The 111826-nt window shown below is 71.5% G+C and carries 108 protein-coding genes (2 of these 108 running past the window's edge); 56 read left to right on the forward strand and 52 right to left on the reverse strand.

Annotation, left to right across the window (positions count from 1 at the left end):
• The 7 genes from H4W81_RS43465 to H4W81_RS43495 form a co-directional block, all read right to left on the reverse strand.
• Window positions 1-84: the start of an RNA polymerase sigma factor gene (locus tag H4W81_RS43465; RefSeq protein ID WP_192780125.1), read on the reverse strand. 1161 nt of this gene lie to the left of the window's left edge; 84 of the gene's 1245 nt are visible here — the first part of the coding sequence; its start codon is at window positions 82-84; its stop codon lies beyond the left edge, outside the window.
• The gene (locus tag H4W81_RS43470; RefSeq protein ID WP_318782440.1) at window positions 81-422 is read right to left on the reverse strand and encodes a YciI family protein; all 342 of its coding nucleotides are present in this window, start codon (window positions 420-422) and stop codon (window positions 81-83) included. Before H4W81_RS43470 ends, H4W81_RS43465 begins: the two co-directional genes overlap by 4 nt.
• A gap of 61 nt (window positions 423-483) precedes the next feature.
• On the reverse strand, window positions 484-882 hold the full coding sequence (locus H4W81_RS43475) for a VOC family protein (protein ID WP_192780126.1): 399 nt from the start codon (window positions 880-882) through the stop codon (window positions 484-486).
• A gap of 156 nt (window positions 883-1038) precedes the next feature.
• Window positions 1039-1389 carry an ArsR/SmtB family transcription factor gene (locus H4W81_RS43480; RefSeq protein WP_192780127.1) on the reverse strand — a complete coding sequence of 117 codons (351 nt, stop codon included), beginning with the start codon at window positions 1387-1389 and terminating at the stop codon, window positions 1039-1041.
• A 31-nt stretch (window positions 1390-1420) separates the two neighbouring features.
• A complete protein-coding gene (locus H4W81_RS43485) occupies window positions 1421-2659 on the reverse strand; it encodes an MFS transporter (protein WP_192780128.1) in 1239 nt (412 codons plus the stop codon).
• 17 nt (window positions 2660-2676) lie between these two features.
• Window positions 2677-4077 carry an FAD-dependent oxidoreductase gene (locus H4W81_RS43490; RefSeq protein WP_192780129.1) on the reverse strand — a complete coding sequence of 467 codons (1401 nt, stop codon included), beginning with the start codon at window positions 4075-4077 and terminating at the stop codon, window positions 2677-2679.
• Window positions 4078-4104: 27 nt separating this feature from the next.
• The gene (locus H4W81_RS43495; RefSeq protein WP_192780130.1) at window positions 4105-4242 is read right to left on the reverse strand and encodes a hypothetical protein; all 138 of its coding nucleotides are present in this window, start codon (window positions 4240-4242) and stop codon (window positions 4105-4107) included.
• A 167-nt stretch (window positions 4243-4409) separates the two neighbouring features.
• Here H4W81_RS43495 and H4W81_RS43500 point away from each other — a divergent pair, with 167 nt between their 5' ends.
• The 3 genes from H4W81_RS43500 to H4W81_RS43510 all read left to right on the forward strand — a co-directional run bounded on the left by H4W81_RS43500 (window position 4410) and on the right by H4W81_RS43510 (window position 10748).
• Window positions 4410-7016 carry a protein kinase domain-containing protein gene (locus H4W81_RS43500; protein WP_192780131.1) on the forward strand — a complete coding sequence of 869 codons (2607 nt, stop codon included), beginning with the start codon at window positions 4410-4412 and terminating at the stop codon, window positions 7014-7016.
• Window positions 7017-7456: 440 nt separating this feature from the next.
• Window positions 7457-9976 (forward strand): ABC transporter permease, encoded by a 2520-nt coding sequence (locus tag H4W81_RS43505; protein WP_225960832.1) that lies wholly within the window; start codon window positions 7457-7459, stop codon window positions 9974-9976.
• Between the two features lie 19 nt (window positions 9977-9995).
• Entirely contained in the window at window positions 9996-10748 is a 753-nt protein-coding gene (locus H4W81_RS43510) for an ABC transporter ATP-binding protein (protein ID WP_192780133.1), read from the forward strand.
• Here H4W81_RS43510 and H4W81_RS43515 read toward each other — a convergent pair.
• The 4 genes from H4W81_RS43515 to H4W81_RS43530 form a co-directional block, all read right to left on the reverse strand.
• Entirely contained in the window at window positions 10709-11374 is a 666-nt protein-coding gene (locus H4W81_RS43515) for a response regulator (RefSeq protein ID WP_192780134.1), read from the reverse strand. The genes H4W81_RS43510 and H4W81_RS43515 overlap by 40 nt on opposite strands.
• Complete coding sequence (locus H4W81_RS43520) at window positions 11371-12453, reverse strand: sensor histidine kinase (protein WP_192780135.1); 1083 nt, start codon at window positions 12451-12453, stop codon at window positions 11371-11373. Before H4W81_RS43520 ends, H4W81_RS43515 begins: the two co-directional genes overlap by 4 nt.
• A gap of 71 nt (window positions 12454-12524) precedes the next feature.
• Window positions 12525-12674 (reverse strand): hypothetical protein, encoded by a 150-nt coding sequence (locus tag H4W81_RS43525; RefSeq protein WP_192780136.1) that lies wholly within the window; start codon window positions 12672-12674, stop codon window positions 12525-12527.
• Window positions 12675-12700: 26 nt separating this feature from the next.
• Window positions 12701-13195, reverse strand: coding sequence for an FBP domain-containing protein (locus tag H4W81_RS43530; protein ID WP_192780137.1), 495 nt, complete (start codon window positions 13193-13195; stop codon window positions 12701-12703).
• A 77-nt stretch (window positions 13196-13272) separates the two neighbouring features.
• On the opposite strand from H4W81_RS43530, the gene H4W81_RS43535 reads away from it, so the two are divergent.
• From H4W81_RS43535 to H4W81_RS43545, 3 genes are all read left to right on the forward strand, one after another.
• Window positions 13273-13842, forward strand: a complete 570-nt coding sequence (locus H4W81_RS43535; protein ID WP_192780138.1) for a TetR/AcrR family transcriptional regulator — start codon at window positions 13273-13275, stop codon at window positions 13840-13842.
• A gap of 76 nt (window positions 13843-13918) precedes the next feature.
• The gene (locus H4W81_RS43540; protein ID WP_192780139.1) at window positions 13919-14578 is read left to right on the forward strand and encodes an HNH endonuclease family protein; all 660 of its coding nucleotides are present in this window, start codon (window positions 13919-13921) and stop codon (window positions 14576-14578) included.
• Between the two features lie 145 nt (window positions 14579-14723).
• Entirely contained in the window at window positions 14724-15218 is a 495-nt protein-coding gene (locus tag H4W81_RS43545) for a hypothetical protein (protein WP_192780140.1), read from the forward strand.
• Between the two features lie 91 nt (window positions 15219-15309).
• Here the strand turns inward: H4W81_RS43545 and H4W81_RS49070 are convergent, their stop codons facing one another.
• Together H4W81_RS49070 and H4W81_RS43555 are read right to left on the reverse strand one after the other, a co-directional pair.
• Window positions 15310-15435, reverse strand: a complete 126-nt coding sequence (locus H4W81_RS49070; protein ID WP_264083228.1) for a hypothetical protein — start codon at window positions 15433-15435, stop codon at window positions 15310-15312.
• Between the two features lie 66 nt (window positions 15436-15501).
• Window positions 15502-16647, reverse strand: a complete 1146-nt coding sequence (locus H4W81_RS43555; RefSeq protein ID WP_318782441.1) for an MFS transporter — start codon at window positions 16645-16647, stop codon at window positions 15502-15504.
• Window positions 16648-16701: 54 nt separating this feature from the next.
• Here H4W81_RS43555 and H4W81_RS43560 point away from each other — a divergent pair, with 54 nt between their 5' ends.
• Genes H4W81_RS43560 through H4W81_RS43570 form a run of 3 tightly spaced genes read left to right on the forward strand, consistent with a single transcriptional unit; the run spans window position 16702 to window position 19109 of the window.
• Window positions 16702-17544, forward strand: a complete 843-nt coding sequence (locus H4W81_RS43560) for an AraC family transcriptional regulator (protein WP_192780141.1) — start codon at window positions 16702-16704, stop codon at window positions 17542-17544.
• Window positions 17504-17851, forward strand: coding sequence for a YciI family protein (locus H4W81_RS43565; protein WP_192780142.1), 348 nt, complete (start codon window positions 17504-17506; stop codon window positions 17849-17851). Before H4W81_RS43560 ends, H4W81_RS43565 begins: the two co-directional genes overlap by 41 nt.
• The gene (locus H4W81_RS43570; RefSeq protein WP_318782442.1) at window positions 17844-19109 is read left to right on the forward strand and encodes a sigma-70 family RNA polymerase sigma factor; all 1266 of its coding nucleotides are present in this window, start codon (window positions 17844-17846) and stop codon (window positions 19107-19109) included. The genes H4W81_RS43565 and H4W81_RS43570 overlap by 8 nt, the downstream gene beginning before the upstream one ends.
• Here the strand turns inward: H4W81_RS43570 and H4W81_RS43575 are convergent.
• Both H4W81_RS43575 and H4W81_RS43580 read right to left on the reverse strand, forming a co-directional pair.
• Window positions 19101-20315, reverse strand: coding sequence for an MFS transporter (locus H4W81_RS43575; protein WP_192780144.1), 1215 nt, complete (start codon window positions 20313-20315; stop codon window positions 19101-19103). The two genes, H4W81_RS43570 and H4W81_RS43575, sit on opposite strands and share 9 nt — an antisense overlap.
• 10 nt (window positions 20316-20325) lie before the next feature.
• Entirely contained in the window at window positions 20326-20871 is a 546-nt protein-coding gene (locus H4W81_RS43580) for an ArsR/SmtB family transcription factor (protein ID WP_192780145.1), read from the reverse strand.
• Between the two features lie 105 nt (window positions 20872-20976).
• Here H4W81_RS43580 and H4W81_RS43585 point away from each other — a divergent pair, with 105 nt between their 5' ends.
• The gene (locus tag H4W81_RS43585) at window positions 20977-21978 is read left to right on the forward strand and encodes a PrsW family intramembrane metalloprotease (RefSeq protein ID WP_192780146.1); all 1002 of its coding nucleotides are present in this window, start codon (window positions 20977-20979) and stop codon (window positions 21976-21978) included.
• Between the two features lie 63 nt (window positions 21979-22041).
• Here the strand turns inward: H4W81_RS43585 and H4W81_RS43590 are convergent, their stop codons facing one another.
• On the reverse strand, window positions 22042-24096 hold the full coding sequence (locus H4W81_RS43590) for a sensor histidine kinase (protein WP_192780147.1): 2055 nt from the start codon (window positions 24094-24096) through the stop codon (window positions 22042-22044).
• A gap of 18 nt (window positions 24097-24114) precedes the next feature.
• Between H4W81_RS43590 and H4W81_RS43595 the strand changes: the two genes are divergently transcribed.
• On the forward strand, window positions 24115-24405 hold the full coding sequence (locus tag H4W81_RS43595) for a hypothetical protein (protein ID WP_192780148.1): 291 nt from the start codon (window positions 24115-24117) through the stop codon (window positions 24403-24405).
• 29 nt (window positions 24406-24434) lie between these two features.
• Here the strand turns inward: H4W81_RS43595 and H4W81_RS43600 are convergent, their stop codons facing one another.
• Window positions 24435-25637, reverse strand: coding sequence for an MFS transporter (locus H4W81_RS43600; protein WP_192780149.1), 1203 nt, complete (start codon window positions 25635-25637; stop codon window positions 24435-24437).
• A gap of 227 nt (window positions 25638-25864) precedes the next feature.
• On the opposite strand from H4W81_RS43600, the gene H4W81_RS43605 reads away from it, so the two are divergent.
• The gene (locus tag H4W81_RS43605; protein ID WP_192780150.1) at window positions 25865-27433 is read left to right on the forward strand and encodes a serine hydrolase domain-containing protein; all 1569 of its coding nucleotides are present in this window, start codon (window positions 25865-25867) and stop codon (window positions 27431-27433) included.
• A gap of 202 nt (window positions 27434-27635) precedes the next feature.
• Here H4W81_RS43605 and H4W81_RS43610 read toward each other — a convergent pair whose 3' ends face one another.
• A complete protein-coding gene (locus H4W81_RS43610; RefSeq protein WP_192780151.1) occupies window positions 27636-27890 on the reverse strand; it encodes a LysE family translocator in 255 nt (84 codons plus the stop codon).
• 74 nt (window positions 27891-27964) lie between these two features.
• On the opposite strand from H4W81_RS43610, the gene H4W81_RS43615 reads away from it, so the two are divergent.
• Together H4W81_RS43615 and H4W81_RS43620 are read left to right on the forward strand one after the other, a co-directional pair.
• A complete protein-coding gene (locus H4W81_RS43615) occupies window positions 27965-29161 on the forward strand; it encodes an epoxide hydrolase family protein (RefSeq protein WP_192780152.1) in 1197 nt (398 codons plus the stop codon).
• An 86-nt stretch (window positions 29162-29247) separates the two neighbouring features.
• Window positions 29248-30195 (forward strand): MerR family transcriptional regulator, encoded by a 948-nt coding sequence (locus H4W81_RS43620; protein WP_192780153.1) that lies wholly within the window; start codon window positions 29248-29250, stop codon window positions 30193-30195.
• On the opposite strand, the gene H4W81_RS43625 is transcribed toward H4W81_RS43620, so the two are convergent.
• The 4 genes from H4W81_RS43625 to H4W81_RS43640 form a co-directional block, all read right to left on the reverse strand.
• Window positions 30175-31011, reverse strand: coding sequence for a carbohydrate ABC transporter permease (locus H4W81_RS43625; RefSeq protein WP_318782443.1), 837 nt, complete (start codon window positions 31009-31011; stop codon window positions 30175-30177). The genes H4W81_RS43620 and H4W81_RS43625 overlap by 21 nt on opposite strands.
• Before the next feature lie 2 nt (window positions 31012-31013).
• Window positions 31014-31955, reverse strand: a complete 942-nt coding sequence (locus tag H4W81_RS43630) for a carbohydrate ABC transporter permease (protein ID WP_318782444.1) — start codon at window positions 31953-31955, stop codon at window positions 31014-31016.
• The gene (locus H4W81_RS43635) at window positions 31952-33241 is read right to left on the reverse strand and encodes an ABC transporter substrate-binding protein (protein ID WP_192780154.1); all 1290 of its coding nucleotides are present in this window, start codon (window positions 33239-33241) and stop codon (window positions 31952-31954) included. The genes H4W81_RS43630 and H4W81_RS43635 overlap by 4 nt, the downstream gene beginning before the upstream one ends.
• 81 nt (window positions 33242-33322) lie before the next feature.
• The gene (locus H4W81_RS43640; RefSeq protein ID WP_225959075.1) at window positions 33323-34492 is read right to left on the reverse strand and encodes a trans-sulfuration enzyme family protein; all 1170 of its coding nucleotides are present in this window, start codon (window positions 34490-34492) and stop codon (window positions 33323-33325) included.
• A gap of 62 nt (window positions 34493-34554) precedes the next feature.
• On the opposite strand from H4W81_RS43640, the gene H4W81_RS43645 reads away from it, so the two are divergent.
• Entirely contained in the window at window positions 34555-35568 is a 1014-nt protein-coding gene (locus H4W81_RS43645) for a LacI family DNA-binding transcriptional regulator (RefSeq protein WP_192780155.1), read from the forward strand.
• Between the two features lie 70 nt (window positions 35569-35638).
• Here H4W81_RS43645 and H4W81_RS43650 read toward each other — a convergent pair whose 3' ends face one another.
• A complete protein-coding gene (locus H4W81_RS43650; RefSeq protein WP_192780156.1) occupies window positions 35639-36526 on the reverse strand; it encodes a TIGR03620 family F420-dependent LLM class oxidoreductase in 888 nt (295 codons plus the stop codon).
• Window positions 36527-36619: 93 nt separating this feature from the next.
• Here H4W81_RS43650 and H4W81_RS43655 point away from each other — a divergent pair, with 93 nt between their 5' ends.
• Entirely contained in the window at window positions 36620-37150 is a 531-nt protein-coding gene (locus H4W81_RS43655) for a TetR/AcrR family transcriptional regulator (protein ID WP_192780157.1), read from the forward strand.
• 79 nt (window positions 37151-37229) lie between these two features.
• Here the strand turns inward: H4W81_RS43655 and H4W81_RS43660 are convergent, their stop codons facing one another.
• On the reverse strand, window positions 37230-38510 hold the full coding sequence (locus tag H4W81_RS43660) for an ATP-binding protein (protein WP_192780158.1): 1281 nt from the start codon (window positions 38508-38510) through the stop codon (window positions 37230-37232).
• Between the two features lie 552 nt (window positions 38511-39062).
• Between H4W81_RS43660 and H4W81_RS49075 the strand changes: the two genes are divergently transcribed.
• The 6 genes from H4W81_RS49075 to H4W81_RS43690 all read left to right on the forward strand — a co-directional run bounded on the left by H4W81_RS49075 (window position 39063) and on the right by H4W81_RS43690 (window position 41834).
• Entirely contained in the window at window positions 39063-39485 is a 423-nt protein-coding gene (locus tag H4W81_RS49075; protein WP_192780159.1) for an SH3-like domain-containing protein, read from the forward strand.
• The gene (locus H4W81_RS49080; protein WP_192780160.1) at window positions 39485-39787 is read left to right on the forward strand and encodes an SH3-like domain-containing protein; all 303 of its coding nucleotides are present in this window, start codon (window positions 39485-39487) and stop codon (window positions 39785-39787) included. Before H4W81_RS49075 ends, H4W81_RS49080 begins: the two co-directional genes overlap by 1 nt.
• Complete coding sequence (scnC, locus tag H4W81_RS43675) at window positions 39787-40479, forward strand: thiocyanate hydrolase subunit gamma (protein WP_192780161.1); 693 nt, start codon at window positions 39787-39789, stop codon at window positions 40477-40479. The genes H4W81_RS49080 and scnC overlap by 1 nt, the downstream gene beginning before the upstream one ends.
• The gene (locus H4W81_RS43680) at window positions 40476-40802 is read left to right on the forward strand and encodes a ScnB (protein ID WP_192780162.1); all 327 of its coding nucleotides are present in this window, start codon (window positions 40476-40478) and stop codon (window positions 40800-40802) included. The genes scnC and H4W81_RS43680 overlap by 4 nt, the downstream gene beginning before the upstream one ends.
• Before the next feature lie 100 nt (window positions 40803-40902).
• The gene (locus H4W81_RS49665) at window positions 40903-41094 is read left to right on the forward strand and encodes a CbtB domain-containing protein (protein WP_192780163.1); all 192 of its coding nucleotides are present in this window, start codon (window positions 40903-40905) and stop codon (window positions 41092-41094) included.
• 20 nt (window positions 41095-41114) lie between these two features.
• A complete protein-coding gene (locus H4W81_RS43690) occupies window positions 41115-41834 on the forward strand; it encodes a CbtA family protein (protein ID WP_225959076.1) in 720 nt (239 codons plus the stop codon).
• 55 nt (window positions 41835-41889) lie between these two features.
• On the opposite strand, the gene H4W81_RS43695 is transcribed toward H4W81_RS43690, so the two are convergent.
• Both H4W81_RS43695 and H4W81_RS43700 read right to left on the reverse strand, forming a co-directional pair.
• Complete coding sequence (locus tag H4W81_RS43695; RefSeq protein ID WP_192780165.1) at window positions 41890-42288, reverse strand: DUF1801 domain-containing protein; 399 nt, start codon at window positions 42286-42288, stop codon at window positions 41890-41892.
• A 116-nt stretch (window positions 42289-42404) separates the two neighbouring features.
• Window positions 42405-44108: a glycosyl hydrolase family 28-related protein gene (locus tag H4W81_RS43700; RefSeq protein ID WP_192780166.1), complete on the reverse strand. Its 1704-nt coding sequence runs from the start codon at window positions 44106-44108 to the stop codon at window positions 42405-42407.
• Window positions 44109-44253: 145 nt separating this feature from the next.
• On the opposite strand from H4W81_RS43700, the gene H4W81_RS43705 reads away from it, so the two are divergent.
• Window positions 44254-44607 carry a nucleotide pyrophosphohydrolase gene (locus tag H4W81_RS43705; RefSeq protein WP_192780167.1) on the forward strand — a complete coding sequence of 118 codons (354 nt, stop codon included), beginning with the start codon at window positions 44254-44256 and terminating at the stop codon, window positions 44605-44607.
• A gap of 33 nt (window positions 44608-44640) precedes the next feature.
• Here H4W81_RS43705 and H4W81_RS43710 read toward each other — a convergent pair whose 3' ends face one another.
• Window positions 44641-45663: a phosphotransferase enzyme family protein gene (locus H4W81_RS43710; RefSeq protein WP_192780168.1), complete on the reverse strand. Its 1023-nt coding sequence runs from the start codon at window positions 45661-45663 to the stop codon at window positions 44641-44643.
• A gap of 120 nt (window positions 45664-45783) precedes the next feature.
• Between H4W81_RS43710 and H4W81_RS43715 the strand changes: the two genes are divergently transcribed.
• From H4W81_RS43715 to H4W81_RS43730, 4 genes are all read left to right on the forward strand, one after another.
• Complete coding sequence (locus H4W81_RS43715) at window positions 45784-46002, forward strand: hypothetical protein (RefSeq protein ID WP_192781487.1); 219 nt, start codon at window positions 45784-45786, stop codon at window positions 46000-46002.
• A gap of 45 nt (window positions 46003-46047) precedes the next feature.
• Window positions 46048-47019, forward strand: a complete 972-nt coding sequence (locus H4W81_RS43720; protein WP_192780169.1) for a phosphotransferase — start codon at window positions 46048-46050, stop codon at window positions 47017-47019.
• 9 nt (window positions 47020-47028) lie between these two features.
• Complete coding sequence (locus tag H4W81_RS43725; protein ID WP_192780170.1) at window positions 47029-47439, forward strand: DUF4259 domain-containing protein; 411 nt, start codon at window positions 47029-47031, stop codon at window positions 47437-47439.
• Between the two features lie 84 nt (window positions 47440-47523).
• The gene (locus H4W81_RS43730) at window positions 47524-47907 is read left to right on the forward strand and encodes a PPOX class F420-dependent oxidoreductase (RefSeq protein ID WP_192780171.1); all 384 of its coding nucleotides are present in this window, start codon (window positions 47524-47526) and stop codon (window positions 47905-47907) included.
• A 7-nt stretch (window positions 47908-47914) separates the two neighbouring features.
• Here the strand turns inward: H4W81_RS43730 and H4W81_RS43735 are convergent, their stop codons facing one another.
• Both H4W81_RS43735 and H4W81_RS43740 read right to left on the reverse strand, forming a co-directional pair.
• Window positions 47915-49489, reverse strand: a complete 1575-nt coding sequence (locus tag H4W81_RS43735; RefSeq protein WP_192780172.1) for a flavin-containing monooxygenase — start codon at window positions 49487-49489, stop codon at window positions 47915-47917.
• Window positions 49482-50396 (reverse strand): alpha/beta hydrolase, encoded by a 915-nt coding sequence (locus H4W81_RS43740; RefSeq protein WP_192780173.1) that lies wholly within the window; start codon window positions 50394-50396, stop codon window positions 49482-49484. Before H4W81_RS43740 ends, H4W81_RS43735 begins: the two co-directional genes overlap by 8 nt.
• 139 nt (window positions 50397-50535) lie before the next feature.
• On the opposite strand from H4W81_RS43740, the gene H4W81_RS43745 reads away from it, so the two are divergent.
• Window positions 50536-51921, forward strand: coding sequence for a PhoX family protein (locus tag H4W81_RS43745; protein ID WP_192780174.1), 1386 nt, complete (start codon window positions 50536-50538; stop codon window positions 51919-51921).
• A 359-nt stretch (window positions 51922-52280) separates the two neighbouring features.
• Here the strand turns inward: H4W81_RS43745 and H4W81_RS43750 are convergent, their stop codons facing one another.
• Window positions 52281-52676, reverse strand: coding sequence for a YkvA family protein (locus tag H4W81_RS43750; protein ID WP_192780175.1), 396 nt, complete (start codon window positions 52674-52676; stop codon window positions 52281-52283).
• Between the two features lie 99 nt (window positions 52677-52775).
• Between H4W81_RS43750 and H4W81_RS43755 the strand changes: the two genes are divergently transcribed.
• A complete protein-coding gene (locus H4W81_RS43755) occupies window positions 52776-53444 on the forward strand; it encodes a PfkB family carbohydrate kinase (RefSeq protein ID WP_318782445.1) in 669 nt (222 codons plus the stop codon).
• Between the two features lie 129 nt (window positions 53445-53573).
• Window positions 53574-53891, forward strand: a complete 318-nt coding sequence (locus H4W81_RS43760) for a hypothetical protein (protein WP_192781488.1) — start codon at window positions 53574-53576, stop codon at window positions 53889-53891.
• Between the two features lie 477 nt (window positions 53892-54368).
• On the opposite strand, the gene H4W81_RS43765 is transcribed toward H4W81_RS43760, so the two are convergent.
• Complete coding sequence (locus H4W81_RS43765) at window positions 54369-54848, reverse strand: MarR family winged helix-turn-helix transcriptional regulator (protein WP_192780176.1); 480 nt, start codon at window positions 54846-54848, stop codon at window positions 54369-54371.
• A gap of 141 nt (window positions 54849-54989) precedes the next feature.
• On the opposite strand from H4W81_RS43765, the gene H4W81_RS43770 reads away from it, so the two are divergent.
• Together H4W81_RS43770 and H4W81_RS43775 are read left to right on the forward strand one after the other, a co-directional pair.
• Window positions 54990-55334 (forward strand): STAS domain-containing protein, encoded by a 345-nt coding sequence (locus H4W81_RS43770; protein ID WP_192780177.1) that lies wholly within the window; start codon window positions 54990-54992, stop codon window positions 55332-55334.
• 61 nt (window positions 55335-55395) lie between these two features.
• Window positions 55396-55923 (forward strand): DinB family protein, encoded by a 528-nt coding sequence (locus tag H4W81_RS43775; RefSeq protein WP_192780178.1) that lies wholly within the window; start codon window positions 55396-55398, stop codon window positions 55921-55923.
• Between the two features lie 68 nt (window positions 55924-55991).
• Here H4W81_RS43775 and araA read toward each other — a convergent pair whose 3' ends face one another.
• Genes araA through chvE form a run of 7 tightly spaced genes read right to left on the reverse strand, consistent with a single transcriptional unit; the run spans window position 55992 to window position 64819 of the window.
• On the reverse strand, window positions 55992-57449 hold the full coding sequence (gene araA, locus H4W81_RS43780; RefSeq protein ID WP_192780179.1) for an L-arabinose isomerase: 1458 nt from the start codon (window positions 57447-57449) through the stop codon (window positions 55992-55994).
• Complete coding sequence (locus H4W81_RS43785; protein ID WP_192780180.1) at window positions 57446-58093, reverse strand: L-ribulose-5-phosphate 4-epimerase; 648 nt, start codon at window positions 58091-58093, stop codon at window positions 57446-57448. The genes araA and H4W81_RS43785 overlap by 4 nt, the downstream gene beginning before the upstream one ends.
• Window positions 58090-59901 carry a ribulokinase gene (araB, locus tag H4W81_RS43790; RefSeq protein WP_318782533.1) on the reverse strand — a complete coding sequence of 604 codons (1812 nt, stop codon included), beginning with the start codon at window positions 59899-59901 and terminating at the stop codon, window positions 58090-58092. The genes H4W81_RS43785 and araB overlap by 4 nt, the downstream gene beginning before the upstream one ends.
• A gap of 60 nt (window positions 59902-59961) precedes the next feature.
• Complete coding sequence (locus H4W81_RS43795; RefSeq protein WP_192781400.1) at window positions 59962-60948, reverse strand: LacI family DNA-binding transcriptional regulator; 987 nt, start codon at window positions 60946-60948, stop codon at window positions 59962-59964.
• A gap of 57 nt (window positions 60949-61005) precedes the next feature.
• Window positions 61006-62229: a multiple monosaccharide ABC transporter permease gene (mmsB, locus tag H4W81_RS43800; protein WP_192780182.1), complete on the reverse strand. Its 1224-nt coding sequence runs from the start codon at window positions 62227-62229 to the stop codon at window positions 61006-61008.
• Window positions 62226-63719, reverse strand: coding sequence for a multiple monosaccharide ABC transporter ATP-binding protein (gene mmsA, locus H4W81_RS43805; protein ID WP_192780183.1), 1494 nt, complete (start codon window positions 63717-63719; stop codon window positions 62226-62228). Before mmsA ends, mmsB begins: the two co-directional genes overlap by 4 nt.
• A gap of 11 nt (window positions 63720-63730) precedes the next feature.
• Entirely contained in the window at window positions 63731-64819 is a 1089-nt protein-coding gene (gene chvE / locus H4W81_RS43810) for a multiple monosaccharide ABC transporter substrate-binding protein (protein WP_192780184.1), read from the reverse strand.
• A 372-nt stretch (window positions 64820-65191) separates the two neighbouring features.
• Here chvE and H4W81_RS43815 point away from each other — a divergent pair, with 372 nt between their 5' ends.
• Genes H4W81_RS43815 through H4W81_RS43835 form a run of 5 tightly spaced genes read left to right on the forward strand, consistent with a single transcriptional unit; the run spans window position 65192 to window position 75720 of the window.
• A complete protein-coding gene (locus tag H4W81_RS43815; protein ID WP_192780185.1) occupies window positions 65192-68545 on the forward strand; it encodes a serine/threonine-protein kinase in 3354 nt (1117 codons plus the stop codon).
• A complete protein-coding gene (locus H4W81_RS43820) occupies window positions 68545-69459 on the forward strand; it encodes a hypothetical protein (protein WP_192780186.1) in 915 nt (304 codons plus the stop codon). Before H4W81_RS43815 ends, H4W81_RS43820 begins: the two co-directional genes overlap by 1 nt.
• 30 nt (window positions 69460-69489) lie before the next feature.
• The gene (recD2, locus tag H4W81_RS43825) at window positions 69490-71604 is read left to right on the forward strand and encodes an SF1B family DNA helicase RecD2 (RefSeq protein WP_318782446.1); all 2115 of its coding nucleotides are present in this window, start codon (window positions 69490-69492) and stop codon (window positions 71602-71604) included.
• A 52-nt stretch (window positions 71605-71656) separates the two neighbouring features.
• On the forward strand, window positions 71657-72526 hold the full coding sequence (locus tag H4W81_RS43830) for a 3-methyladenine DNA glycosylase (protein WP_192781401.1): 870 nt from the start codon (window positions 71657-71659) through the stop codon (window positions 72524-72526).
• Window positions 72527-72561: 35 nt separating this feature from the next.
• A complete protein-coding gene (locus tag H4W81_RS43835) occupies window positions 72562-75720 on the forward strand; it encodes an AfsR/SARP family transcriptional regulator (RefSeq protein ID WP_192780188.1) in 3159 nt (1052 codons plus the stop codon).
• Here H4W81_RS43835 and H4W81_RS43840 read toward each other — a convergent pair.
• Window positions 75706-76440, reverse strand: coding sequence for an AfsR/SARP family transcriptional regulator (locus H4W81_RS43840; RefSeq protein ID WP_192780189.1), 735 nt, complete (start codon window positions 76438-76440; stop codon window positions 75706-75708). The two genes, H4W81_RS43835 and H4W81_RS43840, sit on opposite strands and share 15 nt — an antisense overlap.
• A 133-nt stretch (window positions 76441-76573) precedes the next feature.
• On the opposite strand from H4W81_RS43840, the gene H4W81_RS43845 reads away from it, so the two are divergent.
• Window positions 76574-77380 (forward strand): hypothetical protein, encoded by an 807-nt coding sequence (locus H4W81_RS43845; RefSeq protein ID WP_192780190.1) that lies wholly within the window; start codon window positions 76574-76576, stop codon window positions 77378-77380.
• A gap of 169 nt (window positions 77381-77549) precedes the next feature.
• Here H4W81_RS43845 and H4W81_RS43850 read toward each other — a convergent pair whose 3' ends face one another.
• The gene (locus tag H4W81_RS43850) at window positions 77550-78668 is read right to left on the reverse strand and encodes an L-talarate/galactarate dehydratase (protein WP_192780191.1); all 1119 of its coding nucleotides are present in this window, start codon (window positions 78666-78668) and stop codon (window positions 77550-77552) included.
• Window positions 78669-78755: 87 nt separating this feature from the next.
• The gene (locus tag H4W81_RS43855; RefSeq protein ID WP_192781402.1) at window positions 78756-79676 is read right to left on the reverse strand and encodes a LysR family transcriptional regulator; all 921 of its coding nucleotides are present in this window, start codon (window positions 79674-79676) and stop codon (window positions 78756-78758) included.
• 66 nt (window positions 79677-79742) lie between these two features.
• Between H4W81_RS43855 and H4W81_RS43860 the strand changes: the two genes are divergently transcribed.
• Window positions 79743-80942: an MFS transporter gene (locus H4W81_RS43860; protein ID WP_318782447.1), complete on the forward strand. Its 1200-nt coding sequence runs from the start codon at window positions 79743-79745 to the stop codon at window positions 80940-80942.
• Here the strand turns inward: H4W81_RS43860 and H4W81_RS43865 are convergent.
• From H4W81_RS43865 to H4W81_RS43880, 4 genes are read right to left on the reverse strand one after another with little or no spacing between them, the layout of a single operon-like run.
• Entirely contained in the window at window positions 80932-82197 is a 1266-nt protein-coding gene (locus H4W81_RS43865; protein ID WP_318782448.1) for an alpha/beta fold hydrolase, read from the reverse strand. The genes H4W81_RS43860 and H4W81_RS43865 overlap by 11 nt on opposite strands.
• Window positions 82198-82207: 10 nt before the next feature.
• A complete protein-coding gene (locus tag H4W81_RS43870) occupies window positions 82208-82888 on the reverse strand; it encodes a helix-turn-helix domain-containing protein (RefSeq protein WP_225959078.1) in 681 nt (226 codons plus the stop codon).
• Window positions 82875-83888: a Gfo/Idh/MocA family protein gene (locus H4W81_RS43875; protein WP_192780192.1), complete on the reverse strand. Its 1014-nt coding sequence runs from the start codon at window positions 83886-83888 to the stop codon at window positions 82875-82877. The genes H4W81_RS43870 and H4W81_RS43875 overlap by 14 nt, the downstream gene beginning before the upstream one ends.
• Window positions 83889-83896: 8 nt before the next feature.
• A complete protein-coding gene (locus H4W81_RS43880) occupies window positions 83897-84622 on the reverse strand; it encodes a ThuA domain-containing protein (protein WP_192780193.1) in 726 nt (241 codons plus the stop codon).
• A gap of 116 nt (window positions 84623-84738) precedes the next feature.
• Between H4W81_RS43880 and H4W81_RS43885 the strand changes: the two genes are divergently transcribed.
• From H4W81_RS43885 to H4W81_RS43925, 9 genes are all read left to right on the forward strand, one after another.
• Window positions 84739-85863: an alpha/beta hydrolase family protein gene (locus H4W81_RS43885; protein ID WP_192780194.1), complete on the forward strand. Its 1125-nt coding sequence runs from the start codon at window positions 84739-84741 to the stop codon at window positions 85861-85863.
• A gap of 473 nt (window positions 85864-86336) precedes the next feature.
• A complete protein-coding gene (locus H4W81_RS43890; protein ID WP_225959079.1) occupies window positions 86337-88145 on the forward strand; it encodes an ATP-binding protein in 1809 nt (602 codons plus the stop codon).
• Window positions 88146-88155: 10 nt separating this feature from the next.
• A complete protein-coding gene (locus H4W81_RS43895; protein WP_192780195.1) occupies window positions 88156-89295 on the forward strand; it encodes an exonuclease SbcCD subunit D in 1140 nt (379 codons plus the stop codon).
• The gene (locus H4W81_RS43900; protein ID WP_192780196.1) at window positions 89295-91715 is read left to right on the forward strand and encodes an AAA family ATPase; all 2421 of its coding nucleotides are present in this window, start codon (window positions 89295-89297) and stop codon (window positions 91713-91715) included. Before H4W81_RS43895 ends, H4W81_RS43900 begins: the two co-directional genes overlap by 1 nt.
• Window positions 91712-92668 carry a hypothetical protein gene (locus tag H4W81_RS43905; protein ID WP_192780197.1) on the forward strand — a complete coding sequence of 319 codons (957 nt, stop codon included), beginning with the start codon at window positions 91712-91714 and terminating at the stop codon, window positions 92666-92668. Before H4W81_RS43900 ends, H4W81_RS43905 begins: the two co-directional genes overlap by 4 nt.
• Before the next feature lie 130 nt (window positions 92669-92798).
• A complete protein-coding gene (locus H4W81_RS43910) occupies window positions 92799-93617 on the forward strand; it encodes a nucleotidyltransferase domain-containing protein (protein WP_192780198.1) in 819 nt (272 codons plus the stop codon).
• Window positions 93618-93819: 202 nt separating this feature from the next.
• Complete coding sequence (locus H4W81_RS43915) at window positions 93820-94542, forward strand: hypothetical protein (RefSeq protein ID WP_192780199.1); 723 nt, start codon at window positions 93820-93822, stop codon at window positions 94540-94542.
• A gap of 105 nt (window positions 94543-94647) precedes the next feature.
• Complete coding sequence (locus H4W81_RS43920) at window positions 94648-95346, forward strand: maleylpyruvate isomerase family mycothiol-dependent enzyme (RefSeq protein WP_192780200.1); 699 nt, start codon at window positions 94648-94650, stop codon at window positions 95344-95346.
• Window positions 95347-95359: 13 nt separating this feature from the next.
• Window positions 95360-95596 carry a DUF6343 family protein gene (locus H4W81_RS43925; RefSeq protein ID WP_192780201.1) on the forward strand — a complete coding sequence of 79 codons (237 nt, stop codon included), beginning with the start codon at window positions 95360-95362 and terminating at the stop codon, window positions 95594-95596.
• Between the two features lie 19 nt (window positions 95597-95615).
• Here H4W81_RS43925 and H4W81_RS43930 read toward each other — a convergent pair whose 3' ends face one another.
• Window positions 95616-97130, reverse strand: coding sequence for an FAD-dependent monooxygenase (locus H4W81_RS43930; protein ID WP_192780202.1), 1515 nt, complete (start codon window positions 97128-97130; stop codon window positions 95616-95618).
• Window positions 97109-98053, reverse strand: a complete 945-nt coding sequence (locus H4W81_RS43935; RefSeq protein WP_192780203.1) for an MBL fold metallo-hydrolase — start codon at window positions 98051-98053, stop codon at window positions 97109-97111. The genes H4W81_RS43930 and H4W81_RS43935 overlap by 22 nt, the downstream gene beginning before the upstream one ends.
• A 559-nt stretch (window positions 98054-98612) precedes the next feature.
• Here H4W81_RS43935 and H4W81_RS43940 point away from each other — a divergent pair.
• Window positions 98613-99599 (forward strand): LacI family DNA-binding transcriptional regulator, encoded by a 987-nt coding sequence (locus H4W81_RS43940; RefSeq protein WP_192780204.1) that lies wholly within the window; start codon window positions 98613-98615, stop codon window positions 99597-99599.
• Between the two features lie 2 nt (window positions 99600-99601).
• On the opposite strand, the gene H4W81_RS43945 is transcribed toward H4W81_RS43940, so the two are convergent.
• Window positions 99602-100618, reverse strand: coding sequence for an aldo/keto reductase (locus tag H4W81_RS43945; RefSeq protein WP_192780205.1), 1017 nt, complete (start codon window positions 100616-100618; stop codon window positions 99602-99604).
• A gap of 2 nt (window positions 100619-100620) precedes the next feature.
• A complete protein-coding gene (locus H4W81_RS43950) occupies window positions 100621-101229 on the reverse strand; it encodes an NADPH-dependent FMN reductase (protein WP_192780206.1) in 609 nt (202 codons plus the stop codon).
• An 83-nt stretch (window positions 101230-101312) separates the two neighbouring features.
• On the opposite strand from H4W81_RS43950, the gene H4W81_RS49670 reads away from it, so the two are divergent.
• The 7 genes from H4W81_RS49670 to H4W81_RS43985 all read left to right on the forward strand — a co-directional run bounded on the left by H4W81_RS49670 (window position 101313) and on the right by H4W81_RS43985 (window position 108476).
• Window positions 101313-101918: a TetR/AcrR family transcriptional regulator gene (locus H4W81_RS49670; protein WP_192780207.1), complete on the forward strand. Its 606-nt coding sequence runs from the start codon at window positions 101313-101315 to the stop codon at window positions 101916-101918.
• A gap of 69 nt (window positions 101919-101987) precedes the next feature.
• Window positions 101988-102935: a hypothetical protein gene (locus H4W81_RS43960; RefSeq protein WP_192780208.1), complete on the forward strand. Its 948-nt coding sequence runs from the start codon at window positions 101988-101990 to the stop codon at window positions 102933-102935.
• Between the two features lie 97 nt (window positions 102936-103032).
• The gene (locus H4W81_RS43965; protein ID WP_192780209.1) at window positions 103033-104415 is read left to right on the forward strand and encodes an ABC transporter substrate-binding protein; all 1383 of its coding nucleotides are present in this window, start codon (window positions 103033-103035) and stop codon (window positions 104413-104415) included.
• A 99-nt stretch (window positions 104416-104514) separates the two neighbouring features.
• The gene (locus H4W81_RS43970; protein WP_318782449.1) at window positions 104515-105405 is read left to right on the forward strand and encodes a carbohydrate ABC transporter permease; all 891 of its coding nucleotides are present in this window, start codon (window positions 104515-104517) and stop codon (window positions 105403-105405) included.
• Window positions 105402-106328, forward strand: coding sequence for a carbohydrate ABC transporter permease (locus tag H4W81_RS43975; RefSeq protein WP_318782450.1), 927 nt, complete (start codon window positions 105402-105404; stop codon window positions 106326-106328). The genes H4W81_RS43970 and H4W81_RS43975 overlap by 4 nt, the downstream gene beginning before the upstream one ends.
• A gap of 7 nt (window positions 106329-106335) precedes the next feature.
• The gene (locus H4W81_RS43980; protein ID WP_192780211.1) at window positions 106336-107850 is read left to right on the forward strand and encodes a glycoside hydrolase family 13 protein; all 1515 of its coding nucleotides are present in this window, start codon (window positions 106336-106338) and stop codon (window positions 107848-107850) included.
• 113 nt (window positions 107851-107963) lie between these two features.
• Window positions 107964-108476, forward strand: a complete 513-nt coding sequence (locus H4W81_RS43985) for a carboxymuconolactone decarboxylase family protein (RefSeq protein WP_192780212.1) — start codon at window positions 107964-107966, stop codon at window positions 108474-108476.
• Here H4W81_RS43985 and H4W81_RS43990 read toward each other — a convergent pair.
• The 3 genes in view from H4W81_RS43990 to H4W81_RS44000 are tightly spaced (at most 24 nt apart) and all read right to left on the reverse strand, a layout consistent with a single transcriptional unit that may run on beyond the window.
• Entirely contained in the window at window positions 108469-110028 is a 1560-nt protein-coding gene (locus H4W81_RS43990) for a sigma factor-like helix-turn-helix DNA-binding protein (protein ID WP_192780213.1), read from the reverse strand. The genes H4W81_RS43985 and H4W81_RS43990 overlap by 8 nt on opposite strands.
• A gap of 24 nt (window positions 110029-110052) precedes the next feature.
• Window positions 110053-111048, reverse strand: a complete 996-nt coding sequence (locus H4W81_RS43995) for a LacI family DNA-binding transcriptional regulator (protein ID WP_192780214.1) — start codon at window positions 111046-111048, stop codon at window positions 110053-110055.
• Window positions 111045-111826: the 3' portion of a carbohydrate ABC transporter permease gene (locus tag H4W81_RS44000; RefSeq protein ID WP_192780215.1), read on the reverse strand. Its footprint extends 121 nt past the window's final position; 782 of the gene's 903 nt are visible here — the last part of the coding sequence; its start codon lies off the right edge, out of view; it ends in the stop codon at window positions 111045-111047. Before H4W81_RS44000 ends, H4W81_RS43995 begins: the two co-directional genes overlap by 4 nt.

Here is a 111826-nt window from a genome sequence, read left to right on the forward strand (position 1 = left end):
TACCACGCGGGCCAGCACCTCGCCGCTGTCGTCCCGCCCGCGCCCGGCCACGCGGTCGGCGGGCCCGCCTGCCGGCTCGGTCATGACACCGGACGGATCTCCACGATCGGGCAGGCCGGCCAGGAGCGGGCCAGCTTCAGCGCCTCGTCCAGGTCGGCCACCTCGACCTCGGCGAATCCGCTGATCACCTCCTTGCCCTCCACGAACGGCCCGTCGGTGACGACAGGCTCCCCGCCGCCCTGCAGCCGCACCGTGGTCGCGGTGTGCACCGGGGCCAGATGGGTGTGGTGGGTGATCTTGTCGGCGTGGTCGGCGAACCAGCGGCCGACCGCCTCATAGGCGGCCCGCTGTTCCAGCTCGCCCATGGCCTCCAGTTCCTTGGCGAACTGCTCGGTCTCCACGAACATCAGCACGTACTTCACGTCTCGGCCTCCCGCTTCGTCTGTAGCTGTTGTACCCGGCGAGGTGCTGCGCCGGACCGGTTCAGCCGGTCGGCACGGCCGCGTACAGGTCGACGCCGTTGCCGTCGGGGTCGGCCACGGTGGCGTACCGCATGCCCCAGAAGGCGTCGAACGGCTCGGCCAGGCCCCGGTAACCGGCCTGGGTGAGCTCGGCGTACTTGGCGTCGACCCCGGCGGGCGTCTCGAACTCGAAACACAGCAGGGTGCGCGGCCCGCCGTCCGGCGCCCTCCAGCCGGGCAGGAACGGGGTGCGGAAGCTCTCGGTGTCGAGCATGACGTGCAACCCGCCGGGCAGATCGCAGCCGGCGTGCTCGGGCGAGTGCTCGTCGATCTTGAACTCCAGCCCGAGGCGGGCATAGAAGCCGATCGAGGCCCGCATGTCGCTGACCACGATGTCGATCGTGTTGAGTGTCGGATTCATGACCTGTTCCCATCGTCTTGGGCCTGTCCGAACTGGCCTTTGTCAGGAAGACGATTGGGACGGGCCGCGATACGACACTCCCGGTGACGGGTTTCAGGAAACCCGCCCTTGCCGTACCTCGCCGACGTCACTGATCGGCGGAGGCCCAGGCGCTGCTCACCGGGCTGGGGTGGGCTCGGCGAGGGGGGCGAACAGGGCGCCCAGCTTGTTCACCGCCTCGGGGATGATCCGGTAGTAGACCCAGGTGCCCCGGCGCTCGCCGTCGATCAGGCCCGCGGTGCGCAGGACCTTGAGGTGGTGGGAGATGGTGGGGGCGGTCAGGTCGAAGGCGTCGGTGAGGTCGCACACGCAGGCCTCGCCGCCGGTGTGGGAGCCGATCATCGACAGCAGTCGCAGGCGTACCGGGTCGGCGACCGCCTTGAGCATGACCGCCAGGTCGGCCGCGTCGGTCTCCGACAGCGGCTCGCGTGCGATCGGCGCGCAGCACTGGATCGTGACGGCGGTCATGCGGCACTCCTTACTTCGAAATTCGTCGAAATTATATCCGATGGTAAGCGACCAGGGCCGACGCGGCGATCGCGCAGGCGACGGCCACCGCTCCCATGACCCACCCATAGCCGACCGCTTGGGCCAGCGCGACCGCGCCCAGTGGGGCCAGGGCCTTGTCGGTGACGGAGAAGGCGGCGATGCGGCCCGACAGTGAGGCGTACGCCGCCGCGTCGTACCGCTGCAGGAGCAGATGCGGCAGGGTGATGGAGGCGATGCCGAAGCCGAGCCCGAATCCCAGCACGCAGCCGATCGCTCCCGGGACCGTGTGCCCGACCAGCGGCAGCAGCAGGACGGCGACGCCTTGCAGGGCGAAGATCGCTGCGGCGATGAGCGCGGCGGGCAGGCGGCGTTGCAGGCCGGTGGTGAGCAGGCGTCCGGTCACCGACAGCACGCCCAGGAGCCCGGCCAGTGTCGCGGCCAGAACGGGGGAGTGGCCGAGGTGGATGAGGTAGGTGATGAGCAGGACGGCCATTACGGCCGCCGCGCCGCCGTTGGCGGTGAAGGCGATCACCAGCAACCAGAACGGCCGCCGTCGGGTGGCTGCCTTGACGATGTCGGCGCGTTCTTCTGCTGTGGCGGGCTTCTGCTTGGGGTGGGTACGGCGGCGCACGACGAGCGCGTGGAGGGGGATTGCGGCCACGCCGTAGATCAGCGCCAGGATGACGAGGGCCTGGCGCCAGCCGTGCCACTCCACCAGCAGGCCGGTGAGCGGCAGGAAGATCGTGGAGGCGAACCCGGCGACGACGGTGAGCGCGAGCAGCGCGTTGGCCCGGCCGCGCGCGTGAGTAGGGCCGTCGAACCAGCTGACGATGACGGCGAAGGCCGACTCGTAGAGCACCATGGCGCAGGCGACGCCGATCGCGGCGAACACCGCGTACAGCTGGGCCAGGCTGTCCACCCGCGACCAGGCCAGCACAGCGACCGTGCCGAGGATCGATCCGGCGGTCATGAGGCCGCGGCCGCCACGGGCGTCCAGCCGGCGGCCGACCAGCGGCGCGCACAGGGCGGTGATCAGGATCGACAGGGTGAGCGCGGCGGCGATCTGGGCGTTGGTCGCGTGCAGGTCGTGGGCCATGGGGGTGAGGAAGACGGAGAAGGCGTAGTAGAGCACGCCGTACCCGATGGTCTGGGTGACGGCCAGCGCGGCGACGATCCGCCGGCCGTGGCCGGAACGCGGCTGACCGCCGCCCCGGCTCTGCGGGGCGGCGGTCTCGGCGGTGGAACTCACAATGTCGATCCCCGCTTTCAACCGCAGCAGCCGCCGCCGTCGGTAGTGGCGCCCACGGTGGCCAGGGGCAGCGGAGTGGCCAGCAGGCCGCCGCTGATGCCGGTGGCCAGGCCGACGCGCTGCTCCTGAGCCGCGGCCAGGCTGGAGGAGCAGACGCCGGTCTCGGGCAGGTCGAGCTGCACGTCGCGGGCAGCCTCCCAGTCTCCGGCGACGGCCGCGACGACGGAGCGGACCTGCTCGTAGCCGGTGGCCATCAGGAAGGTCGGGGCGCGGCCGTAGCTCTTGACCCCGACGGCGTAGTAGCCGGGCTCGGGGTGGGAGAGCTCGTCGACGCCATGGGCGGGCACCGTGCCGCAGGAGTGCTGGTTGGGGTCGATGAGCGGGGCCAGCTGTCGGGTGGAGTCGAGGATCGGGTCGAGATCGAGGCGTAGCTCGGAGGCGATGGAGTGGTCGGGACGGTAGCCGGTCGCGGCCACGATGCGGTCCACGGTGACGGACTGCTCGGCGCCGGACGGGTCGCGGCTGACCACGGTCACCTGGTCGCCGCTTCGGGTGACGGAGTGGGCGAAGAAGCCGGTCATTAGCCGGATGCGGCCCGACTCGACGTGGGCGCGCAGGCGGGTGCCGAGCGCGCCGCGTGCGGGCAGCGCGTCGGCCGCGCCGCCGCCGTAGGTACGGCTGGCGCCGCCCGCGCGGATCGCCCAGGTGATCTGGGCGTCCTCCAGCTGGGCGAGAGCGAGCAGGGTGGTGGCGGCGGAGTGGCCGGCGCCCACGACGAGGGTGTGCTTGCCCTCATAGGCTTCGCGGTCGGCGCCGAGCACGTCGGGCAGGGCGTGGTCGACGTCGACGGTGTTCTCGCCGTACGCGGGCAGGCCGCTGGCGCCCAGCACGTTCGGGCTGGTGTAGGTGCCGGAGGCGTCGACGATCGCGCGGGCCCGCAGCTCCTCACCGCCCTCGAGACGGATCAGGAACGGCACGTCTTCGCGGCCGTTGGTACGGACCCGGTCGTAGCCGAGGCGGCTGATCGCCGTCACCTTGGTGCTGAGCCGTACCTTGTCGCCGAACAGCTTGGCCAGCGGAGCCAGATAGTCGGAGATCAGCTCGGCGCCGGTGGGCAGCCACTCGGGGTCAGGCTCGCTCCAGCCGTCGGCCTCCAGCAGGCGCTTGGCGGCGGCGTCGATGTTGAACCTCCACGGGCTGAAGACCCGGACGTGGCCCCACTGGGCGACCGAGGCGGCCACCTGCTCGCCTGCCTCCAGGACCAGGAAGTCCTGGCCGCGCTCGGCCAGGTGGGCGGCGGCGGCCAGCCCGACCGGACCGGCACCGATCACCACGACCGGCAGCGCGCTGGTGGCGCCGGAGGTCGCGATCTGCTCAAGCTCGAGGGACGCGGTGGTGCCGCAGCAGCTGTCGCTCATGATGGCTTCTCCTGGATCTTTGAGGGCTTAGCGGAAGCGCAGGACGGAGGTGCGCGAGCGGTCCACGGCGGCGGCCGCGCGGCAGGCGGCATCGCACACCACGCCGCGCGCCTCGTCGAGCGTGACGTCCTGAACCCGGCGGTGACGACGGAACAGAGCGCGCATCGCGCACCTCCTGTTTAGAAGCTTGTCGAATTAGTAGCCAGCTTGCCTCACTGATTAGAGATCTGTCAAATTAGAGGAGCGCCTAATCTGCGAGGTGTAGGCATGGGAAGCCTCAGCCGCTGCTCGGCTCGCAGAACTTTGCGGCTGCTGAGAGCATCCAACTCGCTATGGGGGATGCGCTGATCGACGGAGACCCGCAGCGGCTCGGCGGCTACTGGCTGGCCGGACGGGTCGGCGAGGGCGGACAGGGAATCGTCTACGAGGGCTACGACGCCGAGGGCGGGCGGGTCGCGATCAAGGTGTTGCGCGGCGACCCCTCGACCCAGCCGCGCCTGGCCAAGGAGGCCACCGCGGCCCGCCGTGTGCCGGCCTTCTGCACCGCCAGGGTGCTCGACGCCGACCTGGAGGGGCCGCGGCCGTACATCGTCTCGGAGTACGTCGAGGGGCCCAGCCTGCGGCAGGCGGCCAGGGTGTTCCGCGGCGACGAACTGCACCGGCTGGCCACGGCCATGGCGACCGCGCTGACGGCCATCCACGACGCGGGCGTCGTCCATCGCGACCTCAAGCCGGACAACGTGCTGCTCGGCCCTGACGGTCCGCGCGTCATCGACTTCGGGGTGGCCCGCACGCTGGAGATGTCGCTCACCTCGGCGCAGCTGCTGGCGGGCACGCCCAGCTACATGGCGCCGGAGGTGTTCTCCGGCGAGCGGGCGGGCATGCCGGCCGACGTGTTCGCCTGGGGCGCCACCGTGCTGTTCGCCGCGACCGGGCAGGACCCGTTCCGGGCCGACTCGCTGGGCGCGGTCATGCATCGCGTGCTGTCCCACGAGCCCGACCTGTCGCCGCTGCCCGCCCAGCTGCGGGCCCTGGTGGCCGCCGCGCTCGCCAAGGACCCGCGGCAGCGGCCCACCTCCAAGGAGCTGCTGCTCGCGCTGGTCAGCGGCGACGGCCTCGACACCGCCAGGCTGCTCGCCCAGGGCGCGGGCTCGGCCGCCGCCATGGCGCCCCACGGTGACCAGCCGGCCCGCGATCCCGCCCTCGGCACGCTCGCCGAGGACGCCTACGCCGCGCTCGGCCCTGCCGAGCGGGAGCTGGTGCCCGAGCTGTTCCTGCGCCTGGTGACCGTCACCGACCAGGGCGACCTCACCGTACGGCAGGCCGCCCGCCACCAGCCCGGCGAGATTCTCGGGATGGCGGCCACCCCGTCCGGCCGCACGCTCGCGATCGCCACCGAAGAGGGCGGGGTCCGGCTGTGGGGCACGGCGACGGGCGCCGCCCGCGAACCGCGATACCGGCTCTTCGAGGGCGCGGGCGAGTCCGACTTCTCCTTGTCGTACAGCGACTCGGAGGATGTCGTGGCGGTGCGTATGGGGCAGGGCGCCACGTTCTGGAACACCCGCACGGGAGCGAAGACAGAGGTCCCCACGCTCGGCGGGGACATGGTGGTGACGGCCGACGGCAAGACGGCCGTGTACACGCTGATGGGCTCCGCTCTGCGCCGCCAGTCGTTGCTCGATGGACGGGCAACGACGTTGTGGAACTGCTCGGGGATATGTCAGAACTTCGCGCCGAGCCCGAATGGGGAGAAGCTTGCCGTCTCAGGGCCGAATCAGGACATTCTGCTTCTTTCTCTCCGTTCGGGTAAGGAGTCAGATTCCAGCCTGACCGACTGGAAGGGCGGCGCCATCGCCTGGAGCCCGGACGGCGCGGCCGTCGCCGCGCTGGACGACTCGGGGCTCCAGGTGTGGCGGGCCAGTGACGCCACGCTGGTGCTCGACGAGCCCGTCGCGCCGGGCGCCGGTCACCTCGCGTTCGACCCCGACGGTCACACCCTCCGCTACCTCGCGGGAGACACCGTGGTCAGCGCGCAGCTCGACCTCCGGCCCCGCCGTGGCCCGCGTGGCGACCTGCTCAGCCCCGACGGCGGCCATCTGCTGGCCGGCCGCAAGGTGCGCCACCTTGCCACGGGCAAGACGATCACCCTGCCGGACGAACCCCAGTACCCGCTCGTCTTCAGCGGGAACGGCTCGGCCCTCGCCGTGGGCGGCGACGCCACCGTCTTCGTCCACGACACGACGACGGGCAGGCGACTGGCCGAGCTGCCCCTGGTCGACGAGTCGCCCCAGGGCCTGGCCTTCAGCCCCGACGGCACGCGCCTGGCCGTCTCGGCGCAGACCTACATCCGCATGATCGAGCTGCCCGGCGCCAAGCAGGTCTGGCGGGCGCCGGCCGACATGGCCGACGAGCTCGCCTTCACGCCCGACGGGCGCTACCTGTCCATCGGCGAAAGCTTCCTGGACGCGGCGACCGGGCGTCCGGCCGTCCCGCGGCCTCTTGGGCCGGTGGTGCGGGGGCTGGGCTTCTCCACCGACGGCACCGTCTTCGGCTGGCCCGACGGCTCGGCCCGGATGGCCTTCTGGCGGCGGGGGGCGGCGGAGCCGTCCTCGGCGCCGCTGCGTGACATGCCGGTCGACCCGAAGCTGACCTTCTCGCCGGACGGCTCCCTCGTCACGGCCGTCAACCACGAGGAAATGCGGGTGTACGACGTCGCCTCCGGAGTCGTGATCGCCGCCATCAAAGACCCCCTGATCTCCCAGGCAGGCTTCTCCGCGGGCAGGCTGCTGGTCGTCGTCGACGGGAAGCTGGCCGAGTATCCGATGGATCCGGCCGTGGTGGCGGCGCGGGTGTGCGCGAGGGCAGGGCGGTCGTTGAGCGAGGCGGAGTGGGTGGCGTACGTGCCGGGCCTGCCGTACAGGAAGGTCTGCGCGCGGTGAGAACGTTCATGCCGGTGCGGGTGGGCTGACCTTCGCCGCCTCCGCCGCCAGGAGGGCGGCGCCGAGCTGGACGGCGACCAGGGTGCGGATCGGGGATCGGCGCGGCGGTGAACCCGGACTCGGCTTCGGCGAACCAGGCGTCGAAGAGGGCCTGCACGCGGGTGCGCTCGGCCCGGACGGCCGGGGTCGGGTTTCCCGCGGCGAGCTCGGCGTCCAGCAGGCGCGGCCCTCCACAGGCTGTGGAGCCCGGCTGCGCGCTGACGTGGTTCCCGCGCGTTTCGTGGGACTCGAGTACTCCGGAACGGCTCGCGGGGGTCTGGGGTACCTCATGAGGATCCTTCCGGGTGCGGAGGAGATGGATGGGTGTCGACGGGAGGCTGTGGAGGTGACAGCTCGCCACGAGGGCGGGCGCGATACTCGTGGAGGCTCCCTTGGTGTGGATGGCGTGGCGGACGTTGCGATGGCATCCGGGCAGCGTGATGGGCGTGCTGACCACGCTCGTCATCGCCGCGACCGTGATCAGCGCGCTCTGGTTCGTCGTTGACTCGACCGAGCGGCAGCCACCCGTCATAGAGCGGTACGCCGGAGCAGCGATGGTCATCACCACGGGTGGTATCCCTGGGGCGATACCACCCGGATTGGTGACGGCCGTCGGCGCGCTGCCCGAGGTGACGGCGGCGGTGCCCGAGCTCAGCTTCGTCGCGCCGCTCTCCGTCCGCGGGAACGTCGTGCGTGTCGCGGGGGACCAGTACCCCAGCCCGTGGGGGCACGGGTGGGGGAGCGCCCGGCTGACGCCGTTCCGGATCCAGCAGGGCAGGCCGCCGCGGGTGGCGGGCGAGGTCGTCGTGGACGCGCGGCTGGCCGAGGCGGCGCGGGTCACCGTGGGTGAACGCGTGGATGTGCGGGTTTCCGGGGTGTCCCGGTCGCACGAGGTGGTCGGGGTGGCCGCGACGTCCGCGCGATGGCGGCACCAGTCGGCGCTGTTCTTCACGGACGGCCACGCCGCGAAGCTGGCCGGACGCCGCAGCGGGGTCGACACGCTCGGCGTCCTGCCCCAACCCGGCACCGATCCGCAGGAGCTCCGGCAGGCCGTCGCCAGGGTGCTGCAGCCGTACAACCCTCCGGGAGCGCAGGTGATCCGCATCGCGACCGGCGCGGACCGTGGCGCGGCCGAGGGGAACCTCTCGTCCGGCGGCGGACCCCGCGAGGGGTTCAACACGTTGTGGTTCCTGGTGTACACCGCAGGACTCATCGCGGTCGGGATGGTCGCCGCCGCCATGGGACTGTCGATCCGGCGCAGGAGCACGGAGATCGCGGTCCTGCGGGCCGTCGGGGCACGCCGGGGGCAGATCCGTCGGATGCTGCTCGCGGAGGGGCTGCTGTTCTCCCTGGTCGCGGTCATGGTGGCGGTACCGCTGGGCAGATGGATCGCACCGCTGGTGGCCGACCGGCTCCGCGACTTCGGCGTGGTGAACGTGTCGTTCGAGGTGTTCTTCCGTCCGCTCCCGGCATTGTGGACGTTGCTGTTCACGGTGGCCGTGGCCCTGCTGGCGAGTCTGCTGGCGGTGCGGCGAGCACTGCGGATCCGTCCTGGCGACGCGCTGGGAGAGGCCCCGGCGGAGGGTGGCACGCTCGGCAGAGGGCGGCTGCTGACCGGCCTGGCGCTGCTGGCGGTGGCGTTCGTGCTGGCGCTGCTCCAGGTCGCGGACCTGGTCGACTTCGGGCAGCCGCTCGGGAGCCTGATCGTGGAGTTCGCCAGGGTGTGCCTGGTCGTGGCCGCGGTGGGGCTGGTGGCGCCGTGGTTCGTGCTGGCCGTGGGCAGGCTGCTGCGTCCGTGGGCCGCCCGGGCGCGGCGCGCGGGTGGGTTCCTGTCCGTTGCCAACGTGGTCTTCAACCACCGCAGGTTCGCCGGGGCGGTCGGGTCGCTCACGCTCGGTGTGACGCTGGTCGGCGTGATCGTCAGCACGCAGTCCTTCTACGACTGGCGCCAGGCCGACCTGGCGGCCGCAGAGGTGAGCGCCGACCATGTGCTGACCCCGGCGGTCGGCAACAACGTGCTGGCGGAGGAACTGCGGCGGCGCCTTCAGAACGGGCACGGGACGGCAGAGGTGGTCGGGGTCCAGATGCTGCCGATCACCGCGACGGCGGACGACTGGACACCCGCCGAGGGCCCCCCGCCGCGTACGTACGGGTCACTGGTCACCGGGAACCTCATGCGGATGCTGAACCTGCCCGTACGCGGCCGCCCGCTCAACGCCCTGGGCGAGCGGGAGGTCGCTCTCAGCGACTCCATGGCGGCCAGGGACAAGGCCCGGATCGGATCGCGCCTGCGGATCCGCTTCCCGGGCGCGACAAGAGACGAGGTCTACACCGTGGCCGCGCTCTACCCCGACAGCAGCGAACTGGCGGCGCTGGTACTGCCCTCTCTGGGACCCTCCGCCACCCATCTGTCGGCCGGGCCGTACGTCGCGTTGTACGTGCGCGGCCCGCTCGATCGGGAGGCCGTCAGCGAGGCGGGGGCGACGGTCGCCTCCTACGACAAGCAGGGCTACGTCCTGCGCAAGGCGGCGGAGAGCGCCGAACGCAACCGGCTCCTGCCGTACATCTCGGTGTTGATCGCGCTCTTCTGCCTGGTGGCGGCCGTCAACAGCCTGTGCCTGGCGCTGCTCGACCGCAGGCGGGAGTGGGCTGCCATGCGGCAGATCGGGATGCGCCGCGGCCAGGTGATGTGGATGGTCTGCGGGGAGAACGTGCTCACCGTGCTGCCCGTCCTCGTGCTGGCCCTGGCCGCGGTCGTCGCCGTGGCGTCCGTGTCCGCCATGACCGAGGGCGCCGGGCCGGCCGCCATGGTGTCGTTCATCCCGTTCGGCTGGCTCACTCCTCTCGGCGGCGGCGCGCTCCTGGGGGCTCTGGTGGGATCTCTGCTGGTCGTGCGTACAGCCATGAAGAACGAAAGGTAGGCCCGGTATGAACACCGGCATGGAACCCGTGGTCCGTCTCGATGGCGTCAAGAAGATCTACGGCACGGGGGCGTCGGCGGTCACCGCGCTCAAGGACGTCAGCTACGGCTTCGCCCGCGGCTCGTTCACCGCCGTGATGGGGCAGTCGGGGTCGGGCAAGACCACACTGCTGCAGTGCGCGGCCGGGCTGACGCAGCCCACGTCGGGGACGGTCAGCGTGGGTGGCGCCGACGTGACCGCGCTGACGGAGGCCGAGCTGTCCGCCATGCGCAGGGAGCGGGTGGGCTTCGTGTTCCAGGCGTTCAACCTGCTGCCCGCGCTGACCGCGAAGCAGAACATCGAGCTGCCGCTGCGGCTGGCGGGCAGGCGGGCGGACCAGGAGTGGGTGCGGGAGCTGGTGAGCCGAGCCCGGATCGCGGACCACATGCACCGCCGCCCGCACGAGTTGTCCGGCGGCCAGCAGCAGCGGGTGGCCATCTGCCGCGCACTGGTGGCCGGGCCGGAGGTGGTCTTCGCCGACGAGCCGACGGGAAACCTCGACACCCGATCGGGCCAGGAGATCCTGTCCATGCTGAGGCTCGTCGTCGACACCCTGAAGCAGACCGTCATCCTGGTCACCCACGACCCGGCCGCCGCCGCCCACGCCGATCGGGTGCTCTTCCTCAGCGACGGGCAGGTGGCGAACCTCATGGAGGCGCCGACCCCGGAGAAGGTCGCAGCGGAACTCAGTGGTCAGCCCAGCTCCCCGGGGCTCACCAGGCCGACCTCGTAGGCGACGATCACCGCCTGGGCGCGGTCTCTGACATCGAGCTTGGCGAACAGGTCGCTCACCCTGTTCTTCACCGTCGACAGCGACAGGCCGGTCTCCTCGGCGATCTGTCCGTTGGACAGCCCGCGCGCGATGAGCTCCAGCACCTGCCGCTCGCGGACGCTGAGCGCGGACAGCTCGGCGGGCACCACGACCGCACGGGGGCGGGCGGGACGGACGAAGGTCCCGATCAGCCTGAGCAGCAAGCGGGGCGCGACCGCCGCCTCGCCCCTGTGCACGATCCTGATGCCCTCGATCAGCTCCTCCGGTGAGACGTCCTTGGGCAGGAAGCCCGACGCGCCTGCCCGCAGCGCCGTCACCACGTGCTCTTCCAGATCGAAGGTGCTCAGCGCGAGCACCCTGGTCTCCGGCAACTCGGTGACGATCCGCTCCGTGGCCGCGACTCCGTCCATGACGGGCATGTGCAGGTCCATCAGCACCACGTCAGGGCGTAACTCGTGGCTGCGCCGTACCGCCTCATGGCCGTCGCCCGCCTCGCCCACGGCCGCCAGGCCGTCCCCGGTCTCCAGGAGCATGCGCAGCCCCGCGCGGACCAGCACCTGGTCGTCCACGAGCAGTACCTTGATCACGTCTTCTCCAGCAGGGGGATGCGGGCGTGCACGACGAAGCCTCCTGCGGGCGAGGGTCCCGCCTTGAGCTCGCCCCCGCACAGCGAGACCCGCTCGGCCATGCCCGCCAGGCCGAGCCCGAGGCCAGGGCCGCCGGCCCTGGCCGGCCCGTCGTCGGCCACCTCCACCTCGACGAGGTCGGGCAGGAAGGCGAGCCGAACGCGGGATCGGGCGCCGCCGGCGTGCTTGCGGGTGTTGGTGAGCGCCTCCTGGACGATGCGGTAGACCGCGTGATCGACGGTCGTCGGCAGTGTGACCGCCTCGCCCGTGACCTCCAGCGCCGCGTTGCCCGACTCCTCGACCAGCGCGGGCAGCCTGGCCACGCCGACCCGCGCCTGGTTCTCCATCTCCTCGCCGGCGGTGCGCAGGACGTCGAGCAGCTGCCGCATCTCCGCCATCGCCCGCCTGGCCGTGTCCTCCCCGGTGAGCAGGGTCTGCCGGGCGCGTTCCGCGTCGATCGGGATCATCCTCCTGGCCACGCCCATGTAGAGGTTTACCACGCTGACGTGGTGCGCGATCACGTCGTGCAGCTCGCGGGCGATGCGACGACGTTCCTCTCGTACGGCGTGCTCCGCCGCCTGCTGCTCCCTGCGGCGCGACAGCTCCGTGCGCAGGCGCACGATGTAGCCCGTCGCGAGCGGCAGCGCCGGCATCAGCACGATCGACAGGCCCGTCGGCAGATGGTCGTCCACCACCTGCCGGTGGAGCCACCACGAGGTCGCCATGCCCGCCACGGCGACCACTACCGACGCCGCAGCAGCGGAGTGGCGGCCCACCTGGCAGAGCGCGATGAGCATGGCGCTGACCGGAGCGTCGTAGCCGGGCGGCTGGGTGCTCATCACGTAAAGCGCGCCAACGAGCAAGGCCACCGGGATCGGGTGCCGCCGGCTCAGCAGCATGAGCCCGGCCGCGCCTACCCCGACCAGCACGGCCTTCGGGCTGGCCGCCGTAAGGGCGTCGGGGAGCTCGAGCGCCAACACCAGGACGGCCAGCGCGAGGCCGCTGATCCACGGACGCCCCATCCAGCCGGCTAAGGACATGCGCTCCAGCGTATGTTGTGGCCGCCTGGCGATGGGCGCTCGCGGGGTCGGCTCCTTGGTCTTCCGATCCCCTATGCGCAGCCGATTCGGGTGCAGGTGGCAGTGTCGGCCACGATGTCGCCGTTGTCGGTGGCCCAGTAGGTGATCTGGACGGTGCCGGGTCCGCCCTTCACGTCGACCGTGAGCTCTTCCGCGAACGACCGGGTGCCGTCGGGCTCCATGTTGACGACCGGCTCGTTCCAGGTAGTCAGCCGACCACCTTGTCCAGGAAGCCGGCCAGGTTGGCCGTGGTCCGCTCGATCTGTTCCTCCAGCGTGAGCGACTCATGAATCCGTCCGCCGGGCCCGGCCTCCTTCATCCCGCGCAGGTAGAGCGAGCAGGCAAGATCGGTGCAGATGTAGGCGCCCACGGAGTTGCCCTGCTGCCCGTCCCGTCCCGCTCTGCGCGCGGTCATCAGCGAGACGCCGTCTCCCGTGTGCGTGGTCACGCACAACGAGCACATGCTGCGCCGTACATGCCCGGCATGCGGCGCGGCCAGCCGCAGCGCCACCCCCACCAGCCCGTCACCGGACTCGGTGACCAGGTACGCCCGCTCCGGCGAGGCGGGGTCTCGCCATCCGAGGAAGTCCAGGTCATCCCACGGCCGCTGGGCCAGATCCCTTGGTACGGCCAGACGCTTCGCCTCGCCCTTGGTGCAATTGACGAACGACGCGCGGATGTCGCGCTCGGTAAGTGCTCTCATAGGCAGGAAGCTACCTTCCCTAGAACAGAGAAGCGACTGATTAAGTAGAGTCCTAGAGGCTCTAGGAAGGGTGATGCATGGCACGATCGGGAGTGACCGCCGAACGTCTGACCCAGGCGGCGGCGGAGCTGGCGGACGAGGTCGGTTTCGAGAACGTGACCGCCTCGGCGCTCGCGCGCAGATTCGGCGTCAAGGACGCGAGCCTGTACTCACACGTCAAGAACGTGCAGGACCTGAGAGTCAGGGTGGCGGTGCTCGCCCTGGCGGAGCTCGCCGACAGGGTCGCCGCCGCGCTGGCCGGCCGTGCGGGCAAGGACGCCCTGGTGGCCTTCGCGAACGCCTACCGAGACTACGCGAAGGAGCATCCGGGGAGGTATGCGGCGACGCGGATGGAGCTCGACCCTGAGACGGCGGCCGCCAGTGCGGCGCGACGGCACGCGGAGCTGACGCGGGCGATCCTGCGGGGCTACGAGCTGGGGGAGCCCGACCAGACGGATGCGATACGGCTGCTTCACAGCGTCTTCTACGGATATGTGAGCCTGGAAGCGGTGGGCGGGTTCCACCATTCGCGCGAGGTGGACGCCTCATGGTTCAGGGCCTTGGACGCTCTCGACGTCGTCCTCAGAAACTGGCCGCCGGCTTCGTAGGTCGTCGATCCTCAGATTCACCCCTTCGCTTGAATATCGCTGCCGCTGGAGGGGAGTGACTGGTATGGGTGGAACCATGATCTTCTTGAGGCGGGTGGTCCTGGTCGCGGTATTCGTTCTTGTGGTCATCCCGATCACCGCTGTCATCGCCGCTCCGCAGGCGGCAGCCGAACCGCGCAAGCGGCCACAGGCCGATGCCGGGGCGCTGGCCCGCCGCATGCTGGCCAAGGTGAAGGTCGCCAGGCCGTTATCCATCCGTGGTTACAGCCATCGGCGGTTCCAGCCCCGGTGGGCGCACCACAAGGGCAGGTGCGACGCACGAGAGATGGTCCTCGCGCGCGACGGGCGAGGCGTGCGCAGGAACGCGGCCTGCCACCCCGTCAAGGGCGTCTGGTACAGCCCGTACGACGGTAAGTGGCTGAAGAGCGAGAAGCAGGTCGATGTCGACCATGTCGTACCGCTGGCGTACGCCTGGCGCTCCGGCGCCAGCAAATGGAGCCAGGCACGGCGGCGCGCCTTCGCCAACGACCTCACCCGCCCGGAGCTGATCGTGGTGAGCCACTCCGCCAACATCGCGAAGGGCGGCCAGGGGCCGCAGAGCTGGCGTCCGCCGCGCCGCGGCCATTGGTGCCGCTACGCCACCTCGTGGATCACCGTGAAGCATCACTACCGGCTCTTCGTGACCCGGAAAGAGAAGGTGGCCCTGCTCAACATGCTCCGCACCTGTCGAAGGTAAGGACGTGCGCCCCAGCCATGTTTCGGCGATCGCCGAAGCACTCCGGGCCTAGGTTGGGCGGCGGGCGGCCATCGGGCCCCACCAGGCATCTCGGCTGTTGGGGCGATGGCTGCCGAGAGTGAACGCACCGAGCTGGAGGCAGCAGATGACCAATGAGATTCCGATCACCGACGACCGTCCCCCCGCGCTGGTCGTGACGGCGATGGTCGACCACGTTCTGGGCCTGGCGGCCACGTGGACGGCCTGGGACGGTCGTCCGTCGCAGGTCGATCAGCGGATCTACACGCCGCACAAGGCGATCAGAAGAGCCGCCGACCACCTCATCGATCATCTCGCCGAGGTGGAAGCCCGGCTGGCCGGGCACGAGACCATCGCTGATCGGTGGCATGCGTCGGCGATAACCACTCCGGCGGACCTGGCGCCCTTCACCGAGCAGGACCTGGAGGAAGCCGCGAGCCGGCTCCTCCGGCTCGCTCAGCTGTGGTCCGACCGGCTGAACGCGCTCACGCCCGACCAGCTGGACCACTCACCAGGCGAGGGCTGGAGCTTCCGGCAGCTCGCCTTCCACCTGGCCGGATCGGTCTACTACGCCGATGCTGTCGGAGATCTCTCGCTGGTCCACGAGCTGCCCGCTTCTTGAGGGACGGCCGGCAGGCGGCCCGTCGAGCCGAGGCAGGACGCGCTGAACCGGCCGGCCGAGAAGTCCGGCCAGCCGGTCGCACCGTGAGCGATCAGCCCGCGTTCTTGCGGTAGGCCCGCATGGCCGGCGGGAAGAACACCACGACCACGCCGGCCATCCAGGCCAGGCTGCCGAGCAGCGGCCTGGCGACGGCGCCGCCGTTCAGCAGGCCGCCCATGGTCAGCGGGTCGTCCGGGCCACGGGGCGGCTGTCAGCCGGAAGAACGGCGGGACCCCCGGCCTCCTCAAGGTTCGGGCTCGGTCAGGGTGCGCAGGAGGAGCCAGCCGAGGGCGGGAACGGCGATCAGCGGCGCGAGCGCGGTCTGCAGCGAAGTGGCGTCGGCGAGGACGCCGATGAGGGGGCTGGCCACGCCGCCGACGCTGACGGTCAGGCCCAGGGTGACGCCGCCGGCGGTGCCCACGCGTTGCGGCAGGTAGTCCTGGGCGAGGGTGATGTGCAGGGAGAACGGCACGTAGAGGCCGGCCGAGGCGAGGGCGACGAACAGGTAGAGCGGCGGGCCGGGGACGAAGACGACACCCGCGACGGCGAGGCCGGTCAGGGCGTAGGACCACCGGACGACCGCGAGGCGGCCGAAGCGGGTGGCGAGTGTCCCGCCGATCACGGTGCCCACCGCGCCACCGAGGTAGAGCACGAACAGCGCGGCCGTACCGGAGAGGTCTCCGCCGCCGGTGCGCTGGCGCGCGTACAGCGAGATGAACGCGCTGAGGCCGACGAAGACGATCGACCGGCACACGATGGCCCCCGACAGTTTCGCAAAGGAGGCCCAGCGATCCCGGCCCTTGCGGGCGGCCGCCGCCTCCGCGGCAGGGACCGTGGCACCGCGCAGCGCGGCCACGCACAGCGTCGCGCCGGCGAGAGCGGGGACGGCCAGCAGCGGCGAGGCGTGCAGCCCGCCGGTGGCGATGACGGCCGCCACCATCAGGGGCGCGGCGGCGAAGCCGAGGTTGCCGCCGAGGGAGAACCAGCCCATCGCGGTATGGCTGCCCCGGCTGGCGCGCCGTGCCACGCGCGCGGCTTCCGGATGATAGGCCGCCACGCCGATCCCGGACACCGCGACCACCACCAGGGTGAGGACGTAGGAGTCGCCGACCCCGGCGAGCGCGACGCCGGCCCCGGCCACCAGCGTGCTGACCGGCAGCAGCCACGGCATGGCCCACCTGTCGGTGAGCGCCCCGAACAGCGGCTGCACCACCGAGGACAACAGGGACGCGGCCAGCACGATCCCCGAGGCCGCCGCGTAGGTGTAGGCCCGCTCGGCGACGAAGAACGGAACCAGGGCGGCCACCGCGCCCTGGTAGACGTCCACGCAGGCATGCCCGAGGGACAGCAGCGTGATGGGCCTGGTGGGCGGGGTCTGGTTCGTCGGCACCGTCCCATCGTGGCCAGCGCCGCGGCTGGCCCGCTTCCGATAAAATGCCAAGATATGCCGGAAATCCGCCACACTCCCGAGGCGCCCACTCGCACCCAGGCCCTGGCTCCGGGGGAGAGCATCGAGGCGCACCGGCACGACGACCACCAGATCGTCTACGCGGGCTCCGGGGTCCTTGCCGTCACCACCGAGGCCGGCACCTGGTTCGCCCCTGGCACCCGCGCCCTCTGGGTCCCCGCCGGATGCGTCCACGCCCACCGCGCCCACGGCCACCTCGACCTGCGCCTGCTCGGCCTGCCCGCCGACACCAACCCCCTCGGCCTCGACGCCCCGACCGTCCTCGCCGTCAGCCCCCTGCTGCGCGAGCTGATCCTCGCTTACACCCGCGACCCCCACGACGACGGCCCCGAGCGGCTGCGCCTGCGCGCGGTCCTCCTCGACCAGCTGCGCGCCTCACCCCAGCAACCCGTCCAGCTGCCCGCCCCCACCGACCCGCGCCTCGCCGCGGTCTGCGACCTCCTGCACGAGAGCCCCGCGGACCCGCGCACCCTGGCCGCCCTGGCCACCGCGGCGGGAGCCGGCGAGCGCACCCTCAGCCGCCTCTTCCGCCGTGAGCTGGGCATGACCTTTCCCCAGTGGCGCACCCAGCTGCGCCTCTACCACGCCCTGCGCCTGCTGGCCGACGACGTGCCGGTGACCACGGTGGCCCACCGGTGCGGCTGGTCCTCCACCAGCGCCTTCATCGACGTCTTCCGCCGCGCCTTCGGATATACCCCCGGCATTCACCACCGCCGGGTGTCCGGATCCGGGTCGCCCGTTCGTCATAGGGGTGAGTTCACGACACCGAGGAGCGAAGATGAAATACATGATGTTCGTGTGCACCGACACCGAACCTGACACCGACCAGGTCGCCGGCCCCGACATCGAGGTGTGGGTGTCGGAGAACGACGCGCGTGGGCGCCGCCTGGAGGGCAGCGTGCTGGCGCCGCCGTCCGCGGCCACGACGGTCCGGGTCCGCAACGGTCAGTTGCTGGTCTCGGACGGCCCGTTCACCGAGACCAAGGAGGTCATCGTGGGCTACGACCTGCTGGAGTGCGCCGACCTGGATGAGGCGATCGAGATGGCTCGCGCGCACCCGATGGCCCGGTCGGGACGGCTGGAGCTGCGCCCGCTGGCCGATCTGGACGACCGACGGCGTGACTGATGTGCGTGCGGCCGCGACGGCCGATGCCGTCGCGGCCGCGAGCGAGGACGCGTACGCGCGGATCGTGGCCGCGCTGATTCGCGTCACCGGCGACTGGACGCTGGCAGAGGACTGCGCCCAGGAGGCGATGGCGCTCGCCCTGCAGCGGTGGCCTCAGCAGGGCGTGCCGGACAACCCGGGCGGCTGGCTGATGACCGTGGCCCGCAACCGCGCGATCGACGTGCTGCGCCGCGCTTCGGTCGAACGCCGCAAGCTGGCCGAGCTGGCGGTGCTGGCGCTCGCCGATCCGGGTTCCGCGCAGGCTGCGGCGGAGGAGGAGGTCGTGGACGACCGGCTGCGGCTCATCTTCACCTGCTGCCACCCCGCTCTCTCCATGGAGGCGCGCGTGGCGCTGACGCTGCGCACGATCGGCGGGGTGCCGACCGCCGACATCGCGCGGGCCTTCCTGGTCAGCGAGTCGGCCATGACCCGGCGGCTGACCAGGGCCAAGACGAGGATCGCTGAGGCAGGCATCCCGTACCGGGTGCCGACCGGCCCGGCGCTGGCCGAGCGGCTCCCCGGTGTCCTGGCGGTGCTGTACCTGCTGTTCACCCATGGCTACAACGCGGCCGGCCGGCCGGCCTTCGCCGACGAGGCGATCCGCCTGGCCAGGCTCCTGCGACAGCTGATGCCCGGTCAGGGCGAGGTGTCCGCGCTGCTGGCGCTGTTCCTGTTCCAGCACTCCCGGCGCGACGCCCGCCGTGACGGGCACGGCAACCTGCTGACCCTGGACCGGCAGGACCGGCACCGCTGGGACCACGCCGCGATCGCCGAGGGCCTGCGCCTCCTGGCCGGCACGCCGCAGGACGGCCCGTACGCGCTGCAGGCCCGGATCGCCGCCTGCCACGCGACCGCCGCCTCCGTCGAGGCCACCGACTGGCCGGCGATCGCCACGTGCTACGACCGGCTCGCCCGGATCCAGCCCTCACCGGTGATCGAGCTCAACCGTGCCGTGGCGCACGGCTACGCGCACGGGCCGGCGGCCGGGCTGGCCCTGCTCGCCCAGGCCCGCGCCGGTGGCGCGCTGGACGACTACCCGCCGGCCGTCGCCGCGGAAGCCGACCTCACCGCCCGCCACGGCGACCGCGACCGGGCCGCCGCCCTGTTCCGGCAGGCCGCCGCCGTCGCCCACTCCGAACCGGAACGGCGCGCCCTGCTCGAGCGCGCCGGCGAACTGCTCGGCGGGGACGACCGCACTCGACGACCACCTTCAGGCTGAGGTGACGACGGGCTCGTCGGCGACCGAGGGGGTCACCTCGGGGACGGGCGCCGGACGCACCAGGATGAACGCGGCGCACGCCAGCCCTGTCACGGCGATGACCGCGTACATCACGCGGTAGTCGACGATTCCGGCCAGGGCCGCTCCGGCGGTGATGGAGGCGGACTGGGTCAGGTTGGACAGCATCCCGCCAGCCGCGCCGACCCGGCCCTGCAGCCTGGCGGGGACGTACAGGTGCTGCGCGGTGCCGAGGGCGACGCTGAAGAGGGGGATGGCCAGGCCGTAGATCGCGGCTCCGGCGAGGAAGAGGGGGAGCGACGGCGCCAGGAAGGCCGCCGCGCCCACGGCGAACACCGCGTAGCCGATGCTCGAACCGCGCGCCTCGCCCAGCCGGTTGACCAGCACACCCGCCAGTGCGCCACCGGCGACCGACCCCGCGCCCTGGATCGTGGTGAGGACGCCGAAGAAGGCGGCCGGTTGGCCCAGGCCACGGTCGATTGCGGCGAAGACCGCGGTGTCCATCAGGCCCGCGCTCGCCATGAAGATCGTCTCTGCGAGGGTGAGCCTGAGGAGGAGTGGCACGTTCCACAGGTGGCGGAAGCCGGCGGTGACGGCCGTCAGGAAGGGCTGGCCGACGGGCTCGGGCTCGGATTCGACGACCTTGATCGAGATGAGGAACGCGATCCCGGCCACGATGGTCCCTGCTACGACGACCGCGAGCGTTCCTCCGCCGAAGCCCTGATAGATGCCGGCTCCGATGACGGGGGAGGCGATGCGGACGCCCTGCCGTACCGTGATCAGGGCGGCCCGGGCGCTCGCGGCCTCGGCCGACGGGAGGATGTCCTTCAGCAGTCCGCCGTAGGCGGGGACGGCGAACGTGACGCCATAGGCGAGGGCCACCGCGTAGAGGAGCCAGATCTGGCCGGCGGAGTGGACCAGCGTCAGGGCCAGGACGGTGAGCGCCATCGTCGCGTTCATCGCGATGAGCAGCGGCTTGCGGCGGACGCGGTCCACGACGTGGCCGTACAGCGGGGAGAACAATCCGGGTAAGGCGAGGCAGAGGAAGACGAGTCCGGCGGCGGAGTCGGAGCCGGTGAGATCCTTGGCCCAGATGCCGAGGGAGAGGTAGAGGGCGCTGTCCCCGAAGCTGGAGACGGCGTCTCCGGCCAGGAGGCGGCGGAAGAGCGGGTTGCGGAGCGCGGTCACGTTCGGCCTCTCACGAGTCTTCGGGCAGAGGGGTGCCGGCCAGCAGGATCCGGACGAATCTGGCGTCCTCGGGGACGGGGGCCTGGCCGGTGGTGCGTTCGATGTACGGCGCCAGCACCTCGAGCAGCCGCTCGCCGACCTCGTCGAGTTCCTGGGCGGTCATCGGCGCGGTGACGCCGCTCAGGAAGGCCCCGTCGCGCCACTCCTCGGGGGCGTCGGGGCGGGCCTGGGACCAGTCGAGGAGCCTGACCGCCTCGCGCTCGACGAAGACCCGCTCCAGCTCGGCCGCCGCGACCCCGCCCGTGCTCGCCGACCAGCTCTGCCTGAGGTCCGCGACCCGCCATGGGCGTTCGCGCTGGTCCTCGCTCTCGGCCTGGACGACGTAGCCGTACTTGGCCAGCTGGCGCAGGTGGAAGGAGCACGAGGCCTGGGTGGAGCCCAGGTGCCTGGCGCAGACCGCCGCCGTGGCGGGCCCGATGCGGCCGAGCAGCTCGATCAGGTCGAGTCGCAGGGGGTGGGCCAGCGCGCGCATGGCCCGAGGGTCGGTGATCTCCATATGTCAAAGATAGCTTTGGTAATTGGAATGTCAAACAACTCTTTGGCTTTCTCGGAAAACCGCTGGCGATGCCGCGTGACGGGTAGGTAGCCTCCCTTGAGTCCGATGATCAAGGAGGTCGCCTACCGCGCCAAGGGGGAGTCCGTGGTGTCCGTATCGTCCACCGGCGCTCCTCGAGTGGTCGGCTACAGCATCGCCGCCGGCGTGGTCCCTTCCGCACGGCGGCGTCACGGTTCGGCCGAGGGGCTGATCGCCGTCCTGGTGGTCTCCGGGTTCTTCGCCCTGCTCACCGTGGGCTACCAGCTGAGCTGGGTGATCGCGCAGAGCGAAGGGACGCCCGCCGCGTTCGTCTCGGGCCTCGCCCTCTCCATCGTCCTGGCGCTCACGCCGCTCCCAGTCATGTTCGCCGCCGTCGTCGCGCTGGACCGGCAGCGGCCCAGACCGTGGATTCGGCTGGCCTTCGTGTTCGGCTGGGGAGCCGGAATCGCCGCCTTCTTCTCCGTCGCCCTGGAGAGCTGGGTCTCCGCCGATCTCCAGCTGTACTTCGGCGTGGACGCGACCACTGCGGAGACGGTGAGCGGCGTGATGCTGGCACCGCCGGTGGAGGAGGCCTTCAAGGGGGCGGCGCTGGTCGGGTTGCTGTGTCAGTGCCGGCGCGCGATCGGTTCGCTGACGGACGGCGTCGTCTACGCGAGCGTGGCGGGCCTGGGGTTCGCCACCATGGAGAACATCCTCTACTACCTCATACCGATCGTCAGGGAGGGAGCGGAGGAGGGGCTGGCCTTCGCCGCGGTTCGCGGGCCCATGATGCTGTTCATGCATCCCCTCTGGACCTCGTTGTTCGGGCTGGGTGCCAGCTACGCGCTCATGTCGCGGGGCAGGGTCAGGTGGCCGGCCCTGTCGCTGGGCTACGCGGGCGCCGCCCTCCTGCACTTCCTCTGGAACCACACGATCGACACCGCGCCCGCCCCCAGCGGCGTGGTGGCCTGGCTGGCCGGGATGGGGAAGGTCTACCTCCTGGAGCTGGTGGTCGTGGGCGCGCTGATCGGCGTGACCGTGCGAGAACGGCGCAGGCGGGCCGCCGCGACCTGGTCAGGCCCAGGCTGACGCCTCAGGATCATTTCGGCCCCGAGGGCCGAGGACGTCGACGCGAAGCGGGCCCCGCTCGCGTCACTCGCGGGCTGAGGCCACCGGCCCTCGGACGGCGTGTCCCTGTTCGCCCATGAGGGCCGTGGTCGGGAGGCGGGCCTCCACCAGGGTGCCGCCGCCGGGGCGGGAGGTGACGACGCAGGAGCCGCCGAGCTCGGCCGCGCGTTCGCGCATCGACGACGTGCCGACGCCGGCCCGGACGTCCGGACGCAGGCCCACGCCGTCGTCCTCGACGCTGACCACGAGCCGCCCGGCCTCGCGGACCAGGGCGATCATGACCGTGGACGCCCGCGCGTGCCGCCGCACGTTCGTCACCGCCTCCTGCGCGATCCGGTACGCGGCCACCTCGACGGCCGCGGGCAGGTCGCCGAGCTCGCCGTCCACCACCACCTCGACGGCGGTCCCCGTCTCGTCGGCCCTGGCCAGCGTCGTCTCCGCGAGCTGCCGTACGGCCCGCGCGAGGCCGAGGTCGTCGAGCGCCGGCGGGCGCAGGCCGTACACCAGCTCGCGGATGTCGCCCGTGACCGCCTCCATGCCGTTGTGGAGGTCCTTGAGCAGGTCGTCCGCGGTGCTCGGGGCGCGCTTGATGCTGATGCGGGCGATGTTGATCGTCATGGCCATCGCGCCCAGCGTCTGCCCGAGCCCGTCGTGCAGGTCGCGGCGGAGCCTGCGGCGCTCCTCCTCGCGGGCGGCCAGAATGCGTTCCCTGGACCGTTGCAGGTCGGCGGCCATGCGGGTGGCGTGCGCCACGTCGGCGACGTACGGCAGCAGCGTCGCGATGACCCGCTCGTCGTGCGCCGCGGCGAACCTGCGCGCCCCTGGGCGGCCGATGAGCAGGTGTCCGACGGGCTCGCCGTGCCAGACCAGGGAGATCTCGCGGGGAGCGGCGCCGATGTCGCCGCTCTCGACCGACAGGCCGCCGGTCACCCGTACGGCCGCGCCGTCCACCGCGAGGCCGTCCCTGACCACCTCGACCACCACGCCCAGGGCCTCGGCCGGGTCGGCCCGCCTGACCTCCTGCGTGAGCCGCTCGGCCAGCAGGCGGGGGTCGCCGACCGGGCCGTACATCAGCCGGTCCACCGCCCGCTGCAGGGCGCGGCGCATGGGCTGGAAGAACGCGCCCGCGAACAGCGCCGCGGCGAGCCCGGCGACCTGGTGGTATCCGGCGACCAGCAGGCTCGACACGGCGCCCACGCCGAAGTAGACGCCGCTGACGGCCGCGATCAGGCCCGCGGCCACGAAGGCGCGGCTGATGACCGTGTCGATCCCGAACAGCCGGTAGCGCAGCACCGACACCATGACCGCGACCGGGATCAGCCCGGTCCAGAGGACGGCGGGCGCCCAGTAGTCGTCGCCGAGCAGCAGGAACACGATGTACACGGCGAACGTGACGAGCGGCCACGCGATCTGGCGGCGCGTCGCGGGATCGCCCTTGCGGAAGCGCGTGGCGAGCGCTATCAGCGCCACGACGACGCATACCTCCATGGCGAGGTAGGCCGCCTCGTAGAGCTGGTGGTGGACCGGCGCGAGCGCCTCGATCTTCAGCGGGTTCGGCATGACCGCGGGGCGCCGGGGCACGCCGGGCCCCGGTTTGGGACGGACGGCGAGGAGGAAGGCGAGCGCGGCGAAGACGGTCATGCTCACCACGACGTGCGCCCGCCACCCGGGCGAGGGCAGCCTGCCGTCCGGCGAGAGCAACGGCACCAGCACCGCGAGGATGCCACCGCCGAACGCCCACGCCGTGCCCGCCGCGATGCGGAGCAGGCCCGCCGCGTCCATCGCCCCGGTGCCCGCCGCGTGGAGCATGAGCATCGCGGCGATCACGCTGAGCGCGGCGAACAGCCCGCCCGCGCACATCAGCCAGCCCACGACGAGCCGTGGACGCCGCGCCACGACGAAGGCGCCGACGAGCGGGAACGCGAGCCCGGCCGCGTGGTCGGGCGTGGCAGGGATGGAAGGCCGCCACGCTTCCGGCAGCCGCGTCTGGATCAGGAACGCCAGCACGACCGCGACCAGGGACACGGCCGCGACACCCCACGCGATGACGCGCGCCAGCGCAGCTTCCCGACCGTCCACCTGGGGATTATGTCCGGAATGCGGCGGCCCCGCCAGCTGAACCTTCGTCACATGTGTGCGCCGCGCCGGTTCATGGGGGCCGCCGGTCTGGTGCTCGTCCTCACCGGCGCGGTCACCACGCACCTCATCGACGACGCACCGCTCTACGAAGAGGTCTCGGCCCCGGTCCACCTGGTGATCACGGCGGCCTTGTCGCTGGCGAACTGGCCGGCGGACTGGCGAGACCTCCTGCGCGTGCGCGCCGACGCGGTGCCGCCTCCACACCGTGCCGGGGATGACATGTCCTCGAGCTCGAACGCCTCAACCTGAGCGAGGCGCCGCACGCGACCAACCTCCGGCTACGAGCGAGGGCCGGGCAAGGCGCGGGTTCCCGCCGCGGCCAGGACGGCCATCGCGGCCGCGGCCGCCACGGCGACCGCGAAGCCGCCGTGCGCGCCGAACGCGTCCACCGCTCGGCCGGACAGCGCCGCGGCACCGGCCGAGCCTGCCGCGCTCGCGGAGTTCAGCCAGGTGAACGCCTGGGTGAGGACGGCCCGATGGACGGCCGCCTCGGCGAGCAGCGAGCAGAGCACCAGGATCGGAGGAATCGCCAGACCGGTCAGCGCGAGCACGAACCCCAGCTCCATGGGGGAGCCGGCGGCGAGGAGCGTCAGGCTGCCAAGTGCCGATCCGGCCGTCACGACCGCCAGTTGGGTCCTCGGCGCCGCGCGCCACCGGCGCATGCCGTACAGCCAGCCCGCGAGCAGGCTGCCGCAGCTCGACACCGCGAACAGCGGCGCGGCGGCGCCGGCGGCGCCGCTCTCCACCGCGAAGGCCGCCACCGAGACCTGCATGGCGCCGAAGAACACGCCGATGGCGAGGTTGACGCCCACCAGCACCGCGAAGCCGGGCCGCAGCAGCGAGCGGCCCGCTCGGCGGCGCTCGGCGGCGCCGGAGGCCGGCGGCGGTGCGGTACGGCGCTGCGCGGCGAAGGCCAGTCCGCCGGCCACCACCAGGGCGGTCGCCAAGACCGTGCCGAGCGCCGGATGCCCGCTCGCCCCCGCCGTACTGACCAGGACAGGACCGGCCAGGTACGCCAGCCCGTTGCCGAGCGACTCCAGGGCGAAGGCCGTGGGCAGTGCCGCGGCCCGGTCGCCGCGCAGCAGTGCCGGCCAGCGGGCGGCGGACAGGGCGCCGAGCTGCGGGATGGTGGCGCCGACCAGCGTCCCGCCCGCCGTCATCAGCCAGGCAGGGCCGCCGCCCGCGACGATCGCCAGTAGCGCGGCCACCGCCGCCGCGTGGGCGAGCAGCGTGGGTGGCAGGACCCTGGTCTGGCCGAAGCGGTCGACGAGCCGGGCGAGTTGTGGCCCGGCCAGCGCCTCGGCCACGGCGAAGCCGCCGGTCACCAGCCCGGCCATGGCGTAGGAGCCGGTCCGGCCGTACACCAGCCAGACGATGCCGAGGCTGGTCATCGCGATGCCGACGCGGCCACCCACGGCGGTCACGAAGAAGGCCGCCGCGCCGGAGGTGCGCAGCAGGGTGCGGTAGGTCGCCGAAGACATGGTGCGTCCCTTTCGCTGCCCGGCGGGGCGGACCACCCGGGGTCGTCGGCGTCCTGATGTGCCGACCCGTGGTCATCGCCTGGAGCCGTCCAGTGCTGGCGTGGAGAGGGGACGCGCGCCCCACGCCGACTCCATCACCGGGCAGAGGTCTCAAATGGTCTCGGGTGCTCGAACAGCTGAGCCTAGTTCCCTCGCGTTCCGCAACTTGGATAGTTATGCTATCCATCATGTGGATCGAGGACCAAGAGCCGCGGTTCGGTCGGGGCGAGGTGGTGCTGGTGGTCGTGATCGGCCTGGCTGTTCTGCACCACGTGGATCAGTTACTCAGGGCCGACGGCGGCGGATGGGCGTTCGGCGCCGGCCTTCTCGTCTATCCGGCCCTCCTCCTGTTCGGGACGCGGCCATGGATCCGGGTGGCGCTGGTCGCGCTGTCCTTGGCGATCTTCCAGTCGGCCACCATGTTCGTCGACACCCCCGTCGAGCAGTACGGCACGTGGGCGCGTGGCGCGAGCTCGGCCCTGCACGCCATCGGCAAGCCCAATCTGCTCGGGATCGCCTCGCCGGCCCTGGGCGTCCTCTCCGTCACCGTCTCCCTGCTCCTGACGGCGGCGACCGCCCTTGCGCTGGTGCTGCTCACGGCCGAGGTTCGCACGCTGCGCAGGACCGGGCGGACGGCAGCGGCGGCGACGCTCGTCCTGATCCTGCTGACGGGCGCCGGCTACGGCTGGGCCGCCAGTTCCACTGACACGTCCACGCTGGCCAGGATGGTCGTCTGGCAGGGGTCCGATGTCCTCGACCACCAGCGGTTCCCCGCCAGGACGGTCGACAGCCGCCCGCCGGCGTTCCGGTTCGCGCGGGCCCCGGGCGCCGACCGGATCCCCGCGCAGACCGTGCCTGTCCGGGACGGCGGGAGCGTCACGGAACGCGATCTGGAGACCTTCCTGCGTTCGACGGGAACGACGGCCTTCATCGCGATCAAGGGCGACACCATCCGCTACGAGGCCTACTTCAACGGCTACCGGCACGACTCCACCTTCGCCTCGTTCTCCGTGGCCAAGCCCTTCGTCTCGGCCCTCGTCGGCATCGCGCTCGCGGACGGTCACCTCGGCTCGGTCGACGACCCCGTCACGAAGTACCTCCCCGAGCTGGCCGTACGGGACGCCCGGTTCGGGCGCGTCACCCTGCGCCACCTGCTGACCATGGCGTCAGGACTCGCCGACCTGGACCCGTACTACGACCCCGATCTGCGCGCGGTCGCCCTGCGCGACACCGAGGTCGTGGAGGCTCCCGGCCGGCGCTTCCACTACAACAACATCAACCCGGTCCTCCTGGGGCTCGTCCTCGAACGGGCCACCGGCCGCCCGGTCTCCGCCTACCTCGAGCAGAAGCTGTGGGGTCCCCTGGGCATGGAGGCGGACGGCTCGTGGAGCACGGACAGCGAGAGGTCGAGGTTCGAGCAGATGCAGACCGGGCTCAACGCGCGAGCCGTCGACTTCGCCAAGTTCGGCGCCCTGTACCTGAACGAGGGGTCCTGGCAGGGCAGGCAGCTGATCCCGCGCGAATGGGTGACCGCGTCCACCCGGGTGGACACCACTACCGACCCGGCGCCCCACTTCCAGTACAACTGGTGGATGCGGCCCGGCTCGGGAGCGCCGAACGACTACTGGGCGCAGGGCAACCACGGCCAGTTCGTCTACGTCTCGCCCGGCCAGGACGTCGTGCTGCTCAGGCTCGGCATCGAGTACGAGTACGAGCGCTGGCCCGAACTGCTGGCCGAGCTGGCCCGCCGCCTCTGACGACTCCGGGCTACCGGGTGTCCGTTGCCAGCCGTACGGCGAGGGCGGCGAAGACGGTGCCCGAGAGACGGTGCAGCCACCGCTGTACGGCGGGGCGGCGGCGGACGAAGTCGCCCAGCCGGCCCGCGAGAAGGCCCCGCGCTGGCGTCGACCCCCAGACCGACCACGATGAACAGCGCTCCGAGAGCGAAGAACTGCGCCGTCACGTTCCCGCGGGCCGGGTCGATGGGGGGAAGAACGCCAGGTAGAAGGCGATCACCTTGGGGTTGGCGAGGTTCGTCAGCGACGCCCTGCCGAAGATGCGGCGGGCTCGACCCGGTTCGGGCCGCGCCTGAGGCGGGTCGAGACCGTCTGACCTGGCGGCGGCCCGGAACGAGCTGATGGCGAGGTACACCAGATAGACGGCGCCCACGACGCGTATGACGTCGACTGCGGCCACACCCGGATCGATCAGCATGCGGCCACGTTACTCGGAGCGGGACGGCCGATCGCGGAAGCATCCTTTCCGCAATGTCTCCTACCATGGTCGTCATGAGCGAGAACCCGCAGATCCGACCCTTCCGCATCGAGATCCCACAGGCCGACGTCGACGACCTGAAGGACCGGCTCGCCCGCACCCGTTGGCCGCAGGACTCGCCCGAGGACGGCTGGAGCCGGGGCGTGCCCCTCGGCTACCTCAAGGACCTGACGGCCTACTGGGCCGACGGGTTCGACTGGCGGGCCCAGGAGGCGGCGCTGAACGAGATCCCGCAGTTCCTGACCACGATCGACGGGCAGGACGTGCACTTCATGCACATCCGCTCGCCCGAACCCGACGCGTTCCCGCTGATCCTCACGCACGGCTGGCCCAGCTCGCCGATCGAGTTCCGCCAGCTGATCGGCCGGCTCACCGACCCCCGCTCCCACGGCGGCGACCCCGCGGACGCCTTCCACCTGGTCATCCCGTCACTGCCGGGCTACGGATTCTCGACTCCCGCACGGCACGGCTGGGGCAACCTGTTCCGCGTCGCGCAGGGGTGGGCGGAGCTGATGTCGCGGCTCGGCTACGAGCGGTACGCCGCCCACGGAACCGACGTGGGCTCGGGAGTGGCCGGCCTGCTCGGCCTGGTCGCGCCCGACCGGGTCACCGGCATCCACCTCACCGGGACCATCGCGACGTTCCCGTTCGCGCCGCCGCTGGAGACGGGCGGGCTCTCGGAGCCCGATCGGGTGCGGGCCGACCGGTTCACCGCGTACCAGCAGGAGGGGCTCGGCTACCTGCACATGATGACGACCAGGCCGCAGACCCTGGCGTACTCGCTGACCGACTCGCCGGTGGGGCAGCTCGCCTGGATCGTGGAGAAGTTCAAGGAGTGGACCGACCTCTCGGCGGAGCTGCCCGAGGACGCGGTCGACCGTGACCAGTTGCTCACCGGTGTCAGCGTTCACTGGTTCACCGGCTCGGGCGCGTCCTCCGCCCACGCGGTCTACGAGGGCATGCAGGTCTACCGGCAGATGGCCGCACAACAGGCGGCGGGCGGCGACGCGGACGCCTGGGAGGAGCCGGCGGGCCCGCCGACGGGCGTCGCGGTCTTCGCCGCCGACACCACGATCCGCGGCGTCATGGACCCCGCGGGCCGCATCGGGCACTGGACGGAGTTCGACCGCGGCGGGCACTTCCCCGCGATGGAGACCCCCGACCTGCTCGCCCAGGACCTGCGCGCCTTCTTCCGCGACCTGCGCGCCTGACGGGCCCGACCCCGGCCTTCCCGGACGGCCCGAGCATCGAGAATGGGCTTGAGTCTCCGGTTAGGGGAGACACGAGGGTGGAGGGCATGGACGGCGACACGCTCTACACGATCGGCGATCTGGCCCGGCGGACCGGGCTGACGGTCAAGGCCATCCGGTTCTACTCCGACCAGGGGATCGTGCCGCCTGCCGACCGTAGCCCCGCCGGCTACCGCCGGTACGGCATCGACGCCGTCGCACGCCTGGACCTCGTGCGGACGCTGCGCGACCTCGGACTGGACCTGCCCACGATCAGGAAGGTCGTGGACAGGGAGGTCTCCCTCACCGAGGTCGCCGCGGCGCACGCCGAGGCGCTGGCCGTGCAGATCCGCACGCTGCGCCTGCGCCGCGCGGTGCTCACGGCGGTGGCCAGGCGCGGGTCGACCCCTGAGGAGATGGATCTCATGCACAAGCTGGCCAAACTGTCGGAGGACGAACGCCGGCGGCTGATCGGCGCGTTCCTCGACACCGCCTTCGGCGGCCAGGACGCCGCCCCCGAGCTCGTGGGGATCAGGCGCTCGATGACCCCCGAGCTGCCGGACAACCCCGAGGCCGAGCAGGTCGAGGCGTGGGTGGAGCTGGCGGAGCTGTCGCAGGACCCGGATTTCCGCGCCACCATGCGGCGCGTGGTCGAGCAGCACGCGGCCGAGCGCGCCCAGGGCGACACCACGGGCCCGCGCCGCGACTTCGCCGCGATGGTCCGTGAGCACGTCGGCCCGGCCCTGGACGCCGGCGTCGATCCGGCCTCGCCCGGCGCGGTCGTCGCGGCGGTGATGACGCAGTACGCGCGGGCCTTCGGCTGCCCCGACGACCTGGACCTCCGGCGCCGGCTGCTGGCCAGGACGGAGAGCGCGAACGACCCTCGCAGGGAGCGGTATCTCCAGCTGCTCGCAGTGATCAACGGCTGGCCGGCTCCGGAGAGCCTGGCGCCGGTGTTCGACTGGTTCGTCCGGGCCCTGCGGACCGCGCAAGGCTCAGCCCTTGACCGCGCCTGACGTGAGGCCCTCCACGATGTAGCGGCGGGCGAAGGAGAACAGCACGAGCGTGGGGAGGATCGAGACCACCGTGGCGGCCGCCATCGGCCCCCAGTCGATGTCGTACTGCGTGATGAACGAGTTCATCGCGACCGGGATGGTCTTGGTCTCCTCGCTGTCGATGAAGGCGATGGCGAGGAAGAGCTCGTTCCAGCACTGGACGAAACCGAAGATGAACGTGGCGGCGATGCCGGGCAGCATGACGGGGACGACCACGCGCAGCATCGCCGTGAGCCGCGAGCAGCCGTCCACCATGGCCGCCTCCTCGAGCGCGACGGGGACGCGCTCGTAGAAGCCGCGCATGATGATCGTTGAGAACGGCACCAGCATGGCGACGTAGACCAGCATCAGCCCGCTCATCTGGTTCAGCAGGCCGAGGTCCGACATCATCAGGTACAGCGGGCCGAGCGCGATGAACAGCGGGATCATCTGGGTGACCAGGTAGGCGAGCATGAGCGCGCCGCGTCCGGGAAAGTGGAAGCGGGCCAGCACGTAGCCGCCCAGCACGCCGATCGCGGTGACCACGGCACCTGACACCAGCGAGACGATCAGGCTGTTGCGCAGGTAGCCGCCGAACGAGGAGAAGGAGAACAGCTCGCGGTAGTGCTCCAGGGTGGCGCTGCCCGGCAGGTACCGCAGCGGCACCGCGAAGATCTCCGCGGTGGGTTTCAGCGAGGTGACCAGGATCCAGTAGAGCGGGAAGACGGTGATCAGCAGCCAGACGCCGAGCACGACGGCCTTCGCGATCCGGGCGATCAGCGGGGTCGGGTGGCGCACGGTCAGTCCCTCGCCTTCTCGAACCGGGTGGCGTTGAGGTAGAAGACGCTGAACGACAGCAGCAGCCCGAGGACGAAGATGCCGACCGCGCCCGCCTTCCCGTAGTCGCCGTTCTGCACCTGCTCGATGAGGTAGGTCGTGGCGATGTGCGTGCTTCCCGCGGGGCCGCCGCCGGTCATCGAGTAGATGAGGTCGGGGAAGTTGAGAATCCAGATGACCCGCAGCAGCACGATGAGCACCAGGGTGGTCCGGATCGCCGGCAGCGTCACGTGGACGAACTGCCTGATGCGGGAGGCGCCGTCGACGTCCGCCGCCTCGTACAGCTCCTGGGGCACCGACTGGAGCGCCGCGATGATCATGATGGCGAAGAACGTCACGCCGTACCAGATGTTGGCGACGATGATCGAGGTCATCGCCCACCCGGGCGAGGAGAGGAAACCGATCGGCTCGTCGACCAGGCCCGCCTTGATCAGGAGATCGTTGACGACGCCGAACTCGCCGTTGAACATCCAGCGCCACAGCAGGCCGATGAGGAAGCCGGACATCGCCCAGGGGAAGAACACCCACGCCTGGTAGAGGCCGCGACCGCGGAAGTGCCGGCGCAGCAGCAGGGCCAGGCCGAAGCCGAGCACGAGCTGGCCGGTCAGCGACGCGACCACCCAGATCCCCGTGTTGCCGAGCGCGGTCCAGAACTGGTCGTCGGTCAGGACCGCGCGGAAGTTCTCCAGCCCGACGAACGGCGTGGCGGTCAGGTCGAACAGGTTGTAGCGCTGGAACGCGATCACGCCGCCCCTGATCATGGGGTAGTACGTGAACGCGATGACGAACACCACCCCGGGCAGCAGGCAGAGCGCGATGAAGCGGGCCCGCCGCCCGTCGAAGGCCGGCCGGGCCGCGCGGGCGGCGGTCCGCCCGCGCGAGCCGATCTCCTTGACCACTGTCACGACGTCTTCTTCTTCGCCTGATCGGTCCAGAAGGCGTCCCAGGCGCTCAGCACGTCCGCGACCGTCTTGTCACCGGTCAGCAGCGACTGGATGTCCTTGTCCGCCGTCTGCTGCCACTCGCTCCAGCCGGGGTAGTCGACCGGCCTGATGGTGATCATCTGCTTGTCGTCCTGCTGGGCGTCCAGATACGCCTTCCAGGCGCCCTGAGAGAACTCGGGGTCCTGCTGGGCGGCCGTGCTGATCGGGATGAGCGAGTTGCCCTTGGCGAACGCCGTGCTCTGCGCGCTCTCGCTGAGGAACTGGACGAGCTTGACCGCCTCGGTCTTGTGCGTGCTGAAGGACGTCACGCCCCAGCCCGCGTACCCGACGGGCTGCAGCGCGTACCCGCTCGGGCCCTTGGGGATCGGGGCGGTGCTCCAGCCGTCCTTGGGGATGCCGCTCTCCCTGACCGTCTTGATCACTTCGGGATCCTGGATGAGCATGCCGGTGACGTTGGAGGTGAAGCCCTGCACCATCTCGGGGAAGCTCCACGAGACCGAGTCGGCGGGGGAGGCCTCCTTGAACAGGCGCAGGAACAGGTCCATGGCCTGCGCGGCCTCCGGCGTGGACCAGATCGTCCCGCCGTCCTTCAGGAAGAACGACTTGGCCGGGTCCACCTTGTCACCGTTGAAGGCGCTGACGATCAGGACGGCGTAGTCGAAGCCGCCCTTGCCGCCGCGGAAGGAGTAGCCGTAGCGTCGCTTGCCCTTGTCGGTCAGCTTCTTGGCGGTGTCGTAGACCTCCTGCCAGGTGGCCGGCGGCTGCGCGACGCCGGCGTCGCGCAGCCAGTCCGACCGGTAGAAGAGCACCTTCTCGTAGAAGCCGTAGGGGATGAGGTACGGCTTGCCGCCCACCTCGACGGCCTTCTTCCTGGCCAGGTCGGTCAGCCCGGTCCAGCCGGACCAGCTCTGCACCGGAAGCTCGGCCAGCCAGCCGTTGTTGGAGAAGGACTTGGCGGTGTGGTCGCGGACCTCGAGGACGTCGATGCCCTTCCTGGTCTGCAGCACCTGGGTGATCTTCTGGTCGGCGTTCTCCAGGGGCGGCGAGATCAGCTCGACCTTGATCCCGGGGTTCTGCCGCTCGAAGTCGGCGAGCAGCTTCTTGATCAACTTGGTGCGGTCCGGGCTGGTGAGGCTCTCGATCATGCGCAGCCTGACCGTGCCCTCGGCGTCGTCGGAACCGCAGCCGGCCACGGTCATGGTCAGCACGCCGGCCAGCAGGAGGGCGAGCCTGTGGGGTCTGGTCATGGTCTCCCCAGGAGTGTTCCGTTGACAGCGCTGTCACAGCGTTGAATGACGGGGATGCTACACGGAGCCATCCGTGAGCCGTCAAGATGTCGCGAGCGCCTCGGCGAGATCCGCGACGAGGGTGTCGGCGTCCTCCAGCCCCACCGAGAGGCGAACCAGTCCCACCGGAATCCCCATGGTGGCCCGCACCGACTCCTGCGTGGTGAGCGCGGGCGCGCTGACCAGGCTCTCGAATCCGCCCCACGAGACGCCGATGCGGAAGTGGCGCAACGCGTCCACGAACCTGGCCACCTCGGTGATGTCCTCGGTGTCGAGCTCGAGGCTGAAGACGCTGGAGAAGCCGGTCATCTGCGCGCGGGCGAGCTCGTGACCCGGATGGCCGGGCAGACCCGGATGGTTGACCGCGCGGATGGCGGGGTGCTTGACCAGGAACTCCGCCACTCTCAGACCACGTTCCTGGTGCGCAGGCATGCGGACGGGCAGGGTGCGCAACCCCTTGATCGCCTTGGCCGCCTCGTGGGCCGACAGCGCCGCGCCGTACAGCTGGTACTCGGTCAGCGCCAGCGGCCTGATCAGCCGGGAGGGCCCGGCCACGACACCGCCGACGAGGTCGCTGTGGCCGCCGATGTACTTCGACAGCGAATGGACGACCAGGTCGACGCCCATGGTGAGCGGCTTCTGGAAGATCGGCGTCGCCCAGGTGTTGTCCATCACCGTGGTCAACCCCCGCCCGCGCGCCCACCCGGCGAAGGCGCGCAGGTCGATGACCCCGTAGCGCATGTACGACGGCGACTCCAGGTACAGCACGCGGGACCGAGTTGTGACAACGCTGTCAAGCACGGCAGGATTATCGGTGTGCACCGTCGTATGCGAGACCCCGAATTTCTCCAGGTAGCGGAGGAACTGGGTGGTCGGGCCATAGACCGCCCCCACCACGATCACCTGGTCGCCCGCCGAGACCAGCGAGGAGATCGTCGCCGCGATGGCGCCCATCCCGGACGCGAAACACTTGGCCCGCTCCGCCCGCTCGAGCGCGGCGATCTTGCGCTGGAGCACGTCCACGGTGGGGTTGGTGCCACGCGAGTAGACGTAGTTCTCGTCCTCGGCCGCCAGGCCGTCGGCCAGCGCGTTCGCTGTGGGGAAGGTGAACAGGGAGTTCTCGAAGACCGGCGGGTTCACCGCGCCCGACATCCAGGGCTCGTCCTCGCCGTACCGGCCGCAGATCCAGCTGTCGTCGATGTGTTCGTACATGGCTGCGCACGGTACAACATGGTCCGGGACGTGCGCTCGGGCACCCCGGAGAAGGGATGGGGATGAACCGCCGACGAACCACGATGGCCGACGTCGCCCGGCACGCCGGGGTCAGCCTCAAGACGGTCTCCCGGGTGGTGAACCAGGAGCCCCACGTACGGCAGGATCTGGTCCGGCGCGTCCAGGGCGCGATCACCGCGCTGGGGTTCCGGCGCAACGAGGCCGCCAGCCGGTTGGCGCGCGGCGGCTCGGTCCTCACCCTGGGCCTGGTCATCGAGAACATCTCCAACGAGTTCTACTCGAGCTTGGCCAAGGCCGTCGAGCGGGCGGCCTCGGCGCACGAGGCGCTGGTGGTCTTCGGCAGCTACGAGGAGCGGGCCGATCGCGAGGTCATGCTCATCGACACGATGTACGGCAGAGGCGTCGACGCCATGGTCATCGTCCCCACCGCCGGGGACCACACCTGGCTGACCGAGTACCTCGCGAGCGGGCTCACCGCGGTGTTCGTCGACCGGGTGCCCGAGGGGCTGCCCGACACCGACGCCGTGCTGCTCGACGCCGAGGCGGGCGGGCAGCTCGCCACCCGGCACCTGCTCGCCTACGGTCATCGGCGGATCGCCCTGATCTCGGACAACGACCCGTTGAGCTCGGTGCACGCCCGGGCGGAGGGATACCGTACGGCCCTGCGCGCGGCCGGGGCCGCCGCCGATCCCGCATTGTGCGTGACCGGCCTGTTCGACCCCTGGCAGGTGGAGCAGGAGGTGCTGCGACTGCTCGCGCTGCCCGACCCGCCGACGGCGTTCTTCGTGACCAACAACAGGGCCGCCATCGGTCTCATGCAGGCCCTGCGCGACCATCCAGGGCCGCGCCCCGCATTCGTCGGCTTCGACGACTTCGAGATGGCCGGGGTGTTCACCCCCGGGGTCACCGTGGTGCGCTACGACGTCACCCGCCTCGGCAGCGCGGCGGTGGAACTGCTGCTCGCCAGGGTGCGGGACCCCGCGCGCCCCAGCCAGCGGGTGACCGTCCCGGTGGAGCTCGTGGTCAGGGGCTCGGGCGAGGTGCCCCCACCCTGACTCCGCGGCCCGGCGGGCCGGAGGTGGGCTGGCGGCCCCGGAGGGACACGTCGCGTTCTCGGCTGTACGGCTAGCCGAGCAGGCCGGCCAGTTCGCGCCACTCCCGCAGGGGCGGCGTGGCGGGGTCGGCGGTGAGGACCTGGAGGCAGACGTGGTCGGCCCCGGCGTCCAGGTGCTCGCGCACCCGCTTCTCGATCGCGCCGGCGTCCCCGTAGGCGACGATCGAGTCCACCAGCCGCCTGCTCGGACCCGACAGGTCGGCCTCGTCGAAGCCGAGCCTGCGCAGGTTCGCCATCTGGTGCGGGGCCTGTTCCGCGTAGAAGCCGACGTGCGCGGTGGCCGTCTCGCGCGCCCTGGAGACGTCGGAGTCCAGGACCACCGCCTGCTCGACGGCGAGCAGCGCGCCGGGCCTCATGACCTCGCGGGCCGTGCGGGTGTGCTCGACGGGCACGAAGTACGGGTGCGCGCCCAGGGTCCGCTCGGCGGCCAGGGCCAGCATCTTGGGGCCCAGCGCGGCCAGCACGCGGCGGGGCGGATCGGCGGGCGCGGGGGAGTTCAGCGGGACGGCGTCCATGGCGTCGAGGTAGGCGGTCATCGTGCGCACGGCCTTGCCGCGGCTGGGGATCTCGTAGCCGTCCATCGGAATGGGGGTGTCGCTCACCCGGTGGCCGCCGAGACCGAGCAGGTAGCGGCCGGGGAAGGCCTCGTTGAGCGACCTCTCGGCCGCGGCCATGCTGATCGGGTCGCGGAAGGCGATGTTGGCGATGCCGGCGGCGACCGTCATCCGCCGGGTCGCGCCCAGCGTGAGCCAGGCCTGGCTCACGCTGTCCCGTCCGAAGCCCTCGCCGAACCACAGCGCACCGTACCCGAGCTCCTCGAGCTCCGCGGCCGCGTCGCGGACGGCGGAGGCGGGCTGCTGGTCGAAGGCGAAGGTCCAGATTCCCAGTGTTCCGAGCATGCGTGCACTCCTGACAAGTGATGCGGAGAGGCTCTCCGGTTCCTCGGCGCTACAATACGGAGAAGTTCTCCGGTTGAGCAAGTGGAGGTGCCGATGCGTGCGGACGCGCGCCGCAACTACGACCATCTGGTGGCGACCGCCAGGGCCGTGTTCGCCGAGGAGGGGCCTGACGCGTCGCTCAACGAGGTCGCCAGGCGCGCCGGGGTGGGGCCCGGCACGCTGTACCGGCATTTCCCCACCAGGCAGGCGCTGCTCGTGGCGGTGTTCAGGGAGCGGATCGACACGCTCTGCGCGCACGCGGACGACCTGGCCGCGCACGCCGCGCCGGGAGAGGCGCTGCGCACCTGGTTGCGCGCGGTCCTGCTGCACGCGCGGACCGACGGCGGGCTGTCGGCCACGATGGCCTCGGGCGTGGACCTCGGCTTCGACTGCCACGCCAGGATGCGGTCGGCGGCCACCACGCTGCTCGCGAGGGCGCAGCGGGCGGGCGCGGTCCGGGCGGAGGTGTCGGCGGATGACCTGTTCAAGCTGGTCACCGGCATCGCCCAGGTCGCCGACGACCAGAGCGAGGGTGAGCGGCTGCTGGCGCTGGCCGTGGAAGGCGTCGCCGTCCACCCCTCCTGAACGCGCGCTCGCCGGAGCCGCCCGGACTCGGCGCCACCACCCTCGGCGCCGCTGTGGTGGCCGCTCTCGCTTCTCGTGGTCAGAGCCGGGCGTGCGAGGTGATGTCGGCGGCGAACTCGTCGATCATCTTGGGGGTGATGGTCGGCCGGCACTGGCCGATCGCGGCCAGGTAGTCGGCGGTGCCCGCGCCCGCCGGCAGCTCCACGGACCGGTCCCCGCCGGTGAGGTCCCGTTCGAACGCGGACTGCGCCGCGGTCCTGGCCGCGTGCTCGATGTCGGCCGGTGTGAACAGCTCGCTCGCCGCGACCAGCGTGTCCAGGTCCACGTCGGGCCGCCCGCCGGAGTACCGCGCCCAGATCGCCGAGCGCGCGGCCGCGTCCGGGGTGCCGATCGGCACCAGGTAGTCGAACCGGCCGGGCCGCAGGAACGCGGGGTCCAGCGAGCGGATGGAGTTGGTCGCGCACACCAGCAGCCGCTCGTCCCGCTCCCTGAAGCCGGGGATCAGCTTGAGCAGCTCGTTGGTGATGCCGTGGCTGCCGGCCTCCGGGCGCTCGGCGCGTACGGCGGCGATCTCCTCGACCTCGTCGATGAAGACCAGCACCCGCTCGAGTTCGGCGATGCGGGTGAAGGCGGTGCGCAGTGCCTCGGCCAGGTTGCCGTCACCGGCGAGCCGGGACGGCAGCAGCTCGACGAACGGCCAGCCGAGCCGGGAGGCGATCGCGCGAGCGAAGGTGGTCTTCCCCGTGCCGGGCGGACCGAACAGAGCGATCGCCCGCGGCGGTCGCACACCGTGCCTGGCGGCCCGCTCCGGCTCGGCCAGCGGCAGGACGACACGTCGCTCGATCAGGTCCTTCTCCACCTCCATGCCGGCCACCTTGTCCCAGAGGTCACCGGGCAGGAGCCGGCCCCCGAGCTGGGCCAGCAGGTCGGCGCCGAGGCCGACGGCGGGCTCGGCCTTCTCGAAGTACGCCACGGCGGGCCGCCTGGTGTAGCCGGCGTTCACCAGCCCCTCGCCGAGCAGCTCCTCCTCCGGCAGCACGTACGCGATACGCCGTACCCGCGCGTCGATCAGCCGCCGCTCCAGCTCCCGCAGGAGCGCGCTGGCCAACCCGCGCCCGCGCCACGCGGTGGCGATCGCGATGCGCATCACCCAGGCGCGCTCGCCTGCCACGTGGGAGAGCGCCGCCCCGATGGGCACACCCCGGTGGACGGCCACGACGGCGGGCTGGCGCGAGGTCAGCGCCCCGATGCACTCGGCGAGGGAGAACACCGACTCCTGACCGAGTCCGGCCGTGCTGTCGATCAGATGGACCACGGGCGCGAGATCGTCCTCGCGGTAGTCATGGATGTGCCAGTTCATCGGAATCGCCTCCTCCGCTGGGGGCTACCGACGCTAAGGCAGCTCAGGGGGCTGGTCCCTCGCCAAGCTGGACAACATGACGGCGAAAAATGTACCGGGTGGAAGATGTGCCGTTTTTCCTGGCAACGGGCACGCCGTCCGCCCGGCGGGCACCGCGGCCAGCGGGTCGTCGCCGCCTTCGCCGCGTAGCGGGACCTCTCGTATGGGCCATTCGCCGGGTAGCGGGACTTCCCGGATGAGCCAGGAGGCGGCGATCCCCGACAAGACGGCGGCACCTGCGCCCAATCAGCGGGCACGTAGGCGTCGCTCACCTGCATCAATGGGTGTTTCCTGTCGGTGCCACAGCAGCACCCCCGGCAGACGGTGATCAGGCAGCCATTGTCCTCCTGCGTCATAGTCGAATATCCCCACATGAAATTATCGGGCGATATATTGCCATTGTTCGGCGACATGTGATTTCGCGGTCAAGGATTCTTTTGCAGCCCTTTGTTTCGCATCGGGAACCCCGTGTAAGGCGCCCGGGTACGTTTCCGCGGCGGAGGGAGAAAACATATGGCCAGAATGCGGTACGACGCGCTCCTGGCAAAGGTCAGGAATCTGGCCCCAGAAGAGCGCGATCTGCTGGACTCGCCGTACACGATCTCGAACGAACTGTATGCCGCGTTGCGCGCGGTGCCGCACGACGTCGGCGGCCAACCCGACACTCCTCAGCCCTACCTGGAGAAGGAAGAGGAGGAGTGGGAGATGAACACCTATCTCACTTGCGAATGCCTGGCCTGGCGGGGCGGGTGGAACGCGGAAATGCGGCGCAGGGCGGAGAACGACCTCGGCGCGACCCTGTACTTCGGGATGCCCTACTACGCCCGATGGATCACGGTGGCCGCGCGGTTCCTCGTCGACCAGGGACTCATCACCACCGACGAGCTGAGCGCCAAGATCGATGAAGTGCGTACCCGGCTGGAGGCGAGCAGGTGATGGCCGCGCCGAAGTTCGACATCGGTGACCGGGTCGTCGTCCGTGACGAGACGACGCTTTTCCACGCTCGGACCCAGAAATTCACTCGAGGGCACACCGGCGTCGTCGTGGAGCACCGGCCCGAATGGGTCATCCCGGAGGACGAGGCGTTCGGCCGAGATGAGGACGGGCGGAAAGAACACTTCTACGTGGTCCGGTTCAAGCAAAAGGAGCTATGGCCGGACTACACCGGATTTGACGTCGACACCTTGGAAACAGAGTTCTCGGAGCGCTGGCTGGAGCCGGCGGACCAGGGGGAGTGATGAGCGGAAGTCACCACGATCACACCGAGTTCCCGGTGGCCTCGAAGGTCAGCGAGTTCGAGATCCTCGAGCTCGCGGTACGGGAACTGGCGATCGAGAAGGGGATCTTCTCGGCCGACGACCACCGCCGCTTCGCCGAATGGGCCGACGGTGTCGGCCCGCACGGAGGGTCGAAGCTGGTCGCCAAGGCTTGGACCGACCCGGCGTTCAAGCAGCGCCTGCTCGCCAATGGCACAGAGGCGTGCAAGGAGGTGGGCATCGACTGGCTCCAGCCGACGGGCGTCGGCACACCGAGCGACTACACCTTCTTCTACGTGCTCGAGAACACGCCGCAGGTGCACAACGTGATCGTGTGCACGCTCTGCTCCTGCTATCCGCGGCCCGTCCTCGGCATGTCGCCGGACTGGTACCGCACGCCGAGCTACCGGCGCCGGATGGTCCGGCGGCCTCGGGAGGTGCTCGCCGAGTTCGGCCTGCACCTGCCGTCGGACGTTGAGGTACGGGTCCACGACTCCAACCAGAAATCGCGGTTCATGGTGATGCCCATGCGGCCTGAAGGCACCGAGGGATGGAGCGAGGAACAACTCGCCGAGATCGTCACGCGCGACACCATGATCGGTGTCGCCCTGCCCGCGGTGGGGCGGAAGTCGGACACGTCGGCGGAGGCGATCGCCGCCGGAGGTCGCGGATGAACGCTTACAACGTCCTCATGGAGACCCTTGCGGACATCGGCGAGCGGGCCGACGCCGGCCTGCGATGCCTGGACCACGAGCCTGCCGTATGGGAGTCGAGGATGCAGGTGACCTGCGAATGCCTGTCGGCGCACGGCGTGCTGGACAACCTGGAACGACGGCGGGCCGAGGATCGGCTGGGCGAGAGCGTCTACGCCAGGTTCCCGGTGCGGGCTCGTTCCGCGCTGGTGGTCGCGCACTCGCTCATGGACAAGCACATCTTCACCGAAGAGGAACTCCGGCTGAAGATGGAAGGGGTGCGCGCACGTCTGAACGAGGACTGATGTGTCTCCTTCGTGGCAATTGACGGGCTGTCGAGTGCCTCGTACTCTCAGAGTGATCGGATCGTGACGTTACGTAGGAGCGCTCGAAGGAGGCCCTCACGTGGCTCAGGCTGCCGTACCCGTCCCCCAGTCCGGCTCCCTCCGAATCCCCCTCCGTGAGATCCTCCCGTGGGCGGTCTTCGCGGGGGTCCTCGCAGTCCTCCTCCTCTACTTCGTCGGCGTCGAGCACAGCCGGTTCGTGCACGAGTTCGTGCACGATGGCCGACACCTCCTCGGCATTCCCTGCCACTGACCGGTGGGGGAGCCATGACGATGCGCGCTCTCCTGGTGCGCGGGATGCTCGCCGGGCTCCTGGCGGCGGCGGCCGGCTTGATATTCGCCTGGCTCTTCGGCGAGCCCGAGGTGAGCCTGGCCATCGCGGTCGAGCACCACCACGCGGACGCCGGGGAGCCCGAACCGGTGTCACGCATCGTTCAGCAGACCCTCGGCCTGGCGGTCGGGCTCGGCATGTTCGGCGTGGCGCTCGGCGGGCTGTTCGGCGTGGCGTTCGCCATCGCCTATGGGCGGATCGGGCGGTTCAGCGCGCGTGCTACCGCGGCGCTGGTGGCGGGCGGGGGTTTCGTAGCCGTTGCGCTGGTGCCGTTCCTGAAGTACCCCGCCAATCCGCCCGCGGCGGGCAGCCCTGACACCCTCGGCATGCGCACTGGCGCGTACTTCGCGCTGATCGCCGTCTCGATCGTGATCGTCATCTTCTCGGTGCAGGTGGGGCGCCGCCTGGCGGCCCGGCTGGGCGACTGGAACGCCACGCTCGTCGGTGGCGGTGTTCTCATCGCGCTGGTCGCCGTCGCCTGTCTGGTGCTGCCGGAGGTCGACGAGGTCCCCGCGGGCTTTCCCGCGGAGGTGCTGTGGCGATTCCGCATCGCGTCCTTCGGTATTCATGCCGTTCTCTGGACCGTCCTCGGCCTGGTGTTCGGCGCCCTCACGGAACGCCGGACGGTCTCCGAGCCGCAGGCCGCGAAGGCCCCGATGTGACCTGCCGCGGACGGACCCGGATGTGCCCTGCACATCAATGTCCGGCGGATGACCCTTAGGGCGCGTCCCGCTTCAGCTTGCGCCAGCCGCCGGCCCGGTTGTTGGCGATGATCTGCTTGAACATGGCGGACAGCGCGGGGGCGTTGATGGTCTCGCCCTGCCGGAATGCCACGGTGCGGGCGGTCTTGTTCTCGTGGCCGGCGGTGATGATCCCCTCGGGGTCCGGGACGATCGCGCCGTCATAGAGGAACACGTTGACGTGGTCCTTCGCCGCGAGCAGGGCGCAGATGTTGCCCTGGAGGACGAAGTACGGCTGGCGGGTGCGCTTGATGGTCTCGGCGACCTCGGGGTCCGCGGCGTGGACGAGATCGCGCACCTCCCTGCAGACGGCCTGCTGCCAGTCGGGCAGCGCGTCGATGTAGGCGTCGACGCGCGGGTCCTTGATGTAACTCATGACGTCTCCCTACCCGAGAACCGCCCCTGGCCCTCCAGTCGCACACTCGGCGTGATGATCATGATTCAGGCGCGGTGCGTGCTGCTCACCGCGTGATCGACGATCTCGGTCGGGCGTCAGTCGTCGCGGTCCTTCCGCTCCCGCTGGGCCGCGTACAGGTCGGTGACGTGAGGGCGCGAGCCGTGGTCGGCCACGAGGCTCTCCAGGTCGCCGGAGAAGTCGGGGGTCAGCCCGCTGTTCGTGCCCTGCGCCCCCTGGACCCCGATGGTGAGGCTGCGCGGGGCGACGGCGGCGACCGTGATCGCGTAGGGGCTGCCGCCGGTGATCGCGATGTTCCAGTGCGCGATCCGCGCGCCGAACAGCGGTCCCGAGGCGCCGGAGCCGCCCACCCTGCCGTTGTTGACCAGCGTGATGTTCGTCCGGACGTCCTCGAACGGCAGCGCCCTGTGCGTGTCGAAGGTGCCCTCGGCCATCTTCCCGCGACGCCAGACGTTGCCCGACGACAGCCCTTCGAGGTTGAGCCCGTGGTGGACCGCCCCTGACGGCACCGGCACGGTGAAGGCCTCGATCTCGAACTCGTCGACCAGGTTGTCGTGCGACTGCATCCGGCAGGCGAAGCTGTGGTGAGCGGACCGGCCGCCGACGACCACCTTGCTCAGCGTGTTCGACTTCGCGGTGGTGAAGCCGAAGCCGAGGTCGCAGTTCTCCACCCTGACCTCCCGCGCCCAGCAGTCGTGCACGGCCTGGAAGCAGACGCCGTTCGAGCCGGGGTGCCTGTTGTGCGCGGTCATGGGGACCAGCTCGTTGCGGACGGTCAGCCGCTCGACGCCGCTGTCGTGGACGGTCGGGCCCAGGGCGCGCAGCTTCGCGGGCCAGCTCGGCCGCAGGTCGTACCGCAGCGGCTGGGCGAGCCGGACGAGCCGCTCGCCCACGACCTCCTCGATGCGGACCGGCCACTGGAAGGAGGCGTACTGCACGTACTGCCCGCCCGACCCGGTGACGAGCTGGGGCGCCCGGCGCGGCCAGTCGTAGGTCCTGGCGCCGGGGATGTCGCCCGCGACGTGCTGCAGCAGGCCGGCGTCGGGGCGGTTCTCCGACTCCAGCATCACCATGTCGCCCGTGCGCAGCCCGCTCGTGGACGACACCAGCAGCGTCCGCTGGCCGCGGGAGGCGGTGGCCACCTCCGCGAGTGTGTCGCCGAGCAGCCAGCCCTCCGTGCCCGCGAAGTCCTCGGCCTCGGACAGCGCCCGCCGCTCGGGGGCGATGAACCAGATCTGCCCGCCCGTCCACGACCAGCGGCTGTTGCCGTTCGACTGGCGGGCGGGCCGGTAGCCGTCGTCGAGTGTCCTGCTGAAGTGCAGGATCGTCGCCTCGCGCCCCGCGCCGCGCAGCACCACGTTCGACCAGTGCATGAAGACGGGAGAGGCCAGCAGAAAGGTCCCGGTGGGCACCTCCACCAGCCCGCCGCCGCGCTCGCCGACGGAGCGGAGCGCGGCGTTGAAGGCGGGGGCGCAGTCCGTCGTGCCGTCCGCGCGGGCGCCGAAGTCGGTGACGCTGACCGTGGTCCTGGGCGGGCGAGGCGGCTTCGCGCCCTGGCGGTAGCCGGCGTGGGAGACGTCGGGTACCAGCGGGTGCGAGCCGGGCGCCTGCGCCCACTGCTCCAGTAAGGCCGCCGAGGTGTCCTGGGGCCGGTCCCGGTCCGCGACCGCGGCGGCAGCAGCCGGTACGGCGAGCGCGGGCGTGACGGCGGTGGCCATGGCGGCGGCCGCGGTCCCGCCGATCATGGTCCGGCGGCTGATGGAGGAGGGACGCTCGGGCATGGTGCTCCTCGGTGGGGGTGCGGAGGGCCTGGCGAGGGTCGAGACATCCGATGATTTCAGCCGCCAACTGCGCGGTCAAGGGCCTGTACGGCTGGCGCTTCGATGACTCATCGGAGGTGCTGGGCTCCTAGTAAGGTCGCCAGACGTGACGAACGAACTGGAACGGCTGGCCGAACGGCTGCGTGAGTTCGCGCGGGCCCGCGACTGGGAGCAGTTCCACACCCCGAAGAACCTGGCCATGGCGCTGTCCGGCGAGGTGGGGGAGCTGGTGGCGGAGTTCCAGTGGCTCACCGCCGAAGAGTCGGCGAACCTCGACCCGGAGACACTGGCCAGGGTGCGGGGAGAGCTCGGCGACGTGCTGCTGTACCTGGTGAGGCTGGCCGACGCGGTCGGCGTCGACCTGTCCGGGGCCGCCAACGCCAAGCTCGACGAGAACGAACGCCGCTACGACCCCACCACCTACCGCGGTTCCGCCAGGAAGGCACCACCGCTGGATTGAGGGTGGCCTCGCGACCGCGACCTGCCGGAGGGCTCAGCTCAGCGAATCGGCGTGCCGCGCGATGTGGGCGGCGTCGGTGAGGTAGAGGGTGTCGTGCCCGTCGGCCAGGTGTCCGGCGAAGGCAGCGTTGCCCGCGGCGGCCTGGGCGCGCATGAGGTCGACCAGGGCGTGCAGGCGCTCACCCACCATGCGGGGCAGGGCGGCCCGTTCGGCGGACGGCAGGCCGTACGCGTCGCAGAACAGACGCAGCCGCCGCGCCTGCTCGGCCACGGGCACGACCGCCTCGCCGTTGCCGACCGCGCTGAGCGGGACGAACCGGTAGGCGGCATAGGCGACGTCCGACAGGCGCGGCCCCGGATGGGCGGTGTCGAAGTCGATGAAGGCCACCGGGAGCCCGTCGCGGAAGACCGTGTTGTACGGCGCGACGTCGCCGTGGCAGATGACCTCGGCCGGCTCACGGGCGGGCAGGTACCAGGGGCCTTCCACCGGGCAGCCGACCGTGGCGTCGTGGTAGGCGCGCAGCATCCTGCCGACCTCCCGCAGGGCGGCGTCGGTCCAGGCGTAGGCGGGCAATGGGTAGTGGGCCACCTCGCCGGGAACGAAGTCGAGGATCTCCCTGCCCTCGGCGTCGAGCCCGTGCGCGCGGGGCGCGCCGTCGAACCCGGCGGCGGCGAGGTGGGCGAGCAGGCGGTGGACGGCGGGGGTCCACGGGCCGGTCGGCCGCCGGACGGTGCCGCCCGCGCGGACCACCTGGTTCACCCCGCCGCCCGCGAGGGGCCGTTCGATCCAGCCGGTGAGGTCGGCGATCAGCCCGGCGATCTCGGTGACGTCGTCTCCATTGGCGGGCAGGCACCTGCGGTGGGGACCGGCCCGCAGGACGGCGGTGACGGGGCCGCCCGTGGCGTCGTCGGCGCGGATCGACCGCGGGTGGCCGGGATCGCTGCCGGAGTCGCCGTCGAGCAGGGCGTGCGTCACCACGGCGTCCCGCAGCAGCCGGGAGATCTCGTGCGCCACCGCGAGCGCGTCCTGGCCGCTGAGGTGGAGGACTTCGCGCATCCGGTTCATTGTGCGCCCGCCGAGGAGCCCGGCGCGAACCATTTCCCGCGGGCGGGGGTCTGGTCAAACCCCTACGATTGCCGCGCAACAGTACTGATCGCCGGAAAGGCTGGACAGGGCGTGGCACACGACGGCCATGAGGGCACGGACGATCCGCGGATGCAGGCGGAGGGCGAGCTCAGCATGGCCCGCCTCGCGCTCGACGACGGCGAGGTCGCGCACGCGGCCCAGCACGTGGCGGCGGCGCCGGCGTACGATCCCGCCCTGCCGGAGGCGCATGAACTCCTGGCGCGGCTCGCCTCGATGCCCGGCGCCGCGACGGACGACGGCGAGTCGTAGGAAAACGACTCGATCGGCGGGTGGGCTCGCTGGTTGGCTGGAGGCATGCGAACGGCACGGCGGGCGTGGGCGGAGGTTACCCCCGCGCTCAGGGACGAGGTCGAGCAGCGCCTGGGGTCCCCGGTGCGCGAGGTCGAGGACCGGCGGGGCGGCTTCTCCTGGGGAGTCGTGGGCGTGGCCGCCCTCGCGGACGGCGAGCAGGTCTTCGTCAAGGCGATCCAGTCGAGCCCGGACGCCGTCGGTGACCACCGGGCCGAGGTCGGCGTCTCTGCGCGGCTTCCCGCCGCCGTGCCCGCGCCGAGGCTGCGCTTCGGCCTGGAGCGGGACGGCTGGCTGTTGCGCTGCTTCGACCTCGCGCCAGGCGTGCTGCCGCACGAGCCATGGCTCGACCACGAGCTGGCGGCCGCCCTGGCGATGCTGGACGCGTGCGCTGAGGCGCTGACGCCCTCGCCGATCACGGGCGTCCCCACCGTCGCCGCGCGGATGGCGGGGCGCTGCGAGACGTGGCGGGCGCTGGAGCGCGACGGGACGCACGACGTGGTGTCCGGCGCCGCGCTCGGCGCGTGGGAGCGCGAGCACCTGCGCCTGCTCGCCGCCATCGAGGCCCGCTGGGCCGAACTCGTCGTCGGGGACACGTTGCTGCACTTCGACCCCAGGTTCGACAACATCCTCATCGACGACCACGGCACCGCCCGCCTGGTCGACTGGTCGCGCGCGTGCACCGGCCCCGCGTGGGTGGACCTCGTGTGCCTGCTGATGGAGTCGGACCTCGGGGCGCGCGATCCGCAGGAGATCTTCCTCGCCAGTGCGGCCGGACGCGATGCCGATCCCCTGCGGGTGGACGCCTTCCTCGTGGCGCTCGGCGGCTACTGGACCCACACGGCTGCGCTACCCGGCCCCGCCCACGCGCCCCACCTGCGCGAACGGCGCGAGCACTCCAGGCGCGCCACGATGAGCTGGCTCAGATCGCGATGGGCGGCGGACGGGGCAGCGCCGACTGTCGGTGCCGTCCGATAGGAATCTCCCATGGGTACCTGGGACATCGGTCCATTCGACAACGACAGCGCCGCCGACTGGTGCGGCGGGCTCGACGACGCGCCCGCCGAGCGGCGCGCGGAGCTGATCAGGCAGGCATTGGCCACAGCGGCCGGCGCCGCCGACTACCTCGACGGCGACGACGCCGGTGCGGCGATCGCGGCGGCGGCGATCGTCGCGTCGCAGCGCGGCGGCCCGGCGATCACCACGCCGTATGCGCCCGATTTCCTGGTGCGAGGCGGCGCCGTGGAGCTCCCCTCCGACCTGGCGGAGCTGGCGCTGCGCGCGCTCGACCGCGTGGTCGGCGACGAGTCGGAGTGGCGTGACCTGTGGGCGGAGGCCGGCGCCCTCCCCGAGGCGACGGCGGCCCTGGCCCCGATCCGTGCCGCCCTCGGCCGGTAGCTCTCCAGCGGCGCCTGCTTGAAACAGCGGGCGTCCGCTCGGCAGGATGCCTGGTGTTGTCGCCGACCACGCGGAGGAAGACCGATGCTCTCCCAGGACGTTCGCGCGCTCTTCGAAGGCCCCAACTACGCGCACGTCGCCACGGTCGGGCCGGACGGCGCGCCGCACAGCGTGCCGCTGTGGGTCGGCGTCGAGGGCGAAAGGATCGCCTTCCTCACCGGGCCAGGCTCGCGCAAGGCGCGCAACCTCGCGCGAGACCCCCGGGTTGCCCTCTCCATCACCGCCCACGACAATCCGTTCATGATGGCCACCGTGCGCGGCACCGCCGAACTCCTCGACGGCGAGGCGGCGTGGGAGATCATCGACAGGATCTCCCACAAGTACACCGGCGGGCCGTACCCGAGGGGCGAGGAGCGGGTGGTGTTCCTGGTGTCGCCCGCCCACGCGGTCGCCGTGAACTTCGGCTGACGCCGCCTCACCTGGTGATCGTGAACCCCTCGTAGTCCTTGGCCGCCACCTCCTCGCACAGCTGGCGGTAGAGGGCGACCCCTCCGGCGTACGGCATGAACACGCGCGGCTTGCCCGGCACGTTGGCGCCCATGTACCACGAGTCGGCGGTCGGATACAGGGTGGCGGCGCCGACCTCGGCCACGTGCGCGGTCCACGCCTGCTGCGCCTCGGCCGTGGCCTCGATCGTCCGCCCGTCGAGGAAGGCCAGGCAGTCGGCGATCCAGTCGACGTGCTGCTCGATGGAGACCACCATGTTGCTCAGCACGGACGGGCTGCCCGGCCCCGTGACGGTGAACAGGTTGGGGAAACCGGCGACGGCGAGCCCGAGGTAGGCGCGCGGGCCGGCCTCCCATGTCCGCCTGAGCGACCGGCCGTCCGCGCCACGGAGGTCGACGGCGGTGAGCGCGCCCGTCATCGCGTCGAAGCCGGTGGCGAAGACGAGGGTGTCGAGCTCGTACTCCGCGCCCGCCGCGGTGCGCAGCCCCTTCGGGGTGATCTGGGCGATCGGGTCCGCGCGCACGTCGACCAGGGTGACGTCGTCGCGGTTGAACGTCTCGAAGTAGCCGGAGTCGAGGCACGGCCGCTTGGTGCCGAAGGGGTGGTCCCGCGGCGAGAGCAGGTCGGCCTTCGCGGGGTCCTCGACCAGCTCGCGGATCTTCGACCGAACGAACTCGGCGGCGGTGTCGTTGGCGGCTCTGTCGATGAGCAGGTCGGTGTAGGCGCCGAGGATGCCCACCAGCGAACCGCGCTCCCATCCGGCCTGGTAGCGGGCCCGCCGTTCGTCGGGGTCGACCTCGTGCGCCGACTGGACGGCAGGCTCGGCGGGGATGCCGGAGTGCGTCTCCCTCGCGAGCCTGCGGCGCTCGCCGTACGCGGCCTTCACCGCCCGCAGCGTCTCGGGCGCGAGCGGCCGGTTGAAGGCGGGCAGGCTGAAGTTGGGCGTGCGCTGGAAGACAGTGAGGTGACCGGCCTGCTCGGCGATGATCGGGATCGACTGGATGCCGGAGGAGCCGGTGCCGACCACGCCGACCCGCCTGCCGGTGAAGTCGACGCCCTCGTGCGGCCAGCGGCCCGTGTGGTACCACTCGCCGCCGAAGCTCGCCAGGCCGTCGACCTCGACGGGCTTGGGCACCGACAGGCAACCGGTCGCCATGACGAGGTAGCGGGCCGAGGCCTGCTCGCCCGCCTCGGTCGTGACGTGCCAGCGCCCGTCGAAGCGGGCGGCGCGCACACGCGTGCCGAGCTGGATGTCGCGGCGCAGGTCGAAGCGGTCGGCGACGTGGTCGAGGTAGGCCAGGATCTCCGGCTGACCCGGATACCTCTCCGTCCAGATCCACTCCTGCTCCAGCTCGGGGGAGAAGGAGTAGGAGTAGTCGACGCTCTCGACGTCGCAGCGGGCGCCGGGGTAGCGGTTCCAGTGCCAGGTGCCGCCGACGCCGTCGCCCGCCTCGAAGACCTTCACCCGCAGCCCGAGGCCGCGCAGCCGGTGCAGCGCGTAGAGCCCGGACAGGCCGGCGCCGACGATGATCGCGTCAAACATGCCGGTCCACGCTCTCGGTGATGAGGTCGAAGGCGGCGCCGCTGCCGGGCAGTAATCCGATCATGGTGAAGAACCCGTGCATCTGGCCGTCGAAGCGGCGCAGCTCGACCGGCACGCCCGCCTCGCGCAGCCGTTCCGCGTAGGCCTCGCCCTCGTCGCGCAGCACGTCGTGCTCGGCGGTGAGCACGACCGCGGGGGCGAGCCCCGACAGGTTCTTGGCGCGGAGGGGAGAGGCGTCCGCGTCCTCACGCGAGGGCAGGTCGGGCAGGTAGTGGTTCCAGAACCACGCCATGCCGTCCCTGGTCAGCATGAGCTGGTTGGCGAGGTCGCGGTAGGAGTCGGTCTCGAGGTCGCAGTCGGTCACCGGGTAGATCAGGATCTGCAGCGCGACCGCGGGCCCTCCGTGGTCGCGGGCGCGCCTGGCCATGACCGCCGACAGGTTGCCGCCCGCGCTGTCCCCGGCCACGACCAGCGGGACCGGCGCACCCGCGATCTCCTCGAGGTGATCCGCCGTCCAGCGGAGGGCCGCCCACGAGTCCTCGACCGCCGCGGGGTACGGATGCTCGGGCGCCTTGCGGTAGTCGACCAGCACGACCGCGCAGCCGGTGCGCGCGGCCAGCCGCCTGCCGAGCGTGTCGTACTGGTCGATGTCGGCGAGCACCCAGCCGCCCCCGTGGTAGTAGACGATGACCGCGGGCGGCGCCTCGCCCGGCACCAGGACCCTGACCGGCACTCCAGGCTCGTCGGTCTCCCTCGTCGTGAGCATCTCGGGGGCAGTCGCGATGCTCTGGGCGGCCATCGCCTTGGAGAGGGCGCGAGCCTGCTGCGGGGACAGCTCCTCGAGGGGCGGCACCTCGGCCTGCGCCATCTGGGTGAGCAGGGCGGTCGTCGCTTCGTCCAGGGCCATGGGGCCTCCTCTGTAGAACGACGTTCTAGAACTTGACCGTAGGTTGGCGGGCCGGAGAGGTCAACGGGCCATCGGGCGGTCGCGTGGGCGACATTTCCGCGTTGCCGTACGGCCAGCGGAAGGCTGGATGGTACGTCGCATGACACACATCGACCGGCGCGGCTTCCTCCGCGCCGCCGCAATCGGCATGGTGGCAGGCGGTCCGCTGGCGGCGTTGTCCGCGCGTACGGCTGACGCCTCGACGATGGTGAAGCGCGCCTTCAGCCCCGACTACGGGCCGCTCTCACCGGTGAAGGACCAGACCACCGGCCTGGAGCTGCTCAAGCTGCCCAAGGGCTTCGAGTACCTGACGCACGGCTGGACCGGCGACCTCATGTCCGACGGGCGGCCGACCCCGCCCATGCACGACGGCATGGCCGCCTTCCAGCCGAGCGGCAAGCTGAAGAGCCAGGTCAAGGGCTCGGGCAAGGGCCACTGGACGGCGCTGGTCCGCAACCACGAGGTGGGCGCCTACTCGGGCGCCTTCGTCGAGCCCGCCTACAACCCCACCGCCGGCGGCGGCACCACGACGCTGGTCTTCGACACCCGCAGGGGTGAGTTCGTCCACAGCTATGCCAGCCTCTCGGGGACCATCCGCAACTGCGCGGGCGGACCCACGCCGTGGGGGACCTGGCTGTCGTGCGAGGAGACGACCGAGATCAACGGCTCGGTACGGCACGGCTACGTCTTCGAGGTCCCGCACGACGGGATCAGCGACGCCAGGCCGTACAAGGAGATGGGCAGGTTCTCGCACGAGGCCGTCGCCGTGGACCCCGCCACCGGCTACGTGTACGAGACCGAGGACGCCACGCCGAGCGGCCTGTACAGGTTCCGCCCGACCGTGCGCGGCGACCTGGCCCAGGGAGGTGTCCTGGAGATGATGAAGATCGGCGGCGGCGCCTACACGACCTACGCCGACGGGACGGGCACCGTCTACCCCGAGATCGACTGGGTCGTGATCGACAACCCCGACCCGGGCCCCGGTGAGCCCGGCGTCGTGCGGCAGGGCATCGCCAAGGGCGGCGCGTCCTTCCGCCGCCTGGAGGGCGCCTGGTACCACGAGGGCAAGATCTACATCGTCAGCACCAGCGGCGGACCCACCGGGCAGGGCCAGGTCTTCGAGTACGACCTCGCCGCCGGCACGATGCGGGTGCTGTTCGCCTCGCCGAACGCGTCCGTGCTGAACAACCCCGACAACATCTGCGTCAGCCCCCGGGGCGGCATCGTGCTGTGCGAGGACGGCTCCGGCGTGGAGTACCTGCACGGCCTCACCACGGACGGCGAGATCTTCCCGTTCGCGGAGAACGCGGTGGTCATCCCCGCCGGCGGGGTGCCGGGCAAGTCGGTCGCCCCCGGGAACTACACGGGCTCGGAGTGGTGCGGATCCACCTTCGACAGCAAGGACGGCGGGTGGCTGTTCGCCAACATCCAGACGCCGGGCATCACCTTCGCGATCACCGGGCCGTGGGAGAACGGCTCGCTCTGAGCGCGTCGCGGAGGGCCTGGATCTCCTCGGGGGTGCTCTCGCGGGCGATGTAGGGAATATGTCCAGCAGGTAGCCGGCGCCGGGGAGCCGGTCGCCGACGACGGCGGCGTCCTCGAGGATCTGTCCGTAGAGGGCGGCGCCGTCCATGCAAACACGTCGATGAGCACGACCCTGCCGTCCAGCGCCCTCCGCACGGGGGAGCGCAGCGCCGTCGCCAGTCGCCGAGGCCGCAGGGCACCCAGCCCGCCAGCACCAGCTCGGCCGTGACCTGGCGGTGGTTCATCGACGGCCAGGGCTGCCCCGTCAACTCCGGACGTAGTCGCACCGGAAGAGACTACGTCCGAACATGTACGGACGGGTCAGGGGGCCAGGCCGGTCAGGCGGCAGAGGGCGGTGAAGCCTTCGGGGGTGCCCCGCCACCTGGCCCGTACGGCAGGCAGCCCCGCCCGCCGCACCACCGAGCGCAGCACCAGGGTCACCACGATGGCGTCGTCGGCGTAGCCCAGCACCGGCACGAAGTCGGGGACCAGGTCGAAGGGCATGGCCAGGTAGGCCAGCAGCAGGCCGAGCCGTACCCGCACGCCGCGCGGGAGGTCGGGGTCTGCGGCCAGGTCGCGCAGCAGCCGTACCAGGTCGGGCAGGATGCGCAGCGCCTCGCGCAGCAGGCCGCCCTTCGGCCGGGCCAGGGCGAGAGCGGCGATCAGCAGCAGCCAGCCGGCGGCCAGCCCTGCGGCGATCCCCAGCGCGATACCCATAGGGCCACGATAGCGGCGCCCGCAGCCTGCCCCTTAAGCTCTCGCTGGGACCGACGGCCTCGTGGTCCGCTCCGACATTCGCCCCCTCACTTCGGCGCCGTGGCGACGCTCGACGGCGAGGGCAGGGCCAGCTACTGCTTCCACGCCGAGGGCACCGCCGACTGGCAGTGGACGGCGGGCGAACTGGCCGCCGTCGACCTCGGAGGCGTCTGCGCCCTCCACACCGGCTCGCTGGCGCTGGTCCGCGAGCCGGGCGCCGCACGGATCGAGGAGTTCCTCGCCGGCGCCCGCCCCTCGGCGACGATCTCCATCGACCCCAACATCCGCCCGCTCCTGGTCGATCCCGGCGTCTACCGGGCCGCGCTGCCCCGCTGGGCGGCACTGGCCGACATCGTCAAGGTGAGCGAGGAGGACCTGGCCCACCTCGGTTCGTTCGACGGCTTCTGCGCAGACCTGCACGCGGCGGGCACCAGGCTGGTGCTGGTGACCAGGGGCGCGGACGGCGTGACCGCCTCACTCGACGGCACGCGGCTGGACGTGGCCGCCCCCGCCGTCGAGGTGGTCGACACGGTCGGCGCGGGAGACGCCTTCACCGTGGGCCTGCTGCACCGGCTGGACGCGCTCGGCCTCCTCGGCGGGCGCATCACCGCGCTTGGGACGGGCGAGCTGGGCGACGCCCTGGCCTTCGCCGTCCGGGTCGCCGCGCTGACGTGCACGGTGGCGGGCGCGAACCCGCCGTGGGCCGCGGCGCTGGGCGCGGACGGCTGATCCGCGCCTGCGAGGGCCCCTCGGTCACCAGGACGCGCAGCCCGGCGCCCGCCCTGGCGAACGACTCGGGCCCGCCTGTGACGACCAGCGTGCGGGCGGCGACGAGCCGGTCGGACACGGTCAGCCCAGGTGGCGCAGGAGGAGCATGGCGGCGTCGTCGTGCAGCGGGCCGTCGACGTGCGCGACGAGATCGAGCCTGAGCGCCTCGAGCGCGGCCTCGGGGTCGTCCGCCCTGAGCAGGGAGACGCGGTCGGCGAGCGGATAGAACTCCCCTCGCCTGTCGCCATGGGCGGCCTCGCGGAAGGCCCCAGCACGACCGCCGCGGTCTCGACCGCTTCGAGGCCCTTGCCCTGGACGTCGCCGACGATCACCCTGGCGCCGCCCGGCGCGGTGACGACCTCGTACAGATCGCCGCCGATGCGCGCCTCGGCCACGGCGGAGGTGTAGGAGACCGCCGCCCGCAGATGCCCCGCCCGGCGGGGGACAGGGCGCAGCAGCACCCGCTGGGCCACCTCGGCGATCGAGCGGACGTCGGCCAGTTCCTTCTCGCGACGCTGCCTTCCGGCGGCGGCCACCATTCCCGCCGCCGTGACGCCGATGACGCTGGCCAGGCTGGTGAAGCTGCGCCTGCTGCCCAGCACGTTGTTGTAGGACGCGAGCAGCACGCACAGCAGCAGCGCGACCAGCCCGATCGTCGCCGTCCGCCGCACCCCACCGGCCAGGCTGGCGAACGCGGGACCCAGCGCCACCAGCGGCAGGAAGCCGATCTCCGGCCCCGACAGCAGGTCGATCGAGCCCACCACGACCATCATCAGGTACGGCAGGGCGACGATCAGCCGTTGGCTGGAATGGTTCATGCTCGCTTTCGGCCGGGAACTCCTCGGGTCACTCTTGCATCACGCAACGATGAGCGCAATGCGCCTGTCAGGCCTCTGGCCAGCCCAGCGGGTACGGAGCACCGGCGGACGGCTCGCCACCCGCCGCGGTGAAGGCGGCCATCGCCGAGACCAGCGCGACACGCTGCTCGGCCGACAGCCTGGAGACGATGGCGGCGATCTCCTCGCGGCGCCGCCCCATGACCTCGTCCACGATGCGGCGGCCGTCCGTGGTGAGGCCGATCAGCGTCTCCCTCCTGTTGCTCGGGTTGACCTCCCGCACGATGAACCCCGAGGCCGCCAGGCGGTCGGCCATGCGCATCGCGGTGGAGGGATTGACGTCGAGCCGCTCGGCCAGCGTCACCAGCTTGGTCCGGCCCTGGCCGGCCAGCACGACCAGCATGCGGAACTGGGGCAGCGTGATCCTGTCCTCGACCGCCGCCAGCGACCTGGCGGCTATGGCGACCAGCAGCCGCGAACCGGTCAGCACCGCGGAGGTCACCGCGGACAGATCCTCTTGCTCTCCCATGGACATGGTTTCTACACGGTGCACCCTGCGGGAGCGGGGCAGAAGCCCGGACAGTTCTTTGCAGTGTGCAAGGATTACGGGGACCGAGTGCTCAGGACGCGGGACTTCCCCGGCAATCCACAGCTACCGGAAGGACGGCACATGCCAGCCACATTCGTCCTCAGCGCGGTGACGAGCGACGACGTGGCCACGGTCCGGCTGTCGGGAGAGGTCGACCTGACCGCCGTACCGCTACTGCAGTCCTGGCTGGCCAGGGCGCTGGCCGCGCACCAGCCGCCGCGGGTGGACGTCGATCTCACCGGCCTGCGGTCCATCGACTCCTTCGCCCTGTCGGCGCTCATGGGCGCGGACAGGTACGCGCGCGACACCGGCGGTTGGATGACCGTCACGGGAGTGGACGCCCCGGTGCGCGCACTGCTGGCGGCACGCGGCCTGGACCGGGTCCTCGACCTGCGCCCGAGCGGCGTCCTGCTCTTCCCCTGCTGATTCGTTCCCGCTGGTCGAAAAAGGCTTCGAGCGGGGCAGGGCGGTGTGCCAGGATCGGCCGGTGTCTGTTTCCCGTCGTGATCTGCTGCGCTGGCAGTTCGACCTCACCTGGTCGCTGTTCGAGCTCCACCTCGAGCACCTTCAGCCCGAGGACTTCCTGTGGGAGCCCGCCTCCCGTCACTGGACCGTACGGCCGGGCGATGCCGGGGTCTGGCTGCCCGACTGGGACGAAGCCGAGCTCGACCCCGTCCCCGTCCCTACCATCGGCTGGCTCACCTGGCACATCGGCTGGTGGTGGAGTGTCACCCTCGACCACGCGCAGGGTCGCACGCCGCGCGAGCGCGTCGCGATCACCTGGCCCGGCGACGGTGAGGCGGCCGTGGCCTGGCTGCGCGGCCTGCGCGACGAGTGGCTGGCGGTCCTGGACCGGCTCACCGACGCCGACCTCGACACCGTCGCACCCTTCCCCTGGCCGGCCGATTCCGGCATGACCGTGGCCCACATGGTCGCCTGGGTGAACGCCGAACTGATGAAGAACGCCGCCGAGATCGGCCAGCTCCGCCTGGTGCGCGCCGCCTCGGCGGTGTGAGAACCCGATCGGCCGGACGAGGGCGTGGCCGTCGTCCGGCGGGTCCGGCCGGCTCGCGCGCCAGGTGGTCACAGCCCCCTGGAGAGCCGGTGATAGGCCTGGTTCCAGCGCAGTTCCTTGGTGAACTGCCGCATCGTGGTGTCGGCGTCGATCACCAGTAGCTCGACCTCCAGCATGTCGGCCAGATCGGTCAGCTCCTCCACGCCGACGGCCGTCGACAGCACCGTGTGGTGCGGGGCGCCCGCCGTCAGCCAGGCCTCGGCCGAGGTGCGCAGGTTCGGCCTGGGCCGCCAGACCGCCCGCGCCACCGGCAGGCTGGGCAGCGGCTCCAGCGGGGCGGTCACGTCGATCTCGTTGGCCACCAGCCGGAAGCGGTCGCCCAGGTCGGCGAGCCCGACCACCAGACCCGGGCCTGGCGTCGCGTCGAAGACCAGGCGGACGGGGTCCTCCCTGCCGCCGATGGACAGCGGATGGATCTCGCACGACGGGGTGCCGGAGGCGATCGAGGGGCAGACCTCGAGCATGTGCGCGCCGAGGACGAGCTCCTCGCCGGGTGTCAGGTGGTAGGTGTAGTCCTCCATGAAGGAGGTGCCGCCGTCGGGGGCCATCGCCTTCAGCGTGCGCAGCAGCGCCGACGTCTTCCAGTCGCCCTCGCCGCCGAAGCCGTACCCGTCGGCCATCAGCCGCTGGACGGCGAGGCCGGGCAGCTGGCGCAGGCCGCCGAGATCCTCGAAGTTGGTGGTGAACGCCTTGAAGCCGCCTGCCTCGAGGAAGTGCCGCAGGCCGAGCTCGATGCGGGCCGCGTAGCGCAACGACTCGTGCCGCTCGCCGAGGAGAGAGGGAGCGATCTTATACAGGTCCTGATATTTCAGGACCAGGGCGTCGATGTCGGTGTCCGCGGCGGCGTCGACGGCCTCGACCAGGTCGTTGACCCCATAGGTGTTCACCGACACCCCGAACCGTAGCTGCGCCTCGACCTTGTCGCCCTCGGTGACGGCGACGTCGCGCATGTTGTCGCCGAAACGGGCCAGCTTCAGCGTGCGCAGCTCGCGCAGGCCGGTCGCGGCGCGGGTCCACGCCAGGAGGCGGGCGGCCACCGCGGGATCGCTCACGTGCCCCGCCACCGTCTTGCGGGGAACGCCCAGCCTGGTCTGGACGAAGCCGAACTCCCTGTCACCGTGCGCGGCCTGGTTGAGGTTCATGAAGTCCATGTCGATGGAGCTCCACGGCAGCGCGACGTCGGCCTGCGTGTGCAGGTGCAGCAACGGCTTGCGCAACGCGTCCAGCCCGGCGATCCACATCTTCGCTGGGGAGAAGGTGTGCATCCACGCGACCACGCCCGCGCAGTCGTCGTCGGCGTTGGCCTCCAGCATCATCCGCCGGATGGCGGCGGCGTCGGTCAGGACCGGCTTCCACTCCACCTCGACAGGCAGCTGGGCGGCGATCCGCCGGGACTGCTCGGCCACCTGGCGCAGGGTGTCCTCGCCGTACAACCCTTGGCTGCCGGTCAGAAACCAGATGCTCAACGGGGGCTCCTCTGTCCATAGACGTTCTGATAGCGGTCGTACAAACGGTCGATGTCGGCCTGCGGGATGGGCAGCGGCTCGCCCAGCTGGCGGGCGATGTGCACGGTGCGGGCCACGTCCTCGCACATCACCGCGGCCTTGACGGCCGCCTTGGGGTCCTTGCCGATGGTGAACACCCCGTGGTTGCGCATGAGGACGGCGGGCGAGCGGTGGCCCTTCAGCGTCCGGACGATGCCCTGCCCGATCGAGTCGTCCCCGATCAGCGCGAAGGGACCGATCGGGATCTCGCCGCCGAACTCGTCGGCCATGGCGGTCAGCACGCACGGGATCGGCTCGTTGCGCGAGGCCCAGGCGGAGGCGTAGGTGGAGTGGGTGTGCACCACCCCGCCGACCTCGGGCATGTGCCGGTAGACGTAGGCATGGGCGGCGGTGTCACTGGAGGGCGCGTGCTCGCCCTCGACCAGGTTGCCGTCGAGGTCGCAGACGACCATGGCGGCGGGGGTCAGCTCGTCGTAGGAGACCCCTGAGGGCTTGATGACGAACAGGTCCTCGCCGGGGACCCGGCCTGAGACGTTGCCCGCGGTCCAGGCGACGAGGTTGTTGCGGACCAGCTCGGCGTGCAGCTCGCACACGATCTTCCTCATGCCCGCGCCTCGCTTCCATGAGCACCGGCTCGCCCCGACCGGCCGACCTCGGTGACCCCGGCCTCGCTGCCTTGGGCTCTCTCGGGTGGCTCGGTGGTCCCGACCCCGGACGCCAGGTAGGCGGTTCCGGGGTCGATGGCGAGGGAGGGGGTGGCGGAGTTCCGGAGACGGCGGAGGGTGTGCAGGATGGCACCGTCGCCGAAGAAGTCGTGCAGCCTGCGGTATTCGGCATACAGAAGGTCGTAGGCGTCGGCGGCCTTCTCGTCCGGTAGGTAGGCGGCGGTGGTGCGTTTGCCCATCGCGGCGGCCGCCTCCCCGATGTCTCCGTACGCCCCGGCGGCGACGGCGGCGTGGATGGCCGAGCCGAGCGCGGGCCCCTGCTCGGAGCCGATCACCGACAGCGGACGGCGCAGCACGTCGGCGTACACCTGCATGAGGAAGCGGTTCTTCAACAGACCCCCCGCGACGACGAACTCCTCCACGGGGACGTCCGACGCCTCGAAGGTCTCCACGATGAGGCGGGCGCCGAACGCCGTCGCCTCGATGAGCGCCCGGTAGACGTCCTCGGGCCTGGTGGCCAGGGTCTGCCCGACGATCACGCCGGAGAGGTGGTGGTCGACGAGGATGGAGCGGTTGCCGTTGTGCCAGTCGAGGGCGACCAGCCCGTGCTCGCCGACCGCCTGAGCGGCCGCCAGCTCGGTCAGGTGCTCGTGGACGGACAGGCCGCGCGCCTTCGCCGCCTCGGCGTACGAGGAGGGCACGGCGTTGTCGACGAACCAGGCGAAGATGTCCCCCACCCCTGACTGCCCCGCCTCGTAGCCCCAGAGGCCCGGCACGATGCCGTCGCGTACGACGCCGCACATGCCGGGCACCTCGGCCAGCCGGTCGGAGGGCATGACGTGGCAGGTGGAGGTGCCCATGATGGCCACCATCTGGCCGGGCCGTACCGCGTCGGCGGCGGCCGCGGTCACGTGCGCGTCCACGTTGCCGACCGCGACGGCGACCCCCTCGGGCAGTCCGGTCCACTCGGCCGCCTGGGCGCTGAGCCGCCCGGCCAGCCCCCCGAGCGGCGCCAGCACGGGAGTCACGGCGGCGGGGGTTTCGAGGGTCGGGGTGGTCACCGTGAGCTTCTCGACGAAGCTCGCGAAGCCCGGATTCAGGGCGCCGAGGAAGTCGGCCGACGGATAGCCACCGTCCTGGAAGATCCCCTTGTATCCAGCGGTGCAGACGTTGCGCGTCTCCACGCCCGTGAGCTGCCAGACGATCCAGTCCGCCGCCTCGATCCACCGCGCGGCCCGCTCGTAGACCGCAGGGTCCTCCTCCAGGACCTGCAGCCCCTTGGCGAACTCCCACTCCGAGGAGATCTTGCCGCCGTAGCGCGGCAGCCACGCCTCCCCCCGCGAAGCCGCCAGCGCGTTGATCCGGTCCGCGTGCGCCTGCGCCGCGTGGTGCTTCCACAGTTTCGGCCACGCGTGCGGCACCGAGGGCGTCTCGAAGCACAGCGGCGTGCCGTCCGCGGTGGCCGGCAGCACGGTGCAGGCGGTGAAGTCGGTCCCGATGCCGACGATCTGCGAGGGGGAGACGCCCGCCGCCGCCATCGCGGCGGGTACGGCGAAGCGCAGCACGTCGAGCCAGTCCTGGGGTGACTGGAGCGCCCAGTCGGGTCCCAGGCGGGTGGAGGAGCCGGGCAGGTACTCCTCGATGACCCCGTGGGCGTACTCGTGCACGGCGCTGCCCACCTCGGCGCCGTCCGAGACGCGCACGACGACGGCGCGTCCGGACAGCGTCCCGAAGTCGACGCCGACCACGTGACTGTTAGCGTTCACATAAAGCTCCATACAGCTGACCGAAAGTGTCGGGGAGAAGGGTTAGGGCGCGGTGGCCGTGCTGGCTCTGATCACGAAGCCGGGCGGCACGACGAGGCGCTCGGTCTCGACGGGGCCCACCGCCTCGATCTGCCTGAGCAGCACCTCGATGCAGTGCCTGCCGACCGCGTCGAAGTCTTGCCTGACCGTGGTGAGCGGCGGTGAGAAGAACTCCGACTCGGGGATGTCGTCGAAGCCCACGATGCTGATCTCGTCGGGGACCTTGACCCCCTCCTCGGCGAAGGCACGCAGCACGCCGAGCGCCATCTGGTCGTTGGCCGCGAAGACCGCGGTCACCTCGTCCATCGCGGCCAGGCGCCTGCCCGCGGCGTAGCCCGCGCGCGGGCTCCAGTCACCCGCCAGCGGCTCGGGCACCGGACGGCCCGCCTCCACCAGCGCGGAGCGCCAGCCCTCGAGCCTGCCCTCGGCCTCCAGCCAGTCGGAGGGGCCGCTGACGTGCCAGACCGTCGAGTGGCCCAGGTCGAGCAGGTGCCTGGTGGCCAGTCGCGCGCCCTCGACCTGGTCGATGCAGACCGCTGACACCTCCGATCGATGGGTGCCCTCGACGGCCACCGCGGGCATGCCCGCGGGCAGGGTCTCCAGGGCACGGGCCGCCGAACGCTGCGGCGCCACCACGACGACCCCGTCGACGCCCTGCTCGGCGAGGTACTCGATGGCGTCGCGCACGCTGGAGGCGTCGAGCGACTTCAGGCTCACGATGCTGACGAAATAGCCGGCGGTCCTGGCGGCCTGCTCGATGCCGTAGATCGTGCTGGCCGGGCCGTACAGGGTGGTGTCGAAGCTGACCACGCCGAGCGTGCGGGAGCGGCTGGTGACCAGGGCGCGGGCGACGAGGTTGCGCCGGTAGCCCAGCTCGTCGATCGCGGCCAGCACCCTGGCGCGGGTCTCGGCGCGCACGTTTGGGTGGTCGTTGAGCACCCGCGAGACCGTCTGGTGCGACACGCCAGCGAGTTTGGCAACGTCGGACATCACGGGGGGGCGACGCCTGGCCACAAGGACTCCTTTCGCTGGCCTGCCCAGAATAGATCAGCGCGAGGCGCCGGCGCGGCGCTTGGTCCACACGTCGAAGGCCACGGCCGCCAGCAGGACGGCCCCCTTCACCAGCATGACGCGCTCGCTCGGCGAGCCGATCAGGGACATGCCATTGTTGATCACCGCCATGATGAGGCCGCCGGTGATCGCGCCGACCACCTTACCGACTCCGCCCTGCACGGCCGCACCGCCGATGAAGGCCGCCGCGATGGCGTCCAGCTCGAAGCTGTTGCCCGCGGTGGGGCCCGCCTGGTTGAGCCGGCCGGCGAAGATGATGCCGGCGACCGCCGACAGCACGCCCATGTTGACGAAGATCCAGAAGACGACCTGCTTGACCTTGACACCGGACAGCACGGCCGCCTGCAGGTTGCCGCCGATGGCGTAGATGCGGCGGCCGAAGACGGTGCGGTTGGCCAGCAGGGAGTAGCCCAGCACCAGGAAGGCGAGCAGGACCAGCACCCACGGCAGGTTCTTGAACCTGGCCAGCTGCACCACGAGGAAGAGGATGAGCGCGGCGCCCGCGGCCATCTTCAGCGCGAACAGCGGCAGGGCGTCGACCGCCTGGCCGTACCCGCTGCGGGCCGAGCGGGTGCGCCACTGGGCCGCGACCATGCCCGCGATCGCCATCAGCCCGATCAACAGGCTGAACAGGTCGGCGCCGCCCAGGGGGCCGAGCCCGATGTTGCCGAGGTAGCCGTCGGTGAAGCCGTTGGCCAGCGTGCGGACCGCGTCGGGGAAGGGGCCGATGCCCTGGTTGCCCAGCACGGTGAGGGTGAGCGCGCGGAACAGCAGCATGCCCGCCAGCGTCACGATGAACGCGGGGATGCCGAAGTAGGCGACCCAGAAGCCCTGCCACGCGCCGATGAGCCCGCCCGCGACGATCGTGAGCAGGAGGGCGAGCGGCCACGGCAGGCCCATGTTGACCATCAGCACCGCCGAGAGCGCCCCCGTGACCGCCACCACCGAGCCGACCGACAGGTCGATGTGCCCCGCGATGATGATCAGGATCATCCCGATCGCCAGGATCAGGACGTAGGAGTTCTGGACGATGATGTTGGAGATGTTCTGCGGCGTCAGCAGCGCGCCGTCGGTCAGCACCGAGAACAGCGCGACGATCAGCGCGAAGGCCACGTAGATGCCGCTGGATCGCAGGTTGAGCCGGAGCGGCCGCTTCGCCTCGACCTCCGTCTCGGCGGCGCGCGGAGTGGTCATGGTCATCGAGGGGTTCCCTTGGTCATGAGGTGCATGAGGCTCTCCTGTGTGGCCTCACCCCTGGGCAGTTCCCCGGTGATGCGGCCCTCGGAGAGGGTGTAGATCCGGTCGCACAGGCCCAGGAGCTCGGGCAGCTCAGAGGAGATCACCAGCACCGCCTTGCCCTCGGCGGCGAGCCGGTTGATGATCGTGTAGATCTCGTACTTCGCCCCGACGTCGATGCCTCTCGTCGGCTCGTCGAGGATCAGCACGTCGGGCCCGGTCAGGATCCACTTCGAGAGCACGACCTTCTGCTGGTTGCCGCCGCTGAGCTTGCCGACCACGCTCGACACCCCGGGCGCCTTGATGTTCATGCTCCGGTGGAAGCCCTCGGCGACCTGGTACTCCTCCCGCTCGTCGATCCACACCCCCTTCAGCGCGGCCGCGGAGATGTTGCGCTTGATGTCGTCGATCAGGTTGAGGCCGTACCGCTTGCGGTCCTCGGTGGCATAGGCCAGGCCGTGCCTGATCGCGTCCTGGACGGTGCGCAGCTCGACCGGCCTGCCGTTCTTGAAGATCCGCCCGGAGATACCGGTGCCGTAGGCGCGGCCGAACACGCTCATGGCCAGCTCCGTACGGCCGGCGCCCATCAGGCCCGCGAGTCCGACGATCTCCCCGCGCCGCAGCGTCAGGGCGGCGCCGTCGACCACCTTGCGGTCCGGCTGGCTCGGGCTGTGGACCGTCCAGTCCTCGATGCGCAGCACCTCCTCGCCGATGGCGGGCTCGCGCGGAGGGAAGCGGTTGTCCAGCGCCCGGCCGACCATCCCGGCGATGATGCGCTCCTCGGTGACCTCGCCCGCGTCCAGCGTCTCGATCGTCCGGCCGTCCCTGATGATCGTGACGGAGTCGGCGATCGCGATCACCTCGTTCAGCTTGTGGGAGATGATCACGCAGGTGATGCCGTCGTCCCGCAGGCCGCGCAGCAGGTCGAGCAGGTGGGCGGAGTCGTCGTCGTTCAGCGCGGCGGTCGGCTCGTCGAGGATGAGCAGCTTCACGTCCTTCGACAGGGCCTTGGCGATCTCGACGAGCTGTTGCTTGCCCACGCCGAGGTCCGACACCGTCGTCACCGGGTTCTCCCGCAGGCCGACGCGCCTCATCAGCTCGCCCGCCTCGAAGTTGGTGCGGTTCCAGTCGATGAAGCCACGCCTGGCCCGCTCGTTGCCGAGGAAGATGTTCTCCGCGATCGACAGCTGCGGGCTGAGCGCCAGCTCCTGGTGGATGATGACGATGCCGGCCCGCTCGCTGTCGCGGATGCCGCCGAACGCGCAGCGCCGCCCCTCGAAGAGGATCTCGCCCTCGTAGTCGCCGTGCGGGTGGACTCCAGACAGCACCTTCATCAGCGTCGACTTGCCCGCGCCGTTCTCGCCGCAGATGGCGTGGATCTCGCCGCGGCGTACGGTGAGGTTGACGTCGTTGAGCGCCTTCACCCCCGGAAAGGTCTTGGTGATGCCGCTCATCTGGAGGATGCTCACTTGAGCTGGTCCGCCGTGTAGTAGTTGCCGCCGACGATGATCTGCTCGTAGTTGCTCTTGTCCACGATGACCGGCTCGAGCAGGTACGACGGGACGACCTTGGTGCCGTTGTCGTAGTCCGTGGTGTTGTTCACCTCGGGCTTGCCGCCCTTGAGCACCGCGTCGGCCATCTTGACGGTGGTCTCGGCCAGCTTGCGGGTGTCCTTGAAGATCGTGGAGTACTGCTCGCCCGCGACGATGGACTTCACCGAGGCCAGCTCCGCGTCCTGCCCCGTCACCACGGGGTAGGGGTCGTAGCCGTTGCTCTTCAGCGCCGACAGGATGCCGATCGACAGGCCGTCGTACGGCGAGAGCACGCCGTCGACCTTCTCGCCGCCGGTGTAGGTCTTGGTGAGGATGTCCTCCATGCGCTTCTGCGCCGTGGCGGGGTCCCAGCGCAGGATGGCGGCGGTCTTGAAGTCGGTCTGACCGCTCCTGACCTTGATCGTGCCGTCCTTGATCTTGGGTTCGAGCACCGACATCGCGCCGTTCCAGAAGAAGGTCGCGTTGTTGTCGTCGGGGGAGCCGCCGAACAGCTCGACGTTGTACGGGGGCTTCTTGGCCTCGAGGCCCTTCAGCAGCGAGGTCGCCTGCTGCACGCCGACCTTGAAGTTGTCGAAGGTGGCGTAGTAGTCGACGTTGGGGCTGTTGCGGATCAGCCGGTCGTAGGCGATGACCGGGATCTTGTTGTCGGCGGCCTGCTGGAGCTGCGAGGTCAGCGCGGTGCCGTCGATCGAGGCGACGATCAGGAGCTTGGCGCCCTTGGTGATCTGGTTCTCGATCTGGTTGGCCTGCGTGGGGATGTCGTTCTCCGCGTACTGCAGGTCGACCTGGTAGCCGAGCTTCTCCAGCTGCGTCTTGACGTTGTCGCCGTCGTGGATCCAGCGTTCGGACGACTTCGTCGGCATGGTCACGCCGATGAGCGCTCCCGCGCTGCCGCTGCCGCTGGGCGCGGCCTGGGCGTCGACGGTCTTCTGGCTGGAACCGCACGCCGTCAGGGTGGCGGCGAGGGCGAGTACGGAGACGATGCCCCAGGTCCGTCCCATCGTGGGTCTCCTCAATGAAGGGGATGAATCAGACAAAGCGCGTGGTGTTTCGGCTGATTGTTATCGTTAACACAAGGCGTGTCAACGCTCCGCAGGAAACATGGAGGTAACGCTGACCGGGACGAAGCGGCCGCCCGGCCCGCTTGGCGATCGTGGACGGTCACCACGTAGCCGTACCCGTCGACCGGGGCGGCCCTGATCGGCCCGCCCGCCGCCGCGAGCGAGTCGTGCAGCGCCTGGGCGCCGACATCCTGGCGATCGAGGACCGCATGACCAGGGGGCGTGGACCTCGCGCAGGCCGAGCGCATCATCCAAGAGATGGCGACATCCTTGGAAGCTGACGTCGTTGGAAAGCTGACGCATTATCGGCATATGTCGGCCCTTGCCGCGGGGGACCCGCGCCAGCTGGGTGAGTACTGGCTCGCGGGCAGGCTCGGCCAGGGCGGGCAGGGCGTGGTCTACGACGCCTACGGACCCGAGGGGGAGCGGGTCGCCATCAAGGTGCTGCATCCCGGCTCGGGCGCCGAGCTGCGCAGGCGCTTCGCCAAGGAGGCGGCGGCCACCAGGAGCGTGGCGCAGTTCTGCACGGCCAGGGTGCTGGCCGTCGAGCTGGACGGCCAGCGGCCGTACATCGTCAGCGAGTACGTGGGAGGGCCGAGCCTGCGCAGAGCCGTCGACAGCGGCGGGCCCTACCGGGCCGACGAGCTGTACCGGCTGGCCACGGGGGTGGCGACGGCCCTGACGGCGATCCACGAGGCGGGGGTCATCCATCGCGACCTCAAGCCCGACAACGTGCTCATCGGACCCGACGGCCCTCGAGTGATCGACTTCGGGATCGCCCGCACCTCGGAGATGTCGCTGACGCCGACCGGCCACGTCGCGGGGACACCCGCGTTCATGGCGCCGGAGAGCGTCATCGGGCAGCGCTCGGGGCCTGCCGTCGACGTGTGGGCGTGGGGCGCGGTCACGCTGTTCGCCGCGACGGGGCGCGCGCCGTTCGACGGGGAGAACCTGGTCGCGCTCTACCACCAGATCCTCGCCCTCGACCCGGACGTGTCGGTGCTGGAGGAACCGCTGCGGACGCTGGTGTCGGCGGCCATGGCGAAGGACCAGGAGGCCAGGCCCACGGCTCGCTCGATCCTGCTCGCGCTCGTGGGCGGCAGGGAGGAGACGGGGGCGCTGCTCGCCGAGGGAAGCAGGGCCGCGGAGCCGGTCGGCCGGCGTGCCGAGCCCGCCCCGCCGCCGCTCGAGACGGTCGCCGAGCAGGTCTACCAGCGGCTCTCGGCCGACGACCGGGCGGTGGTGCCGGAGATCATGCTGCGGATGGTCATGCCGGGGGAGGGCGCCGAGGACATGCTGAGGCGGATGTCCAGGCACGAGCTGGACGACCAGCCGCGGGCGAACAGGGTGCTGTCCGGATTCGCCCGCGCGGAGCTGGTGGTCGGCGACGGCGAGACGGTCTCGCTGGCCAACGCGGCCTTACTGCGGGCATGGCCGAGGATGCGGGAGTGGATCGAGGCCGACCGGGCGGGGCTGCGCCTGCACAGGCAGCTCGGCGAGGCCGCCGCCCGATGGGAGGCGAACGGGCGCAGGCCCGCCGACCTCTTCCAGGGCAGCGCGCTGGAGGCGTCGCTCGGCTGGGCGGCGACGGGGCGGCGGCACGCGACGCTCAACCTGGTCGAGAACGCCTTCCTCACCGCGAGCGCCGCTCTGGCCAGGGTGCGGGCCCGGCGCAGGGGACAGGTGTCGGCGGTGCTCGCCGTCCTGCTCGTCGTGGCGCTCGCGGCGACCGGGCTCGCCGTCCAGCAGCGAGGGGTGGCCGAGAGCCAGCGCGACATCGCGGCGGCCAGGCAGACCGCGGCCAGGGCCGACCAGCTCAGGTCGGCCGATCCGGTGACCGCGATGCTGCTCAGCGTGGCCGCGTGGCGGCTCGCGCGGGTGCGGGAGGCGCGGGCGGCGGTCTACAGCTCGCTCGCCCAGCGCGAGCTGACGGTCAGGCCGCCGCCCAGGGTGACGGCGGACGCGCGGTTCGCGCTCGGCCGCTCGTTGCTGGTCGTCGACGCGGGGGTGGCGACGCTGTGGGACGGCTCCCGCCGTACGGGGCGGATCGAGGGAGTGGGCACGGACGTCAGGGCCGTCGCCCTGAGTCCCGACGGCCGGACGGTGGCCGTCGCGTCGAGCATCCGGGTCCGGTTGTGGGACGCGCTCACGGGACGGCCGGTCGGCGAGGCGTTCGGGGAGGGGGCGACCTGGATGGAGTTCGGGGCGGAGGGCGCGCTGCTCGCGGTCGTCACCTCCGCGCCCGCGGGCCAGGTCTGGCGGGTGCCCTCCCTCGCGAAGGTCGTCGAATGGCGGCGCGACGGACTGGAGCGGATCGCGCTGTCACCCGGTCTGTTCGCGCCGATGTTCCGCGGCGATCGTTTCGAGGTGTGGGACCGGACCGGCAGGCGATGGCGGGGAAGGGGCGGTGCCGTCGCCTTCGACGGGACGGGACGGACGCTGGCGGTGAGCCGCGACGGTGACGTGACCTTCCACGACGCGGCCGGCGGGCGGGGCCTGGAGCGGGAGCCGCTGGAGGGTGTCGCGGCCCAGTGGGTGGGGTTCGCGGGCGGCGAGGTGCTCACCTACGACGGCGACGACCACGTCGCGCTCTGGGACGAGGACGGCGCCACCCGCTTCTCCTACCGGCTCGCCGACGCCTCGCTCATGCCGAGCCTGCGGCTGGACGGCGCCAGGCTGAGCTACCTGCTCGGCGGCGGGGCGGTGGCCGTCCTGGACGTCGGCGAGCGGGCCGCGCCGATCGCGCGAGGGGTGGAGTCGGCCAGGTTCGGGCCGGGCGCGCGGCTGGTGGCCGCGCTGGCGGGCGACGGCCTGCACGTGGGGGACAGGCTGGTCGGCATGGACGCCGACGCGCTGGCCGTCAGCCCCGACGGCCGCACGCTCGCCGCCGGGCTGCGCGACCCCGCCCGCGTGGTGTTCCTCGACACCGCCACCCTCCGGATCAGCGGACGGCTCGCCGTGCCGGACGCGATCTCGGTGGCGGGCCTCGCCTTCGCCCCTGACGGACGGACGCTCGCGGTGGTCCCCTGGTCGGGCGGGTTCGGCCGGGTGCGGCTCTGGGACGGGAAGGGACCCGCGCGCACGCTGCCGAGGACGGGCGGGGACGTGCTGGCCTTCAGCCCCGACGGCAGGGCCCTGGCGGTGGGCGGCAGGGACAACGCGCTCATCCCGCTGCCCTCGGGGCCCGTGGTGGCGCAGCCGTTCAGCCCCAGTGTTGACGGGGTGTCGGCGGTGGCGTTCAGTGAGGACAGCAGGATCATCGCGACGGGGTCCTTCGAGTCGGGCATCGACCTGTGGGACGCGCGCACCCTCGTCAGGGTCAGGCATCTCGCCACCGGCGGCGACGATGTCACGGCGCTGGCCTTCTCGCCACGAGAAGGGCTCCTGGCGGCAGGCAGCGGCGGCGGGGTGGTCCAGCTGTGGGACGTCGACAGGGGCGTGCCGTACGGGCTGCCGTACCCGGTGCACGCGGGCGCCGTCCTCGCGGTGGCCTTCGGCGCGGGTGGCGGCGAGCTGTACAGCGTCGGCGAGGACGGCGGCGTGCGTCGCCTCGCCGTCGACGTGGACCAGGCCGCGGCGGGCGTGTGCGCCCGCACGGGGCGCGGGCTGTCGGAGGAGGAATGGCGGCGTCTCATCCCCGAGGCGCCCTACCGCGAGGTGTGCTGATGATCTTATGGAGGGCTTCGCCCGAGATCGTGTCCGTGGAGATCGAACCCGACCCCGCCGCGCCGGGCCAGCGGGTGAGCGTGGTCGTGGTGACCACCGACGCCCGCTCGGTGGCGGGGACGCTCGGGCGGGAGGAGCTGCGCTTCGACAGGGCCGAGTCGTCGCCGAACGAGCAGGCGTGGCGGGCCGTCCATCAGCTGCCCCGAGACGCGGAGCCGGCCGAGTGGACGGTCACCGTCACGGCGGGCGGGGCCGTCGCGGAGGAGCCCTTCACGGTCGGCGCGGCGGGAGTGAGCCGGATCACCGGTTTCGTCGTCACGCCCACGTCGGTGGACGACGGCGCGGAGATCCTCACCTTCACCGGACGGCTGGCGACGGAGTCGGCCGAACGGGTGGTGGCCGTGCAGTTCCGGCCGGAGATCGACCTGGCCTGGCGCGACGTGGTCTTCGCCGAGGCGGGGGAGCGCGGCCGGTTCGAGGCCAGGGCCCAGGCAATGGAGACGGGGCGGTGGCGGGCCAGGCTGCGCGGCACGGCGCCCGCCACCAGCGAGGAGGTCAGGGTGTTCGTGGCGCGCGGGCTCAAGCGCTCCAGGTTCGTCGGGTACGCGGTGACGCCCAGCACGGTGAGCCAGGGCCGCGCCGTCACGCACACGGGACGGCTGCAGTGGGAGAAGAGCAGGAACGCCGCGGGGAAGATCACCAAGTGGCGGAGCCCCGGCACGCAGCCCGTGAGCTCGGAGTACGGCGCGAGCAGGTCGAGCTACGCCAGGAAGGCGGGCGGGACGACCCAGAGCAACGGCCGGTTCGTGATCTCCACGCCGGTGTCGAAGAGCGGGTACTGGAAGGTGACGTTCGGCGGCGCGGGCGGCTTCGGCGGCGCGGAGAGCGGCGGCAGGAAGGTCACCGCCGGCTGAATGTCACAGCCGCGTGATTGGATCCTCTGCGTGGAGGCATCCGTCGAGCAACTGGTGTACGTCAGAGAGGACGAATACACCGTCGCCCGCCTGAGCAGCGAGACCGCGGCAGGTTTCGTCGCCTCGGGCCGGGCGCTGGCCGGCGTGCAGCCCGGCGAGACGCTGCGCCTGGCGGGTGAGTGGGCCGAGCATCCCACCTACGGCAAGCGCTTCGCGGTCACCGCCTGCGAGCGCATCGTGCCCGCCACCGTCCACGCCATCCAGCTCTACCTCGGCTCGGGCCTGATCCGCGGCATCGGCCCCCGCCTGGCGCAGGCGATCGTCGGCCACTTCGGCGAGGCCACGCTGACCGTGATCGACACCGCGCCCGAGCGGCTCACCGAGGTCATCAACATCGGCCCGGCCCGCCAGGCGCAGATCGTCGAGGCCTGGCGCGAGCAGAAGGCGGTCGCCGCGCTGATGGTGGTGCTGCAGGGGTTCGGGGTCAGCCCGCTGCTCGCCGCCAAGATCTACCAGGTCTACGGGCCCGCGTCGGCCGAGGTCCTGGCCGCCGACCCCTACCAGCTCATCGGCCAGGTCAGGGGCATCGCCTTCGGCACCGCTGACAAGATCGCCCTGCAGTCGGGGGTGCCCGAGCGCAGCCCCCAGCGGATCAAGGCGGCGATCATGGACGGTCTGGAGTCGGCGGCGGCCCGTGACGGCCACTGCTTCCTGCCGCTGCCCGCCCTGGTCGCGCGCACCGCCGCCCGGCTGGAGCTCGAGGAGGAGCTGGTCGGCCGGCTGGTCGACGCCCTGCTCGCCGAGCGCAGGGTGGTCGTCGAGGAGAGCGAGACCGACCTGGTCGTCTACGCCAAGGAGCACCACAGCCGCGAGGCCAAGCTGGCCGCGCTGCTGGCCGGGCTCCTCACCGCCCGCTCGACCCTGCCGCTGCGGCCCTTCAGCGACGACCCGGGGTTGCACGACGACCAGCGGGCGGCCGTGACCATGGCGCTGACGAGCACGGTCTCTGTGCTCACCGGCGGCCCCGGCTGCGGCAAGAGCCACACGGTGAAGGTGATCGCGGCGACCGTGCGGGCGATGGGCGGCAGCGTCACCCTCTGCGCGCCGACGGGCAAGGCGGCCAAGCGGCTGTCGGAGCTGACCGGGCTGCCCGCCACCACCGTGCACCGCATGCTGGCCGTCCAGCCCGATCCCGACAAGCTGTTCGACGAGACCCCTGCCCAGGCCGATCTGATCGTGGTCGACGAGGCCTCCATGCTCGACCTCCATCTGGCCACCAGGTTGTGCTCGGCGATCTCTCCCGGCAGCCATCTGCTGCTGGTCGGCGACAGCGACCAGCTGCCCAGCATCGGGCCCGGCAGCGTCCTGGCCGACCTGCTCGCCGTCGAGGCGGTGCCCCGCATGCGGCTGACCCACGTCTTCCGCCAGGCCGAGGGCAGCGGCATCATCCAGGCCGCGCACCAGATCAGGGGCGGCGCCGTCCCCTTCACGCCGGGCGGCGGCGGGTTCTGGTTCGAGGAGCTCGACGATCCGGCGGCGGTGGCCGCACGGGTCGTCCACCTGGCGACCGAGGCGATCCCCGCCAAGCAGAAGGTCAGGCCCGACCAGGTCCAGGTGCTGTGCCCCATGCGCAAGGGCACGGCGGGCACCGCCGAGATCGGGCGGCTGATCCAGGAGCGGCTCAACCCCGCCCGCGAGGGCGTGGCGGAGCACTGGTCGGGCGCGTCGGTCTTCAGGGTGGGCGACCGGGTCATGCCGATCCGCAACAACTACGACAAGGGCGTCTTCAACGGCGAGACGGGCACGGTGGTCGCGCTCAAGCAGGACGACAGAGTGGTCGAGGTGCGCATCGACGACGGCGACACGGTTTCCTACGCCTTCGACGAGCTCGACGATCTCACCCACGCCTACGCGATCAGCGTGCACAGGTCGCAGGGCAGCGAGTACCCGTTCGTGGTCGCGCCGCTCGTGGTCGAGGCGGGCGGGGTGATGCTGCGCCGCAGGCTGCTCTACACGCTGGTCACCAGGGCGAAGGCCTGGGTCGTGCTGGTGGGGCAGCGCGAGGCGCTCGAGCTGGCCGTCGCCAGGCTCGGCCGGCGCCGCAACACCGGGCTGTCCCGCCGCCTCGCCGCCGCCCTCGGCTGACGGGCGGCTGGATCGGGCACCTGGCGGGGGTTCCTACGATGGTGCGGTGAGGATGCTCGACAAGCGGGAGTGGCAGGCCAGGGCCGAGGCGCACCAGCGGCGGGTCGACGTCTGGGTCGGGCCGCACCTCGACCGTCGCCAGGCCGGCACGCCCCATCCGGTGGAGGACTTCCTCTTCGACTACTACGGCTACCGTCCAGGACGGCTGCGCAGGTGGCATCCGGGGGCGGGCGTGGTGCTGGCCGGGGCGCGCGGCTACGGCGCCGACTACCTCGACACCGACGGGGGCGCCACCCTCGACGTGGACCGGCTGCTCGCCAAGCGGCGGGCGATGGTCGAATGGACCGCCGCGCTGCTGTCGGCGACCGCGTCACGGCAGGGACACTTCGGCTGCTTCGGCATGCACGAGTGGGCCATGGTCTACAAGCTCCCCGCCGACGAGGTACGGCACGCCACACAGCCGCTGCGCATGCCGCCCGAGGAGATCGCCGCCGTCGTGGAGCGCAGGGGAGCGCGGTGCAGCCACTTCGACGCGTTCAGGTTCTTCACCGAGGCCGCCAGGCCGCTCAACACGCTGCACCCGACCCGCGAACGGCAGGCGGAGCTGGAGCAGCCCGGCTGCCTGCACGCCAACATGGACCTCTACAAGTGGGCCTACAAGCTCTCCCCGCTCGTGCCGAGCGAGCTGGTCGCCGACTGCTTCGAGCTGGCGCGCGACATCAGGACCCTCGACATGCGGGCCAGCCCCTACGACCTGAGCGCCCTGGGCCACGAGCCGGTGCCGATCGAGACGCCTGAGGGACGCGTGATCTACGCGGCGGCGCAGCGGGGCTTCGCCGAGCGGGCCGCGCCCCTGCGCCGTGCGCTCCTCGACCTGTGCCGGCGGCTCCTCGACGGCGTGCGCGTGCCGACCGGCGCATGACCGTGCGCCGCGCCGGGTGATTAAGGTCGGACAGCGTGGATATTCGCGTACTCGGCCCCGTCGAGGTGTGGGACGGCGGGGCGGCGGTCCCACTGGGCGGAGCGCAGCAGCGGTGCGTGGTCGGGTTGCTCGCCGCGCACCACGGCGCCGCCGTGTCCCTGGACAGGCTGAGCGCCGCGCTGTGGGAGGGCGAGCCGCCGAAGACCGCCAAGACCATCGTCCAGGGGCACGTGTCGCAGCTGCGCAAGCTCGTGGGCGACCGGATCCGCAGCTCAACGGCGGGCTATTCGCTCGCCGTACCGGCCGAGCAGGTGGATCTGGGCAGGTTCAGAGCCGCACTGGCTCGAGGCCGGGCGGCGGCGCGCCCCGAGGACGCGGTGCACGCGTGGGCGCGGGCGCTCGGCCAATGGCGCGGGCAGCCGCTGGAGGGCGTCGGCACGGCGTGGGTGGATCAGCGCGTGCGCGTCCCGCTGCTGGAGGCGCGGTGGGAGCTGCTGGAGGAGTACGCGGCCGCGCTCATCGAACTCGGCAGGCACGCCGAGGTTCCAGGACTGCTCCACGAGCTCAGGGACGAGCAGCCGTTCAGGGAGACGCCCCACGCGCTGACGATGACCGCGCTGTGGCACGGCGGGCGCACGACCGACGCCATGGAGCTGTTCCGCGTGGTCCAGCGCCTGTTCGCGACCGAGCTCGGCATCGATCCCGGCCCCCGGCTGCGCGATCTCCACCAGCGCGTCCTGGAGGGCGAGCGGCCGGGGCGCGCCTCGGTACCGCGGCAGCTGCCGCTGGACGTCGCGGACTTCGTGGGGCGCGAGGCCGAGGCCGACCATGTGGCCGGGCTCCTCGGCGACCCGCCCGCGATCGTCGTGGTGACCGGCGTGGCGGGCGCGGGCAAGTCGGCGCTGGCCACCCGGGTGGGTCACCGGGTGGCCGGCCGCTTCCCCGATGGTCAGCTGCACGTCGACCTCAACGGCTACGCCCAGGGCGACCCCGCGACGCCCGAACGGGTGCTGCCCAGGCTTCTGCGCGCGCTCGGCGTGCCCGCCGCCGACATCCCCGCCAGTGTCGCCGAGCAGCTCGACCTCTACCGCTCGGCGCTGGCCGGGCGGCGGGTGCTGGTCCTGCTCGACAACGCCTCCAGCGCGGACCAGGTGCGACCGCTGCTTCCCGGCGGCGCGGCTTGCGCTGTGCTGGTCACCAGCCGCGACGCACTACGCGGCCTGGTGGCGCTGCAGGGGGCGCGGAGCGTGACGCTCGGCCCGCTCGATCCCGAGGCGGCCCGCGATCTGCTGGCCGCCGTCGTCGGCCCCGCCCATGTGCTCGCCGACCCCTCGGCCACGGCGGAAATGGCCGAGCTCTGCGGCCATCTGCCGCTGGCGCTGCGCATCGCGGGCGCCAACCTGACGGGGCGGCCCGATCGCGACGTCCGCAGGTACGTCGAGGACCTTCACGCCGACCGCTGGAGCACGCTGGCCGTCGAAGGGGATCCGCGGGCGGCCGTCGCCACGGCCTTCGGCCACTCCTATGCCGCGCTCACCCCTGACGCCCGCGTGCTGTTCCGCAGGTTCGGCCTGATCGCCTGCCGCGACTTCACCGCGCGCTCCGCCGCCCGCCTCGCGCAGGCCCACCCCCGCACGGCGGCGCGGCTGATCGGCGGGCTCGCCACCGCCCACCTGGTCGAGGAGCACGCCCCCGGCCGCTACCGCCTGCACGACCTGGTCCGGCTGTACGCGCGTCGGCAGGCCACGGCCGAGGACGAGGCGGCCGCCGCCCGGCTGCGGGCCTACTACCTGCACACCTCCAGGGCCGTGGCGGCCGTGCTCGCCCCCAGCATCGAGCTGCTCCCGCTCACGCACGACGACCTGCCGCCCGACGCGGAGCCGATCTCCGGCCCCGACGCCGCGGTGGAATGGCTGGAGGCCGAGCAGCACAATCTGCTCGCCGTCATCGACGACGCGGCCGAGCACGGCGGCAGCCGTACGGCATGGCGGCTGGTCGAGCCGATGCGGGCCTTCCTGGACGGCAGGTTCCCCGCTGACCTGATCGGCTCGCTGGCCCGCCGGGCCCTGGCGTCAGCGCAGGAGGCGGGCGACCTCGAAGGGCAGGGCAGCATGCACCACACGCTGGCCAACACGCTCTTCGTGCTGAACCGCCCCAGGGAGGCCCTCGAGGAGTACGAGCGCGCGTCGGCCCGCTACCGGGAGACCGGCTGGACGCCGGGAGTCATGCTGACGCTGAGCAACCTCGCCTCCGCCCATGCCAACCTCGGCGACTTCCGCACCGCGACCGGCTACTACCGGCAGGTCGCCGACGGCTGGACGGCGCCGTCGATGAGACTCGCCACGACGCTGGAGAACCACGCGCTCGTGCTGCACTGGCAGGGGCGGGCGAAGGAGGCGCGCACCCAGCAGGAGCGCGCCATCGCCATGCGCGAAGAGCTCGACACCTCGCCACTGTGGCAGGCGAGGGCCCTGTCCATCCTGGCCGACGTCCATGTCTCGCTCGGCGACCTCGACCGGGCCATGGACCTGCTCGACCGGTCTCGCGAGTGGTCGGAGCGCTTCGAGCCGGGCGCCCAGCTGGCGGCGCTGTTGTCCAGCGTGGCGATGATCAGGCACGAGCGGGGTGACGCGGCAGGCGCCGCCGAGGCCGCGCGGCAGGCCGTGCGGGCGGCCGTCGGGGGCGGGTTGACGGGCGAGCACGATGAGGCACGCAGCACCCTCGCCAGGGTGGACGACTCGATCGACGTCGAGGAGCGCTGCGCGATGCTGCGGGAGGTGCTCGCCTCCTACGAGGAGCGGACGCAGACGCATCTGAAGACGAGGATCCGCCTCGGGCTGGCCACGCTGCTCCTGCGCGCCTCGTCGCACGAGGAGGCCACGAAGGAGGCGGGCATCGCTCTCGACCAGGCTGGGCAGTACGGCCTGCGCAGGCTGGAGGGGCAGGCGCGCACCCTGCTCGCCCGCGTCCATACCGGCGACGGGCAGCCAGGGCAGGGCCTCGACCACGCCCTGCGGGCCGTCCGGCTGCACCACGAGCTGGGCCACCGGCTCGACGAGGCGCACGCGCTGGCCGCGGCGGCCGACAGCCTCCACGCGCTCGGCCAGGAGGAGGCCGCAAGCCGGGCACGCGAGCGAGCGGCCCGCCTCTACGACGACACCGGAGTGCGACCACCCTGGTCACGCCTCGGATAGCAGGTTCTCGAAGGTGGCCTGGAGCTGCGGTCCAGGGTCCACACCGAGCCGGTCGGCGAGCCTGCGCCTGGTGTCCTCATACAGATCGAGCGCCTCGGCCCGCCTGCCGAGCCGGTAGAGGGCCGTCATCAGCAGCGCGACCAGCCGCTCCTGGTGCGGATCCGCGGTCACCGTGGCCCTGAGCGGCACCACCGCCCGCTCGGGCCTGCCGAGGCGGAGACAGCGGCTCGCCAGTTCCTCCACCGCCGACAGGCGGGCCTCCTCCAGCTCGACCGCGGCCACCTCCAGCGTCTTGCCGCCCCTCGGCTCGCCGAACGCCGGTCCACGCCACCACCCGAGCGCCTCCTCCAGCAGGTGGACGCCCCGTTCGTCGTCCGCGTCGCGAGCCTCGGACACGACCCTCAGGAAGCGCAGCGCGTCCACCTGGTCGGGATCGACGTGCAGGACGTACCCGGAGGGCGCCGTTTCCAGCCGCACCTCCGGCCACCCCGCCAGCGCTCGCCGCAACCGGTAGACATGCCCCTGCACGGTCACCCGCGCGCTGTCCGGCGCGTCGCCGTCCCACGCCGCGTCGATCAGCCGCTCCATGGGGACCGGCCGGTTCGGGTCGAGCAGCAGCGCGGCCAGCACGTGCCTGCGCTTGCGCGGTCCGAGGTCGAGGCTGCGATCCCCGTGTCCTGCCTCTATGGACCCGAGCAGGCGGAATTCCATGCGATCCATCCGGCCCATCGTGGCAAGGAGCGCTAAGCGCTCGCTAAGGCCGCGCTGCGTCCCGGCGTGCGCCAACGAAACACCAACGGGCTCTGCCAGGGTCTTGCCGCATCGTTTGGCAGCCAACAGGAAGAGACCCAAGGTGAGAGCGTTCACGAAGAAGGCGGGGGCGGCCGCGGCCGCCGTCATGGCCGGTTCGTTGCTCCTTGCGACACAGTTCAGCGGCACCGCGGTAGCCGATACGGCGGCGCTCACGCAGAAGGTGGTGGCCAAGGATCTGCTCGGTCCCGGCGAGTGGCTGCTTCCCGGGCAGTCCCTGACGTCGGGCGGCGGCCGGTTCCGCCTGGTCCAGCAGCACCAGGGCAACCTCGTGTTCTACGACGGCACCAAGGCGCTGTGGACCTCGCCCACCTCGGGCAGGCCCGGAGCCAAGGCGACCATGCAGAAGGAGGGCAACCTCGTCATCTACGGCGCCGACAACAAGCCGCTGTGGTCGACGCCCACGGCAGGCAACCCCGGCGCGTATCTGAAGCTGCCCGAGCAGAGCGGCGTCCTGGTGATCTACTCCGCGGACGACGAGCCGCTGTGGTCGTCGAGCGCGTACATCGGCAAGCTGCCCTCGGGCCACGTGCTGCGTCCCGGCCAGTGGGTGCAGTCACACAACGGCCGCTTCAAGCTGATGCAGCAGGACGAGGGCAACGCCGTCCTGTACGACTCGCAGGGCGGCCAGCGCGCGGTCTGGACGACTCCGACGGCCGGCCACCCCGGCGCGCGGTCGATCATGCAGCGCGATGGGAACTGGGTGGTCGTCGACACCAACGACAAGGCCCTCTGGTCGGCCAAGACGGCGGGCAACCCCGGAGCGTGGCTGGCGGTCGGCAACGACGGGCAGGTCATCGTCTACTCCGGCGACAACCGGCCCCTGTGGTCGAGCCGCGGGCGCAAGTAGCGCGACGTACGGCGCGGCCCTTGCCAGGCACGGGGGCCGCGCCTGGCCCCATGGCGGCCTGCGCGACCGTGTGGGTAAACGTTCGACCCGCGGGCGGCGGGCCGGCCGCTCGTTCACCTGTTCCACCCCGAACGCGAGCCCCCTCGGCTGAGGTCGCTGCTGGACGCGGTCAGCTGATGACGGCCTGCTCCACCGTCCACTTCACGGCCTGGTCGCTGAGCGTCAGGCCGAGCCCGGGTCTGGAGGGCACCGCCATCCGGCCGCCGCTGATCTCGATTCGCTCGTTGAACAGCGGTTCGAGCCACTCGAAGTGCTCCACCCACGGTTCCTGCCCGTAGGCGGCGGCGAGGTGGAGGTGGATCTCCATGGCGAAGTGCGGCGCGAGCTGGAGCCGGTGATGCTCGGCCAGCGCGGCCAGGCGCAGGAACGGTGTGATGCCGCCGATGCGCGGCGCGTCGGGCTGCAGGATGTCGGCGCCGCCCGCGTCGATGAGCGCCGCGTGCTCGGCCACGCTGGTGAGCATCTCGCCGGTGGCCACGGGCGTGTCGAGGCCGGCCGCCAGCGCGGCGTGGCCCTCGTGGTCGTAGGCGTCGAGCGGCTCCTCGATCCAGGTCAGGCCGTACTCCTCCATGGCCCGGCCCATCCGCCGCGCCGTGGGCCTGTCCCACTGCTGGTTGGCGTCGACCATCAGAGGTACCGCGTCGCCCAGGTGCGCCCGCACGGCCTCGAGCCTGGCGAGGTCGGCGCGGGTGTCGGGCTGCCCCACCTTGATCTTGATGCCGCCGATCCCGCGCGCCAGCGCCGCCGAGGCGTTGTCGAGCACCTCGTCGAGCGGGGTGTGCAGGAACCCGCCCGAGGTGTTGTAGCAGCGCACCGAGTCGCGGTGCGCGCCGAGGAGCTTGGCCAGCGGCAGTCCCGCCCTCCTGGCCTTGAGGTCCCACAGCGCGATGTCCATGGCGGCGATCGCCTGCACCGCGAGCCCGCTGCGGCCCACCGACGCGCCCGCCCACACGAGCTTCTCCCACAGCCGGGAGATGTCGCTCGGATCCTCGCCGAGCAGGTCGGGGGCGAGCTCCACGGCGTGCGCGTACTGGCCGGGGCCGCCCGCCCGCTTGGAGTAGCCGAATCCGAGGCCCTCGTGGCCCTGCTCGGTGCCGATCTCGGCGAACAGCATGGCGACCTCGGTCATCGGCCGCTGCCTGCCGGTGAGCACTTTGGCGTCGCTGATGGGCACGTCGAGGGGAAGGCGAACGGACGAGAGGCGCACCGAGGTGATGCGGTCGTTCATGGGGGGCTCCAACTCGGGGTGGCGCGGCCGGGGGAGGTCCCCGGCCGCGGAACTCCAGTCTCGCGCGCTGCCTCGGCCGCGTAACGATCAGGTCTTGAGAAAAGACCCTGCCGGGGTGAACTCCAGGCCGAGGTCGGGGGTCTCGGCCAGCACGTAGACGTGGAAGGCCTGGGCCAGCGGGGTGAGCTGGGCGGGCCTGACGATCCCGATCGTGCGGAACAGCGCGGGCGACAGCGGGATCTCGACGGCGCCCGGCAGCGGCGCGGCGCCGTACCTCGGCAGCAGCGCGACCCCGAGCCCTGCGGTGACCAGGCCGCGCACCGTGTCGGACTCCTGCCCCTCGAAGGCGATCCTGGGCTGGAACCCGGCCGCGGCGCACAGGTCGTCGGTGATCTGCCGCACGCCGTAGCCCTGTTCGAGGGTGACGAAGTCCTCGTCGGCCAGCTCGGCGGCGCGCACCCGCCTGCGCCTGGACAGCCGGTGCGCGGCGGGGACGGTGAGCACCAGCTCCTGCTCGGCGAGCGGGGTGCCGGTCAGGTCGGGGTCGCCGGAGGGGAGCGGCGCGACGAAGGCCAGGTCGATCTCGCCTTCGCGCAGCCGCCGCAGCATCACCTGCCGCGAGCCCTGCACCAGGCTGAAGCGCACGAGCGGATGACGCTCGCGGAACCCGCCGACCAGCGAGGGCACGAGCGACCGGCCCAGCAGGTGCAGGAAGCCCAGCACGATGCGCCCGCTGCCGGGGTCGATCTCCTCGCGCACCTCGCGCACACCGGTCGCCATGACGGCGAGCGCGCGGGCGGCCGAGTCGGCCAGGGTGCGGCCCGCCCTGGTCAGCCTGATGCCGCGGCCGTGCGGGACGACCAGCGGGGTGCCGACGGCCTCGGACAGCGCGGCCAGCCGTCTGCTGACCGTGGGCTGCGGAACACCGAGCAGTTCGGCGGCCCGCGTGACGTGCTCGGTCTCCCTGAGCGCGGCCAGCAGCTCGAGGTTGGGTGCCAATTCATGCATCACAGTATGAATTTTCGCATATGGCGGTATTAGACGTATTTATTAGCTTTGCTTAGTTTCTTAGGTGTGGTTATCGCACCTCGGGTGACCGTCGGCGTCGCCGCTGCCGGCATCTCCTCCTTCGCTCTCCTGTACGCCCCGCAGGCCGTGCTCCCGCAGCTCGCCGCCGAGTTCCACCTCGACCCCGGCGGTGCCTCCCTCGCCATCGGCGTGGCCACGGGAGCGCTCGCCATCGCGGTGCTGCCGGTGGCCGCGCTGTCGGAGATCGTCGGCAGGCGGCGGATCATCCTGATCTCGGTGATCGCCTCGGTGGTGCTCGGCCTGCTGCTCCCGCTCGCGCCGACCTTCGAGAGCCTGCTGGTGCTCAGGGCCCTGCAGGGCGTGGCCATCGCCGGCTTTCCCGGCGTCGCGGCGGCGTACCTGATGGAGCTGCTCGGCGGCGCGGGCGTGGCCGCCGCGGTCGGCGCGATGATCGCGGGGAACTCGGTCGGCGGCATGGCGGGCCGGCTGGCGGCGGGGTTCGTCGCCGAACCGCTCGGGTGGCACGGCGCGCTCGCCTGCGTCGCCGCGCTCTCCCTGGTGTGCGCGGTGGTCACCGTCCTCGCCCTGCCGGCCACGCCGCCGCGCCCGCGGGTCAGGAGGGGCGGCGGCCTGCGGGCGGCCTTCAGCCGTCCCGTGCTCCTCGCGCAGTACGGCGTGGCCGCGGCGGGCGTGGGCTCCTTCGTCGCCGTCTACAACGCCGCGGGGTTCAGGCTCATCCGCGAGCTCGGCATCGCGCCCGCCATCGCCTCCCTCGTCTTCCTCGCCTACGCGACGGGCACGCTCTCCTCGAGCACGGCGGGCAGGCTCGTCGGCAGGTACGGCAAGCGCGCCGTGCTGGTCGCCGCGCTCCTGGTCACCGTCCTCGGCACGCTGCTGACCATCCCCGACAACCTGGCGCTGGTGGTGCTCGGCCTGGTCGTGCTGACCGGCGGCTTCTTCGCCGCGCACGCCGTGGCCAACGGGTGGGCCGCGGCCGAGGCGCCCGAGGGCGCCCGCGGCCACGTCTCCGGCCTCTACACGCTCTTCTTCTACGTCGGCAGCAGCGTCGGGGGCACCGTGGGCGGCATCGTGTACGGCAGGGCGGGGTGGAGCTGGCTGGTCGTCTTCACCGCCGCCTGGCTGCTGGCCGCGATGGCGGGCGTGCTGGCAGAGGGGCGCAGGCCGCGGGAGCGCGGGCGTCGCGCGGCGGGCGCGCGACGCACCTCTCCCGCGCTCACCCTCTGACGCGGCCGCCCATGTCGTCGACCAGCTGGGTCAGCCGGGCGAAGACCCTGTCGTCGCCGAGCCCGTCGTGCTCGTACTCGTTGGTCACCCACACCTGGGCGTTGCCGATCCGCGCGGCCGTCTCCAACTGCAGGCCCGAGTCGACGTACATGTCGTCGAAGTAGACCGCGGCGGCCACCGGCACCTCGTTGGCGGCCAGCCGGTCGGGATCGTAGAGCGCCGGCCACTCCTCGCGGGCGGCCATCACCTCGACCGCGCCGCGGAAGGGCCGCAGCTCGCGGATCTCCTCGAACATCCAGGGATAGATCATCTCCCCGGTGAACAGCAGCGGCCTGGCCGTCTCGGCGAAGGCGGGGTGCTCGGCCCGCATCCGCTCGGCCGCCCAGGCCGTGGCGCCGGGGCCCGCTCCGTAGATGCTCTCGTGCATCGCGGCGTACAGCGGGTTGTCGCCGAAGGAGGTCCTGGCCAGCACCTGGTGCAGGAAGGAGGTGGTCAGGCCCTCCTCGATCAGCCAGTGCATGCGCTCGTAGCCGGGCTTCATGCCGAAGTCGACGCCGAGGAACTGCAGCCGCCGCACGGTCAGCACGTCGCCGTCGGGCAGCAGCACGTCGCCCTCGGACAGGCGGTCGGCGAGCCGCGCCACGGTCTCCACGTGGTGCGGGTAGCGCCGGTAGAACTCCCTGTTCTTCGCCTCGACCCGCGGATAGGTGCGCCGGTAGACCTCGGCGGCGTCTGCCTCCAGGCCCGCGAGCCCGCCGGTGACGTAGCACGCGCTCAGCCCCTCGGGCGCCTGCGACAGGTAGGTCAGCGTGAGGAAGCCCCCGTAGCTCTGACCGAGCGTCGACCAGCGCCCGCCGCCGAAGACCGTCTTCCTCAGGTGCTCGGCGTCGGCCACGATCGAGTCGGCCCTGAAGCACGACAGGTAGGCGGCGCCCCGCTCGGCCGTCTCGAAGCGGGACATCAGCCTGCCGTCCACCCGGGAGCTGCGGCCGGTGCCGCGCTGGTCGAGCAGGATCACCCGGTGGGTCTTCAGCGCCTGACCGACCCAGCCGGACGGCCCGAGCGGTCGCGGGCCCTTCCCGCCGGGGCCGCCCTGGAGATAGAGCAGGCAGGGCAGGTCGTCGTCCCTGCGGGTGGGATCGACCAGCTCCCTGGCGAAGACCTGGATGCTCTCGCCGCCGGGGTCGGTCCAGTCGAGCGGGACGTCGGCGACGTGTTCGCGCACGTGCATGCCGGGGATGGTGTAGCTCTTCACCGGGCCGCGCCTACTCCGCGTTCTCGGGGACGATGTAGTAGCCGAAGTCGTCGCCGGTCTTCTCCAGCTGCCGCAGGACCTTGCGCGGGTCCTCGCCGGGGCCGGCCACGTAGAACGGCCTGCCGTCCCTGCCGAACTCGATGCTGCCCGCGTCGGCCGCGGCGCGCTCGCCGAGGAACGCGGCCAGCGGCGCGAAGTCGTCGCCGGGCTCGAAGCCGAGCCCCCTGGCGTACTCCACGCTGCCCAGCACCAGCTCGCGCGCCAGCGCGAACGGCGCCTCCTGGCGGCCGGCGTAGTCGGAGAAGAAGAACTCCCTGAAGCGCCGCAGCTCGACCTCGGACATGATGTCGGGGCCGATCGTGTGCTTGACGCCCAGGCAGTAGACGTCCACGAGGTAGCCGCACACCTCCAGCTTGTCCCAGCCGTGGCTCTTGGCCACGAGCACGGAGACCATGCCGGAGGAGCCGCCCTCCACCGGAGCCTCGTCGGTCCAGCCTCGCGTGGTCAGGCCCACGCTCCAGCCGGTGTTGACCCAGGCCCCGACCACCTCGGGAGCGGCCGCCTCGGCCTCGGCGGCGATCGCCCGGACCAGCGGGGCCACCTTCGAGGGCGGCACGCCGAGGGCACGGGCGATCTCCTTGGGCGACATGCCCTGTTCGCGTAGCTCGCGGACCTTGTTACGTAGCTCCATAGAGATGGGACTTTATCCGTTCGCCCCTGAGCGCGGACTCCAGGGCGGAGGTCACCATGGCGAGGCTGGCGAGGTTGTCGTGGCCCTCGCCCTGGGGCGGCCTGCCGGTGCGCAGCGCGTCGACGAACTCGCCTAACGCCCACGCCAGACCCTGGAACCGGTCGCGGCTCGCGTACACGTCGGGCTCCGGCTCGGCGGGCGTCACCCCCTCCGCCTCGATCACCGACCCGCCGTCCCACACCGCGGTGCCGCGCGCGCCGATCGCCCGCCAGCTGCCCGTCCACGAGGTCTGCAGGCCGGGGGCCGACCAGCTGCCGCTGAAGACGTACCGCAGGCCGCCGGTCATCTCAAAGATCGCCGTCGCGGAGCAAGCCCCGGTGTACCAGCTGGCGGCAGGCCTGAACGACTCGCAGTAGACCGACACCGGGTCGGCCCCCGAGATCGCCCTGGCCGCGTCGAACAGGTGGATGGCCATGTCCTGGATCAGCGGGTGCGGCAGGTCCTCCAGGAACTTGACGGTCTTGTAGGGGATGTAGAACTCCGAGGTCAGGATCGCCAGTTCGCCCAGCTCGGCCACCGTGCGCCGGTAGGCGACCAGCCCTGGGAGGTAGCGGCGGTTCTGGCTGACCATGAACAGGCGGCGCGCCCGGTCGGCGGCCGCGACCATTGTCGCGCCCTCCTCGAAGCTCACCGCCATCGGCTTCTCGCTGAGCACCGACACCCCTCGCTCCAGCGCGGCCAGCGTGACCTCACGATGCGCGGCCGGCACCGTGCCGTTGACCAGGAAGTCGGGCCGCAGCGTGGCGAGCATCTCGGTCACGGATCCGAAGGCGGGCACCCCGTGGTCACCTGGCACCTTCGAGGGGTCGAGGTCGGCCCAGCCGACCAGCGAGACATCGGGATGCAGGAGCAGCTCGGTGGCCCACTGGCGGCCGATGAAACCCGCGCCGGCGATGACGGCGCGCAGCGGACGGTCCTCGGTGATGGTGTCGAAGGCCATGGGCTCCCTTACCAGGTGATGGGGGTGTGGGCGTTGCTCAGCGGCACGCCTGGACCGCCCTCGGGGGCCGCCCACACGACGGCGTTGGCCAGCACGCGCCGCACGCCCGGGAGGTGGTAGACGGGATAGTCCTGGTCGCCGGGGCTGAAGTAGAACACCCTGCCCCTGCCCCTGCGGTAACAGCAGCCGCTGCGGAACACCTCGCCGCCGCTGAAGGAGCTGATGAACACCAGCTCGTCGGGCGTGGGGATGCCGAACGGCTCGCCGTAGGTCTCCTGCTCGTCGATGACCAGCGGGTTCGGCACCCCCGCCGCGATCGGATGGCTGGGGTCGATCGTCCAGACCAGCTCGCGCTCGCCCCCGTCACGCCAGTTGAGCGTGCAGGTGGTGCCCATGAGCACGCGGAAGATCTTGGAGAAGTGGGCCGAGTGAAGGACGAGCAGGCCCATGCCGCCGAGCACCCGCTCGTGCACGCGGGCCACGACCTCGTCGGCCACCTCCTCGTGCGCCGCGTGCCCCCACCAGGTGAGCACGTCGGTCTCGGCCAGCACCTTCTCGGTCAGCCCGTGGTCGGGCTCCTGCAGCGTGGCCGTGCGCACCCTGACCCGCTCACCCAGATCGTCGCGCAGGCCCCGCGCGATCTGGCCGTGCATGCCCTCGGGGTAGCGCCTGCGCACCTCCTCCTCCCGCTCCTCGTGCACGTTCTCGCCCCAGACGGTGACATTGATGGCCACTCGGGTCTCTCCCTTCGGTCACGCTGATCTCTACCCCGTTTCCTGACGAAAGTCGGGGTCGTGACGGGACGAACGGCAGAGGTGGGCCGACCGGGCCGACGGCCACAGTTGGGCGCATGCGAAAGACACTGACCGCCCTGCTCGCCGCCCCGGCTCTGCTGACCACCCCGGCCCACGCCGACCCCGCCCCCAAGGCGACCTTCGAACTCCCCGCGCCCACCGGTCCCCACAGCCTGGGGATGCGCGAGGCGCACCTGGTCGACGAGGAGCGCGGGAGGGAGCTGATGATCAGCGTGTGGTACCCCGCCCAGCCTGGCGGCGGTCCCGTGGCGCCGTACATGACGCCCAAGGCGGCGGCCTACTTCGACCAGGGCGCCGGGGCCATGGGGTTGCGGCCAGGACAGGTGGACTGGGCCGCCGTCGGCACGCACGCCCGCACGGACGCCCGGCCGAAGGGCCGCTGGCCGGTGGTGCTCTACTCGCCCGGCTGGGGATCCCTGCGCACGCTGGGCACCTCGACGGTGGAGGACCTGGCCAGCAAGGGGTACGTGGTCGTGACGATCGACCACACCCATGAGGCGCCCTTCGTCGAGTTCCCCGGCGGCCGGTTGGAGGTGGCCAGGCCAGGAACGGACCTGCGCTCCGGCATGGAGACCAGGCGGCAGGACGTGCTGTTCGTCCTGGACCGGCTGTCGTCGCTGAACGGGCTGGGCCACGCGATGGACCTGTCGCGGGTGGGCATGTTCGGCCACTCCTTCGGCGGCGACACCGCGGCGGAGGTGATGACCACCGACCGGCGCGTGGACGCGGGCGCCGACCTCGACGGCTGGCTGGCCTACGACGTCGACGGCGCCCAGCCCACCCGCGCCGCCGCCGAGGGCGTCACCCGGCCGTTCCTGCTGATGGGCTCGCCGGGCAGTACGCGCGACGGGCGGCCCAGGGCCCATCTGTCCTCGCCGGCCTGGAAGTCGTTCTGGGAGCACAGCCCCGGGTTCAAGCGCGACCTGCTGATGCCCGAGGCCATGCACTACAGCTTCACCGACGTCCAGGCCTTCCTGCCCCAGCTCGACGAGCGGCTGGAGGTCTCGCCCGAGATCAGGACGAGGCGCATCGGGACCGTGAGCGTCGCGTCGCAGCGCGCCTACCTCTCCGCCTTCTTCGACCAGACACTCAAGCTCCGTCCCCAGCGGCTCCTGCGCCGTGAGTCGGCGGCGCACCCGGACATCACGTTCGTTCGCTGAGCCGTTCCGAGACGACAACGACCTGACCGTGCCCGACGGGCCGCTGCGGCTGCTCCCGGGCGCGGTCGCGCCACGAAGAAACCGATGCTCCTTGTCCCATGCTCGTGTTCGCCTGCCCGCTCAAGAGGCCAGGCGTTAATGTGTTCGAGTCTGCGGCCTGTGCGCCAGGTGAGGCGAAGGAGGTGTTCGCATGGTGAGGTCCATCAGCCTTCTGATCGAGGAGGGGATGGCCGGCGTCGCGGCACATGCCCGCGCCCGGCGGGTCCGCCTTCAGCGGAGGCTCGCCCGGGCTGAGCTGGGTTCAGCCCGACATAAGCTCAACGCTCGGGTGCCCGAGCCTGCGACGCGTCGAGCATTCCGTTCCATAGCCTTGGGCGAGTTGTACGCGCTGTGAGCCGCCGTCGCGTGGGCGGCACGGGAATCCTCGTCCTCAGGGCGAGGGACAGGTCACGTCAAGGAGGCGGAGGAGCTGAGTGATCGAGAACGGGGTGGCGAGCCGTACGGCTACGTCTGGGACGGTCGCGTCTGGTGAGGCGGTCGGCAGGGTTCTTGGCACGCAGGCGGCCTCACCGCTCTCCTTCTGGGTCGGGCTCGCACCCGGCAGCGTGATCCAGCTCGACGACGTCGTCGTGACCAGGCGGGAGGTGCCCGGCTACGGGCAGGTGCTGGTCGCGGGCGTGGTGACGACCGTGGAGGCCAGGCACGAGGGCGCGGCCTACGACTCTGACGTGTTCCTCATCGCCGACGGCGCGCTGCCCGCCGCCGTGGTCGAGGTGGCCGAGGTCAAGGTGACCAGGGTCGAGCCGGAGGTGTTCGTGCCGCCGCTGCCGGGCTCGCCGGTCTACCGGGCGGGGGCCGGTGACAGGGACCAGGCGCTCTACTTCGACGTCATGGACCGCCGCGTTCCCATGGGCACCGGCCGCGACGGCCAGCCGCTCTACGTGAACTTCGACTTCCTCGACGGCACCAGGGGCGCCCACGTCTCGATCTCCGGTGTGTCGGGCGTGGCGACGAAGACCTCGTTCGCCACGTTCCTCATCTACTCGATCTTCAACTCGGGTGTGCTGCAGGGCGAGGCGGCCAACACCAAGGCGCTGATCTTCTCGGTGAAGGGCGAGGACCTGCTCTTCCTCGACCACCCGAACTCCCGGCTCGACGCCACCGCCGAGGCCGCGTACAAGCGGCTCGGGCTGCCGGCCAAGCCGTTCGGCAGCGTGCACGTCTTCGCGCCGCCGCGGCCCAACGACCCCAACGCGGTGCCGCACGTCGCCGCGCGCACGCACGGGGTCAGCGCCTTCTACTGGACGCTCGCGGAGTTCTGCAAGGAGGAGCTGCTGCGGTTCGTCTTCGCCGACGCCGACGACGAGCGGGCGGGATACTCCCTGCTGGTCGGGCAGGTAGCGGCGCGGCTCGCGTCCTGGGCCAGGCCGGTGGGCGACACCGGCGCGATCAGACTGGCGGTGGGCGAAGGCGGGCGACCCTCCCAAGAAGGCGGGCGACCGTCCGAAGAAGGCGGGACGGTCTGCCGGACCTTCGGCGACCTGGTCGAGCTGCTCAGCGACCAGCTCATGGACGAGGCCAGCCGCACGACCTGGACCGGCGCCCAGACCCCGCTCGGCACCGTCAACGCCTTCATGCGCCGCCTGCGCAGCGCGGTCAGGCCGCTGTCGCCGATCATCAGGGGCGACGTGGCAGGCGGGCGACCGCACTCCATCAGGACCTCCGACGCCCAGGTCTCCATCGTCGACCTGCACAACCTGCCCGAGCGCGCCCAGCGGTTCGTCGTCGGCGTGGTCCTGCGCGGCGAGTTCGCCAGGAAGGAGAGCTCGGGCACGGCCCGCCCGCTGCTGTTCGTGGTGCTGGACGAGCTGAACAAGTACGCCCCTCGCGAGGGCGACTCCCCGATCAAGGAGATCCTGCTCGATGTCGCCGAGCGCGGCAGGAGCCTCGGCGTGATCCTCATCGGCGCCCAGCAGACCGCCTCGGAGGTGGAGCGGCGCATCGTCTCCAACAGCGCGGTGCGGGTGGCGGGACGGCTCGACCCCGCCGAGGCGGCCAGGTCCGAGTACGGCTGGCTGCCGCCGATCGTCAGGGAACGCGCCACGATCGCCAAACCCGGCACGATGTTCGTCGCCCAACCCGAGATCCCGGTGCCGCTGGCCGTGGCCTTCCCGTTCCCCGCCTGGGCCACCAGGCCGTCGGAGGCGGTGCCGATCAAGGCGCCGAGCGCCGACCCCTTCGCCGGGCTGCCAGGCGTCGAAGACGACATCCCGCCGTTCTGATGGGAGCTCGATGAAGATCCTGCACACCGCCGACTGGCACGTCGGCAAGGTACTCAAGGGCCGCTCCCGCATCGACGAGCACCGCGCGGTGCTGCGCGAGCTCGTCGGGAAGGCCCGCGAGGAGAACGTCGACGCGGTCATCGTGGCGGGAGACGTCTTCGACACCTCCGCGCCCACCCCCGAGGCGCAGTCGCTGGTGATGCCGGCGCTGATGGCGCTGCGCGAGGACGGGCGCGACGTCGTGGTGCTGGCCGGCAACCACGACAACCCGCAGCTGTTCGAGGTCTACCGGCCGGTGCTCGGCGCGCTCGGCATCCACGTGGTCGGCGCGTTCCGCCGCCCCGACCAGGGCGGCACGCTCTCCTTCACGGCCAGGACGGGCGAGCCGGTGCGGCTGGCCGTCCTGCCGTTCCTGTCCCACCGGTACGTGGTGCGCGCCGCCGAGGTGCTGACCGGCACCGCCGCCGAGCACAACCGCGACTACGCCGCCCGGATCGGCGAGCTGATCGGCGCCCTGACCGCGGGCTTCGCCGCGGACACCGTCAACGTCGTCACCACGCACGGCACGCTGCCCGGCGGGGCCTTCGGCGGCGGCGAGCGCGAGGCACAGTCGATCTTCTCCTACTACTTCGAGGCGACCGCCTTTCCCTCCTCGACGCAGTACGCGGCCCTCGGCCACCTGCATCGCAGGCAGCAGATCCCGGGCCCGTGCCCGATCTGGTACAGCGGCTCGCCCGTCGCCGTCGACTTCGGCGAGGAGGCCAACACGCCGGGGGCGCTGCTGGTCGACGTGTCGCCGGGCCGTCCGGCCGTGGTGCGTGAGATGACCTTCGGGCAGGCCCGCACCCTCCGTACGGTCACCGGCACCCTGGAGCAGCTCGAGGCCATGGACGTCGGTGACGCCTGGCTCAAGGTGGTCGTGGAGGAGAAGCCGCGTCCGGGCCTCGCCGACACCGTGCGCGAGCTGCTGCCCGGCGCGCTCGACGTCTCCCTCGACGAGCGCTTCCGCCCGGTGCGCAGCGTGCCGAAGGCGTCGAGCGCGACGCGCAGCCCGCGCGAGCTGTTCCGCGACTACCTCAGCAGCAGCGGCCGCCACGACGACCAGGTGGCGGGCCTGTTCGACCGGTTGTACGACGAGGTGACGAGCTGATGCGCCCCTTTCTGCTGCATCTGGAGAACTTCGGCAGCTTTCGTGAATCCGTCACGATCGACTTCTCCGACATCGACTACTTCGCACTGATCGGCCCGACGGGCGCGGGCAAGAGCACGGTGATCGACGCGATCTGCTTCGCCCTGTACGGCACGGTGCCGCGCTGGGGCAAGGAGAACGTCATCTCGCACGCGCTCGCCCCCTCGGCCGCGGCGGGCAAGGTCGCGCTGGTCTTCGACAGCGCCGGACGCCGCCACGGGGTGGTCCGCGCGCTTCAGCGCGACGCGAAGGGCACCGTCCGCACCAAGGAGGCCAGGCTCGACGAGCTCGACCCGGCGGCGGCAGGCGATCTGACCGAGCTGCTGGAGGCGGTGCTCCGTCCGGTCGCCGAGGGTGACGCGGTCACGCCCGAGATCCAGCGGGTGACCGGGCTCGAGTACAAGTTCTTCACCCAGTGCGTGGTGCTGCCGCAGGGGCGTTTCGCCGAGTTCCTGCACGCCGCGCCGCGCGAACGGCAGGACCTGCTCGTCCAGCTGCTCGACGCGGACGTCTACGAGCGCATCAGGCAGCGGGCCGTACGGGAGGAGGAGGCGGCCAAGCAGGCCGCCTCGTTCGCCCGTGACCAGCTCGGCAAGCTCGCAGGCGCCGACGCGGACGCCGAGCGGGCGGCCGCGGAGCAGGTGGCGACGCTGCGCGCGCTGGCCGAGCAGATCGATCTCGACCTGCTGCGCGCCCGCGACGAGCAGATCCGCAGGGCGCGCGCCGACCGCGAGGCCGTCGCCGCCAGGGTCGAGGCGCTGCTCACGCTCGTCATGCCGGCCGACGTGCCGACGCTGGCCGAGACGGCCAGGCAGGCCGCCGCCGCGGTGACCACCCTGGCGGAGGAGATCGTTGCCCTCGAGTCCGACGAGCACCGCGCCCACGACGAGCTGGCCGCGCTCGGCGACCGGCAGGCACTCGGGCAGCGCCTGGCCGCTTTGGACGAGCGGGAGCGGCTGACCGCCGCCGCGGCGGCCGCCAGGGAGGCCGCCGAAAGAGCCGGCGCCGCGCTGCCCGCCCTCGCCGACGCCGCGCGGCGCGCCGCTGGAGCGCTGTCGGCCGCCGAGCGCGAGCGCGACAGGCTCCGCGACGCCCACACCGCCGCCGATCTGGCCGCCAGGCTGACCGTGGGGCAGCCGTGCCCCACCTGCCTGCGCCCGCTGACCGAGCTGCCGCACCACCCCGCGCTCGCGGACGTCGGCACCGCCGAGCGCGCGCTGGCCATCGCCAGGGGAGCGGCCGACCAGGCCAGGACCACGCTCGGCAAGGCCGAGACCGAGGCCGCCATGCTCGACGCCCAGGCCACCGCGCTGTCGGCCAGGCTCGCCGAGCTGCCGCCGCCCGGCGACCGGGCCGCGCTGGAGGAGCGCCTGGCCGCCATGCGCAAGGCCGACGAGGTCGTGGCCGAGGCGCGCAGGGCGGTGCGGGCCTGCCGCGCCCGGATGGACCGGGCGCAGCGCGCCGCCGAGTCCGCCGCCCGCAAGAGCGAGCAGGGCTGGCGCGACCTGGAGCTGGCCCGCGACCGCGTCCTCGCTCTCGGCGTGCAGCAGGGCGGCGCGCCGCCACCGGTCGATCGGGAGGACCTGCACCGGGCCTGGACCGCGCTGCTCGAATGGCGCAACCAGGCGGGACGCGCGGCCCGCGCCGAGCTCAACGAGCGCGACGCGGAGCTGTCCGAGATCGAGGCGGGCCGGACGAAGGAGCGCGCCATGCTCGTCGCACGGCTGGCCGAGCACCAGATCGGCGTGGCCGCGCAGGCCACGCCCGAGCAGATCGGCGGCGCGATCGCCACGGCGATCGCGAGGGCCGAGAGCAGGCTCGAACGGGTCAGGGAGGACCGCGAGCGCGCCCGCGCCCTGGAGGCCCTGGCCGTGGAGAAGGAGCAGGAGGCCAGGGTCGCGCACGAGCTCACTCTCCTGCTGCGGGCCAACGCCTTCGAGCGGTGGCTGTGCGCGGAGGCGCTCGAACTCCTCGTCGTCACCGCCTCCGACACGCTGCGGGAGCTGTCCGACGGGCAGTACGAGCTGGCCCTTGGCGGGAAGGGCGACATCGAGGTCATCGACCACGGCGAGGCGGGCCTGCGGCGCAGCGCCCGCACGCTGTCGGGAGGCGAGACCTTCCAGGCCGCGCTCGCGCTGGCCCTGGCGCTGTCGGGGACCATCGCGCGCAGCCTCGACTCGATCTTCCTCGACGAGGGGTTCGGCACGCTCGACCCCGCCACGCTCGACACCGTCGCCACCACGCTCGAACGCCTCGCCGCGGGGCAGGACCGCATGGTCGGTGTCGTCACACACGTTCCCGCGCTGGCCGACAGGGTGCCGGTGCGCTTCGAGATCGGGCGCGACGCCAGGGGCTCGCACCTGCGGAGGGTGGGTCCATGACGGCGGCCGTCGCCGAGTTCACGGTCGATCCGTGGGATCCGGGCTACGCGGCCGCGCTGGCCGTCGAGGCGCTGGCCGAGCTCGGCCCCACCAGCGCCGAGCTGGTCCTCGACGTCGAGCGGGACGCCGCCGACTGGAAGCCGATCGATCCGCCGCCGGGCACCACGGCGCCGGAGGTCCTGCTGATCGCCGACGGCGTGCGCAGGATCGACGCCCGCGTGTGGGTGCACGACCCGTCCTCGCCGATGCCGACGCCGGGCATCGCGGCCTCGTTCGCGGCCGGCATCGTCGAATGCGGCCCGGCGGGCGCCTCGCTGGCCGCCGTCGAGGTGGGCAGGGCGCTGTTCAGCGCCTCGGCGCAGACGCCCGAGATCAAGACCCCGCACGCCACCTACCGCGCCGAACGGGCGGCAGGGCCCAGCATGGACGAGCTCTCGCTGGCGCTCCAGCGGCAGGTCACGCAGCTCGAGGTGGATCTCGCGGTGCGGCACCGCTCGCGCGCCGACGACCTGCTGCTCGTGGACGGCCCGCTGCGCGGGCGTACCCACCTGCCGCGCACCGTCGGCTACATCAAGACCCACCATGCCGCCTACCTGCCCGGCCCGCAGAGCTCTGTCATCTCCGCGCTCTCGCCCGGCCAGCGCACCCCCGTCTTCCTGATGGGCACCAGCTGGCGGCGACACGCGTGGTACGTCCGGCTGCCGGTCCGCTCGGCCGCCCCGTGGGCGGGCATCGCCAGGTGTGAGGCGGGCGCGGAGCTGCCCGCCGACGAGGTGGTACGGCTCGCCGACGCCCTCACGCTCGTGCTGCCCGCGCTGGCTGGGGTCGACTACAAGGACCCGCGCGCGCCGCAGAACCTCGTGCCCATCGGCGGGCTGGAGAAGTTGCTGCGCCACCGCCTCGGCGACCCCAAACTCCTCTACCGGGCACTGCGCGGCGCCGCCGGCCCTTGACCGCCCGGTTTCCGTGACCCTGATCGACCGCCGGTTCGTGCTGGTCGCGGTGTCCGCCGGGGTCGTGCTCGCGGGTTTCCAGCCGGTCCGCGCGTCCGCCAGGCAGCGACCCGTGCTCGAATAGACGGTCATGGACCATATGAAGCTGCGGGAGCTGGCAGGACGGTTGGCGGCGGTCGAGGGAGTGGCGGCGGTGGCGCTCGGCGGCAGCAGAGCCAGGGGGACGCACCGGCCCGACTCCGACATCGACCTCGGGGTCTACTACAGGGACGCCCTCGATGTGGACGCGCTGCGGGAGCTCGCGGCCCAGGTGAGCGGGGGACGGGCGGAGGTGACCGAGCCCGGCGGGTGGGGACCGTGGGTGGACGGCGGCGGCTGGCTGACGATCCGCGGCCAGCGGGTCGACTGGATCTACCGCGACCTGGACAGGGTGCGCCAGGTCTGGGCGGAGTGCCAGGAGGGCCGCTACGAGGTCGGCACGCAGCCCGGTCACCCGCTCGGGTTCTACTCCCACGCCTACGCGGGAGAGGTGGCGTTGTGCCAGGTGCTGGAGGACCCCTCGGGTGAGCTCGGCGAGCTGAGAGAAGAGACCCAGGCCTATCCCGAGCGGCTGGGCCGGGCGCTGTCCGACGGGCTGTGGGAGGCGGAGTTCTCCGTGCGGCTGGCCAGGTACGGGGTGAAGGGCCACGATGCCGCGTACACGGCGGGATGCCTGTTCAAGGCCGTCGGGGTGGCCTGCCACGCGCTGCACGGCAGGGCGGGGAGGTGGTTGATCAACGAGAAGGGGATGGTCGCCTCGGCCGGACGGCTGGAGATCACGCCGCAGGGGTTCGCCGAGCGGGTGGAGGCGATCTTCACGGCGTGCTCGGACGACGAGCCGGCGCTCTCGGCCCACGCGGTGGACGAGGCGGCGACGCTGGTCGAGGAGGTGCGGGCGCTGACCCGGTGATCCACCATCCCGCCCGGGAAGACATCCCTCATGTCACAATTTTTCACAGTAGAACCCCAGGTCACACCTATGTCGGGTTTGTGAGCAAAACTTTTCCCCATCTTGAGCCAACCTTTTCTGGCTGATGTGCCTCTAAGTGATAGAGGGGGTCGGGCAATCCCGAGCCTGGCCCCATCGAACGGGGAGAGGAATCAGCACCCTCATGAAGAAGATCGCAGCAGGACTCATCGTCGCCACCATGGGTGGCGCTCTGCTCGTGACCGGTGGAACGGCCGCGCAGGCTCGCGCCGCGCTGGACGTCCAGATCGAGGACATCAACCCTGACCCGGTGGTCGTCGCCAAGGGCGGCGAGGCCACCGCGAGCTTCTACGTCGACGCCACCCAGGGCGCCCACGTGGAGCTCAAGGTCGAGCCGGTCGGCGACGTGCGCACGTTCGCAGCCAAGAGCGTCAGCGCCATCCCTGACGGCGCCCGCTGGAAGTTCACGGTGCCGTTCAACTCCGGCGACGAGGGCAAGTGGCGGGCCACCGCCACCGCCAAGAAGGACGGTGAGACCGACCGCGACAAGGCCTACTTCGAGGTCGAGGTCCAGGGCGGCAAGGCCGACACCCGTATCACCGGCTTCAAGGCCAGCCCCGACCCGGTGAAGAAGGGTCGCAGCCTCTGGTTCTCCGGTCGCCTCCAGGCGAACGAGGACGGCTGGGACGGCGTGCGCGGTGGCGAGGTCGAGATCTACTTCCGCGCCAACGGTTCGAGCGGCTGGAAGTACGTCACCAGCACCGAGAGCCGGTGGGGTGGCAAGTTCTCCGCCAAGACCCGCGCCTGGAAGAGCGGCACGTTCAAGGCCGTGTACGAGGGTGACGACGACACCAACGGCTCCGAGAGCCGCAGCGACTGGGTGCGCGTCTACAGCTGGCGCCGCTAGTCATCACTGAAACACGCCGGTCCGCTCTCCAGCGGGCCGGCGTTTTTCACGTTCCCTGCCAGGCGTCCGCGAGTGACGGAGAACACCCTGGGTAACGGGGTACGTATGAAGCAGTTGGAGGATTTCGACCCCTTTGACCTCTTCGACATCGAGGCGGCCAGGCTCGACCGGCACTTCGCCTCGCTCGACGAGGAGGGATGGAACCGGCCCTCGCGCTGCGACGGCTGGTCGGTGCGCGACGTGCTGGCGCACCTGGCAGGGGGGGAGCTCTACAACCACGCCTGCCTCGACGGCGACGTGAAGGGCTTCTTCGCCAGGGTCGAGGCCGAAGGCGTCAAGGGGTTCGACGGGTTCAACGAGTGGTGCGTACGGCAGCGCCGTTCGCTGCCGGTCGAGCAGGTGCTGGAGGAATGGCGGACGAAGAACGGCGAGACGCGCGAGCGGATGAGGGCGCTCGGCCGCGACGGACTGCTGCAGACCTCCGCCGGGCCCTACCCCGCGGGCCTGCAGACCTTCCACTACGACTCGGAGTACGCCACGCACGCCGACGACGTGGGCGCTCCCGTCGCCGAGGACGAGCTGGACGACCGCATCTGGTGGCGGCTGCTGCTGGCTCGCCACGTGCTGGCCGAGCAGGGGTCGAAGGCACAGGTGGAGCCCACGGCCGAGCAGGTCTGGGTGCACGCCGAGGGGGTGAGCAAGTCGATGTCCTTCCCCGAGTTCGTCGACGCGACGGTCGGCAGGACCCTCCCCGAGCATGATCTCGACCCGCGCCTCGCCACGGCACTGCGGTGCCTCGCCTGAAAGGAGGCCGAGCATGTGGCTGCGCGACCGCGCGGGAACCGAGCCGGCCACCGCGCGCAGCCCGACGCGGGCCAGGAAGATCCTGTCCGCCATCGCGCTGCCGGTGGCGCTGGCCGCCGCGATCTTCTTCACCGTCCAGGCGATGAGCTCGGGGAGGGAGGTCTGGTGGTGGGAGGCGGCCATCGCGTACGCGGTCGCGCTTTTCGCCGCCGTCGACCTCGTCGTGCTGCTGCGCCGCTCGCGCCGTTGAGAGGTCCGCCGTTGAGAGGTCAGCGTCCGATGGCCCGGTGGAGCGCGGCCCCGAGCGCCTCGGCGGAGAACGAGGGCAGGACCGCCGCCAGGTGACCGTCCGGCCTGACCAGGTGGACGCTGTCGGGCCCCGCGCCCTCGCCGAGCGGCGCGCCCTCGATCCCGAGGTCGGGTAGCGCGAGAACCTCCACCGGCACGTCCCCGAGCCCGGCTCCGAGGGCCGCCGCCTCCGCGACCCTCTCGGGCCGCCCGACCAGCACGACGAAACCCGCGCCGAAGCGCTCCCTCAACCGGCCGCCGCGCACCGGCGCGTCGGGGCAGATCACCCCGGGCACCGGCGGGCGCGCCGCTCCCGGCTCCTCGGGCACCGGACCGGTGGCGGTGGTCAGCGGGGAGTCGACATACCAGTACGGCTCGGCCAGCTTCCCCGAGTCGATCAGCAGCCGTGCCCCGGGATCGGTGACGGCCCGCTCCAGCACGGTCCGCCGCCACTCCCATTGCGCGGCGGTCTGCGGCACGAGGAACTCCATCGTCTTCGCCGTCACCTCCAGGTTGACCAGCGCCGCCGCGCGCCGTTCGGCGTCGTAGGAGTCCAGCAGCCGATCCGGCGCGCCGCGCCGTACCAAGGCCAGCTTCCAGGCCAGGTTCTCCGCGTCCTGCAGTCCGGAGTTCAGGCCGCGCGCCCCGAAGGGAGCGAACAGGTGCGCGGCGTCGCCCGCCAGGAACACCCTCCCGCGCCCGAGCGACGCGGCCACCCGCGAGTGGAACCGGTAGACCGTCACCCAGACGATCTCGTACGGCAGGCTCCCCGTGATGCGCCCGACCATGCCGTCCAGGTCGGCCGTCGCCAGGTCGAAGCCGGGAGGCACCTGCCAGTCGATCCGCCACACCGAGTCGGGACACTGGTGCACCAGCACCTGCCGCCCGGGGTTCCACGGCGGGTCGAAGTAGAAGCGCCGCTCGCTCGGGAACGGCAACGACGCCTTGATGTCGCAGATCAGGAACAGGTCCTCGAACGAGCGGCCGGGGAAGTCGATCCCGGCCAGCCTGCGGACGGCGCTGCGCGGCCCGTCGGCGCCGACCAGGTGCGAGCCACGGACCGGACCGTCGCGGGTGAGGACGTCCACGCCGTCGTCATCCTCGCGATAGCCGATCACCGGGCAGCCGTACCTGAGGTCGACCAGCGGTTCGGCGGCGACCCTGGCGCCCAGCAGCTCCTCCACCCGCGCCTGCGAGATGTTGATCCACGGCGGCACCTCCGCCTTGGGGAAGGTCACCGAGTACAGCTCGTGCTCGCGGAAGTAGGTGCGGCCGGTGGTCCAGGTGACGCCCTCGGCCACCATGGCGCCGGCCACGCCCACCCGGCCGAGGATGTCGAGCACGTCGCGCTGGAAGCAGATCGCCTTCGAGCCGACGGCGGAGCGGTGCGGCGCGGCCTCCAGCAGCACCGTCGGCACCCGCCAGCGGGCCAGGAGCAGCGCGGTGGCGAGCCCCACGGGACCCGCCCCCGCGATCACGACTGGAGCCGGTCCCATACCGCCCTGTCCCGTTCCGCCGTCCAGATGACCGGCCGCTCGACGCCGTCCAGCTCGTCCCAGAGCCGGGAGACGTTGAACGGCAGGCAGTGCTCGAAGATCGGCCAGCCGCCGTACCGGGGCGCGAGGGCGGCGTGGGTCGCGTCGAAGGCCTCCTTCAGCGTGCCGCCCCGCCGGTGCACCGCGCCCACCTCGCGCAGCATCACCTCGAGGAAGTCGCGGGTCTGCGCGATCGCCGCGCCGACCTCGCGGGTGACCGCCCCTCGCCCGCCGATCAGGGTCCGCGCGCCGAGCGCGGCGACGCGGTCGAGCGTGGTGGTCGACCACTCGCGGTGGAAGGCGTCGCCGGTGTAGAGCGCGGCTCTCGCCTCGACCAGGTCGCCGGCGAACAGGATCCGCTCGTCCGGCAGCCACGCCACGATGTCGCCCTCGGTGTGCCCTCTGCCGAAGTAGTGCAGCTCGAGGAAGCGGCCGCCGCCGAGGTCGATGGTGAGGCGGTCGGTGAAGGTGAGCGTGGGCAGGGTCAGCCCGGGGATCGAGCCCGGATCCTTGAACAGCCGGGGCATCCTGGCGTACTCCGACTCCCAGTCCTGCTGCCCGCGCTCCTCGATGAGGGCCCTGGTGTTGGCGTGCGCGACGATCACGTCGGCGTCGAACGCGGAGGCGCCCAGCACCCTGACCGCGTGGTAGTGCGAGAGGACGAGGTAGCGGACCGGCTTGCCGGTGTGCTCGCGCAGCTTGGCCAGCCACTGCCGGGCGGCGGTGGGGGTGGCCATGGCCTCGAAGCAGACCAGGAAGTCGTCCGCCTCGATCGCGCCGACGTTGGGATCACCCTCGGCGGTGAGCGCGTAGACGCCGTCACCGACGATCTCCAGTGTCTGCCTCTTCTCCTCCACATCCCCGGAGGACGCAAACGCCCGCATACTCGTCTCCTACCCAAGCCGCTCTCCCTTTTCTCGGGTCGCTCCGTTTTCCAGTCCTTACGGCAAGCCATCCCCAGCGCCTCCGTAGTCACCAGCTCCGGTCTGTCCAGGGGACGCTCCTCGGGCGCGCGCCGTCCCTCCGTCACGGCGAGACGTTGGCCCGGTCCGTGGGAGACCCCGGCCCGCGCGCCCGAGAAGCGTCCCTTTGAGAGGCCGCACCCCGCGCCGGACGGAGGCGCGGGAGCGGGCTTGCCGTAAATCCGAAGAGACCGGCACCCCCGAAGAGCGCCAGGGCGACGAGTAGCGCGAGGGTACGTCTCATGGGCAGACCCTTCGTGATGGGGAGTGGCTGCATTCTAAGATGGCAAACTAATAGCTGCAATATTTCGACGTGATCTCGCAAAAATATGATTGCTGTTGTTGGGCGGTCCGTGCGTGTCAAGTACCAGGTGGGGCCGCTCGGCGCCGGCAGGAGAACTCGAAAGCCCCGCGCAAGCGGCGCTGCCCGATGCGTGCAAGTGGTTGCAAGCACTTACGTTGATCCGCGTATAGTTTGCGCATGACGCGACGACTGGCCGAGGTGGCCAAGAAGGTCGGGGTGAGCGAGGCCACCGTCAGCCGGGTGCTGAACGGGAAGCCGGGGGTTTCCGAGGCCACCCGCGAGGCCGTGCTGACCGCGCTCGACGTGCTCGGCTACGAGCGCCCCACCCAACTGCGCGGCGACCGGGCCCGCCTGGTCGGGCTGGTCCTCCCCGAGCTGCAGAACCCGATCTTCCCCGCCTTCGCCGAGGTGGTCGGCGGCGCGCTGGCCCAGCAGGGGTTCACCAGCGTTCTGTGCACCAGGACCGTCGGCGGCGTCTCGGAGGCCGACTACGTCGACCTGCTCCTGCAGCAGCAGGTGTCGGGAGTCGTCTTCGCGGGCGGGCTCTACGCGCAGGCCGACGCCTCGCACGAGCACTACGAGCTCATTCTCGAGCGCAAACTTCCGACCGTCCTGGTGAACGCCGCCGTCGAGCACCTGGGCTTCCCGCAGGTCTCCTCCGACGACGCGGTGGCCGCCGAGATGGCGCTGGGCCATCTGCGCGCGCTCGGCCACGAACGCATCGGCATGGTCCTCGGGCCCAAGGACCACATGCCCTCCCGCCGCAAGCTCGAGGCGTTCCTGGCGGCGGGCGGCGACCACGACCTGGTCGAACACGCCATGTTCTCGCTGGAGGGCGGGCACGCGGCGGCCACCAGGCTGGTGCGCAAGGGCGCGACCGGTGTCATCTGCGCCAGCGACCTGCTGGCCCTGGGCACGATCAGGGCCGCCCGGCGGGCGGGGCGCAAGGTCCCCGACGACCTGTCGGTGATCGGGTACGACGACTCGGCCCTCATGACCTGCGTCGACCCGCCGCTCACCACGGTCCGCCAGCCCATCGACGCGATGGGCCGCGCCGCGGTGGACCTGCTGGTCGCGCTGATCGACAAGGCGGTGGTCCCGGCCGACGAGCTGCTCTTCGAACCGGAACTGGTCGTCAGGGCCTCCACCGCCCGCGTCCAGTAGGTTCAGGCGCGTCCCGACGGCACGCGCCTGGGGTCGATCCGCAGGTGCGCGTCGCCGAAGACGTGCGGGCCCGCGGCCGCGATGAAGTCGCCGGGGAAGCCGAGCGTGAAGTCCGTGGCCGCCTCCAGGCGCCGCACGGCCTCCTCTGGCAGCACCAGGCCGAGCGCGCCCACGCTGTCCTCGAGCTGCGCGGCGCTGCTCGCCCCCACGATCGGATGGACGGCGTGCGACCTCGCCCTGGTCCATGCGATCGCCACCTGGGCGGGGGAGTGCCCCAGCTCGTCGGCGACCTCCTGCACCGCCTTCGCCACGGCCAGCTCCCTCGCGCCGAGTGACTCGCGGGAGACGCGGCCGCCGGTGGGGCCGTCCTGCGGGCGGGTGAACCTGCCGGACAGCACCCCGTGCGCCAGCGGCCCCCACGCGGCGACCGTCAGGCCGAGCGTCTCCGCCATCGGCAGCAGCTCGCGCTCGACGTCGCGGTTCAGCAGGCTGTACGGCACCTGCACCGCCGAGAACGGCGTCCATCCACGCCACTCGGCCAGCGTGTTGGCGCGGGCGACCACCCACGCGGGAGCGTCGGAGATGCCGGCGTAAAGGATCTTCCCTGCCCGGACGGCGTCGTCCAGCGCCCGCATCGTCTCCTCGACCGGGGTGTGCCGATCCCAGAGATTGACCCAGTACAGGTCGATGTAGTCGGTCCGCAGCCGCCGCAGGCTCTCCTCCAGTGACAGGACGAGATTCTTGCGGTGGCTGCCCGCCGCGTTCGGGTCGCCGCCGTCGCGCGAGACCGTGTACTTGGTCGCCACGACGAACCGGTCACGCCTGCCCTCCAGCAGCTCACCGAGGACGGACTCGCTGCGTCCTCCGCCGTAGAAGTTGGCGGTGTCGACGACGTTGCCGCCCGCCTCGCCGTACCGGTCGAGGATGCGGCGGGCGGCCTCGAGCTCGGTGAAGAGCATCGCGCCCAGGAACACCTCGGAGACCCGTAGCCCGGTTCCGCCGAGCAGCCGGTAGCGCATGATCAGGCCGGGACGGGCTGGGCGGCGGCGGCGCGCAGCGGCGCGAGGGCACGGGACCAGGCGACGACCTCGTCGAGAAGCTCGATCAGGGTCGGCTCCTGGTGCGGGCCCGGCGCGAAGACGCCCGGCTGGGTGGGGTCGGTGATCTCGAAGTCGGTGAACACCGACAGCGCCACCTGGCTGCGGACGCTCGCGACCTTGAGCTCGGTGAGGGAGAGCCGCAGGTGCTCGACCGCCCGTGTGCCGCCGTGGACGCCGTAGCTGACGAACCCCGCGGCCTTGTTGTGCCATTCGGCGAACAGGAAGTCGATCGCGTTCTTCAGGGAGGCGGGGACGGAGTGGTTGTACTCGGGGGTGACGAAGACGAAGCCGTCGAAGGAGGCGATCGTCTCGGACCACTTCGAGGTGTGCGCGTGGGCGTACTCGCCGAACAGCGCGGGTACCGGCTCGTCGAGCAGCGGCAGGCCGTACTCGGCCAGGTCGACCACCTCGTAGGTCACCCCGTCGCCGATGGTGGCGTGCCGGCCGGCGACGTCGGCGACCCATAGGGCCACGGCGGCTCCCTTGCGGCGCGGCCTGGTGCTGCCGATGACGATGGCGATGCGGGTCATGGTGTCTCTCCTTCGTGGTGCGGACAACCGGTAAAGTACAACGTGCATGGCAATAAGTAAAACGATGATTGTAAAGAGGTGTCGTGACCAGGACTCCCAGGGCCGACAAGCGACAGGCGATCCTCGCCGGTGCGCTGAGCGTGTTCGCACGTGACGGCTACACCAGAGCGAGCATCGACACGATCTCCGCGGCGGCGGGGGTGTCGACCCGCACGATCTACAACCACTTCACCGACAAGGCCCAGCTGTTCCAGACCGTCATCCAGGAGAGCGCGGCCGCGGCGGCGCACGCCCAGATCGCGATCATCGATCGGCACCTGAGCAAGGTCACCGACCTGGAGGCCGACCTCGTCGAGTTCGGCAGGGCCTTCGTGGCCCCCGCCGCCGACCAGGCCGCGCACTTCGCCCTGGTCCGCCAGATCAACGCGGAGGCGGGGCACATCCCGGCGGCGGCGATCGAGGCCTGGCAGGAGACCGGGCCGCGAAGGGTCCGCCGCGAGCTGGCCGGACGCCTGGAGCGGCTGGCCGGTCAGGGCCTGCTGGAGATCGGCGACCCCGATCGGGCGGCGCTGCACCTCATGGCGCTGATCTCGGCCACCGGCAGGGCGGTCGCCGTGCCCACCGAGGAGGAGATCGCCGAGACGGTCCGCGCGGGCGTCCGCGTCTTCCTCCACGGCTACCTGCGCTGACGGCGGGCCTGGCGCTCGGGCGTAGAGTCTCTGGCCGACAAGCGGCGAGAGACCTGAGAGGTGTGCGCGGTGCGGTTCTTCCGAGGTGGACTGGCGATGGCCCTGCTGGGGGCGGCGGTGTGCGGGTGCGCCGTGACCGACTGGGCCGTGCGCCAGCGGCTGGGAGAGGCCGCCCCCGTGGCCACCGCCACCCCGGCCCCGACCGCAAAGGACGCCAAGGACGCCGAGCTGCCCGCGGACGCGCGTGAGCTCTATCTGGAGTCGCTGCGGCAGCAGGCGCTGCAGCCGACCGTCCACCTGGTGCACGAGTACTACCGGCAGAAGAAGTTCTATCCCGGCGGCAGCCGCTCCGTCGTGGTCTCGCGGTTCGACTACGGGACCAAGGCCGTGCATCTGGAGAACTCGCAGGTGACCGTGGCGGGCGGGAAGACCTGGACGGCGTGGTCGACCTGGTGCCTCGACGGGTCGGAGGACTGGTTCTGGACCCGCGAGGTCGGCTGGAGCCTGAGGTCCAGTAGCGGGTGCCCGAGCCTCCCCTCCCAGGCGTGGCTCAACGACGGCCTCGGCGTCGGCGGGCTGACCGAGGAGCAGGCCGACGTCTTCGTCGGGAAGCTCCGCGAGTGGACGGGGCTGATCACGGCCCGCGGGATGAGCGTCGTCAAGCGCGACGGCAAGCCGTACGTGCGCCTCGAGATCAGGGTGCGGCCGGTGCGGTTCGGCGGCGGGCGCCCGGTCGGCGCGGGCCTGTACCACGACGCGTTCAAGCACACCGAGCTCGACGGGATCGCCCACCCGTACGGCCTGCTGGCCGGCGGCGGATCCGCGATGGACATCGTCCGCTACATCGACCCCGAGACTCGGCTGCCCGTCTACTCGGAGACGCGGGAGACCGGCAGTGGAGCCTGGCGGATGCACAGGGTCGAGTACGAGTTCGGCCGCCCGGTGGGTGAGAGCGCCCGGCCCGCCAAGCCCGGCATCGCCCGGCTGAGGTGGCAGCCGGAGGGAGCCGTCATGTAGTCGTTATATTTCAATCTGCTGTCAGAATATTGCAAGCATGTGTCGCTGCTGCTTATCGTGTGGATCCTCCTCATCCCCATCAGAAGGGTCCAGACCGATGAGCAGCTCCCGCAGAGCACTCGGCCTGCTGATCGTCACCGGCCTCGGCCTGTCGGTCGCGGCCTGCGCCTCCACGGCCGAACCGCCCGCCCCCGCCGCCTCGGCGACCGGCGGCTCGGCCCGGGCCGCCGCGCCCGTCACGATCTCCGTCGGCTGCCAGCCGCCCAAGACCAACCCCCTGCAACGCAAGGACTGGGACGACGACGTCGCCGCCTTCCAGAAGCTGCACCCGCACATCACGATCGACAGCAAGGACGGCTTCCCCTGCCACGACGTGAAGACGTACGACGCCAAGCTGGCGGGCGGTCAGATGGAGGACGTCTTCTACGGCTACTTCGGCGACGTGCAGACCGCGATCAAGGCGGGCCAGGCGGCCGACATCACGCCCTACGTGGACACGATCACCACGTTCAAGGACATCGACCCCAGCGTGATGGCCGCATACACGGTTGACGGCAAGATTTACGGTGTTCCGCGCGGAAATTACAAAGTCGGGCTGGTCTACAACCGCAAGCTCTTCACCCAGGCAGGACTCGACCCGAACACCCCGCCCAAGACCTGGGCGGAGATCCGCGAGGCGGCCAAGAAGATCAGCGCGCTCGGCCCCGGCTACATCGGCTACGGCGAGTACAGCGCGGGCAACACCGGCGGATGGCACTTCACCCAGTCCATCTACGGCAGGGGCGGCGCGATCGTCGACGAGACCGGCAAGAAGGCGGCATTCAACACGCCCGAGGGCAAGGCGGTCCTGCAGAACCTCAAGGACATGCGCTGGACCGACAACAGCATGGGCACCAAGCAGCTCTACCAGTGGGACGACCTCATGCGGCTCATGGGCGCGGGCAAGATGGGCATGATCCTCGGCGCGCCCGACGTCATCACCGAACTGCACGACAACCGCAAGGCCACGTACGAGGACTTCGGCCTGGCCGCCTTCCCCGAGGCCAAGGCCACGCTGGGCGGCGGCGACGGATACATGTTCAACCCCAAGGCCACCCCCGAGCAGATCAAGGCCGGGCTGCTCTGGCTCGACTACTACGTGCTCACGCCCGGCAGGGGCCAGTTCGACTACGCGCGCCAGAAGGCGACAGGGCGGGCCGTCGGCCTTCCTGACAACAACGTGTGGGGCGACAGCCCGACCGGCCAGAAGCTCCTCGAACTGCGCAAGGCCAACTCGACGCTGCCGCTGGAGAACTTCTCGGCGTACGTCGAGGGGTCGGCGGACGTCCCGCTCAAGCTCGAGCCGCCCATGAACCAGCAGATCTACCAGATCCTCGACACCCCGATGTCCGCGGTGCTCACCCGCGAGAACGCCGACATCGACCAGCTGCTCGCCGAGGCGGCGGCCAAGGTCGACAGCGTGCTGAGCAAGGCGAGCTAGCCCCCTCCGACCGTCGTCTCCCGGAGGGTCCTCACCGCACGACCCTCCGGACGGCGGCCGGTCGCCGAACCACTGGAGTAATCGTTGAACGTGGCAAGCGTGGGGAGACGGCCGCCGTCCCGAAGGGGCCGCGAGGCCAGACGCAACCTCACCGCCTACGGCTTCCTGTGCGCCGCCCTGATCTGTTTCGGCGTCTTCTCGTGGTACCCGATGGTCAGGGAAGTCCTCCTGAGCCTCCAGGAGAACAACTTCGTCGACGCCCCCAGGTGGGTGGGTCTCGACAACTTCGCGACGGTGATCGAGGACCCGGCCTTCGCCCAGGCCTGGATCAACACCGCCGCCTTCACCGGGCTCGCGCTCCTGATCGGGTACGTGATCCCGTTCTGCGCGGCGATCGTCCTCAACGAGCTGCGGCACGCCAAGGCGTACCTGAGGTTCGTGGTCTACCTGCCGGTCATGCTCCCGCCGGCCGTCTCGGTCCTGCTGTTCAAGTGGTTCTACGACCCGGGAGCCGGCCTGTTCAACCAGATTCTCGGCTTCTTCCAGCTGCCCGGCCTGGCCTGGCTCGACTCCACCGACACCGCGCTGGTCTCCCTGGTCATCGTCTCCACCTGGATGAACCTCGGCAGCGGCACGCTCATCTACCTCGCCGCCCTGCAGACCATCCCGAGCGAGCTCTACGAGGCCGCCGAGCTCGACGGCGCGGGCCTGTTCAAGCGCATCAGGCACGTCACGATCCCGCAGACCAGGCTGATCCTGCTGGTGATGCTGCTCCTTCAGATCATCGCGACCATGCAGGTGTTCATCGAGCCGTTCATGCTCACCGGCGGCGGCCCTGAGAACGCCACGGTGACCGTGGCGTACCTGATGTACCAGTACGCCTTCAACTTCGGGAACTTCGGCGGCGGCAGCGCGATGGGGCTGATGCTCATGGTCGTGCTCATCGTCTTCTCCGCCGTGTACCTGCGCGTCTCGCGGGAGAACACGTGATCGCCACCGCCGTACGGCATCGCCGTCCCCGGCCGCGCGTCTTCGCCCGGCGCAGGATCGAGACGCGGTTTCGCACCCTGGTCTCCCCGCACCAGCTCAACACCCGCAAGGGCCGGACGATCTACTGGATCGTCCTGGTCGGGATGGTCGTCGGCTTCACCGCGATCTTCATGTTCCCGCTCTACTGGATGGTCACCGGCGCGCTCAAGGCGCCGGAGGAGCTCGACCAGATCCCGCCGACGTTCTTCCCGCGCAGCCCGAGCTTCGACGCCTACATCGAGGCGTGGAACCTGCTCGACCTCGGCCTGCTGCTGAAGAACACCGCGATCTACGCGGTGGGCGCCTGGCTGTTCACGCTGGCCGTCGACGTCAGCGCCGCCTTCGCGCTGTCGAAGCTGCGGCCGATGTTCGGCAAGCTGATCACCGGGATGATGCTCGCCACCCTGATGATCCCGCCGATGGTCCTGATGCTGCCGCTGTTCGTGACGATCGTCGACCTCGACCTGCTCAACAGCCCATGGGCGATCTGGCTGCCCGCCGCCGCGAACGGTTTCAACATCTTCCTGCTCAAGCGCTTCTTCGACGCCATACCGAGGGAGCTCATCGAGGCGGCGGAGATGGACGGCGCCTCGCCCGCGCGCATCCTGTGGTCGATCGTGCTGCCGGTCTCGCGGCCCATCCTGGGCGTGGTGTCGATCTTCACGGTGGTCGCCGTGTGGAAGGACTTCCTCTACCCGCTACTGGTCCTGCCCGACACCGACAGCATGACGGTGAGCGTCGCCATCAACTCGCTGTCACAGACGATGCCGACCAACGCGCTCACCGCCGCCCTGGTGATCGCCAGTATCCCGACGATCGTCATCTTCCTGTTCTTCCAACGGCACATCATGGCGGGGCTCACCGCCGGAAGTCTCAAGGGTTAGGAGCGCAATGTCCGACACGTGGTGGCGGGGAGCCGCGATCTACCAGGTCTACCTGCGCAGTTTCGCCGACGGGAACGGCGACGGCGTCGGCGACCTGGCCGGGCTGCGGTCGCGCCTGCCGTACCTCTCGGATCTCGGGGTGAACGCGATCTGGCTCAACCCCTGGTACCCCTCGCCCATGGCGGACGGCGGCTACGACGTCGCCGACTACCGCGACGTGGAGCCGATCTTCGGCACGCTCGCGGAGGCGGAGACGTTCATCGAGGAGGCCCACGCACTGGGCATCAGGATCATCATCGATGTCGTGCCCAACCACAGCTCCACCGCGAGCGCCTGGTTCCAGGAGGCGCTGAAGGACAGGTCCAGGCGCGACCGCTTCTGGTTCCGCGACGAGCCCAACGACTGGCGGTCGATCTTCGGGGGGCCGGCCTGGACCCAGGTCGAGGACGGTCAGTGGTACCTCCACCTGTTCGACCCCGGCCAGCCCGACTTCAACTGGGACAACCCCGAGGTGCACGAGGAGTTCCACGACGTGCTGCGCTTCTGGTTCGACAGGGGCGCGGACGGCATCCGCATCGACTCGGCCGCGCTGCTGGTGAAGTCGGAGACCGCCTTCGAGGACCTCGACGGCGTGCACGACATCTACCGGAGCTGGCGGCGCGTGGCCGACGAGTACGACGAGCGGATCCTCGTCGGCGAGGTGTGGCTGCCCGACCAGGAGCGCTTCGCCCGCTACCTGCGCCCCGACGAGCTGCACACCGCCTTCAACTTCGACTTCCTCGCCTGCCCGTGGGAGCCCGCCGCGCTACGGGCCAGCATCTCCATGACCCTGTCCACCCACGCCTCCGTGGGCGCGCCGCCGACGTGGGTGCTGTCCAACCACGACGTCGCCCGCGTGGTCACCAGGTACGGCAGGGCCGACACCTCGTGGGACCACGGCGCCCGCAGGGACGGCGCCCCGTCCGACCTGGAGCTCGGCCACCGCAGGGCCAGGGCCGCCGCGCTGCTGGCGATGGCGCTGCCCGGCGGGGTCTACGTATACCAGGGCGAGGAGCTCGGCCTGCCCGAGGTCGACGACCTCCCCGGCCACCTGCGCCAGGACCCCATGTGGACCAGGTCGGGGCACACGGTGCCGGGACGCGACGGGTGCCGGGTGCCGCTGCCGTGGTCGGGCGACGCGCCGCCGTTCGGGTTCGGGCCGGGCTCGGGAGAGCCGTGGCTGCCGCAGCCGCCGGAGTGGAAGGAACTGACCGTCGAGGCGCAGGCGGGTGATCCCGGCTCCATGCTGACCCTCTATCGCACCGCCCTCCGCCTGCGCCGCGACCTGCTGGGCGACGGGTCGCTGACGTGGCTCGACCTGGGTCCTGACGTGCTGACGTTCACCAGGGAGTCGGGGCTGACGTGCGTGGTCAACCTGGGCTCGGAGCCGGTACGGCTGCCGCCGCACGCTGACCTGCTGCTGGCCAGCGGTGCGGTGGCGGACGGGATGGTGCCGAGCGACACGGCGGTGTGGGTGGTGTAGTTCCCGGCCCTTTCCCTTGGAGCGTGGCGGGAGTTCTTTCGAGGGGCGGACTGGATGCGGGCTGGGGGTTTCGTCCGAGGGGAGGTCGGCGAGGGGCGGGCTAGGGTGGGGGGATGGTGAGACTGTCCAGGCGGGGGCCCGACGAGCTGGACGGCGCGGCCCTGGCGTTGCACGAGAAGATCACCTCAGGCCCTCGCGGCGCGTCGATGACCGACGAGCGGGGCGCCCTGGTCGGGCCATTCACCGCGATGCTGCTCAGCCCGCCCGTCGGCGACGCCCTCCAGGAGCTCGGCGCGGCGATCCGCTACCGCTCCACCCTCCCGCCCCGCGCCCGCGAGCTGGCCATCCTCACCGTGGCCGACCACTGGGGCAGCGCCTTCGAACGAAGGGCGCACGAGAGCGCGGGCCGGGCCGCGGGGCTCACCGAGGAGGAGCTGGCCACCCTCCACAGCGACGACCCCTTCGAGGCGGCGGTGATCGGCACCACACGGAGGCTGCTCGAATCCGGCGACCTCACGGACGACGAGTACGCCGCGCTCGACGAGCGGACCCTCTTCGAGCTGACCACCCTCGTCGGCTACTACGCCACCCTGGCCATGCAGCTGCGCGTCTACCGGATCACCTGACCGCCTTGAGATTGAGCAGCCACAGGTCGCGTCCCTCGGAGTCGCTCCAGGCGAGCAGCGTGCCCAGGTCGGTCCGGTCACCGAGGCTGGTGGCCAGTGCGGGCTCGGCGGGGTCGAAGGTGGCCAGCGTGCCCGCCCGCAGGTCCTTGATCACCTTCAGGCCCGCCCGCAGCCGCAGCACCACGAACCTGTTGAGCATCGGCCCCTCGGTCGTCGTCCCCGGCAGCTCGACGCTCCCCGACCCGTCCGTACGGCGGGCCGTCATCACCCCCGAGATCGGGTTCCGCTCGACGCACCAGTCGGGCGAGCACCGCTCGAGCCCCTCCGCGCCGGTGACGAACTCGCGCGACCTGCCGGTCTCCAGGTCGGTCAGCGTGCGCATCGTGGGATCGGCCGCCCACGGCCACTCCAGCAGCCTGAGCCCCTCGCGGACCTTCTCCCTGCGGCCCTTGCCCGACAGGGGCAGCCGGTAGATCACCCCGTCGGCGTTCCAGAGCAGGTGGCCGCCGCCGAGCTGGAAGTGGGTCGCCGAGGGAGCCGACCTGTCGCCCTGCGCCGCCTTCGCCACCAGCCGGGGCTTGCCGCCCTTGACCGGCACCCGCCAGAACCGCGTCTCCAGCGTGTCGTCGTCGCGCAGGCTCAGCGCGCTCCACACGACGAACCGCCCGTCCGTGGCGAATCCCCGCACCTCGTCGTGGTCGGGCAGCTTCGCGAACCTGGCGAGCCTGCCGGTGCCGGCGTCGTAGACGTCCAGCCGAACGTCGTCGTAGCCGAGCCGCCGCTGCGCGAGCAGGACCACGCGGTGGTCGTCGATCGCGACGGCGGGCTGGTAGACCAGCCCGTCGGCGGAGCGGGCGGGCAGCCTCGAGACCGCGCGCGGCCACACCTCCTGCGCCGCTCTGGCCAGGCCGACCGCGGACGGCTCGGGCCGCGCCGTGGCGGCGCGCGGGTCGGCGGGGGCCGCGATCGTGGGCCTGACCAGCGCGACCACACCGGAGACCGTGACCAGCGCGAGCCCCGCCACCGCCGCCGCGCGCAGGCGCCGCCGGCCCCTGCGGCGGCGCAGTCGTGCCAGGCCGGACAGCAGATCGGCGGGTCGCGCCGTGGCGGCGGCGGCGTCGAGAGTCCTGACGAGGTCGTCCTGGCGAAAGGGGACGGTCTGGTCGCGCACCCTGGCAAGGGGCAGGTCGAGGACCTTCGCGATCTCCTCGTTGGACAGCCTGCCGTACGAGCGCAGGATGATCACCGCGCGGGGGAGCGCGGGCAGCTCCGCCAGCCGCCGCCACACCTCGGGATCGCCGCCCTGCTCGCTGATGTCCGACGCGGAGATGCTCGGGGGACGTCCGCGCCGCCGGGCGCGCACGTACAGGCGGGTCATCGTCGTGCCGATGAAGGTGTCGGGATTGCCGGTCTTCGGGCCGTCGAGGCAGGAGAGCGCCTCCTTGGCGAGCTCGGCCCCTTCACGCTGGTCGCCGGTCAGCACGACGCCGTAGCGCACGAACCCCATGCCCTTGATGAGGACGAAATCGGTGAAGTCGCCCGGAGGACCCATGCAGCCACCCCCGTGGCCAGCATCTCAGGAGGATTCGCGGATGACCAGTTCGGTCGGCAGGATCACCGGGTCGGCGGGACCGCCCTCGAACAGCCCCAGCAGCAGCCTCGTCATGGCCGCGGCCTGCTCGAAGATGTGGTGGCGGACCGTGGTCAGGGGCGGGTCGGTGTACTTGGCCGCCTCGATGTCGTCGAAGCCGACCACCGCCACGTCGTCGGGCACCCTGCGGCCCGCCTGCCGCAGCGCCTGCAGCGCCCCCACGGCCATCAGGTCGTTGGCGCAGAAGACGGCGTCGAGCGCGGGGTCGTCCTCCAGCAGCTGCCGCATCGCGATGGCGCCGGACTCGCGAGTGAAGTCGCCCACCGCGACGATCGAGCGCCGGTCGGAGCCGCGCAGCACGTCACGGTAGCCCGCCAGGCGGTCGATCCCGGCGATCATGTCCTGCGGCCCCGCGATGGTGGCGATCCTGCGCCGCCCCGACTCCACCAGGTGCCGTACGGCCTCGGCCGCCCCTCCGACGTTGTCGTTGTCGACGTACGGGATGTCTATGGGGACGGCGGGCCTGCCGTACGAGACGACGGGCACCCGCATGCGCGCGATGGCGGCGGGCAGCGGATCGGCCCCGTGCATCGAGATGAGCATGACCCCGTCGACGTGCCCGCTGGCGATGTAGCGCTCCACGCGGGCCTGGCTCTTGGCCGAGCTGGTCAGCATGAGCACGATCTGCTTGTCGGCCGCCTCGAGCTCCACGCTCGCCGAGCGGATGACCGTCGAGAACATCGGGTCCTCGGAGAACACCCTGGTCGGCGGCTCGGAGAAGACCAGGGCGATGGAGTCGGTGCGCTGGGTGACGAGGCTGCGCGCGGCCGAGTTGGGCACGTAGCCCAGTTCGTCGATGGCGCGCAGCACCGCGTCGCGGATGTGCGGGGCCACCGTCGCCTGCCCGTTGACCACCCGGGAGACCGTGGCACGCGAAACCCCCGCCCTGGCGGCGACCGCCTCCAGCGTGGGGCGCCTCATCCCTTGACGCTTCCGGTCAGGAGTCCTCGGACGAAATAGCGCTGCATCGACAGAAAGACCACGAGAGGAATGATGACAGAGACGAACGCGCCCGCGGTCAGGCGCTGCCACTCGTTGCCGCGGGTGCCGGCCATCTGGGCCAGCCGCACGGTCATCGGCGAGCTCTCCGCGGTGCCGCCCGCGAAGATCAGCCCGACCAGCAGGTCGTTCCACACCCACAGGAACTGGAAGATCGCGAAGGTGGCGAGGGCGGGCGCCACCAGCGGCAGCACGATCCTGCGGAAGATCATGCCGTGCGTCGCGCCGTCGACGCGGGCCGCCTCCATCAGCTCGCCGGGCAGCTCGGCCATGAAGTTGTGCAGCAGGAAGATGCCCAGCGGCAGCGCGAAGCAGGTGTGGGCGCACCAGACCTGGACGAACCGGCCCGTGCCTTCGAGGTTCCACGCGGGCAGCACCTGCAGGCCGAAGACCTCGACGCCCTCGGAGAAGAACGACAGCAGCGGCACCAGCGCCATCTGCAGCGGCACGACCTGCAGGGCGAAGATCCCGATGTAGATCCAGTCGCGGCCCCTGAACGGCAGCCAGGCCAGCGCGTAGGCCGCGAACGCGGCGAAGGCCAGCGGGAACAGCACCGAGGGGACGGTGATGACGACCGAGTTGATGAGGAAGCTGGCCAGCTGCCCCGAGGAGGAGGACGTGCCGAACAGCACCTCCTGGTAGTTCTCCAGGGTCAGCGCGGGCGCGGAGAAGAACGTCCACCAGCCGGTGGTCTTGATCT

This window comes from Nonomuraea africana (assembly GCF_014873535.1).
GTDB lineage: Bacteria > Actinomycetota > Actinomycetes > Streptosporangiales > Streptosporangiaceae > Nonomuraea > Nonomuraea africana.

Bases quoted from the DNA above. Each gene is read 5' to 3' on its own strand.
- H4W81_RS43475 (WP_192780126.1), bottom strand. From the start codon at position 882: ATGAATCCGACACTCAACACGATCGACATCGTGGTCAGCGACATGCGG.
- H4W81_RS43480 (WP_192780127.1), bottom strand. From the start codon at position 1,389: ATGACCGCCGTCACGATCCAGTGCTGCGCGCCGATCGCACGCGAGCCG.
- H4W81_RS43490 (WP_192780129.1), bottom strand. From the start codon at position 4,077: ATGAGCGACAGCTGCTGCGGCACCACCGCGTCCCTCGAGCTTGAGCAG.
- H4W81_RS43495 (WP_192780130.1), bottom strand. From the start codon at position 4,242: ATGCGCGCTCTGTTCCGTCGTCACCGCCGGGTTCAGGACGTCACGCTC.
- H4W81_RS43500 (WP_192780131.1), top strand. From the start codon at position 4,410: ATGGGGGATGCGCTGATCGACGGAGACCCGCAGCGGCTCGGCGGCTAC.
- H4W81_RS43505 (WP_225960832.1), top strand. From the start codon at position 7,457: ATGGCGTGGCGGACGTTGCGATGGCATCCGGGCAGCGTGATGGGCGTG.
- H4W81_RS43510 (WP_192780133.1), top strand. From the start codon at position 9,996: ATGGAACCCGTGGTCCGTCTCGATGGCGTCAAGAAGATCTACGGCACG.
- H4W81_RS43520 (WP_192780135.1), bottom strand. From the start codon at position 12,453: ATGTCCTTAGCCGGCTGGATGGGGCGTCCGTGGATCAGCGGCCTCGCG.
- H4W81_RS43525 (WP_192780136.1), bottom strand. From the start codon at position 12,674: ATGGAGCCCGACGGCACCCGGTCGTTCGCGGAAGAGCTCACGGTCGAC.
- H4W81_RS43530 (WP_192780137.1), bottom strand. From the start codon at position 13,195: ATGAGAGCACTTACCGAGCGCGACATCCGCGCGTCGTTCGTCAATTGC.
- H4W81_RS43535 (WP_192780138.1), top strand. From the start codon at position 13,273: ATGGCACGATCGGGAGTGACCGCCGAACGTCTGACCCAGGCGGCGGCG.
- H4W81_RS43540 (WP_192780139.1), top strand. From the start codon at position 13,919: ATGATCTTCTTGAGGCGGGTGGTCCTGGTCGCGGTATTCGTTCTTGTG.
- H4W81_RS43545 (WP_192780140.1), top strand. From the start codon at position 14,724: ATGACCAATGAGATTCCGATCACCGACGACCGTCCCCCCGCGCTGGTC.
- H4W81_RS49070 (WP_264083228.1), bottom strand. From the start codon at position 15,435: ATGGGCGGCCTGCTGAACGGCGGCGCCGTCGCCAGGCCGCTGCTCGGC.
- H4W81_RS43560 (WP_192780141.1), top strand. From the start codon at position 16,702: ATGCCGGAAATCCGCCACACTCCCGAGGCGCCCACTCGCACCCAGGCC.
- H4W81_RS43565 (WP_192780142.1), top strand. From the start codon at position 17,504: ATGAAATACATGATGTTCGTGTGCACCGACACCGAACCTGACACCGAC.
- H4W81_RS43580 (WP_192780145.1), bottom strand. From the start codon at position 20,871: ATGGAGATCACCGACCCTCGGGCCATGCGCGCGCTGGCCCACCCCCTG.
- H4W81_RS43585 (WP_192780146.1), top strand. From the start codon at position 20,977: ATGATCAAGGAGGTCGCCTACCGCGCCAAGGGGGAGTCCGTGGTGTCC.
- H4W81_RS43595 (WP_192780148.1), top strand. From the start codon at position 24,115: ATGCGGCGGCCCCGCCAGCTGAACCTTCGTCACATGTGTGCGCCGCGC.
- H4W81_RS43600 (WP_192780149.1), bottom strand. From the start codon at position 25,637: ATGTCTTCGGCGACCTACCGCACCCTGCTGCGCACCTCCGGCGCGGCG.
- H4W81_RS43605 (WP_192780150.1), top strand. From the start codon at position 25,865: ATGTGGATCGAGGACCAAGAGCCGCGGTTCGGTCGGGGCGAGGTGGTG.
- H4W81_RS43610 (WP_192780151.1), bottom strand. From the start codon at position 27,890: ATGCTGATCGATCCGGGTGTGGCCGCAGTCGACGTCATACGCGTCGTG.
- H4W81_RS43615 (WP_192780152.1), top strand. From the start codon at position 27,965: ATGAGCGAGAACCCGCAGATCCGACCCTTCCGCATCGAGATCCCACAG.
- H4W81_RS43620 (WP_192780153.1), top strand. From the start codon at position 29,248: ATGGACGGCGACACGCTCTACACGATCGGCGATCTGGCCCGGCGGACC.
- H4W81_RS43635 (WP_192780154.1), bottom strand. From the start codon at position 33,241: ATGACCAGACCCCACAGGCTCGCCCTCCTGCTGGCCGGCGTGCTGACC.
- H4W81_RS43640 (WP_225959075.1), bottom strand. From the start codon at position 34,492: ATGTACGAACACATCGACGACAGCTGGATCTGCGGCCGGTACGGCGAG.
- H4W81_RS43645 (WP_192780155.1), top strand. From the start codon at position 34,555: ATGAACCGCCGACGAACCACGATGGCCGACGTCGCCCGGCACGCCGGG.
- H4W81_RS43650 (WP_192780156.1), bottom strand. From the start codon at position 36,526: ATGCTCGGAACACTGGGAATCTGGACCTTCGCCTTCGACCAGCAGCCC.
- H4W81_RS43655 (WP_192780157.1), top strand. From the start codon at position 36,620: ATGCGTGCGGACGCGCGCCGCAACTACGACCATCTGGTGGCGACCGCC.
- H4W81_RS43660 (WP_192780158.1), bottom strand. From the start codon at position 38,510: ATGAACTGGCACATCCATGACTACCGCGAGGACGATCTCGCGCCCGTG.
- H4W81_RS49075 (WP_192780159.1), top strand. From the start codon at position 39,063: ATGGCCAGAATGCGGTACGACGCGCTCCTGGCAAAGGTCAGGAATCTG.
- H4W81_RS49080 (WP_192780160.1), top strand. From the start codon at position 39,485: ATGGCCGCGCCGAAGTTCGACATCGGTGACCGGGTCGTCGTCCGTGAC.
- scnC (WP_192780161.1), top strand. From the start codon at position 39,787: ATGAGCGGAAGTCACCACGATCACACCGAGTTCCCGGTGGCCTCGAAG.
- H4W81_RS43680 (WP_192780162.1), top strand. From the start codon at position 40,476: ATGAACGCTTACAACGTCCTCATGGAGACCCTTGCGGACATCGGCGAG.
- H4W81_RS43690 (WP_225959076.1), top strand. From the start codon at position 41,115: ATGCGCGCTCTCCTGGTGCGCGGGATGCTCGCCGGGCTCCTGGCGGCG.
- H4W81_RS43695 (WP_192780165.1), bottom strand. From the start codon at position 42,288: ATGAGTTACATCAAGGACCCGCGCGTCGACGCCTACATCGACGCGCTG.
- H4W81_RS43700 (WP_192780166.1), bottom strand. From the start codon at position 44,108: ATGCCCGAGCGTCCCTCCTCCATCAGCCGCCGGACCATGATCGGCGGG.
- H4W81_RS43710 (WP_192780168.1), bottom strand. From the start codon at position 45,663: ATGCGCGAAGTCCTCCACCTCAGCGGCCAGGACGCGCTCGCGGTGGCG.
- H4W81_RS43720 (WP_192780169.1), top strand. From the start codon at position 46,048: ATGCGAACGGCACGGCGGGCGTGGGCGGAGGTTACCCCCGCGCTCAGG.
- H4W81_RS43725 (WP_192780170.1), top strand. From the start codon at position 47,029: ATGGGTACCTGGGACATCGGTCCATTCGACAACGACAGCGCCGCCGAC.
- H4W81_RS43730 (WP_192780171.1), top strand. From the start codon at position 47,524: ATGCTCTCCCAGGACGTTCGCGCGCTCTTCGAAGGCCCCAACTACGCG.
- H4W81_RS43735 (WP_192780172.1), bottom strand. From the start codon at position 49,489: ATGTTTGACGCGATCATCGTCGGCGCCGGCCTGTCCGGGCTCTACGCG.
- H4W81_RS43740 (WP_192780173.1), bottom strand. From the start codon at position 50,396: ATGGCCCTGGACGAAGCGACGACCGCCCTGCTCACCCAGATGGCGCAG.
- H4W81_RS43745 (WP_192780174.1), top strand. From the start codon at position 50,536: ATGACACACATCGACCGGCGCGGCTTCCTCCGCGCCGCCGCAATCGGC.
- H4W81_RS43750 (WP_192780175.1), bottom strand. From the start codon at position 52,676: ATGGGTATCGCGCTGGGGATCGCCGCAGGGCTGGCCGCCGGCTGGCTG.
- H4W81_RS43765 (WP_192780176.1), bottom strand. From the start codon at position 54,848: ATGGGAGAGCAAGAGGATCTGTCCGCGGTGACCTCCGCGGTGCTGACC.
- H4W81_RS43770 (WP_192780177.1), top strand. From the start codon at position 54,990: ATGCCAGCCACATTCGTCCTCAGCGCGGTGACGAGCGACGACGTGGCC.
- H4W81_RS43785 (WP_192780180.1), bottom strand. From the start codon at position 58,093: ATGAGGAAGATCGTGTGCGAGCTGCACGCCGAGCTGGTCCGCAACAAC.
- H4W81_RS43795 (WP_192781400.1), bottom strand. From the start codon at position 60,948: ATGTCCGACGTTGCCAAACTCGCTGGCGTGTCGCACCAGACGGTCTCG.
- mmsB (WP_192780182.1), bottom strand. From the start codon at position 62,229: ATGACCATGACCACTCCGCGCGCCGCCGAGACGGAGGTCGAGGCGAAG.
- mmsA (WP_192780183.1), bottom strand. From the start codon at position 63,719: ATGAGCGGCATCACCAAGACCTTTCCGGGGGTGAAGGCGCTCAACGAC.
- chvE (WP_192780184.1), bottom strand. From the start codon at position 64,819: ATGGGACGGACCTGGGGCATCGTCTCCGTACTCGCCCTCGCCGCCACC.
- H4W81_RS43815 (WP_192780185.1), top strand. From the start codon at position 65,192: ATGTCGGCCCTTGCCGCGGGGGACCCGCGCCAGCTGGGTGAGTACTGG.
- H4W81_RS43820 (WP_192780186.1), top strand. From the start codon at position 68,545: ATGATCTTATGGAGGGCTTCGCCCGAGATCGTGTCCGTGGAGATCGAA.
- H4W81_RS43830 (WP_192781401.1), top strand. From the start codon at position 71,657: ATGCTCGACAAGCGGGAGTGGCAGGCCAGGGCCGAGGCGCACCAGCGG.
- H4W81_RS43840 (WP_192780189.1), bottom strand. From the start codon at position 76,440: ATGGATCGCATGGAATTCCGCCTGCTCGGGTCCATAGAGGCAGGACAC.
- H4W81_RS43850 (WP_192780191.1), bottom strand. From the start codon at position 78,668: ATGAACGACCGCATCACCTCGGTGCGCCTCTCGTCCGTTCGCCTTCCC.
- H4W81_RS43855 (WP_192781402.1), bottom strand. From the start codon at position 79,676: ATGCATGAATTGGCACCCAACCTCGAGCTGCTGGCCGCGCTCAGGGAG.
- H4W81_RS43870 (WP_225959078.1), bottom strand. From the start codon at position 82,888: ATGGAGCTACGTAACAAGGTCCGCGAGCTACGCGAACAGGGCATGTCG.
- H4W81_RS43875 (WP_192780192.1), bottom strand. From the start codon at position 83,888: ATGGCCTTCGACACCATCACCGAGGACCGTCCGCTGCGCGCCGTCATC.
- H4W81_RS43885 (WP_192780194.1), top strand. From the start codon at position 84,739: ATGCGAAAGACACTGACCGCCCTGCTCGCCGCCCCGGCTCTGCTGACC.
- H4W81_RS43895 (WP_192780195.1), top strand. From the start codon at position 88,156: ATGAAGATCCTGCACACCGCCGACTGGCACGTCGGCAAGGTACTCAAG.
- H4W81_RS43900 (WP_192780196.1), top strand. From the start codon at position 89,295: ATGCGCCCCTTTCTGCTGCATCTGGAGAACTTCGGCAGCTTTCGTGAA.
- H4W81_RS43905 (WP_192780197.1), top strand. From the start codon at position 91,712: ATGACGGCGGCCGTCGCCGAGTTCACGGTCGATCCGTGGGATCCGGGC.
- H4W81_RS43910 (WP_192780198.1), top strand. From the start codon at position 92,799: ATGGACCATATGAAGCTGCGGGAGCTGGCAGGACGGTTGGCGGCGGTC.
- H4W81_RS43915 (WP_192780199.1), top strand. From the start codon at position 93,820: ATGAAGAAGATCGCAGCAGGACTCATCGTCGCCACCATGGGTGGCGCT.
- H4W81_RS43920 (WP_192780200.1), top strand. From the start codon at position 94,648: ATGAAGCAGTTGGAGGATTTCGACCCCTTTGACCTCTTCGACATCGAG.
- H4W81_RS43925 (WP_192780201.1), top strand. From the start codon at position 95,360: ATGTGGCTGCGCGACCGCGCGGGAACCGAGCCGGCCACCGCGCGCAGC.
- H4W81_RS43930 (WP_192780202.1), bottom strand. From the start codon at position 97,130: ATGGGACCGGCTCCAGTCGTGATCGCGGGGGCGGGTCCCGTGGGGCTC.
- H4W81_RS43935 (WP_192780203.1), bottom strand. From the start codon at position 98,053: ATGCGGGCGTTTGCGTCCTCCGGGGATGTGGAGGAGAAGAGGCAGACA.
- H4W81_RS43940 (WP_192780204.1), top strand. From the start codon at position 98,613: ATGACGCGACGACTGGCCGAGGTGGCCAAGAAGGTCGGGGTGAGCGAG.
- H4W81_RS43945 (WP_192780205.1), bottom strand. From the start codon at position 100,618: ATGCGCTACCGGCTGCTCGGCGGAACCGGGCTACGGGTCTCCGAGGTG.
- H4W81_RS43950 (WP_192780206.1), bottom strand. From the start codon at position 101,229: ATGACCCGCATCGCCATCGTCATCGGCAGCACCAGGCCGCGCCGCAAG.
- H4W81_RS43965 (WP_192780209.1), top strand. From the start codon at position 103,033: ATGAGCAGCTCCCGCAGAGCACTCGGCCTGCTGATCGTCACCGGCCTC.
- H4W81_RS43980 (WP_192780211.1), top strand. From the start codon at position 106,336: ATGTCCGACACGTGGTGGCGGGGAGCCGCGATCTACCAGGTCTACCTG.
- H4W81_RS43985 (WP_192780212.1), top strand. From the start codon at position 107,964: ATGGTGAGACTGTCCAGGCGGGGGCCCGACGAGCTGGACGGCGCGGCC.
- H4W81_RS43990 (WP_192780213.1), bottom strand. From the start codon at position 110,028: ATGGGTCCTCCGGGCGACTTCACCGATTTCGTCCTCATCAAGGGCATG.
- H4W81_RS43995 (WP_192780214.1), bottom strand. From the start codon at position 111,048: ATGAGGCGCCCCACGCTGGAGGCGGTCGCCGCCAGGGCGGGGGTTTCG.